The 115,343-nt window shown below is 63.7% G+C and carries 85 protein-coding genes and 8 pseudogenes (2 of these 93 cut by a window edge); 52 read left to right on the top strand and 41 right to left on the bottom strand.

Annotation, left to right across the window (positions count from 1 at the left end):
* The 3 genes from QWY84_RS06250 to QWY84_RS06240 all read left to right on the top strand — a co-directional run.
* A protein-coding gene (locus QWY84_RS06250) for a glycosyltransferase family 4 protein (RefSeq protein ID WP_290201601.1) crosses the window boundary here: on the top strand, window positions 1–422 show its final stretch. It extends 859 nt beyond the left edge of the window; the window shows 422 of its 1,281 coding nt (coding positions 860–1,281); its start codon lies off the left edge, out of view; its stop codon occupies window positions 420–422.
* A 22-nt stretch (window positions 423–444) separates the two neighbouring features.
* Window positions 445–1,812 carry a phenylacetate--CoA ligase family protein gene (locus QWY84_RS06245; protein WP_290201599.1) on the top strand — a complete coding sequence of 456 codons (1,368 nt, stop codon included), beginning with the start codon at window positions 445–447 and terminating at the stop codon, window positions 1,810–1,812.
* A 149-nt stretch (window positions 1,813–1,961) separates the two neighbouring features.
* Entirely contained in the window at window positions 1,962–3,623 is a 1,662-nt protein-coding gene (locus tag QWY84_RS06240; protein WP_290201598.1) for an asparagine synthetase B family protein, read from the top strand.
* Here the strand turns inward: QWY84_RS06240 and QWY84_RS06235 are convergent.
* Together QWY84_RS06235 and QWY84_RS06230 are read right to left on the bottom strand one after the other, a co-directional pair.
* Complete coding sequence (locus QWY84_RS06235; RefSeq protein ID WP_290201596.1) at window positions 3,603–4,529, bottom strand: sugar-transfer associated ATP-grasp domain-containing protein; 927 nt, start codon at window positions 4,527–4,529, stop codon at window positions 3,603–3,605. The two genes, QWY84_RS06240 and QWY84_RS06235, sit on opposite strands and share 21 nt — an antisense overlap.
* A gap of 733 nt (window positions 4,530–5,262) precedes the next feature.
* Window positions 5,263–6,486, bottom strand: a complete 1,224-nt coding sequence (locus QWY84_RS06230; protein WP_290201594.1) for a glycosyltransferase family 4 protein — start codon at window positions 6,484–6,486, stop codon at window positions 5,263–5,265.
* Between the two features lie 427 nt (window positions 6,487–6,913).
* On the opposite strand from QWY84_RS06230, the gene QWY84_RS06225 reads away from it, so the two are divergent.
* The 3 genes from QWY84_RS06225 (at window position 6,914) to QWY84_RS06215 (ending at window position 10,280) form a co-directional block, all read left to right on the top strand.
* Window positions 6,914–8,155, top strand: a complete 1,242-nt coding sequence (locus QWY84_RS06225) for an O-antigen ligase family protein (protein ID WP_290201592.1) — start codon at window positions 6,914–6,916, stop codon at window positions 8,153–8,155.
* A gap of 309 nt (window positions 8,156–8,464) precedes the next feature.
* Window positions 8,465–9,409 (top strand): sugar-transfer associated ATP-grasp domain-containing protein, encoded by a 945-nt coding sequence (locus tag QWY84_RS06220; RefSeq protein WP_290201591.1) that lies wholly within the window; start codon window positions 8,465–8,467, stop codon window positions 9,407–9,409.
* A 67-nt stretch (window positions 9,410–9,476) separates the two neighbouring features.
* On the top strand, window positions 9,477–10,280 hold the full coding sequence (locus QWY84_RS06215) for a glycosyltransferase (RefSeq protein WP_290201590.1): 804 nt from the start codon (window positions 9,477–9,479) through the stop codon (window positions 10,278–10,280).
* A gap of 346 nt (window positions 10,281–10,626) precedes the next feature.
* Here QWY84_RS06215 and QWY84_RS06210 read toward each other — a convergent pair whose 3' ends face one another.
* Window positions 10,627–11,430 carry an FkbM family methyltransferase gene (locus tag QWY84_RS06210; RefSeq protein ID WP_290201589.1) on the bottom strand — a complete coding sequence of 268 codons (804 nt, stop codon included), beginning with the start codon at window positions 11,428–11,430 and terminating at the stop codon, window positions 10,627–10,629.
* Between the two features lie 377 nt (window positions 11,431–11,807).
* Here QWY84_RS06210 and QWY84_RS06205 point away from each other — a divergent pair, with 377 nt between their 5' ends.
* Complete coding sequence (locus QWY84_RS06205) at window positions 11,808–12,095, top strand: hypothetical protein (protein ID WP_290201588.1); 288 nt, start codon at window positions 11,808–11,810, stop codon at window positions 12,093–12,095.
* A gap of 307 nt (window positions 12,096–12,402) precedes the next feature.
* Window positions 12,403–12,720: pseudogene (locus tag QWY84_RS06200) on the top strand (transposase); the annotation flags it as partial.
* 43 nt (window positions 12,721–12,763) lie between these two features.
* Here QWY84_RS06200 and QWY84_RS06195 read toward each other — a convergent pair.
* Window positions 12,764–13,981 (bottom strand): IS256 family transposase, encoded by a 1,218-nt coding sequence (locus QWY84_RS06195; RefSeq protein WP_290201587.1) that lies wholly within the window; start codon window positions 13,979–13,981, stop codon window positions 12,764–12,766.
* Window positions 13,982–14,108: 127 nt separating this feature from the next.
* Here QWY84_RS06195 and QWY84_RS06190 point away from each other — a divergent pair, with 127 nt between their 5' ends.
* Entirely contained in the window at window positions 14,109–15,116 is a 1,008-nt protein-coding gene (locus QWY84_RS06190) for an IS5 family transposase (protein WP_353959881.1), read from the top strand.
* Window positions 15,117–15,186: 70 nt separating this feature from the next.
* Here the strand turns inward: QWY84_RS06190 and tnpA are convergent.
* From tnpA to QWY84_RS06175, 3 genes and pseudogenes are all read right to left on the bottom strand, one after another.
* Window positions 15,187–15,616, bottom strand: a pseudogene (gene tnpA / locus QWY84_RS06185) (IS200/IS605 family transposase).
* Between the two features lie 165 nt (window positions 15,617–15,781).
* On the bottom strand, window positions 15,782–16,699 hold the full coding sequence (locus QWY84_RS06180) for a sulfotransferase (protein WP_290201585.1): 918 nt from the start codon (window positions 16,697–16,699) through the stop codon (window positions 15,782–15,784).
* A gap of 231 nt (window positions 16,700–16,930) precedes the next feature.
* Window positions 16,931–17,086 (bottom strand): annotated as a pseudogene (locus tag QWY84_RS06175) (transposase); the annotation flags it as partial.
* A 144-nt stretch (window positions 17,087–17,230) separates the two neighbouring features.
* Between QWY84_RS06175 and QWY84_RS06170 the strand changes: the two are divergent.
* Window positions 17,231–17,431: pseudogene (locus tag QWY84_RS06170) on the top strand (IS3 family transposase); the annotation flags it as partial.
* Between the two features lie 292 nt (window positions 17,432–17,723).
* Here QWY84_RS06170 and QWY84_RS06165 read toward each other — a convergent pair.
* A pseudogene (locus tag QWY84_RS06165) lies at window positions 17,724–18,699 on the bottom strand (IS5 family transposase); the annotation flags it as partial.
* A gap of 63 nt (window positions 18,700–18,762) precedes the next feature.
* On the opposite strand from QWY84_RS06165, the pseudogene QWY84_RS06160 reads away from it, so the two are divergent.
* Window positions 18,763–20,286 (top strand): annotated as a pseudogene (locus QWY84_RS06160) (IS3 family transposase).
* Between the two features lie 46 nt (window positions 20,287–20,332).
* Here the strand turns inward: QWY84_RS06160 and QWY84_RS20160 are convergent.
* Window positions 20,333–20,476: pseudogene (locus QWY84_RS20160) on the bottom strand (IS5/IS1182 family transposase); the annotation flags it as partial.
* Between the two features lie 440 nt (window positions 20,477–20,916).
* Between QWY84_RS20160 and QWY84_RS06155 the strand changes: the two are divergent.
* Both QWY84_RS06155 and QWY84_RS20050 read left to right on the top strand, forming a co-directional pair.
* A complete protein-coding gene (locus QWY84_RS06155) occupies window positions 20,917–22,413 on the top strand; it encodes an Ig domain-containing protein (protein WP_290201584.1) in 1,497 nt (498 codons plus the stop codon).
* Between the two features lie 489 nt (window positions 22,414–22,902).
* On the top strand, window positions 22,903–23,856 hold the full coding sequence (locus QWY84_RS20050) for a glycosyltransferase family 2 protein (protein ID WP_353959871.1): 954 nt from the start codon (window positions 22,903–22,905) through the stop codon (window positions 23,854–23,856).
* Window positions 23,857–23,919: 63 nt separating this feature from the next.
* On the opposite strand, the gene QWY84_RS06150 is transcribed toward QWY84_RS20050, so the two are convergent.
* A complete protein-coding gene (locus tag QWY84_RS06150) occupies window positions 23,920–25,296 on the bottom strand; it encodes a glycosyltransferase (RefSeq protein ID WP_290201583.1) in 1,377 nt (458 codons plus the stop codon).
* A gap of 87 nt (window positions 25,297–25,383) precedes the next feature.
* Window positions 25,384–27,192 carry an ABC transporter ATP-binding protein gene (locus QWY84_RS06145; protein ID WP_290201581.1) on the bottom strand — a complete coding sequence of 603 codons (1,809 nt, stop codon included), beginning with the start codon at window positions 27,190–27,192 and terminating at the stop codon, window positions 25,384–25,386.
* A 181-nt stretch (window positions 27,193–27,373) separates the two neighbouring features.
* Between QWY84_RS06145 and QWY84_RS06140 the strand changes: the two genes are divergently transcribed.
* Both QWY84_RS06140 and QWY84_RS06135 read left to right on the top strand, forming a co-directional pair.
* Entirely contained in the window at window positions 27,374–28,165 is a 792-nt protein-coding gene (locus QWY84_RS06140) for a polysaccharide deacetylase family protein (protein ID WP_290201579.1), read from the top strand.
* A complete protein-coding gene (locus tag QWY84_RS06135) occupies window positions 28,162–29,172 on the top strand; it encodes a polysaccharide deacetylase family protein (RefSeq protein WP_290201578.1) in 1,011 nt (336 codons plus the stop codon). The genes QWY84_RS06140 and QWY84_RS06135 overlap by 4 nt, the downstream gene beginning before the upstream one ends.
* Before the next feature lie 27 nt (window positions 29,173–29,199).
* Here QWY84_RS06135 and QWY84_RS06130 read toward each other — a convergent pair whose 3' ends face one another.
* Both QWY84_RS06130 and QWY84_RS06125 read right to left on the bottom strand, forming a co-directional pair.
* On the bottom strand, window positions 29,200–30,243 hold the full coding sequence (locus QWY84_RS06130; protein WP_290201577.1) for a FemAB family XrtA/PEP-CTERM system-associated protein: 1,044 nt from the start codon (window positions 30,241–30,243) through the stop codon (window positions 29,200–29,202).
* Window positions 30,243–31,391 carry a glycosyltransferase gene (locus tag QWY84_RS06125; RefSeq protein WP_290201575.1) on the bottom strand — a complete coding sequence of 383 codons (1,149 nt, stop codon included), beginning with the start codon at window positions 31,389–31,391 and terminating at the stop codon, window positions 30,243–30,245. The genes QWY84_RS06130 and QWY84_RS06125 overlap by 1 nt, the downstream gene beginning before the upstream one ends.
* 325 nt (window positions 31,392–31,716) lie before the next feature.
* Between QWY84_RS06125 and QWY84_RS06120 the strand changes: the two genes are divergently transcribed.
* From QWY84_RS06120 to QWY84_RS06095, 6 genes are all read left to right on the top strand, one after another.
* The gene (locus tag QWY84_RS06120; protein ID WP_290201574.1) at window positions 31,717–32,463 is read left to right on the top strand and encodes a PEP-CTERM/exosortase system-associated acyltransferase; all 747 of its coding nucleotides are present in this window, start codon (window positions 31,717–31,719) and stop codon (window positions 32,461–32,463) included.
* 85 nt (window positions 32,464–32,548) lie between these two features.
* Window positions 32,549–34,306, top strand: coding sequence for an SPOR domain-containing protein (locus QWY84_RS06115; protein WP_290201572.1), 1,758 nt, complete (start codon window positions 32,549–32,551; stop codon window positions 34,304–34,306).
* Between the two features lie 42 nt (window positions 34,307–34,348).
* The gene (locus QWY84_RS06110) at window positions 34,349–35,191 is read left to right on the top strand and encodes an outer membrane lipoprotein-sorting protein (protein ID WP_290201570.1); all 843 of its coding nucleotides are present in this window, start codon (window positions 34,349–34,351) and stop codon (window positions 35,189–35,191) included.
* 23 nt (window positions 35,192–35,214) lie between these two features.
* The gene (locus QWY84_RS06105; protein WP_290201568.1) at window positions 35,215–37,482 is read left to right on the top strand and encodes an efflux RND transporter permease subunit; all 2,268 of its coding nucleotides are present in this window, start codon (window positions 35,215–35,217) and stop codon (window positions 37,480–37,482) included.
* Window positions 37,483–38,026: 544 nt separating this feature from the next.
* Entirely contained in the window at window positions 38,027–38,869 is an 843-nt protein-coding gene (locus QWY84_RS06100) for a THxN family PEP-CTERM protein (protein ID WP_290201566.1), read from the top strand.
* A 199-nt stretch (window positions 38,870–39,068) separates the two neighbouring features.
* Window positions 39,069–40,742 carry an FAD-binding oxidoreductase gene (locus tag QWY84_RS06095; protein WP_290201564.1) on the top strand — a complete coding sequence of 558 codons (1,674 nt, stop codon included), beginning with the start codon at window positions 39,069–39,071 and terminating at the stop codon, window positions 40,740–40,742.
* Window positions 40,743–40,809: 67 nt separating this feature from the next.
* Here the strand turns inward: QWY84_RS06095 and QWY84_RS06090 are convergent, their stop codons facing one another.
* A complete protein-coding gene (locus QWY84_RS06090; RefSeq protein ID WP_290201563.1) occupies window positions 40,810–41,529 on the bottom strand; it encodes a PEP-CTERM/exosortase system-associated acyltransferase in 720 nt (239 codons plus the stop codon).
* Window positions 41,530–42,227: 698 nt separating this feature from the next.
* A complete protein-coding gene (locus QWY84_RS06085) occupies window positions 42,228–43,130 on the bottom strand; it encodes an XrtA system polysaccharide deacetylase (protein ID WP_290201562.1) in 903 nt (300 codons plus the stop codon).
* A 238-nt stretch (window positions 43,131–43,368) separates the two neighbouring features.
* Here QWY84_RS06085 and prsK point away from each other — a divergent pair, with 238 nt between their 5' ends.
* The 7 genes from prsK to QWY84_RS06050 all read left to right on the top strand — a co-directional run bounded on the left by prsK (window position 43,369) and on the right by QWY84_RS06050 (window position 54,450).
* A complete protein-coding gene (gene prsK / locus QWY84_RS06080; protein ID WP_290201561.1) occupies window positions 43,369–45,489 on the top strand; it encodes an XrtA/PEP-CTERM system histidine kinase PrsK in 2,121 nt (706 codons plus the stop codon).
* Entirely contained in the window at window positions 45,486–46,853 is a 1,368-nt protein-coding gene (gene prsR / locus QWY84_RS06075) for a PEP-CTERM-box response regulator transcription factor (RefSeq protein WP_290201560.1), read from the top strand. The genes prsK and prsR overlap by 4 nt, the downstream gene beginning before the upstream one ends.
* Window positions 46,854–46,893: 40 nt before the next feature.
* Window positions 46,894–49,677, top strand: coding sequence for an XrtA/PEP-CTERM system TPR-repeat protein PrsT (gene prsT, locus QWY84_RS06070; RefSeq protein WP_290201559.1), 2,784 nt, complete (start codon window positions 46,894–46,896; stop codon window positions 49,675–49,677).
* Window positions 49,678–50,538: 861 nt separating this feature from the next.
* Window positions 50,539–51,342, top strand: a complete 804-nt coding sequence (locus QWY84_RS06065) for a DUF1194 domain-containing protein (protein ID WP_290201558.1) — start codon at window positions 50,539–50,541, stop codon at window positions 51,340–51,342.
* Window positions 51,343–51,989: 647 nt separating this feature from the next.
* Window positions 51,990–52,733 carry a PEP-CTERM sorting domain-containing protein gene (locus QWY84_RS06060; RefSeq protein WP_290201556.1) on the top strand — a complete coding sequence of 248 codons (744 nt, stop codon included), beginning with the start codon at window positions 51,990–51,992 and terminating at the stop codon, window positions 52,731–52,733.
* A 289-nt stretch (window positions 52,734–53,022) separates the two neighbouring features.
* Window positions 53,023–53,826 (top strand): NF038132 family protein, encoded by an 804-nt coding sequence (locus tag QWY84_RS06055; RefSeq protein ID WP_290201554.1) that lies wholly within the window; start codon window positions 53,023–53,025, stop codon window positions 53,824–53,826.
* A 282-nt stretch (window positions 53,827–54,108) separates the two neighbouring features.
* Window positions 54,109–54,450 carry a hypothetical protein gene (locus tag QWY84_RS06050; RefSeq protein WP_290201552.1) on the top strand — a complete coding sequence of 114 codons (342 nt, stop codon included), beginning with the start codon at window positions 54,109–54,111 and terminating at the stop codon, window positions 54,448–54,450.
* Between the two features lie 87 nt (window positions 54,451–54,537).
* On the opposite strand, the gene QWY84_RS06045 is transcribed toward QWY84_RS06050, so the two are convergent.
* Both QWY84_RS06045 and QWY84_RS06040 read right to left on the bottom strand, forming a co-directional pair.
* A complete protein-coding gene (locus QWY84_RS06045) occupies window positions 54,538–55,827 on the bottom strand; it encodes a nucleotide sugar dehydrogenase (protein WP_290201551.1) in 1,290 nt (429 codons plus the stop codon).
* A 104-nt stretch (window positions 55,828–55,931) separates the two neighbouring features.
* Window positions 55,932–57,326, bottom strand: a complete 1,395-nt coding sequence (locus QWY84_RS06040) for a TIGR03013 family XrtA/PEP-CTERM system glycosyltransferase (protein WP_290202688.1) — start codon at window positions 57,324–57,326, stop codon at window positions 55,932–55,934.
* Between the two features lie 544 nt (window positions 57,327–57,870).
* Here QWY84_RS06040 and QWY84_RS06035 point away from each other — a divergent pair.
* Window positions 57,871–58,656 (top strand): metallophosphoesterase, encoded by a 786-nt coding sequence (locus QWY84_RS06035; RefSeq protein WP_290201550.1) that lies wholly within the window; start codon window positions 57,871–57,873, stop codon window positions 58,654–58,656.
* Here the strand turns inward: QWY84_RS06035 and aspS are convergent.
* Window positions 58,646–60,424 carry an aspartate--tRNA ligase gene (aspS, locus tag QWY84_RS06030; RefSeq protein ID WP_290201549.1) on the bottom strand — a complete coding sequence of 593 codons (1,779 nt, stop codon included), beginning with the start codon at window positions 60,422–60,424 and terminating at the stop codon, window positions 58,646–58,648. The two genes, QWY84_RS06035 and aspS, sit on opposite strands and share 11 nt — an antisense overlap.
* A gap of 105 nt (window positions 60,425–60,529) precedes the next feature.
* Window positions 60,530–60,889: an FmdB family zinc ribbon protein gene (locus QWY84_RS06025; RefSeq protein WP_290201547.1), complete on the bottom strand. Its 360-nt coding sequence runs from the start codon at window positions 60,887–60,889 to the stop codon at window positions 60,530–60,532.
* A gap of 258 nt (window positions 60,890–61,147) precedes the next feature.
* On the opposite strand from QWY84_RS06025, the gene QWY84_RS06020 reads away from it, so the two are divergent.
* A complete protein-coding gene (locus tag QWY84_RS06020; protein ID WP_290201546.1) occupies window positions 61,148–61,831 on the top strand; it encodes a DUF1614 domain-containing protein in 684 nt (227 codons plus the stop codon).
* Between the two features lie 81 nt (window positions 61,832–61,912).
* On the opposite strand, the gene QWY84_RS06015 is transcribed toward QWY84_RS06020, so the two are convergent.
* On the bottom strand, window positions 61,913–62,458 hold the full coding sequence (locus QWY84_RS06015; RefSeq protein WP_290201545.1) for an ATP-dependent zinc protease family protein: 546 nt from the start codon (window positions 62,456–62,458) through the stop codon (window positions 61,913–61,915).
* Window positions 62,459–62,717: 259 nt separating this feature from the next.
* On the opposite strand from QWY84_RS06015, the gene QWY84_RS06010 reads away from it, so the two are divergent.
* The 7 genes and pseudogenes from QWY84_RS06010 (at window position 62,718) to QWY84_RS05980 (ending at window position 71,898) form a co-directional block, all read left to right on the top strand.
* Complete coding sequence (locus QWY84_RS06010) at window positions 62,718–63,032, top strand: hypothetical protein (RefSeq protein ID WP_290201544.1); 315 nt, start codon at window positions 62,718–62,720, stop codon at window positions 63,030–63,032.
* 165 nt (window positions 63,033–63,197) lie between these two features.
* Window positions 63,198–64,466: pseudogene (locus tag QWY84_RS06005) on the top strand (TRAP transporter large permease).
* A 95-nt stretch (window positions 64,467–64,561) separates the two neighbouring features.
* Window positions 64,562–65,431 (top strand): SDR family NAD(P)-dependent oxidoreductase, encoded by an 870-nt coding sequence (locus QWY84_RS06000; RefSeq protein WP_290201543.1) that lies wholly within the window; start codon window positions 64,562–64,564, stop codon window positions 65,429–65,431.
* A 109-nt stretch (window positions 65,432–65,540) separates the two neighbouring features.
* Window positions 65,541–66,887 carry a nicotinate phosphoribosyltransferase gene (locus tag QWY84_RS05995; protein ID WP_290201542.1) on the top strand — a complete coding sequence of 449 codons (1,347 nt, stop codon included), beginning with the start codon at window positions 65,541–65,543 and terminating at the stop codon, window positions 66,885–66,887.
* 103 nt (window positions 66,888–66,990) lie between these two features.
* Window positions 66,991–67,275: a helix-turn-helix domain-containing protein gene (locus tag QWY84_RS05990; RefSeq protein WP_290201540.1), complete on the top strand. Its 285-nt coding sequence runs from the start codon at window positions 66,991–66,993 to the stop codon at window positions 67,273–67,275.
* A 226-nt stretch (window positions 67,276–67,501) separates the two neighbouring features.
* The gene (locus QWY84_RS05985; protein ID WP_290201539.1) at window positions 67,502–71,014 is read left to right on the top strand and encodes a bifunctional diguanylate cyclase/phosphodiesterase; all 3,513 of its coding nucleotides are present in this window, start codon (window positions 67,502–67,504) and stop codon (window positions 71,012–71,014) included.
* Window positions 71,015–71,325: 311 nt separating this feature from the next.
* Window positions 71,326–71,898, top strand: a complete 573-nt coding sequence (locus QWY84_RS05980; protein ID WP_290201538.1) for a class I SAM-dependent methyltransferase — start codon at window positions 71,326–71,328, stop codon at window positions 71,896–71,898.
* Window positions 71,899–71,964: 66 nt separating this feature from the next.
* Here the strand turns inward: QWY84_RS05980 and QWY84_RS05975 are convergent, their stop codons facing one another.
* From QWY84_RS05975 to QWY84_RS05950, 6 genes are all read right to left on the bottom strand, one after another.
* Entirely contained in the window at window positions 71,965–73,188 is a 1,224-nt protein-coding gene (locus QWY84_RS05975) for a sensor histidine kinase (RefSeq protein ID WP_290201537.1), read from the bottom strand.
* Window positions 73,189–73,204: 16 nt separating this feature from the next.
* On the bottom strand, window positions 73,205–73,894 hold the full coding sequence (locus tag QWY84_RS05970; protein ID WP_290201536.1) for a response regulator transcription factor: 690 nt from the start codon (window positions 73,892–73,894) through the stop codon (window positions 73,205–73,207).
* 14 nt (window positions 73,895–73,908) lie between these two features.
* Window positions 73,909–74,685 carry a phosphatase PAP2 family protein gene (locus QWY84_RS05965; RefSeq protein WP_290201535.1) on the bottom strand — a complete coding sequence of 259 codons (777 nt, stop codon included), beginning with the start codon at window positions 74,683–74,685 and terminating at the stop codon, window positions 73,909–73,911.
* Window positions 74,686–74,713: 28 nt separating this feature from the next.
* A complete protein-coding gene (corA, locus tag QWY84_RS05960) occupies window positions 74,714–75,835 on the bottom strand; it encodes a magnesium/cobalt transporter CorA (RefSeq protein ID WP_290201533.1) in 1,122 nt (373 codons plus the stop codon).
* Window positions 75,836–75,926: 91 nt separating this feature from the next.
* On the bottom strand, window positions 75,927–76,847 hold the full coding sequence (locus QWY84_RS05955) for a haloalkane dehalogenase (protein ID WP_290201532.1): 921 nt from the start codon (window positions 76,845–76,847) through the stop codon (window positions 75,927–75,929).
* A 219-nt stretch (window positions 76,848–77,066) separates the two neighbouring features.
* On the bottom strand, window positions 77,067–77,789 hold the full coding sequence (locus QWY84_RS05950; RefSeq protein ID WP_290201531.1) for a helix-turn-helix domain-containing protein: 723 nt from the start codon (window positions 77,787–77,789) through the stop codon (window positions 77,067–77,069).
* A gap of 554 nt (window positions 77,790–78,343) precedes the next feature.
* Between QWY84_RS05950 and QWY84_RS05945 the strand changes: the two genes are divergently transcribed.
* Entirely contained in the window at window positions 78,344–79,678 is a 1,335-nt protein-coding gene (locus QWY84_RS05945; RefSeq protein ID WP_290201530.1) for a hypothetical protein, read from the top strand.
* A gap of 1,377 nt (window positions 79,679–81,055) precedes the next feature.
* Here QWY84_RS05945 and QWY84_RS05940 read toward each other — a convergent pair.
* The 5 genes from QWY84_RS05940 to QWY84_RS05920 form a co-directional block, all read right to left on the bottom strand.
* The gene (locus tag QWY84_RS05940) at window positions 81,056–82,204 is read right to left on the bottom strand and encodes an NAD(P)/FAD-dependent oxidoreductase (protein WP_290201528.1); all 1,149 of its coding nucleotides are present in this window, start codon (window positions 82,202–82,204) and stop codon (window positions 81,056–81,058) included.
* Between the two features lie 323 nt (window positions 82,205–82,527).
* Entirely contained in the window at window positions 82,528–82,977 is a 450-nt protein-coding gene (locus QWY84_RS05935) for a hypothetical protein (RefSeq protein ID WP_290201527.1), read from the bottom strand.
* A 1,088-nt stretch (window positions 82,978–84,065) separates the two neighbouring features.
* A complete protein-coding gene (locus tag QWY84_RS05930; RefSeq protein WP_290201525.1) occupies window positions 84,066–84,482 on the bottom strand; it encodes a group III truncated hemoglobin in 417 nt (138 codons plus the stop codon).
* A 17-nt stretch (window positions 84,483–84,499) separates the two neighbouring features.
* Complete coding sequence (locus tag QWY84_RS05925) at window positions 84,500–84,985, bottom strand: flavin reductase family protein (RefSeq protein ID WP_290201524.1); 486 nt, start codon at window positions 84,983–84,985, stop codon at window positions 84,500–84,502.
* A gap of 131 nt (window positions 84,986–85,116) precedes the next feature.
* A complete protein-coding gene (locus QWY84_RS05920) occupies window positions 85,117–88,731 on the bottom strand; it encodes a hydantoinase B/oxoprolinase family protein (protein WP_290201523.1) in 3,615 nt (1,204 codons plus the stop codon).
* A 159-nt stretch (window positions 88,732–88,890) separates the two neighbouring features.
* Here QWY84_RS05920 and QWY84_RS05915 point away from each other — a divergent pair, with 159 nt between their 5' ends.
* From QWY84_RS05915 to QWY84_RS05875, 9 genes are all read left to right on the top strand, one after another.
* Entirely contained in the window at window positions 88,891–92,607 is a 3,717-nt protein-coding gene (locus QWY84_RS05915) for a DUF1631 family protein (RefSeq protein WP_290201522.1), read from the top strand.
* Window positions 92,608–92,669: 62 nt separating this feature from the next.
* Entirely contained in the window at window positions 92,670–93,233 is a 564-nt protein-coding gene (folE, locus tag QWY84_RS05910) for a GTP cyclohydrolase I FolE (protein WP_290201521.1), read from the top strand.
* A 2-nt stretch (window positions 93,234–93,235) separates the two neighbouring features.
* A complete protein-coding gene (gene folX / locus QWY84_RS05905; protein WP_290201520.1) occupies window positions 93,236–93,646 on the top strand; it encodes a dihydroneopterin triphosphate 2'-epimerase in 411 nt (136 codons plus the stop codon).
* Between the two features lie 169 nt (window positions 93,647–93,815).
* Entirely contained in the window at window positions 93,816–94,286 is a 471-nt protein-coding gene (gene phaP / locus QWY84_RS05900) for a TIGR01841 family phasin (protein ID WP_290201518.1), read from the top strand.
* A 199-nt stretch (window positions 94,287–94,485) separates the two neighbouring features.
* The gene (locus QWY84_RS05895) at window positions 94,486–96,231 is read left to right on the top strand and encodes a potassium/proton antiporter (protein ID WP_290201517.1); all 1,746 of its coding nucleotides are present in this window, start codon (window positions 94,486–94,488) and stop codon (window positions 96,229–96,231) included.
* A gap of 112 nt (window positions 96,232–96,343) precedes the next feature.
* Entirely contained in the window at window positions 96,344–96,895 is a 552-nt protein-coding gene (locus QWY84_RS05890; protein ID WP_290201516.1) for a DUF2058 domain-containing protein, read from the top strand.
* Window positions 96,896–97,018: 123 nt separating this feature from the next.
* Window positions 97,019–97,882, top strand: a complete 864-nt coding sequence (locus tag QWY84_RS05885; protein ID WP_290201514.1) for an ATP-binding protein — start codon at window positions 97,019–97,021, stop codon at window positions 97,880–97,882.
* An 82-nt stretch (window positions 97,883–97,964) separates the two neighbouring features.
* A complete protein-coding gene (locus tag QWY84_RS05880; RefSeq protein WP_290201513.1) occupies window positions 97,965–98,204 on the top strand; it encodes a type II toxin-antitoxin system Phd/YefM family antitoxin in 240 nt (79 codons plus the stop codon).
* Complete coding sequence (locus QWY84_RS05875; RefSeq protein WP_290201512.1) at window positions 98,201–98,590, top strand: type II toxin-antitoxin system VapC family toxin; 390 nt, start codon at window positions 98,201–98,203, stop codon at window positions 98,588–98,590. Before QWY84_RS05880 ends, QWY84_RS05875 begins: the two co-directional genes overlap by 4 nt.
* A gap of 84 nt (window positions 98,591–98,674) precedes the next feature.
* Here QWY84_RS05875 and QWY84_RS05870 read toward each other — a convergent pair whose 3' ends face one another.
* From QWY84_RS05870 to QWY84_RS05850, 5 genes are all read right to left on the bottom strand, one after another.
* Window positions 98,675–100,222 (bottom strand): acyl-CoA synthetase, encoded by a 1,548-nt coding sequence (locus QWY84_RS05870; RefSeq protein WP_290201511.1) that lies wholly within the window; start codon window positions 100,220–100,222, stop codon window positions 98,675–98,677.
* 62 nt (window positions 100,223–100,284) lie between these two features.
* Window positions 100,285–104,187, bottom strand: a complete 3,903-nt coding sequence (purL, locus tag QWY84_RS05865; protein WP_290201510.1) for a phosphoribosylformylglycinamidine synthase — start codon at window positions 104,185–104,187, stop codon at window positions 100,285–100,287.
* Window positions 104,188–104,275: 88 nt separating this feature from the next.
* Window positions 104,276–105,349 (bottom strand): NlpB/DapX family lipoprotein, encoded by a 1,074-nt coding sequence (gene bamC, locus QWY84_RS05860; RefSeq protein WP_290201509.1) that lies wholly within the window; start codon window positions 105,347–105,349, stop codon window positions 104,276–104,278.
* A gap of 3 nt (window positions 105,350–105,352) precedes the next feature.
* Window positions 105,353–106,228: a 4-hydroxy-tetrahydrodipicolinate synthase gene (gene dapA, locus QWY84_RS05855; protein ID WP_290201508.1), complete on the bottom strand. Its 876-nt coding sequence runs from the start codon at window positions 106,226–106,228 to the stop codon at window positions 105,353–105,355.
* A gap of 338 nt (window positions 106,229–106,566) precedes the next feature.
* Complete coding sequence (locus QWY84_RS05850; protein ID WP_290201507.1) at window positions 106,567–107,454, bottom strand: lysophospholipid acyltransferase family protein; 888 nt, start codon at window positions 107,452–107,454, stop codon at window positions 106,567–106,569.
* A gap of 507 nt (window positions 107,455–107,961) precedes the next feature.
* Between QWY84_RS05850 and QWY84_RS05845 the strand changes: the two genes are divergently transcribed.
* From QWY84_RS05845 to QWY84_RS05825, 5 genes are read left to right on the top strand one after another with little or no spacing between them, the layout of a single operon-like run.
* Window positions 107,962–109,029 carry an SAM-dependent methyltransferase gene (locus tag QWY84_RS05845; protein WP_290201506.1) on the top strand — a complete coding sequence of 356 codons (1,068 nt, stop codon included), beginning with the start codon at window positions 107,962–107,964 and terminating at the stop codon, window positions 109,027–109,029.
* A gap of 58 nt (window positions 109,030–109,087) precedes the next feature.
* Window positions 109,088–109,354, top strand: coding sequence for a phosphopantetheine-binding protein (locus QWY84_RS05840; protein ID WP_290201505.1), 267 nt, complete (start codon window positions 109,088–109,090; stop codon window positions 109,352–109,354).
* Window positions 109,355–109,376: 22 nt separating this feature from the next.
* Entirely contained in the window at window positions 109,377–110,015 is a 639-nt protein-coding gene (locus tag QWY84_RS05835; protein ID WP_290201504.1) for a COG4648 family protein, read from the top strand.
* Window positions 110,012–111,310 carry an AMP-binding protein gene (locus QWY84_RS05830; RefSeq protein ID WP_290201503.1) on the top strand — a complete coding sequence of 433 codons (1,299 nt, stop codon included), beginning with the start codon at window positions 110,012–110,014 and terminating at the stop codon, window positions 111,308–111,310. The genes QWY84_RS05835 and QWY84_RS05830 overlap by 4 nt, the downstream gene beginning before the upstream one ends.
* Window positions 111,307–111,618, top strand: coding sequence for an ApeI family dehydratase (locus tag QWY84_RS05825; RefSeq protein ID WP_290201502.1), 312 nt, complete (start codon window positions 111,307–111,309; stop codon window positions 111,616–111,618). Before QWY84_RS05830 ends, QWY84_RS05825 begins: the two co-directional genes overlap by 4 nt.
* 9 nt (window positions 111,619–111,627) lie before the next feature.
* Here the strand turns inward: QWY84_RS05825 and QWY84_RS05820 are convergent, their stop codons facing one another.
* The 5 genes in view from QWY84_RS05820 to QWY84_RS05800 are tightly spaced (at most 59 nt apart) and all read right to left on the bottom strand, a layout consistent with a single transcriptional unit that may run on beyond the window.
* The gene (locus QWY84_RS05820; RefSeq protein ID WP_290202687.1) at window positions 111,628–112,371 is read right to left on the bottom strand and encodes a glycosyltransferase family 2 protein; all 744 of its coding nucleotides are present in this window, start codon (window positions 112,369–112,371) and stop codon (window positions 111,628–111,630) included.
* The gene (fabG, locus tag QWY84_RS05815) at window positions 112,368–113,093 is read right to left on the bottom strand and encodes a 3-oxoacyl-ACP reductase FabG (RefSeq protein ID WP_290201501.1); all 726 of its coding nucleotides are present in this window, start codon (window positions 113,091–113,093) and stop codon (window positions 112,368–112,370) included. The genes QWY84_RS05820 and fabG overlap by 4 nt, the downstream gene beginning before the upstream one ends.
* Window positions 113,094–113,152: 59 nt before the next feature.
* The gene (locus QWY84_RS05810; protein ID WP_290201500.1) at window positions 113,153–113,584 is read right to left on the bottom strand and encodes a hotdog family protein; all 432 of its coding nucleotides are present in this window, start codon (window positions 113,582–113,584) and stop codon (window positions 113,153–113,155) included.
* The gene (locus QWY84_RS05805) at window positions 113,574–114,368 is read right to left on the bottom strand and encodes a beta-ketoacyl synthase chain length factor (RefSeq protein WP_290201499.1); all 795 of its coding nucleotides are present in this window, start codon (window positions 114,366–114,368) and stop codon (window positions 113,574–113,576) included. Before QWY84_RS05805 ends, QWY84_RS05810 begins: the two co-directional genes overlap by 11 nt.
* Window positions 114,365–115,343, bottom strand: the 3' portion of a protein-coding gene (locus QWY84_RS05800) for a beta-ketoacyl-[acyl-carrier-protein] synthase family protein (RefSeq protein WP_290201498.1). Its footprint extends 197 nt past the window's final position; 979 of the gene's 1,176 nt are visible here — the last part of the coding sequence; its start codon lies beyond the right edge, outside the window; its stop codon occupies window positions 114,365–114,367. Before QWY84_RS05800 ends, QWY84_RS05805 begins: the two co-directional genes overlap by 4 nt.

Below are 115,343 nucleotides of genomic sequence, written 5' to 3'. Positions count from 1 at the left end.
GAGCACACCTCTCCATTATCGGACGCCGTCCGAAACGATCGCCGGCAATGCTGCAGGGCATTGCCGACGTGGACATTGTCGGATTCGTCGAGGACATTCGGCCGCTTGTGCACACGAGCGCTGTCTACGTCTGCCCGATTCGAGACGGTGGAGGCACCAAGCTCAAGGTGCTTGACGCCATGGCCATGGGCAAGGCAATCGTCGCCCACCCTGTTGCCTGTGAAGGCCTCGACCTTGAAGACGGCAAGCAGGTACTCATGGCACATGACCCTCAGGATTTCGCCAGCAAGGCCGCGAGCTTGCTGGCCGACCCAGTACGACGACAGGAGTTGCAGCAAGCCGCCTACGCGCACGTCTCCGCGAACTTCAGTTTCAAGGAAATCGGGGAACGGTTGGCACGCACCGCAAGCGCCGCCCAATGACCAGGAGCCGAAGAATCCCTCCATGCGGAAGTTGATACTCAACGCGGCCCTGCGTGTGCGCGGCCTCAGGGTTCACACCCATCTGGCCCGGGCAAAGCAGAACCAGAACCTGCAAGGGCCAGACCTTGCCGATCACCAGCGTCAGCGACTGGCACATGTAGTGCGTGCCGGAGCCACCCACTCGGACACGTACGCGAGGACCCTCCCATCCGCTACGTTCGCGGAAGATATCGAGAACGACCCAGCAGCACTTGCCAGTCACCCGGTCCTGGACAAGCAACGCCTCGCGGAACTACACCCCGAGATCCTCGCATATACGCACGCGCATCGCATCGCGACCATCGAAAAGCACACCAGCGGTTCCACGGGCCGTCCACTACGCATTCTCAAGGATCGCGCCGGCGTCGCAGCCGAGTTGGCGGCAACTTGGCGGGCCTATGGCTGGCTTGGAGTCCGGCTTGGGGATCGGGGCGTCCGCGTTTGGGGCCGTGCCCTGTCCAGGCAACAGCAGCTCATGGGACGGGTGAAACAGGCTGTGTTCAATACGATCCCGATCAACGCGTTCGATGTAACCGAGAAGACCTTGGCCGCCCGCGTTCGGCGGATCATCCACTGTAATCCGCGCTACATGTACGGCTACACCTCCGCGATTGTGACGCTTGCCCGGTTCATGACCCAGCATGGTATCAGCGGGCCTGATAACCTCATTGCAATCATCACCACTGCAGAGCCAATGAGTCCACAGGAGAGAGAGGCGATTACCCAGGGGTTCGGGGTGGCACCCAGTGACGAATACGGGGCCAGCGAAGTGGGCTCCATTGCCCATGAGTGTACCGCCGGCCGTCGGCACATCATGGCAGACCACCTATTGCTCGAGATTCTGCATGAGGACGGTCGCATCACCCCGGAAGGCACCGGGGAGCTTCTGGTGTCGGATCTCACCAACACGATCACACCTGTCGTCCGGTACCGGTTGGGAGACTTCGCGACGATCCAGCTACAACCTCATTGTTCATGCGGGTTGGCCTTTCCCGTGATAACGGATATCCACGGCCGAGTCGAGGATGCCGTCGTCACCCCCGATGACACCCGCCACCACCCAGCGCGCGTGTGTTACATCGTTGATGAGCTATTGACTGGCCACGTAGCAGTCGAGAAATACCAAGTTGTCCAAACCGCCACCGACGCCCTTGAGATCCACCTTGTCACCACGGATTCCCCGGCCAGAACCACCCTTGAGCAGCGTGCGCAAGATGCATTTCGCCGCCATTTGCATCCGCGGATGCGGGTATCTGTCGTGTTTCGCGACGACATCCCTCGTGAATCGTCCGGCAAGTATCGTCTGATCAAGAATAGCTGCCAGTCTCCACAATCCAGCCGTGCCAGTTGAGTGAGGCGTAAATGTCCGGATTTCTGCTTGTCGTTAGTGCAGCTTCTCATGACGATCGTCCACCGGCGCCTTTACTCCGGAACGACTACCGGGTGGTCCACGCTCCCATCGGGCATCTATTCCTGTTCGGTCCCAACAGCACACTGATCATGCAGAACGAACAGGGCGTACTCGCTCACCATGGTGAGTGGTTATCACCCCAGGAGCGATCAGCCCTCAAGGATCTCGACGCCCAGCCGGGTGCCGGGTGGAAAACCCACCGCGGTAGCGTCATCCGAATTGACGGGCTCAGTCACGCCGTGCATTTGGCCACCGATCTGGTTGGCTCATTCCCTATCTACTACTCCCTGAACAGTGCTGGAGATCGTTTCGTCGCCGGTTCCCACTTTGCCGAAGTTCGCGCCCAAACCGACACGGAAATGGATCCAATTGGCTGTTACGAATTCCTCACAAAGGGTTTTACCGTCGGCGCGCGAACCATCGCGAACGGAGTTCACCAGCTAACGATGCAGGAAACGCTTACGGTTTCCATCAAGGGAGACACAATCGACGTACACGCCCGATCGCACCCCGACCTGTGGACTTCGGAAAGCAGTGCGACCCCCAGTGAGACCCATGATCGGCTGACAGACCTCTGGCTTTCGGAAACCGCGTTACTGGACCATACCCAGTTGATGATGTCTGCGGGCTGGGATTCTCGAGTGCTACTCGCCGGAATCGTTGCAAACAGACTCGAGGATTCCTTGATCGCCTATTCGCATGGGGATGTCGACGGCCGGGAACTGCGAATCGCCGGCCGTCTGTGTGAGGCCGTACACGCAAAGCACACCAAGGCGCCACTGGCACGCGAGCTTTTTGCCCCGGACATGGCCCACCGCATCCTCGCCGAGGTCGACACCTATATCTTCCCGTACTGGTGGCAAGCCGCCTCCGTTGGCCTTGAGAACCACCACGCTCACAAGATAACCGGTGGGTTGTACGGTCCTATCCTCGGAGGCCACAACAACGTACCCGACAAGGGAAGCAACTCCCATCGGTTGCTGGCTCTCGCACGTTACCTCGCCGGCGGCTCCCACCCCGCCAACGGGAACCTCGATGCAACAGTGGCCGCCGCGCGAGAACTGATCGTCCCACACAAGTACCACTGGCAATGGTGCGTTGCAGACGACGTTCACGAACACCAGGCGCCATGGATGCTTCAAGCGGTTCAGGCCGATATGGAAGAATGCATTCACGCCTATTCCCGCACGGGAATCCGCACCGTTGAGAACATCGTCGAAGCCTTCGAAGTGGACCACCGCCTGCGACAGTACATCAATGGCCAGCTTCTGTCCGGCTCGGCCCACCTACCCGCAAGAAACCCGTTCACGAACCCGGAGACCCTGCGCCTCGCGGCCGCCCAGCCGTTATCCAGCAAGGTCCACAACATTCTTCACCAGGCAATCATCAAACGCATCGCTCCCCAACTGCTCCGCCATCCCATGGCCGCTACCCTGATCCCGGCGAGCGCCCCTATTTCCCTGCAGGAGGTGACACGGATACAAAGAATCCTTTTTGAGGGAGTCGCTGCCCGCGCCCACACGATGTCCAAAGGAACCATCAAGAAACCACGGCTCGGCTGGCCAGCGTTCGGGTTCCTCAAGAACCACCAACCGTTTCACGACCTCGTGGACTCGCTCCAGTTACCGATATGGGACAAGGACCGTATGCATCGCACGATATATGCCGCCCACGGAAACTTGCATCCCATATTCGACATGATTGCTAGATGTAAGACACTAGACTACCGATTAACCGCCGTTCATACTTAACCGGTCGTTGGCAATCTCATAGTAACTTGTTAATCCGAAGGGCTTGCCGCTTGCGGACTGCAGTAAATCCACGGCGGGATGATCATTTGCCTCCACCAGAACAGGCCCTTCATCCAATATAGCCACATCCCACCCTATAAAAGCATACTCCGAGAAGACCGAGTGTGCATCAACACACAGATCCAGAACTTCCCTCCAAAAAGGAACAACAGTTCCTTTAACCACCTGTCCGTTCCACAACTCCCCAGATGAGCGCAACCTCTGATTTCGTGTCGATACAACCCCGCCAAGCACTCCAGATTCAACGTCTACAGACGCGCCACCACCGCCAGCATTAACGTTATCGACAATGCTATCCTTAAGCCCAAGACGCAAAAACGCTTGAAAAGGAACCGTTTTTCCTGTTGAGTCCATCCCAGTCAGTACGCGAATCGTACATAAGCACGTCGGCGAAAAGGACCTTATCGCTTCATGATTAATAAGTCTTGGCTGAACAATATGCCTCCCTTTGTCAATGGTTTTTCTCTTAACATACTCGATCAGTTGCCTGCTTGTGAGCAGACCTTCCTCTGTTTCGAATCTCCCATCCTCTTTCCGTGAGCATAGAATTATACCCTCACCCTTCTGACCTTCGCATGGCTTGCATACGACGTCATAGGCCAGGGAATCAGATGATCCACATAGGTCCGAACTCGGCCAATAAGCTTCCCCATTAATCGCATGAACAAAGATCGGAATACTCGGAATTCCATTATGTTTACAAACCAAGAAAAACTCAAATTTATCCAGCAGCTTTTTCCGCCCAACATTACTATTTATTGCATTGACCAAATAAGCCTTTTCTTGGTTCGTTGCGACAAACCTCGCATAGGCTCTATTGTTAACAAGATCATCATAGTACTTCATATACTCAGATGGAGGAAGACTATACCAAACTGCAGCCAACCACTGCTCTCGGACTAAGCGAAGAAAGAATACTGAAAACACTCTCCCATGGCTTCTTGCCTCTTCCACGCAACGCATCAATGCTATAAATGGCCACGCTAGCCCAAAAAGCACTTTCGCAACTCTTCTCATAGTAGACGCTTCCTGTAGAATTGCCTCCCGAGAAAGAACCCATCGAACTTGATCGATCGAGTCCCTCCTACGTTTAAAATACAGGTAAAGCGGAAAAGGTGATCGTTCCATTACAATAGAATCCTCTCAAATATCCCCGAATCAGTGATCCTTAAAGCGCGCGACTCCGATTTCCCGCTGCGGCCTCGAAAAACGAAGGCAGGCCAAAACTCTATGATTTCAAAGGGAGAATACCAAACGGAAAACTATTCTTACCTCTGAAAATTCAGAAAAGAAAACTAAGTATGACGCAGTGCCGGAATCCCTCCAAGATCCGTTTATGTGGGCAACATTCACGAAAGGAAGCGTTTTTCAAGAGCGAAGCTATCGCTGTTCGACCTATCACCCAAGGCAATTCGCGCAAGTGACGCAAGACGCGTCTCAGTGGTGAGGCCCTCTTCCGCTGAGGTGCGAAATCCTGAACATTGCAGGACGACGCCTGCATACCGCACAGTCCGATCATCGCCGAAGTTATGGCAAACGGCACGGAAAGCGTCCTGAGATCCAAACGCAAAAGCACCTCTCACAAAGGCACAACGGCGCTAGCCCGATAATCTGTAAGGAATGTTCCAACCTTCTGCGACAACTCGGCTTTCGCCCGTTCCAGACTAAAGAGCTGGTCCGCGCTTTCCCGCGCAGCACGGCCGAGGCGGCTCCGTTCCTCCGGGTCGTGCACTACACTCGTTAGAGCTTGGACAAGGGCGTCTTCATCACCGTCGGCCACGACCAGTCCAGACCGTCCGTCCGTGACGGCTTCACGGTTGCCTGAATTGTCCGGGACGATCGTCGCTAAACCGGCACTCATGAACTCGAGGATGGCCAAGGAGAAAGCCTCTCCCCTTGATGCATGCACCGCAATATCGGCACCTGTCAGCAGCACTCGGACATCCTCACGCCGCCCGGCGAAGATGAAATGCTCACTAATGCCCAATGATGCCGCCAGGGAGCGCATCTCCTCGAGCTGCGGGCCGTCCCCGCAATGGACAAAGTACACGGTGCCAGTGGGCGTGGTTGTCAGCACACGCGCTGCAGCACGCACGATCAGGTCGACTCGCTTGTATGCACTTACCCGACCGGAAGAAATAACGATCAGGGCTTGAGCCGGAATCCCGAAAGCCTCCTTCACGCAGCTTGGCTGCCGCTCCCTCTCGCCGATGGGCCTGATGCCGTTGCAAACATACGTACAACGCTCGGGCGGTAAACAGACGCGATCGATGAAACGATCGTGGATGAATCGCGACACACCTATGTAGAGATCACACGTCCATAACGGCAGCCGATGCAATCCCGACTTGACCATGCGCTTGGCGAAACCTGGCCGAACTCTGTCACCCGGCGTATGGTCATGCATGATGATGCTCTCGACACCCCATAGACGCAGTCGCGCATAAAGCAGACTTCTGTAAGGCCGGTCCGTGAAGTACACGGCCTTGACATGCTCCGAGACGATAAAGCGTTTCAGCGCCGCACGATGGTTCGCCTGAGAGCGGACCACCAGTTCGCGAACCTCCAGTGGTGCCTCGCGCAGTCGGGGCGGAATCTCCGCAATCTTCGGAAACGCAACGATCGTGCGCCAGCCACGTTCATACGCGGTCCGGGCGAGGGACGCCCAGTATTCCTCCATCAGCCACCAAGCATAGCCGACATCGGAAGGATAGTTGGCAACCAGCAATAGCGTTGGAGGCTGGTCCTTATCAAGTCGTGCCTTGCCGAACATGTGTACTTTATCCGCGTTGTTGTTTTCCATGCGACGCAGCGCACACTGTACACTCTGCAATAGGCGCGGGACATGCTACCGTGTCAACCAGCGTCGTCGCCGATCAGAACTCGCCGGGGAGCGCCCGAGAGGCGTTGGGGAATACCGCTTGAGGCAAGCGATTGCGAGCAGATCCGTATATGCAGATGCCCGGTCCGCCGAAGCGTGACTTATACCATAGCGCAGTGAAACGATGAGCAGCAGTGGCATGCCGGCGAACCGGGCACCTCACACCAATCCGGGCGCACCAGCCGAGCAGCAAACCTCGGCTGCAGCCATGTCCGAACGGGAGCGACGGCAGGCGTACGGCTTGCGGGTCCGCTACCTGGCGAGGACATTCTTCCAGCAACACCCCGCATTCATACTCCTATGCTTCTGCTATTTCTTGGAGTATGTACGGCCTCAGGGCATATACCCTGTGATCGACGTGCTCCCGTATGGTGAACTTTCTCTCGGACTAACCGGCCTGTTCCTCATCGCCGACCGGGAGCGCTACCACCCTCGGAACGTCCTGGTGTTCGCGATCTACGGGTTCTTGCTGCTCACCTTCTTTTCGATGATCTATGCCATCGACCCGCAGATGGCCTCGCGCCGAGGCCAAGCTTACCTGAACTGGCTCATCCTGTTTTTCCTGACTGTTTCGCTGGTAAACAATGAGCGGCGCTTTATTCTTTTCCTGTTCCTGTACCTCCTATGGAATTTCAAGATGTCCTTTTTCGGGGCACGGATATTCGCCAGCGGGGGGTTCTCGTTTTCCGGCTGGGGCCTGTCGGGTCCCCAGGGATGGTTCCAGAACTCTGGTGAGTTCGGCCTCCAGATGGCGATTGTCTGTGTTCTGACCATTTGTATGTACGTCGGCCTACGTCCGTACCTGGATGGCTGGCGCAAATGGGCGTTCCTCTCCGTACCCGTCACGGCCTTCATCAGCACGCTGGGCTCACTGAACCGAGGGGACTATCTAGCGCTCGGCGCGGGCCTTATCTGGATTGGCATGTTTGCAAAAGGGAAACGAGTCTTGGCCGGGCTGCTGGTCCTAACCTTCCTTGGGGGCGCGTGGTGGCTCATGCCCGATAGTATGGTTGAGCGATTCGATGTGGTAGGCGACGACTATACGTCCTACACGAGAGAGACGCGCTGGTGGGCAGGTTACGAGATCTTCAAGGAAAACCCGGTGCTCGGAGTGGGCACCGGCTCTTGGGTGCCGTATTACAGCATGAACTTCCCGAGGGAGATCGGCCGTGAGGGGTGGGGGCTGCCTCACAATTCCTTCATCGAAGTTATCGGTGAGCATGGCAGCTTCGGACTTCTCTTTTTCTTTCTCATATTCGCGGGCATGTTCCTCCTTAACCGACGAACGCGAAAGCTGGCACTCGCAACCAATGACCCCGTCTACCTCTGGATCAGTCGCGGCCTTGACGCTGCCACTGTCGCCTTCCTGGTTGGCGGCAATTTGATGTCGGTGTTCTTCTATCCATATGTATGGGTGCACGCCGGCATGATTGTTGCGCTTAATGCAGCGGCCCAAAGACGTCATTCAGCGTTACGGGCTCGGACGGCACCCAAATCAAACATGCGAGGCAACAGCGAGGCACGTCGTCCGGTCCACCGGCCGCCTGGCACGCACTCGTTGCCAATCAAGACGACAGAGACTAAATCATGAACCTCGGTAGCAAGCCTTCATAACATGGAGCATACACCCTTCCCGCTCGCCGCCTTCAAGTGTCGCAAGCGCGACATCCGGCTTGCTTTCTGTCGCCTGACTTGGCGCAGAATGCGTGGCCCGCGTAGAAAACTAGGTTTCATTCTGGGCATCCTATACTGGCCCTTCCTCGCAGCATATCGGGCCATAGGTGTGACGAGGGAAAAGGGCCAATACGTCACGAAAGCGTATGGCATTCCACGGTACAAACAGTATCTCCACCAGTTATACCTGGCACTCATTCACGGCCGCCCTCCACACGTCTACTACATGTACGGCCTTTTCCGCCCCCGGCAGTGGCAACTCGCCCCTCGATACATCACCCCTCAGGAATTCCGGGGCATTGTTGAAGCCTTGACGCCCATTGGCGCCGATACCTCCTTGCAGGATAAGTTCGCCTTCGAAGCAGTATGCAAGCAATCCGGGTTGCCCTGCATTGAAACAATCATGGTGTTAGGATCAACGACCTTGGAGAATACGAGTCCGGATAACATGAAGGCCCATCGGCTCCAAGAGTGCGATCTATTCATCAAGCCCGTTTCCGCACGTAGCGGCTCCGGGACCGAGATGTGGTCTTGGACTACATCCGGATTTGTCAACCATCGGGGTGAAGTCCGGACATCACGCGAGTTGCTTGAGCACCTAGTACAGCGAAGCACAAGCCAGGCGATCCTCGTACAGCGTCGAATCAAAAACCACCGAACGATTTCCGAACACTTCGGTATCTCAGCGTTGTCTACGGTCCGTATCGTGACGACGCTCACTGACGCTGGTCAGCCAAATTTATTCCAGGCCCTTTTCAAGATGCCACGCAAACATTCTATCGTTGACAACCTGGGCGCTGGCGGTATCGGCTGCGGTGTTCAACTCGATACCGGAAGACTAGAAGCCGGACATGTCAAGGCAAACCATGAGTCATTGCATGAACACCCTGATACTGGGGCTTTGATCACTGGATTCGCCCTCCCGCAGTGGCAAGAAGTTCGCAGAACAGCCCTCGATGCACATCGCGCATTTTCCAATGTGGCGATCATCGGATGGGATATTGGCATTTCCGATAGCGGTCCGGTCATTATCGAAGGAAACCCCTTTCCTGCTGTTGAATCTCTTCAACAATCGCATGGCCCTCTTGAGGTTAATCCGAACTTTTGGCCCTTTATCCGAACAGCCGCAACCAACTCACAATCTGTTGAGAGCAACAACTATCTTGCCTGACCGGACGCCTCCACCGCTTGTCCCTGCAATGAAATCATTTCGATAAGAGTTTTTAGGACGGTCTACCATGACGGAAAAAAAAGCCATTACCACTATAACAATCGGTGCGAATTTCGAGAACATGGCTCTCTATACTCACCCATTACTAAAGGCCTATGCAGAAAGATGCGGAGCAGACTTTCTCGTTATAAACGAACGCCGAATGCACGAGCGTCTCAACCTAGCGAGTTATGAAAAATTTCAACTATATCAATACTTTGATGAATACGAGCGGATTGCTTTTATCGATACGGATATATTAATAGCTCCGGATGCGCCATCTGTATTCGATTTAACCCCGATCAACATGATAGGTGCTGCCACTGAGGAGTTATACTCCAAATCCCAGCGGGATAAAGAACTTACTCAAACCGAACTCGGCTGCGTGCAGTGGGATAACGTTTACTTCAACTCTGGCATGATGGTTCTGAGCAGAAATCAGAAAGAGTTGTTGAACCCTGACGCTGAGGGCTTGGAACACTGGGCTAAAGGAGATTTCCGAAAGCACTATAAGAATTTACTCAACGATCAGCCATTTATTAATCACAGGAGCAATAAGCTTGGATTCCGAGTTCATGATTTAACCCACCGATTTAACCACACTCGCGTTCTTACAGACACAAAAAATCGGTTCAATAGCTACTTTATCCATTATTCCGGACCAAGTGGTCACAGATACGGCAAAAAGCTTGAACAGATCAAGCTGGACGCGCAAGTTATGAATAGATCTTTTCTACTTTGGCTATCGAGGAACCTGCCCGCCTATCGATGGCTAGCAGACAGAATGCATCGGGCATTCCTGCACCATTTGGTGGATACGATTAAAAGGTGATGTCCAGCTACCGTGGACGAACAATTTAGTTGAACGCATAGTCGGGAACACCTTTCCGCGCTAAAGGCTCATTGGTTAGGTAGTCGGCCCTAAAAAACTCGCAACGTGTGCGATTCACGGAGATATTTCGCATCTCGTAGACGTAGATCGAGCACATACACCCGTTCCTAGAGGCGTTCGATTGGCGTTCGACCATGCCATAGAGTTCAGCCCATCGCAAACGCATGCGTACGGATTTCTCCATATGGACGTTTTACCTGAAACGATATGTGTGAGTCAAGCAGATGGAGTTACCGGACCGCTTACGTCCGCGGCAACATGGCTTCACTTTCCTAAATGTTAGTAATCAGGTATTTATTTTGAGACATAGTGTATCCTGATCACCTAGAAAACAAGAGTATCCTCTAACTTCGAGCGCCCATAAGCAGACGGCTAACTTATCCTCCGGCAGGTGCTTTGATTCGAAATTAATAACCGCCGGGCGAAGATCGTCATCAAGTGCCGAAAGGACAGCGACGTCATCGGCGCCTTCAATATCTATCTGGAGCACATCAGGATCACAGAAAGTTGGGTATCTCGCTAGGAGTTCGGAGAACGTAACGGTCTTGTAAGTATAGGCGTTAATCGCATCTTCCGGAGAATATTTATCCGTATCGAGATATTTTTTGAGCCACTCTATAACGTGTTGCTTGTGAGATGAGCAAACGCCTGTTGCCGCGCGTCCAGGTGGCCAGTCGCGTGCGTAGGGAACGTTAAGCTTTTCCCAGTACTCCGGTTTCACGGAATAAAAGGTTACATCATTTCCATTACCGACTGCAGATACAGAGATTTGGTAACATGGATGAGCTTTATAATTTTCTTGGAGCGCTTTTGCGACTCCCTCTTGAGGCTCCACTAAAAGGATACTCGTTTTTTCGCTGTGACGTGTAACGAAGCTATATAGTGGGTCATTTACTTTTCCTTCGTTCGCTCCTAACTGAATTATTTTTAGCATACCCTTCTGCGTTAATATGCCTAAAAATGCAGACTCCAGGCTAGGGGGCCACTTATTCTTCGAAGAAGGCTGATAGCAACCTCGATTTTTTGGTATTCTATAAATTTTTACTCCTGTTATTTTTTCAATGGCATTTAGTATTTTTCGCTTTATCATGATATTCCTCAGCAATATTGTACGCCAACGTAGTTTGCGGCCTGACGAATGACGAGTTAAGCGCGGTAGTAAGGTTACTATGGCCATCGAACGCTAAGGAAGCGCTTATATGGACTTCCCTGTTCCTGATTATGTACCTAGTCGGCCCTGAGAAACTCGCAACTCGCTGATATGGCGTAGGTTGCGGCATTTCTCGGCATTCTGAAATTGCCGGCTTTTGGTATCCTCGAGAGCAAAAACAAGCTCCTCTCCTGGCATACCCCGGAGGTCGAAGTCATCGGCAACGGCAAAGTGGCCAAGGCTTGGGAGATCGGCGTGAAGGTCTCGGTGGCGGTGGCTAACCAGGATGGCTTTCGTGGTCTGTCGGCTGCCGCTCCATGCCGAACAACCCCTTCGACGGCCACACCCTGGCCTGGACGCTGGAGCAGACCGAGATCCTGAGCGGTGTGGCACCCAAGCGCTGCTACGTCGATCGTGGCCACCAGGGAGCGGCAGTCCCCGGAGTGTGGATCTTCCGCTCCGGGCAAAAGCGCGGCGTGAACACCCGATCACTGAAGGGGGAGCTCAAACGCCGCAGCGCCGTCGAGGCGGTGATCGGGCACATGAGAACCGACGGCCGCATGGACCGCTGCCCACTGAGGGGTGCTCTGGGTGACTCTGGGTGATGCGCTCAACGCCATGTTGGTCGCCGCCGGACACAACGTTCGGTTACTGCTCCGAGCCATCGTGGCTCTTTTGCGTCAATTGCTCGGCCGGCTCCTGGTGGCCAACGGTGCCGGAATGCGTGATCGGGACTTCGGCCCCTCAATGCAGGCCGCCGCATGAAGAGTTATTCGGGACGGAGTAAGTAGTCGGTCCTGAAAAACTCCCAACCCACTGACGCGGCGTAGATTCCGGAGTTTTTCAGCATTCTGAAATTGCCGGTTTTTGGTATCATCAAGGCAGTTTCCCTGCAATAACGGACGGTGTTGGATGGGGCCTCGGGACGAGCGGCACACGCCACAGGACGATCTCTTCCGCAGTGAGCTGGCCAACCTGATCGACCCGCGTCACCCGCTGGTGAAGCTGGCCAATCGCATCGACTGGTCGGTGTTCGAGCGCGAGTGGAGCGAGCTCTTTGCCTCGCCAACCGGCCGACCCGCAGCGCCACCGCGGCTGATCGCAGGCTTGCTGTATTTGCAGCACCCCTACAACCTCTCCGATGAGGCCGTGGTCGAGCGCTGGGTGGAAAATTCCTACATGCAGCATTTCTGCGGCGAGAAATACTTCCAGCATGAGTTCCCGGTCAACTGTGTAAAAGGTCTTCATTGACCACCGCGGTCTCTTCCCTGATTCAGGCTACCTGCTCGTCGAGCTGGGCCAGGGCCTGCTCGGGGTCATCGGCGTCAGCCGGGGTGACCTGCTGCAGGCTGTCCAGGCTCATGTAGCGCCGCCCCGTGGCCCACTCCTCGGTCTGCTCGGTGAGCACCGCCCCGACCAGGCGGGTGACCGCCTCGTCGTTCGGGAAGATGCCCACGACATTGCTGCGGCGCTTGATCTCCTTGTTCACCCGCTCCAGCGGGTTGGTGGAGGAGATCTTCGACCACACCGCCGCCGGGTAGGCCATGTGGGCGAGCACGTCCTCTTCGGCAGCGTCCATCGCCTCAGCGACCCTGGGGAACTGCCCCCGGAGCTGATCGGCCACAGTGCGCCACTGCGCCCGTGCCTGGGCGTGGTCCTGCTGGGCGAACACGGTGCGCACCATCGCCGCGACCATGCTCTGGTGGCGCTTGGCGACGTAGGAGAGGATGTTGCGCATGAAGTGCACGCGGCAACGCTGCCAGCTCGCCTGGAGCACCTCGCCGACGGCGCGCTTGAGCCCCTGGTGGGCGTCGGAGATGACCAGCTCCACCCCCGTCAGCCCCTGGCCCAGGAGCTCGCGCAGGAACTGCTTCCAGAAGCCCTGGGTCTCGTTCGGGCCCACGCGCAGCCCCAGCACCTCCCGGCGGCCCTCGGTGTTCACGCCCACAGCGATCACACAGGCCTTGGAGACCACCCGGCCGTGCTCGCGGACCTTCACGTAGGTCGCATCGAGCCATAGAAACGGCCAGTGCCCCTCGATGGGCCGCTCGAGGAAGGCCTGTACCCGCTCGTCGATCGAGGCACACAGCCGCGAGACCTGCGATGAGGATATCCCCTCCATGCCGGCGGCCTTGACCAGCTCATCGACCGAGCGCGTCGACACGCCCTGGATATACGCCTCCTGGACGACACCCACCAGCGCCTGCTCGGTCGGCCGCCGCGGCTCCAGGAACGAGGGCAGGTAGTTGGCGTGGCGAAGCCGCGGGACCTGCAGTTCCATGCTCCCCACCCGGGTATCCCAGCGCCGGGTGCGGTAGCCGTTGCGCTGATCCGAGCGCTGCTCGCTTCGCTCATTGCGCTCGACCCCGTAGCGCTGGGTGACTTCCGCGTCCATGAGCTCGTGGACGACCTCGCGTACGAGCTCACGCAGAAAGTCCAAATCGCCACCCTTCTCAGCCATCTCCAGCAGTGCCATCCTGTTCTCGGTCATCGCGGGTTCTCCTTCGATTGGGTCCTACGTCTTGATTCAGCCCGAATCCTAACGAGACCCGCGGTGGCCTCTCAGCCTCCCTGCCTGACCGGCCCGGCAATCCTCCCGGACGCCGAGTTACACACTTCTGGGGACTCTACTAACGCCAGAGCCTGCAACGCGTGAGCGTGGATACCACCGTCCAGGAGAAGGCGATCACGTACCCGACGGATGCCAAGCTCTACCCCGCGGGATCCGGAATCTGGCCAAGCTCGCGCAGCAGCACGGTGTTCCGCTGCGCCAGAGTTATGCGCGCAAGGCGCCCGAGGCACTGCTAATGGTCAACCGCTACGCGAAAGCCAAGCAGATGAAGCGCAAGCGACGGATGACCAAACGGCTCAAGACGTACCTGGGCCGGGTGACCCGCGACATTGAGCGCAAGATCGAGGACGCACCGGACGTCACCCAGACGGCGTTCCAGCAACCGCTGCACCAGGCAAACCGGCTGCTCAGCCAGACACGCAAGAGCAAGAACAAGCTGCTGTCCTGGCATGCCCCGGAGGTCGAGGTCATCGGCAAGGGCAAGGTGGCCAAGCCGTGGGAGTTCGGCGTGAAGGTCTCGGTGGCGGTGACCAACCGGGAGAGCTTCGTGGTCGGCTGCCGCTCCATGCCAAACAACCCGTTCGACGGCCACACCCTGGCCGAGACGCTGGAGCAGACCGAGATTCTGAGCGGTGTGGCACCCAAGCGCTGCTACGTCGATCGTGGCTACCAGGGAGCAGCCATCCCGGACGTCCAGGTCTTCCGTTCTGGTCAGAAACGCGGTATGAGCACCCGAACGCTGAAGAGGGAGCTCAAACGCCGCAGCGCCATCGAAGCCGTGATCGGTCACATGAAAACCGACGGCCGCATGGACCGGTGCCGACTGAAAGGTGCTCTGGGCGATGCGCTCAATGCGGTGCTCGTGGCTGCCGGGCACAACATCCGGCTCCTGCTCCGGGCGATGCCCGCTCTTTTGCGCCGAGTACTTGGGCGGCTACGGGCCGTCTTCGACACCGGAATCCGTAATCAGAATCTCGAACCCGGAATGCGGGCTGCCGCACAACGGGTTATTCAGGACGGACTAAGTATCCCCCGGAAAAGCCGGGGGCTTTAGTCTGTGAGCCGCTCAAAGCGGCATGAACGGGATCGCACAGCGATCCCTTGAGCCCCCTGAAGGGGGCTACCTACACCAAATTCATCTGGTCAATTCGGCGGTCTTCCTGCTCCTGGTGCCGGATGTAGTCTCGAATCACCGCCTCATCGCGGCCCACCGTGGAGACAAAATACCCACGCGCCCAGGAAGTGCTGGCCGACGAAATTCCGCTTGCGCTCCATGTAGGCCCGGGCGATGTGAATCGCACTCTTCCCCTTCACGTACCCCACCACCTGTGACACCGAGTACTTCGGCGGAATCGCGATCATCATGTGCGCCTGATCCGGCATCAGGTGCCCTTCCTCGATCCAGCTCTCCTTCTGCTCGGCCAGTCGCCGGAGCACCTCCCCCAGCTCCGAGCGCAACTGCCCGTACAACACCTTGCGCCGGAACTTCGGAATGAACACCACATGGTACTTACACTCCCAACGGGTGTGGCTTAGACTGCCAACTTGTCTCATGGCTTCTCCCAGTCGTGATGCTTGGCGGCTCACGCTTGGGAGTTGTCATGAGATTCCCTGAATCGTCAAACTCCTACTCCCTCCCCAGCAAAGCTGGGGGGTCTCCCGGATGTACTAGGTACCCGAATCGACGAGCGGTTTCCACCGAAACCCTAGCTGCTACTACTAGCTTTGCATGGCCTGGATCTTTTCTTTTTCTCCAGCAAACTGTCTTCGTATCTCTTCAATTTGTTGCTTAGAAAATAATTTATTTTCTTTGCTCTCTGCCGTCTTTACTTCTTCCCGGTTTTGTTTCCATATTTCTTCAGGTTTTGTTATACCTTGGGTATCGTAAACAGGCCTTAGCGTGTCTTTTTTTAAACCTAAAAAGAATTCCATTTCACGTAAATAAAGTCCTAGATTAGCTGTCAATTTTTCGTACTCCACATGAAAATGCTTTCGAGAAGAGTGTCGAGATAAAGAAATCTTTCTCGCGTTTTTGCAATAAGCGATCGCCTTTTCTAAACCATTACTACCTCCAAAACGTGAACGAAAGGCTGGATATTTTTTTGCAGCATCCATCAAAGAAGCTATGTTTGCGACTGGATCTCTAAGCACGTGCACAAATTGCGCATTCGGATAGTATTTTTCGATAAAATCTAGAACAAAAATATTCTGCGGCGTTTTCTCAAGCCATCGAGCGCCGCCGGTCGCCGACTCCATCATCAGGTGGAAATCGCGTAGCACGGATCGTATGAGCCAACGGCGACCGTCGTCGCCTATGCTTAGATGTGCTCTAAGCTCGTGCGGAAGATTATTCAGGGAAACATCCCACGAAAAATTTAACGTGAGTCCAATGCGATTCAAGAGCCGCTTAGCTAGCATGCCCGGAAGCCGGCGATGACCGATAAGGTTTCCAAAGCGGCGATAGTTAAGGTCATCGACGGCGAAATAAAGGACATTAGTTTCAGGGAAGGCGACGAGTTCACCGCCACTCGCTAGCAAAGATTGGACTAGCGTTGTTCCTGAGCGAGAGCAGCCAACAACGAATACCGGCTTGGCCTCTCTGTTTGTACTGCAACCGTCCTTAGACTTATACGTCATATTATATGGCCCCTCGACCTAAATTTTTGAGACTCCGAGATCGCCCTGCTCCCTGATGCTAACCCTTACCTGATCAGCAATGTAACCCTTCCACGAACCCCATTTGTTGACCCGCGGCTTGGTTCGCGACACTTTTCCCAACCGATGGATGGAACGCTAGTATCCTGCAACTGAAGCTCGTTCACGAAGTCGTTCGATTTTGGCAAGAATGGACTCGGCGCAGGGATAAGAGATCTGGTGGGCGTTGACGCCATGGCGGCGGGCGACCACCAACACCGAGGCACCCTCGGCCGGCGTCTCCTCGACCATCCGCCGCTTGTAGCCGGCCGTGAAACGCCGCCGCCTGTCGCCGCCGCTGGCTCGGGGACGTCGTTCCTTGGTGTCCACTTCGCTTCCAGGTGGACACCTGCCCCGTGCTTACTTCACCCGTGGAGACGCGATCATCGGCAATCACGAATCTGCCCGGCAGCCGTTACTCACCGGACGCTTACGTTGGCAACTACCCTCCGACGTCGGCTATGCTCAATGGTGGATAGTGTGTTCATCGAGCGGCTGTGGCGCAGCGTGAAGTACGAGGATGTGTACCTGCGGGCCTAGACGCCCACCGAGTTGCGCGCCGGCTTACGCCGCTACTTCACGTTCAACAACATCCGGCGCCGTCACGGAGGGCTGGACGGACGCACTCCGGATACGGTGTATTTCGACCAGGCGGGACGCAAGTTGGTCGTCTGACAACCAAGGAAGCCGCCACTTACGGCGCTCTCCAGTTTTCGGGTCCATTTCTCCATTCGGCGCCATAGCGCACCGGAGAAGAGTCGACGCTTGCTCCTGAAAACCGCCCCAACTCCGCTAGCAGGCTGCTGAAATTCGGGGTTGTGGAACGGACCTGATGGTTACCGGAGCACCAACAGAACAGGCCTCGGGCGCTGCTGTGGCATTGACCTCGGGCCGGCAGCCCCGGATTTCCGCTCTGGTGGGCCGTTCCATGAGCCCGAAGCCGGAGTTCGCCCTGACCCGGGCCATCTCAGGTGGCCTTCTGCAGGAGTCTGGGCGCTCGAACCAGGTTGTAGGCCAACGCCGTGAAGGCGAGATCCCATCCCACCTTGTCGGGGCCGATGAACCGGGTCTTGGCGAGTTGCCCGATGGTCTTGCCCCAGCCGAAGAACTCCTCGATCCGCTTCCCCGCTCGCTGGCTACAGGTGTATCCCTCGTGTCGGGTGGTTCGCTCATCGATCGCACTGTGCCGCTTCTTCTCGGCGACATGCGGAGTGACTTCGCATTCACGCAGCGCTCGGACAAAGCCGCGGGTGTTGTAGCCGGCATCGGCCCCCCAGGGTCAGCCGCGGCCCAGCGGGGATTTCCCGGATCATCTCCAGGGCCGCAGCGCGCTCAGCGGTGCCGTTCGCTTCGGTGAGGCGGGTGTCGACGATCAGCCCGCTGCGGTTTTCCATCAGCGCGTGGCCGATGTAGCAAAGCTGAGCGGGTTGCCCCTTGGCCTTGCGGTACAGCCGCGCGTTGGGATCGGTGCTCGAGGCGTGGGTGTCGTTGGTGCGCCGCTTGCCGCGGAAGTTGACGTTCGGGTTTCGGCCGCCAGCGCCACCACCGCTGGCATTGTCGTCGTTGGAGTCGTCATCGCGGGGCACGAAGCTCTTCATCGACACCCAGGCCTCGATCAGCGTGCCGTCGCCGGAGAAGTGCTCATAGGACAGCAACCGGCGGATCTCCGGCAGCTCGGTGAGCTGCTGGAGCAGGCGCTGCGCGACCGCGCCGCTGACCAGCCGATCGCGGTTCTTGGTGAACGTCGCCGGGTGCCAGACGGAATCATCGACTTCGAGCCCGACGAACCAGCGGAACAGCAGATTGTAGTTGAGCTGCTCCATGAGCAGCCGCTCCGAGCGGATGGTGTACAGCGCCTGGAGTAGCAGCGCTCGCAGCAACTTCTCCGGCGGGATCGAGGGCCGGCCGCTGTCGGCATAGAGCCGATCGAACTCGCTGTCAACGGTCATCCAAATTTCCCCAGTGGGAGGTGCGGACGAAATCTTGGACTACATCGGAGGTAGCTCATGTACTCGTATGATGATCGTCTCAGGGCAGTGAAGCTCTATATCCAGTACGGCAGGAGCGCGGCCGACGCCATCCGGGAGCTTGGTTACCCCTCACGGAAGAACCTCCGGCGGTGGTATCGCATCTACGTCGAAACCGGGGATCTGCCGGAGCGGTCTCGCCCCAAGTCGAAGTACTCAATCGCACAGAAGCAAAGGGCGGTTGAGTACTACTTCACCCATGGTCGCTGCCTTGCCAGAACCAGTGAGGCGCTGGGGTACCCGTGTGTCGCGACGCTTCGAGCCTGGATTGATGCGCTCCATCCCGGCACGCGACCGCGTCTCACTGGCAAGGCGACAGGCGCGCCCTTTTCACCGGAGGAGAAGCGACAGGCGGTGATCGAACTCTGTTCTCGGCAAGGCGGCGCCGCGACGAGGTCGGCGTAAGCAGACAAGTGCTGTACAAGTGGAAAGATCAGTTGCTCGACGACGGAGTCCGCCCACCGATGAAACGCCGCAAAAACGCATTGTCTGCCAACGAGCAAGCCGCCTTGGAGCAGGAGGCCGAATCGCTTCAGCGACGCATCCACCGCCTGCGGCTCGAACATGATCTCCTGACCAAGGCGAATCAACTGAATAAAAAAGGACCACGGCGTCGATCTGCAGCTCCCGAGCAACAAGGAGAAGACCCTGCTGATTGACGCCATGCGGGAGGCCTACGCATTGTCGGAGCTGTTTACCGAGCTACGGCTGCCACGCAGTTCCTACTTCTACCACAGGGCGCGGCTCGCGACACCGGACAAGTATGCGGGCGCCCGCCGTATCATCACGGACGTCTTCGAGCTCAACCACCGGTGCTACGGGTATCGGCGCATTGGCGTCGAGCTGGGTCACCGCGGAATCGTCGTCTCCGAAAAGATCGTTCGCCGGCTGATGGCAGAAGAGCAACTGGTCGTTCACACCAGGCGGCGTCGCCGGTACAGCTCCTACGGGGGAGAAATCACCCCTGCGGTCGACAACCTCGTCAATCGTGACTTCGGTGCAGCGGCGCCCAACGAGAAATGGCTGACTGATATCACGGAGTTCCAGCTCCCCGCGGGCAAGGTCTATCTATCACCCATGATTGACTGCTTCGACGGGCTGGTGGTCAGTTGGACCATCGGCACCAGACCGGATGCCGAGCTGGTGAACGCCATGCTCGACGAGGCTGTCGCCTCGCTGAACGAGGACGAGAAGCCCATCGTCCACTCTGACCGCGGCGCCTATTATCGCTGGCCCGGATGGCTATCGCGTATCGCGGATGCGCGGCTGACCCGATCGATGTCCCGCAAAGGCTGCACGCCGGATAATGCAGCCTGCGAAGGCTTCTTCGGTCGTCTCAAGAATGAACTGTTCTACCCCAGGGACTGGCGTGCCACGACGCTGGAGCAGTTCATGGAGGCGGTGGATGCTTACATCCGCTGGTATAACGGGAAACGGATCAAGGTATCGCTCGGTGCCCTAAGCCCACGCGAGTACCGAGACAGCTTGGGGATCGCGGCTTGACAGAGTCCAAGAAAACCGCCGCACCCCCCACTGGGGATTTTTGAATGACCGATGACAACTCGCCGAACAGCCCGTCGAGGACCTGACCGAACAGGGTGCGGATGCGCCGCAAGGGGTGGTGGTTCGGGACTCGTGCCTCAAGACTGACGTAGCTGAACAACTGGGGCTGTTCGACGTCTTCACCGCGCATCCGAGCATCTCCCTGAACGCCGTCAATGACGGCGTCCATTTTACCAAACGCCCCGCAAAACGGGCTTTTTCAGCAGCCTGCTAGTGCAGCAGGCAGTGATATTGCCTAGAAGACGGTTCCACGAGCACGAGGCCCATATGTATCGGCGGGCTCCGGAGGTGCATTACTCAGATCAGATTCCCTCTGCTTGTGCCTACCCGGACAACTACGTGGACCCCGGTACACCAGTACGCTATTCTAGAATAAAGTAAGCAAGCCTGCCGCTGGGTGCTACTCGTTGTGCTGCTTAGCCGCTGTCTAGGCCGTGCATCGCACATTGCTAGTTGACTAGCGCCGCGGTTACAGGGATCACTGTTACGCGGACCAGTACTATTGACGAGTAGGCTTCCTAGTTGAGCAAGGGAGCAAGCTATGCGAGATGTGGCGCCACAAGACGGCCAATGGATGAGAATTACTTTATGATTTCGACTAAACATATCGTCAATTCAGCAACTCTTCTCGTCGTTTTTATTGCGTTACTTTCGCCATTTGTGGTAAAGGCCAACGAAGCGACCGCGAACTACCCGTTGGAAATCATTCAACCACAGCCTGGGCTTGACGAAGCAAACCGATTTTACAAGGCGTACCCGGAACTGGAATACAATGTTCGAATGGCTGTGGTTGGCGGCGTGTACCCGTACGAACACGAACTTTTGACCAGCCCTTCTGGCATGAGCATCGATCGGCGAACCGGCGAAATTGTCTGGGATACACCCACGGAACGCGACGAGCCGTACACCGTAACAGCGCGAGTCACAGATCAGAACGGGCGTTCCACAGAAACTTCGTGGACTATTCGCGTCACAACCGATGGATTCCTATTCGTCGACGCGGAAAACGGGGTGGCTGCCGAAGACGGGGGAAAGGGTACTATAGATGCGCCCTTTGCGAGTCTCAAAGATATCTATGAAGGCGATGACCCCGGATCGGTTTCACGGGACACCTATTCTGGTTATTTCGTTTATTGGAGGGAAGGAGTCTACGACATTGATGCGTACTTGACTGATGACGAAAAGGTTATATTCACGCAGAATAGAAAACCCAATGTTTGGCTTGGTTTTCCCAATGAAAATCCAGTCATCAAAGTGTCAGCCTTTCTGCAATGGTACGGAGACACATCAAACTTGTATTTCCAGTCTCTCGAGTTTGACATGTCCGAAAACCTAGAGACGCGGGGCTTGATGTTTACCGGAAGCACAGAAAATGTCGTTGTCCGAAAGAACGAGTTTCACAGCATTGAAAACGGGTACACAGGCGGGAACAGTTCTTTTGTTTATTTCACCAGGACCAGCTCATTAGGAAGCAATCATGTGCTTCAGGGCAATATAGCCAGAGACGTGAACAACGGGTATTGGTTAATTGCTTACACGAACAGATATGTCCTAGTGGAAGACAACCATCTGTCCAATATTGGTTCACACCCAGTTGGGCCCAAGGCCGGAAATCAGCATTGGTTTATACGTGGGAACGTTTTCGAGAACAATCCTCAAGATAGCATTTGGGTTTATGGTGGCCGATCCGGAGGCACCTACCCTACCCGAGATATCGAAATATCACATAATTTGGTGATGCCGGGCGGCGGGAAGGTAAGGATTAACCCCGTCTGGTCTAGTTCTATTGGCCCGGTTCATATGGTAAGAAATACGTTTCTGGATAAGGTGCAGGTACAAGAGATCACAGAGAGTACTGGGCCGTATACGATAAACCGCAACGTAATCATTAATTCATGGGATGAATTCGACCACATTCGAAAAATGAACATCGAAGCTCCAGACAGGCTAAGAATATGGGGAAACTTGACAGGTACCGACCAAGACAACATTGTAGATAGCGATGGCGGACTTTCGGACGATTACAAGCATTACCTAGGGGTTCAGGGACACGAAATCGCTGAATAGCGCGATCACCTATCGAACTCGCATCGGCGTTACGTACCGCGATACGGCTCATGCCTCTGGGGAAGAGATATTGTCGGCGTTTTACGTTCCTTTTGGCACTCCATTTACGTCTTGGCATACGTATTTGAATAATATGGATCGTGGCTACAAGGGCACGCCGGCCATCCGCGATGACCGTATGCTCCGCTACTGTTCGAAAAACGGCGTGAACACCGGGACGCCGAAGAACCTACGATGCGGCAATCGGCGACGTAAGATCCACGGGCGGATGAGTCGTTGCCGGCTGAAACGCCGCTTCGGTGAGACGCTGAACGCGGTGCTGATGGCCGCGCGGTACAATATTCGGCTCGGGCGCTGCGCTAGAGCGGATCTTTTACCTGATGAATTGCTGGGGCACCCTTACGTAGTAATCGATACTGTACTCTGAAATCCCGGCTTCAATCCCTCACTACAAGCCCCGCGTAGCGGGTTATTCGGAACGGACTGACTATGGCTCATACGGACGTATCGGTTTCTGTAGTTATACCGGCCTACAATTGCGCGGACACGATTGGAACCGCGATCCAAAGCGCTGTCGCCCAGACTAGCCCCGCCGACGAAATAATAGTCGTTGATGATGGATCCGAGGATGACACGCTTTCTGAGCTCGCACGATTTGATCAGCATATTAACCTCATTCAGCAAGCCAACCAAGGAGCAGCAATTGCGAGACAAACCGGAACCAATGTGGCAAGAGGCGAGTATATAGCGTACTTGGATGCAGATGACTGGTGGCCGTCAGGGAAGCTTGCCGAAGCACGGGAGCTACTCGCGCGGGAACCGATTCACTTTCTGATGGCTGATCTTCGCAGGGCACGGCCGGGGGCTCGGCCTGACGAATATTCCGAAAGGAACATTACTCACTTTCCGCGCACGCAAAAGCATCTTGAAGGACACTTGATATCAAGTACGCCGCACAACCTTTATCGCCTCCCCGTTGAGCGTGCCGTAAGGCTACTACTCTCCGGCTTCCCCGTATTCCCGAGCGCGACAGTGATCAGGCGGGCCGCGATACAATCGGTAGGCGGCTGGGACGGGAGGTTCCGTCGCTGCCAGGATTTTGATCTCGGTTTACGACTCGCGGAGCAGTACCCACTACATTTCTATGATTCGGTGCATGCCATACTGGGCATACACGACGGCAACGAGGATCAACGATTTTACTCTATCATGCAGTTATCTGGCGACATACAGGTACTGAAGACGCGTCTTGGAGGACAGTATCCCTCAGAGTATAAAAAGCGCGTGGCACGTGCTCTCTCCAACAAGCACTATAGCCTTGCCAAAACGTACGCTACATCTGGAAGGCCCACTCAATCGATTCGTACTTATGTAAAGGGTCTCCGATGGCCTGGAAACCGATTAAAGATATTCTGCCGTTTATCTTTTCTTGGCAGATTCTAGGGTGTACTTCCGAATCAATGCAATCGTTCTTGTCTCATATTACCGGCACAACAAGAAAAGCTATTATTGCCAGCGCTCCACACGCGCGAATTCTTTACTACCCTGTTTATGAGTGCTCAGCTCGCGAATCCATTCTAGATGTGCATCTGGACTCTCTCGATTTTTGAATTTCTCAATAAATTCTTTTCTCATTCCAAGTAAACCGGCGTTTTCCGCATCGAGATAGTTCAGCTCCGGTTGATTAACCTTGGCAAACAGACCGCGAGTCCACGGCCGGCCTTCTTCGTATTCCAGCGATTCCAAAAGCCTGCTCAAGCGATCGGTGCTAACGCAGGGTGACATATTCTCGTCCGCCCAAGTTCTGATATCAAATTCTTTCCTTTCCTCGGAGAACCATACCAACGCCTCTTCCAGTTCCGTGTCCGGGACCACGCGTCCCGTCTCACCCGTGATGTGATGATGGTTACCACAAGCGCACTCCTCGATGAGAAGGACCGGAGTTCCCGCGAACAGTCCCTCCGCTACACACTTATTCGCACCTTCGCGTAGGGACACTAGTACGTTTACTCTAGATAAATTAATAAGCCGGTTCAGCGTTTCCTGATCCACGGCATCGAAGTACTCGATATCGGCGTGCTGCTGCGCCCAAGACAGCGTTGCCATCACCGGCTGGCGGGCTCCACCATGCCCGGCACAAACCAGCGCTGCGCGAAAGCGCGGCCTACTGCGCGAAACTCTGACTATCGCCCGGAGGTACCGTTCCACTCGTTTGATCGAGTTGAAGTTGGCGACATAAATTGCGTCATAGCGCTTTTCCTCGCCGGGTATCACATGAAATTTCTTTGGGTTCACCCAGTCGGCCGGACCGAGAGTTGTCGGGATCAGATTTACGCCAAGCTCTTCAATGAAGCGGAAATCGTCTTCATAGGGAGCCATAATAACGACCTTTTCCGGCGAGAGCGTGGCCCAAATCAAAACCTCCGGCAAGCTGTATCCAACCCAGCTTGGCTCAAGGACGATTCGAAAGTACCTCGCGACGGCCTGCATATCCAAGAGCCGGTACAAGGCACCAAAGGTCTCGGAGAACTTTATCGTAAGAACGCCTTTTTCTTGGAGTTCCCCGTCGACGATCACCGGCAGTTTAAGAAATAGTATGCGCCGAGCCAGATTCTCAATTGTCTGCTCGCGTTTTCCATGAACCATTGACACGATCGTTTGTCGGCCAACGGCAACATCCGCGGCCAGACATCGCAACTCGCGATTCGCAGCCTCGACGTTTGCGATGCGCCGACCTTTCATAACGAACTTGAGCCCCGTTTCGGAAACACCTAGCCGCTTCAGGAAAAGGCCATACCATACGACCAGCCTGGCGAGATTGCCCTTCTGTTTAGTATGCAGATACATCCGTACGGCCTGTCGAAGCCTGTAGCGCTCGATCATTATTCGTGACCTTAGGCTAAACATTCGGGTATAGCGTCCTCATGGTCAGCTCAAGCGGTGTCAATCGGACCTCCAGTCGGTCATCGATCACACCCCACCAGAAGCAAGGCGTTTGAAGTGGGATTGCTCGCATCCAGTCAGTTGGTCCCAAGTGCCTTGTTCCACAACCCGCCCCTTTTTCAGAACAAAGATTTTGTCACAGGGCTTGACGGTCGTAAGGCGGTGAGCAATTAGGATGATCGTCTTCTGCGATGAAAGGTTGTGAACCGCCTCCATCACCGCATGCTCGGTGGCGTTATCAAGCGCACTGGTTGCTTCGTCCATAACGATGACGGGCGGGTCATGATACAGCGCACGGGCAATGCCAACGCGTTGACGTTGACCACCGGAGAACCGGACGCCCCGCTCTCCGATTTCGGTTGCGTAGCCTTCGGGCAAGTCGTTCATGACGAATTCATGCAGGTTCGCAAGGCGGGCCGCGCGCTCTACGGCCTCGTGATCGACCTCTCCCGGCCTTGCGCCCAATGCGATATTCGCCGCAATAGTATCGTCCGCCAAGAAAATGTGCTGGGGCACGTAGCCGATGCTCGCCTGCCATGCCCGGACGTTTTCCCGACCCAGTGTGACTCCATCCACGCGTATCGCTCCGGATTCCGGCTCCAGTAACCCAAGCAAAATATCGACTAGTGTGCTCTTGCCTGCGCCGGAGGCTCCAACCAAGCCGATGGTGGTATGCACCGGCACCCGCATGGAAAGCCCTTTGAGAGCCGGCTCTCCCTCACTCTCCGGGTAGTGGAAGGTCACGTTGTCGACTTCTATCGCTTCCATGGGCTCTAGGCGGCCCTTGACGGGCTCAACGCTTTGCAACTCGGCACGCTCGTCCTCTGTGCCCAGATCCTTTAGCAGATTCTCCACGGCCGGCATGGCAAACCGTATTTGCGACGTCGCATGAAAGATCCGTTGAAAGGCGGGTATCAACCGTTTCCCGGCCAACGCATACGCACCGATAATCGGAAGTGCGTAGGACAACCCACCCTCCGCGGACATAAGGATCAGAACCATGAAGAGCGCACCGCCTATCGCGATCGCTTCAATCACGTGCTGTGGCAGTTGACCGAGTACCCCGGCATTGGCCTGGTGCAGGGCAAACCGGCGTGCCGACCTGCCATACCGATTCAGGTACGCCTGCTCCCGGCCAAGAAGGCGGATCTCCTTCACCCCTCCAAAGGCCTCACTCGCTGCCATGAAGCGCTCTTGGTTCGCGACGACCCGGTCCTTGCCGATGCGTCCGAGCCACGACCGCGCAACAAAGAATATCAGTGCATACACGCCACCAAGTCCCACCGCCACGGCTACGGCCAGTGCGGGATTGATCATGACCAAAAAGCCCAGGATGACGACGGCCTGCAGAAGATAGCTCGCCAGCGACAGGGCGGGCATCAGCGCGCCCGTAACTGCCTGCCTCGTCTCTTCCAACACGGACTTCGCCAAGTCGGAGGAATTCCGCTTCAGGAAAAACGCGTAGGGCCGGCGAAGATATACCCCCATGAGCCTTCGGGATAGCGCATACTGTCGCGTCTGGGTAAACCGGATGATTAGCCATTGCGTAGCTGCACGCATCATCGAGCCGCAGAAAACGGCCAGGAAAGCTACCCCTCCCAGGAAGAAGAGGAACGAGTCCGTGCTCTCGAATCCAAACCAAGTGTAGAGGAGGCTCAGTTTCTCATTTTTCTCGACCATGCTCGGATCGGCGACGACTGCGAGAAACGGCATGACCGAGGCGATGCCCATCACCTCCACAACCGCCGTCACCATCATGAACGCAAGCACAACCAGCGCCTTGAGCTGCTCCTGCCTACTCAGCAGCGCGCGAATATTCCGAAGTCCAGTCATCATTCGAACTCGTCCACCAAGATGCGATCTGCGGTCGTGTGGGCGGATGGGAGGCCCAAGATATACGCTCGCCCGCCGCTCAACAAATCACTGTGTCACACTACAGCATCACGCTGGTAGCAAATGAGCCGCGCCAGTATACGCTATAGGCTGGACGGGCCCAGGGGTGGGTCGCAGGGCAAATATGAACAGTTCACTGAAATCCATGGCCGGCAGGGCGCTTCTGTGCAGCGGGCTGCACCGAGCGATGATGAACCAGACGGCTGCCATCGTTGCTTTTCACAGAGTTGACGACGCCGCAGCGCACGATCCCATCAGTGTGCCGGTTCCGGCATTCCAGTCATTTTGTCGCCTCGTGAGCCGGCACTTCCGCGTTGTCGCTCTCCCTGAACTACTGGCCCGCCTGGGCGACGGTAAGGACGTGTCGAATCGGCTGGTCATCACGTTCGACGACGGCTATGCGGACAATCACGAAACGGCTGCCCCCATCCTGCGCGAGTACGGCCTGCCTGCAACCTTCTTCATTGCGACCGACCTGATCGGCACACACACGCAACCTTGCTGGGATAGAAAAGCCGGTATCCGGACTCGCTGGATGACATGGGAGCAGGTGCGGGACCTTCATCGGCAGGGATTTGAACTCGGAGCGCATACCCGCACACACGCGAACCTGAATGCCCTCTCTCCGGCTCAGGCGCGAGATGAGGTATCGGGATCACGCAACGCCCTGGAGGACGCCGTGGGAGCGACAATCCGGTGGTTCAGCTACCCGTTCGGTGGTAGGAACGACTTCAATGAAGACCTTCGCGCGCTGGTCACGGACATGGGCTTTGAATGCTGCCTCTCCTGCCACGGTGGGCTGGTGCGGCCCGGCGATAGCGCAATCAACCTTCAGCGCGTCCCTGTCAACAACTACTATCGGGATTTCTGGCACTTTGGGGCGGCACTCGTGCAAAGTAGCAGGCTAGGTCAATGAGCGCTGGGAAACGGCTGATCAAGCGGACCCTGCAAATGCCGATGGGTGCTGCCGCGCCGCTGCTGCTGCGCCGCCATTCGCGGCAATTGCTGGTGTTGACCTATCACAGGATTCTCCCGGCGGACGACGCACGCGCGAGGCTCGAACAGCCGGGCATGATGGTGACCCCGGAGACGTTCGCCGCCCATTTGCGGTGGATTAAGGCCTACCTGAATCCAGTGCATCTCACTGACTGGCTGGATGGCAAAGCGACCACATCGAAGCGGCCTTGTTGCGCCATCACCTTTGACGACGGATGGCGGGATAACGCCGAGTTCGCGCTGCCGCTGCTGCGCCAACACGGCCTACCGGCGACGCTTTTCCTGGTATCGGACTTCATTGGCACCGCGCGCGCATTCTGGCCGGGGCGTGTACAGCGGTTGACGCAGTGGACGGGGTTCCCTGGAAGCGACGGGCAAGAGGATTGGGATTGGCTGTGGAGTCATCTACCGGAGGCGCCGGAAGGGGAAGCCTTGTCCGCGAGCCTCGCCAATCGGCTCATTGAACGGCTCAAGCAATATCGAGACGACGATATCGAGACCCGACTCGACCGCATCGAGGCAGCCCTTGGCATGCATGAGCGGGATGTCGAACCCGTGATGTTGAGCTGGGAGGAAGTCAACGCCATGATCTCGGACGAGACCTTCGAACTCGGCTCGCACACCCGGACGCACCGCCGACTGAACCATGTCAGCGATGCGAGCGCGCTGGACACGGAGATCGTCGGCGCCCGGGACGCGATCCGGGCCGCGACGGGCCGACGGCCGAGACTGTTCTGTTACCCCAACGGTGACCGTTCCGCACGGGCCGAAGAGTTGGTCCGCGGCAACTACGACGGCGCCTGCCTTGTTCAGCGTGGATGGAACACGCGCAGGCCAGACCCGCATCGCTTGCTTCGCGTTGGACTCCACGAGGACGTGTCAGCGACCAAGACGGCTTTCCTGGCGCGGATTCAGGGTGTCTTTTGATCCGACAGTGGCGTTTTCCGGATTGCATCAGGGAAGCGCGCGAATGATGCGTGGCCCGATGAACGTTGTGACGGATACCGGCAGCCGCTGCCAAGCGGCGATCAGGAGCTGGTACTTCGTACTCTCCGGCGATAGGCTCGGCATGGACGCCCCGTCACGCAACCAGTAGTGCCAGTAGAGTGGCACCGCGTGAGCACCCCACTGGCGTTTGAATCGGTGAGTGCCTGAATCCGGCGACGAGCGCCCGAAATCGAATGTGTCATGTCCGAGCTCAATGGCAAGGCGCAATGCCTCCCAATATAAGAGCATGTTGACGCTGTGGTGGTTGTATTCCCGCAATGACGACGCCCAGGGAATATCCAGCCGGCCGTAGCCGCCGAGCATGAACCCGGCGGCGGCGGGGGTGCCGGCGAGATAGACGACGACGATGTAGACCTCCGGGTAACCCTCGAGTACTGCGGCGAAGAGGGACTTCGGCTGAGCGGGCATACCGAGATCGCGCATATTGCGCGCGTAGACGGCGTAAAAGTCGTCGAGGAATTCTCGTCCGCCGGTTTTTGCGACAGCACCTGCCTTGATGGGCCGGCGGATCTGAGCGCGCAGCTTGGACCCAAAACCTCGCCACAGCGCATCGGCGGAGTCCGGCAAAGACAGTTGCATGTTGACCTTGTCGCTTCTGCACGCCCAGTCCCCATCCCGGGGTTGGCAATCCCGGAACTCCGCATGGCTTACGCCAAGGTCTTTCGCCAGCCCACAGGCGTCCAGCATCAGCGCCGTCGCAACTTCATCGCTGTCCGCCAATGGGCCGCTGTAGGTCACATAGGGAAGAGACACCAGAAAGTGCCCGAACAGGCGACTTCGCAGTTCAACCAATGGCAGGACACCGCACACCTGCCCCACGGCATCTACAGCAACACGGTAATGCGGCCGATGCCCACTGACATCGTGCAGCACGTCGCGCATGAACAGTTGATGATAGGGCGAGCCCGCAGCATGGGAACAGGTGTAGCGCTCCCATCGGGTCTCAAACTCCGGGGTCAGGGCCTGGACGGTGACGGCTGTCGGATGCATCAGGCCCCTTTCCTCGCCGACCGTTGAACCGCTTGTTCGTAGAGGCGTTCGTACGCACTGACCGTACTTTGAATACTGAACGCCTCCTCGACCCTGGCGCGTGCCTCATGCCCCAGAGCCTTGCGGCGCTCGTCGTCCCTGAGCAGTTCACAGACTGCGTTTGTGATCGCCTCTGGCTCCTTCGGAGGGACCAGGATACCGGCCTGACCGTCGGCAAGCACCTTGGGGACCGCCCCGACAGATGTTGCGAGAATACACCGGCTTGCTGCCATCGCTTCCAGCAAGCCGATCGGCAGTCCTTCGGACTCGGAAGGCAGCACATAGACATCCATGGCATGAAGCACATCGACGACATCGTTTCGTCGGCCTATGAATCGCACATGGCCTTCAATGCCGAGAGCCTTGGCCTCAGCTTCATGCTCTTGCTGTAACGGGCCGCCCCCCCCAATCACGAAGCCTGCACGGGGGAACTGCCGCAGAATACCTGGAATCGCCTTCAGAAAATGCGTAATCCCCTTCTGGCGACGGTGCATGGCAAGCACGCCGACCACGTGATCGAACTCTGCCAGTCCGGTTTCCCGCCGCCACTGTTCAGTCGGTATGGACGGTTCGTCGAACCGATTGACGTTGATACCGTTATCAATCACCGATATCCGCTGCTCGGCAATCTTCTCGTAATGGACGAGATCGGCCTTGGCGGCATCGGAGACGGCGACCATGGCGCTGACCCAATAGGAAGCCAACCATTCCAGGAGCATGTACTTGCGCTTGTCAGGCCACGTGGGGCGGGTGTGGTCGGTGTGGACCACATGGATCGGCGCGAACCGCCTGAGCCTGGCAAATAGCGTATCAACAAGCGGCCCGGTGTTGTGGGTGTGCACGACATCGATCCCTTGCGAGCGGATCAACCGCTCCAACCGCCCGAACGAAGAGTACTTGCGGGACTGTGCAACCTCCTCGTTCAAGGCCGTTACAGGAACACCCGCTGCCTCGACCTCGGGCGCCAGGTCCCCTTTGTACTTGAGGCAGGCGACAAAGGGCTGGAACCTGCTCTTGTCCATGCTCAGGCAGATATCGACGATCAGCCGTTCCAGGCCGCCGTAGTTCAGGGAGCTGGTGACGTGCAGAATGCGGATCGGGCGAGACAATACGATGCTCCTGTTATCATAGATAGCATAAGGGCTGATGAGGTGGCCAGTCACCGTTTGTCCCACAGGCTTGCGTTGAAATACTACACTCTCAACCAGGCCTGCTGCTCATGGCACCTCACTTGGAGGATTGGCGCCCCGGCATACTATCTCATGGCTCCGCTACAACCCCGAAAGGCGGATTGGTGGAACTCGCCGAGACCCGGGGATCTTGGGGTGGCTTTACTGGCGAAGCTACCGGGGGATGGGGGCCAGGATAACCTGGATGTTGGCCCTGTCGCGCCCGCATGGCTTGAGTGCGTCTACGTGAATGGAGTCCATCTGCATGAGTGAATCATCCCCATGGGAGGCGCTGCCGCGATACTTCAGCTACGAGCGAGCGTCAACTCCACGTCAGTTGGAGGAAATTTTTCGTTTACGCTACGAGGTGTACTGCCGAGAATTCGCGTTCGAACGTCCAGAGGACTGCCCCGGCGCAATGGAGACAGATGAATACGACGCTGTCTCCTTGCATTGCCTTTTGCGGCATGCCAGGAGCAGGACGGTAGCCGGTTGTGTCCGGGTGATCGTTCCGCCCGACAAAGGATCCGAGCTCCCGATGGCGGCATTTTGCGGAGACAGCTTGGAACCGGGTCCGTTCCATCCCGGAAATCACCCCAAGGACCGCATCTGCGAGATCTCCCGCCTTGCCGTAACTGCTCGCTTTCGTTGCCGTCCCGGGGAGAAGCGCAGCCCCGTCGGTAACCCGGATCCTGACGGTGTCGATGACCGCGAAGCGCGCACTCTCCCCCTGATCGGGATTTCCATGTTCGTCGCTGCGGCGGCGCTGGTGCGAGTCGCCAAGCGGGAGCATGTGTACGCCATGATGGAACCCAAGCTGGCGCGGCTGCTGGGGCGCTGCGGGATTCACTTTCAGCAAATCGGTGAAATCGTGGACTATCATGGGACTCGGGCGCCGTACTACATTCACCTTCAGCAGGCTGAACGCGATGGCAACGCCAATCTGCAGATGCTCTACGCCTTCATGCTTGGCCAGCTCGATGGCAGCGACCCTTCTAAGGCCGGCTTCTGACACCCGTGCTCCACTGGCTACAGGACGCCGCACCCTGCACCTTACCGCGACACGTCTGCTTGTAGCTAGTGTACTGGCACTCGCCATGGTCTCCACCGAATCCATGGCGGACGCCGAGCACCGTGAAGACTTCACCCTCCGGTGTCTGCCGGAAGCCGAGGCGCGGGAGGAAGCCGCACGACTGGAGGGGGAAGGCATGACGGTGACGCGTATCCCGGTGTGGTGCCGCGCCGGCCTTGACGAGATCCGCATACGCGGTTTCTCTAGCGAGGCTGCGGCGGCACGCGCGGCCAGGCAGCTTGATACGAACGACGCAACCGCCACCAGTTTCGCGGATGCCGACGGAACCTACGGTGTCGTCGTTGGCCCATTCGGCAGCGAAAACCGCCTGCAGCGACACCTCAGGCTCGTTCAGGATGCAGGGTATCGAGATCTGGAAATCGGTCCGCCGGCGCAGCCAGTCCGCGTCTTTGAGCTACGGGTGACGGCCGACGCGGCAAACGAACCGGAGGCATTCGACTTCGGTGCCCCTGATGACAGTAACGCCGAGCGCATGGACACACGCGAGCGCGGTCGCGACAAAGACGGGCGGCAAGTTCGCTTCGGGCTCGACGAGGGCCGGATGGAGGGCGGCGTCACGACATCGTCCGACGCCCCAGCCAGCAGCAGCAACCACGCCATGCTGGCCGTTAGAAGCAGCTATGAACCGTTCCCTTTCCTGGAGTTTCGCGCCGGCGCACGCGTCGACGTCGTTGGCCAGACGGGGGATGAAAGCCTGGAATCGGCGCGCCTGGATTACGAGGACACCTTCGTCCGCTATCGCACGGACGAGGTGCAATTGACGATCGGCGCACAGACTCCCAACTGGGGGAAAATGGACGAACAGCCCCCGACGGACCGGCTCGCCACCCGTGACCTCACCCGCTTCAATCTAGATCCGCTAGAGGATCGCTACCGTGCGTCACCCGCTGTCCGGTTTGAGACCACGCTGGCCGGCCATCGCGTGGACGCCGTGTTCCTGCCCTTGTTCCGTCCCGCCACGCTGCCCCACGACGACAGCATCTGGCACCCGGTCGACCAGCGGGAAGGCCGGTTGCTGGGGCGACGCCAGGACGATGCGCTCGCGGTTCTGGTTCGCGAGGGAGACTTCAACGACGACGTGAGCGGCGATGGCGGCGGCGGCATCCGGATCAGTCGTGAAGGCCGGGGGCTGGATTACGCGTTCACGATTCAGCGCGCCCGCCGGTCGGCACCCTACTATGAGCTGGACGACGACGCCCGTCAGGCCCTGCTCGAAACCGGAGATCCGGCGGCCGCGCTGGACGCCGCGGACGGGGACACGTTTCGCGCTCGCCACCCGCGTACCTTTGTTGTCGGCGGTGACCTCGCCTTCAGCATGGGCGGGGTCACCTGGCGGGCGGAGGGCGCCTGGCTCAGCGACGTGCCGGTGACCACGAACGATTTGGCATTTGACACGGTCGAAGCCATCGACTGGGCGGCCAGCATGGAGAGTTTCCCCGGTGACGGGGAACTGCGGGTCACCCTTCAGTTCAGCGCACAGCACCTGCTTGGAGCCGAAGGGATCCAGGAGGACACCGAGAGCTACTACTTGGGCGGCGAGATCGAGAGGACGTTTGATCGGGGCCGGTGGCGGGCGCGGCTCCGGTTCTCCCACCGGCTCGACCGGCGGGATGTCTACGCGAATCCCGAGATCGCCTATACCGCGATACCCGCGCAGGAATTCTATCTCGGCGCACACTACTACGAAGGAACGGACCGCACCGCCGGCGGTTTCTTCCAGGACAACCGGCTCATCGTGGCTGGATGGCGCGGGGAGTTCTAGTAAACACTGGACCAGGTCAATCAATCCCCGGGGGCAACGGACATGAATCATGCAAGCAAGCAGAGGCGGACGCGATCGAAAGCGCTCGTGGCCCTTATCGCAGCAGGGCTCATCCTGACACTCTCGGCCACTGCGGCGGAAGCGGCGGACACGGATGCTGGGATGGCGCTCGCGATCGACGTGTACGAGCGTCCCGATGGCAACGACGCGGCCACCCGAGGATCGATGATCCTCCTAGAGGAAGGGCGCTCGCCGCGGGAGCGGGAGATGGTCACTCTGAGGCTCGACCGGGGCGATGGCGAGACCCGGACTCTGATTCGTTTCGACAGCCCCGCCGATATCCGCGACACCGCGTTGCTGATGCACGACCATGCGCGCGACACCACGGACCAGTGGCTCTACCTGCCGGCACTGGACCGCATTCGCCGGATCGCCTCGAACCGCCGCGGTGGGCGTTTCGTTTCCTCGGACTTTTTCTACGAGGATCTGCAGGATCGTCATCCCTCGCAGGACGTCCACCGGGTGACCGGAACCGAGACGATCGATGGGGCGGAAACCACAAGACTGGAGAGCGTCCCGCGGGATAATGGGGAGGAATCCGTCTACTCGCGACGGGTCCGCTGGATCCACGAGGAAACGCTCATTCCCATCCGGGTCGACTTCTACCAGAACGGCGAGGAGCCAACGAAACGGCTTGAGGTCCAGCGGATCGAGCGCCACCAGGGCTACTGGACGGTGATGAGCAGCGTCATGACGGATCTGGAATCCGGTCATCGCACGGAGTTGCGGATTGACGCCGTCACCTACGACCAGGGGATTCCCGATCGCCTCTTCGTGACAGAGACGTTGCGCGACGCGGACGCAGCAGACGACTATATCCCCTGAGCGATTGCCCACAGACGCCGCCCATGCCGTACGCGATGCTGCGATATCCACGCCTGGCTCTGTGCATCCTGGTACTGGTGGTTGCGGCGCCGCTGGCCGTGCTCGGAACTCTGGAGGTGGACAACGCCCCGGAAACCTACCTTCCCGAACACGCCGATGCAGTGCAGTTTGAGCGCGCGCTGCGAGAACGCTTTCCGTCGGAGGAAGTACTGATCGCCCTATTCGAGGGAGAGCGGCTCTTCGATCATGACTTCCTGCAAGTCCTCCACGACACGGCGCGCGAGCTGGAAGGCCATTCGCTGGTGGAGCGGGTGCTTGCGGTCACGACAACCGAAAGCATCCGCGCCACACCCGACGGTTTCGCGGTGGAGCCCCTTGTAGATGGCAACGCCCCGGAAACGAGGCCGCCGGAAGACTGGCGAACTCGAGCAACGGAGGACCGCAATGCGGCGGGCCTCCTTGTCTCGACGGACGGCGCCGCCTATGCCCTGATTGTCCGGCCCCAGGATCTTCGCGGAAGCCTCGATCGACGGGCGGTGGAGCGCCTGACCCGTGAGGCGATTGCTTCCTCAGGGCTCGCGACAGAGCTGACCGCCGTGGCGGGACCCATCGCGCTCGATGTTGCCCAGCTACGCGCTATGGTGCGGGATAATCTTGTTTTCATCCCCGGTGTGCTGCTGCTCGGGCTGGCGCTCCTGTGGCTGCTGTTCCGCCGCTACCTGGTGCTGTTTGCGGCAATCGCCACGACCGCCGCCTCCGCGCACACGGCCCTGGCGATGGTCGCCCTGCTGAACCAGCCTTTCAACCTGATCCAAACTATCACCGCTCCACTGCTTGCCGCCATCTCCATGGCGGCGCTTATGCACCTGTTCAACGGTATGCATCAAGCGACCCGCACCGGACTCCGCGGTCTCCCCCGCATGGGGCATGTTCTGGCCGCGGTTCACCGCCCGATCCTGTTCACCGCACTGACCACAGCAGCGGGACTCGCGTCCCTCGCCCTGAGCCCGATTCAGCCGATTGCAACGCTGGGAATCTCCGCCGCGATCGGAGTGCTCGTGATCTACTTCGTCGTCACTTGGCTGTTGCCGGCCATTGTGCTGCGTTGGGACCACGGCGAATGGGACACCAAGCGTGGCCAGCTCCGGCACCTGGACCGGGTCACAAGGCCGCTGACACGCTATGCCTTACGTCACCCCCTGGCCGTGGTGATCGGGACGGTCGTCATCTTGGCCATCGGCCTGCCGCAGTTGCGGCACATCACGGTGGAAACGGATCTGTACCGGTTCTTCGACCAGAGTCACTCACTCACACAGGCGACCGAACGCGTCGAGGACACGCTGGGCGGCGTCATGCCGATGGAGATCGTGTTCGACGCCCCCCCAGGAACCGATCTTCGCGATCCGGATCACCTGCGCGTAGTGCAGCGCTTCCAAGAGTGGCTAGCGGCGCAACCAGAGGTGGATTACACGTTCTCTCTGGTGGACGTCATCGAGGAGATGCACCAGGCGTTTCACGACGGCAATCCCGACTACCGCCAACTGCCGGACAACCGCCAGATCATCGCTCAGTATCTACTCATCTATGACGGTCGTGACCTGTATGACATGGTTGACCGCGACTTCGAGCGCGCGCGCTTGGTGACCAATCTCAACATCCATGGCGCCTCGGAGCTGGCCGCCTTCACTCAACGCATGCGGGACGAGGTCGGCGTGCAGGATACGACAGGGATCCGGTGGACTACCGCGGGCACCGGGAGACTGTTCGCCGATCAGGTACAGTTGCTGATCGAAGGGCAGATCCGCAGCCTTGTGGTGGTGATCATCCTCGTGTTCTTATTCATGGTCCTGATCTGGCGCTCGTTGCCCGCCGCAGCGCTGTGCATGATTCCCAACGCGGCCCCGATACTCTGCATTTTTATCACCATGGGGACCTTTGGCATTTGGCTGGACACGGGAACCGCCATGATAGCTAGCGTTGCGGTGGGCATCGCGGTTGACGACACCATCCATCTGTTTCACGCCTACCGCCTGAGACGCGCGCGGGGTGCAGGCACGGTGTTCGCCCTCGCGCGCGCTGTCCGGGGCACGGGCCGGGCGCTTTGCGCGACGACCCTGGTGCTCTGCCTGCAGTTCCTGCTCTTGACTACGTCCGACTTCCAGCCGACCCAGGCCTTTGGCCTACTCACCGCAGGCGCGCTGGCCGCCGCGCTGCTGTTCGATCTGCTGCTGCTTCCCGCCGTCCTGTGCCTCTTCCATGGGCGCACGGCAGCAAGGACACGCGCTTGGTGACCGAGCACACGTGCCATTGCGCATCTGCCATGCGACGGAAAGCACGCCCTGCGGCCATACGTGCGGTAGGCGGCCCAAGACCTCCCTTATTTACACAGGAACGCTCCGCCCCGACGCCGACCGTCGACATTCTTTACAGCACATCGCATTCCATGCTGGCGACAACGGCAGGACCCACATCCCGTGTCCGTACTGCCCGTTCAACCGCGAACACGGGCCCGGGCCCTCTTTCCGAGGCGACAAGCCGATCCGAAACCCGGGTTGGCCACCTACGCGTCCGGGGCTCGCATGCCGGATTGCTGGGACACCAGGCCGGGATTCGCCCCAGGAGCGTCAGTTCTCTTTACGGGTGGTGGGCACGCATCGGGTTCAAGGCCAAGACTGTAGCCAGGGTGCAAAGCTAAGTTTCTGTATTTAAACATTAAAAAAGTAGCTGGCATCAGGATTGCAAACTTGATGATCGAGGCAGACCATACGGAAGAGTGCATCGCAACTGGACACGACAGACGTCTATTCGACGGATCAAACACGCGTTTCGGAGGGAATGAACATGAAGAGCTTACACGTTGCCGTAGCCGCAGGCGCCGCGCTGGGACTGGTCACCGCACCGGCAAGCGCGGAACTGATCACGGACTGGGATTTCAATGGCTCACTGGAATGGGTCACCGACGGGGGCGGCGCTCCGACATTCACTTCTGGCGACGGCGGAGGAGGCACATCGGTCAGTAGCAGTCTCCTTAGTTGGGGGGCGGCGGACGACGACAACTTTATCGATGACGATGGCAACTTCATCAACGTAGACGCTAACGCCTCCAACAGCCGAAGCGCACTGGAGATCGGAGACACGTCCTTCTCCGGCAGCCTGCAGACTAATGGCGCGGCACAAGATACCGCCGAGGTCACGCACTTTAATAACGCCATACTGTCTTCGTACCCATTGCTGCAAAGTGCAAGCCTGCTGAGTTCGCTCACGCTGACGCAGGCTGCACCTCCCGGCGATGGTTCATTCGACGATGATCGGACGTTCCCGATATTCTTTACCGAGACGTTAAACCAAGACTCCTGCTTCGAAGGGTCAGCGTCGAATTGCGACGATATCTTCTTGCTCGGTGGCGACCCCAGTGATCTGCAGGAGAGCTTCGAGGTTGATGGCTGGCTTTATACAGTGTCCATCGTTGCCGCTGGGCTCGGTACACTGAACGATGAGGCCTGCGACGAAGCGGGCGCTGGTCCGGGCTGTTTTGGCTTCATGACAGAGGAAGACCAGGCAACCACGGCACAATTCCAGCTCCAGGTTTCCGCGACCCAGGTACCGGCCCCGGGCGCTCTGGGCTTGCTTGGTGTTGGTCTGCTGGGAATGGGTCTCGCTGCTGCCCGGCGGCGCTGAAACGTCTGGGAAAGACTCTCATTTTCAGTTAGCAAACAGGGGGCCGCTCTCGGCTCCCTGTTTTTCGTTGTGGCTGTATCGCGCCGCGATACCCTGCATAATGGGGCTTCAAGTTCCCGGTTAGGGTGCGGGATACCCCTTGCAGGCGTAGACAGGGCGGGACCGCAGTCGGGGTCGGCGCCCGGCCCAGAGAAACCCAATGGCACCGTCGAACACGTGGGCAACCTCTCTTGATCAGGCCACCGAAGAGTGGACCCGGCTTCTCGGGGAGAGCCATGTCCTGGGGGATCGGGAGCCAGCCGACGGCGCACTGGGACACACCTTCCCTCACGATGCCCGCATCGCGGTGGAACTCCTTCCGGGCACCGTCACGGAAGTGCAGGCGTGCGTGCGTATCGCGGCCCACTACGGCATCCCACTGTACACGGTCAGTACTGCACGGAACTGGGGCTACGGGACCCTTCCGCCGGACTGCGGCGATTGCGTTGTCCTGCGGTTGAGCCGCCTGGACCACATCCGTGAATACGACCCAGAACTGGGGACCGTCTCGCTGGAGCCGGGCGTCTCTCAGGGGCAACTGGCGGCGTTCCTGAACGCAGAAGGCGACCAGTACTGGCTCGATGTCACAGGCTCAAGCAGCCATTGCAGTGTGCTCGCGAATTACATCGAACGCGGCTTCGGGCACAGCCCGTACGCGGACCACTTTGCCCACGTCTGCGCGCTCGAGGTGGTCACGGCGGATGGTGATCTGCTGCATACCGGGTTCGGCCGTTTCGACAACGCCAAGGCGAAGGACGCCTACCGCTGGGGCGTCGGCCCGTATCTCGACGGTCTGTTCTCCCAATCGAACCTCGGTATCGTGACGGCGATGACAGTATGGCTAATGCCGAAGCCGGAGTACTTCCAGTACTTCCACGTGACCTTGGCACGGGAAGACGACCTGCACGGCTGTGTCACCGCGCTTCGTGAGTTACGGCGGCAAGGATTCGTTCGCAGCGCGGTCCACATCGGCAACGCGTACAAGATCTATAGCGCCCTCAACCCGACCTTCCCGTGGCAGAAGACCGGCGGACGCACGCCGCTGCCCCGGAAGCACGTCGATCAGGCCCTGGAGCGCTCTGGTGCCGGGCCGTGGAGCTTCTCGGGCGGTCTCTACGGCACTCGGGCACAAGTCTCCCTGGCACGCCGTGAGATTCGGCGGAGAGTTCGCCGCGAAGTAAAAGTCCGCCAGATTCGCTTTCTCGATGAGCGCCGATTGGCATGGATGGAGCGACTGGCGGCCCCCCTGACCGTTGTGTCCCGGACTCCAGTCCGGCGGATCACCGAACTGCTGCGTGCGCTCACGGGCATCAAGACTGGCGTCCCCACCGAAGAGATGCTAAAGAGCCTTTACTGGCGACACACCGGTGGCGTGCCCAGTGAACCGGACCCGGACCGCGACCGGTGCGGTCTGCTTTGGTGCGCTCCGGTCGCGCCGCTGAAGGGCGGCGATGCAGTTCAGCTCAACGCCATCGTCAAAGAGGTTTTCGACAGACATGGTTTCGAGCCCATGATTTCCATGACCGTCATCTCGGAACGGGCCCTCGATTGCATCGTCGCCCTTCACTATGATCGCGGGGTGCCCGGAGAGGACAGCCGTGCCCTGAGCTGCCATCGCGAACTGCTCGACGCCTTGACCGGCGCAGGATACTACCCGTACCGCCTCGGCAGCCATGAGATGGAGCCCATCAACCACAAAAGCGCGGCGGCATGGAACCGGCTCATCACTCGGCTCGGTCACGCGCTCGACCCACAAGGGATTCTCGCACCCGGCCGTTACCGGCCGGCCCGCTCCGCAGACGACCCGGACGTGGAAGGGACGGACGAAATCTGACCGCGTCCATCGAGCGTACGTGGGCCTGGACACTTCCGGCCACGCCGCCCTGGAACACCTTCCCCTGTCAGTTTGCGGCTGCGTGCGCCGTTGCCTGCGACATGGGAAGCGGACTCTCGTTCGCGAAACGCTCCGCCAAGCGGATCAGATCCGGATTCCGCCGGGCCACTCCCTGCCAGACATCCCGCAGGTCGGCCAGCACCGGTTGACGGGTGCCGCGGAACTCAATGACTGAACCGATCGGCTGGCAAGTAATACCGAGGCGACGCAGGAAACGCGGAAGGCTCGCATCCAGTAAGCCGACCCAATGTGTGACGCCATAACGCCAGCTCTGCGCGAAGATCATGGCAATCACTCCCATCGACACATGAGCCGAGCCAACATCCTGTTGCGATTCGACGACACGGTTGAGGTTCCGGGTAACAGCAAATCGCGAGATTTCCGCCAACTGGACGTACTCCATAGCCCGCAGCCGAGCGAGACGTTCCCTGACCGCCGTGCAACCATGGGTTTCTACCGGCAGGCTCCTCTGTGCGCCTGGGTCATCCAGCACGACACGGGAAACCCCTAGCGGCGAGCCGCAGAGCCGATTGCGGACAAGGATCTGGAGCGCACGGTCGTCGTGTTCATCCCTTTCCAGGCCGTCAGGAAAACTGTCGTCCGGTTCGAAGCCTCGCTCCTTGCAGTACACCTGGTGTCGTAATCGGAAGGCCAGCTCTTGGGAGGCTGGGTTGTCAACAAGCTGAGCAAGCAAAACATGGCCATACACGGACGAGAGGTCGTTCATGTGCGGTGCCCTCACAAATGCGCAGATGGAAGCGCGACTGGAGACGCAATCCAGTCCGAACTCGACATCGGTTCTCGGGATAACGCTTGTGACAGCACGCGCGCAAAAACCAGGCCAATCATCAATAATTGAATAAAATCCAAGGGTTAGGTCACCTGCAACCCGGCCAAGGAAACCGCGGGAGAGCGGAAACCTGTCGTCGTTTTGCGACGAACCGAACAAGCATGCTCTGAACTGCACTTTAAGCCGCTGTTAGAATTACAATTTTCTGGTGTCTTTGATGAACGACAGCCTACAGGCAGGAGGCCCCATCGAAAGTCGTTGCGTGAGGGTGTGCGCAACGGTAGCGCGCGACCAAGTCGTCATGGGGGTAGAGCGGCACCGGCGCGCCGGGCACCAGAATTGATCCGGTACGAACGGTTCCGGCCATTCAAGTCCACCAAGTCCAGCACGGGCACGGGTGTCGTCAACCGAGGATCCCATCAATTTTGTCCGGCAGAGCAACAAGTGTCGGCGCCTTTGTGCATCTAATCAAGAGCGTCCCATGCCATCAGTACCGAGATAATCGATACCTATTACTATTAGCGGACGCGCAAAAGCATTGCTATCCTGCGGCGCCTTGTGCTGCAAGCCTTCTTTGCGCAGGTCGCCATTGAGGCGTCTCGGAGCCGTGATGGCCTATAAATAACAAAGTACTACTAGCTCGCTGCCGTCGGCTCCGGGCGATGCTCCGCAGCGGGCGCCGAGGGTCGCAAGGACTGCTCGGCTAGGATCTCGGTGACCGGGCCAAAGGGAAATGCGCCGAGAAGCTTGTCCAAACGAGGATAGAAGCGGTCGAGGTTGTTGTAGTGACGGAACCGCGACTTCCAAGGCAGTCCCGGAACGCGTGGCTGGTCCGGGTCCACCTCCCAAGGGTGCAGGTAAAAGATGAACGGCTGACCGCGGGCGTTTATCGTGCCAAGCCCCCAACGACTGAACCAGTAGGGGAACAGTCGAAAATACCCGCCCCCCGCGATTGGCACCCGCTGGCCGGCGACTCGTAACGTCGAAAGCGGAAACTCCACCAGCTCCGCGCCGCCGTCGGTGGTCAGCCGGTAGGGCTGCTCGGGTGTGCCTGGCATGCCGTAGGTATCGTGATGCACGGGGAACAGGCTTGAGTCCCAGCTAAAGCCCAGCTCAGCAAGAACGTCCAGCGCCCAGCGCGACTCCGGTGTAATGGAATAGCTGGCCGCCCGATAGCCGGTAACGGGGGAACCGATGATGTCTTCAAGCAGCACTTTGGACCGCCGTGTCTCCTCGCGGAAGACGGCAGGTGTCTGATTGTAGACAAGCTGGTGACTGTAGCCGTGGGAGGCGATCTCATGGCCCTGATCAGCAATGCGGCGCACGAGATCCGGCTGACGCTCAGCGATCCAGCCGAGCACGAAGAATGTTCCGTGCACATCATGCCGGGCGAAAAGGTCCAAAACCCGGTCAGTGTTCCGTACGACGCGGCTCGGCCAGCGCTCCCAGTCCTCCGGCGGAATCGCGCCGGCGAGCGCGCTGACCTGGAAGTAGTCCTCCACATCGACGGTGAGCGCATTGCGAATCGGCTGAGCCATACGGTGGGAGCGCCTCTTGACAACCTCGGTGATTGGCTCGTCGCTAAACTAGGAGATTCGGTACGTGAGTTTACCCGGAAACAATGGCTCATTGCAGTATCGAAGCGTTCGCGTCGTGTAGAATGTCCGTTAAAGCAGAGCCTGAGGCGGGCTGCTGCTACGATCAACAAATACAACGCGCTCGGGGTGTGCGCCAAGTGTCTCGTTCTCCGTCGCACAAAGCCCGCGGGGGCAGCCAATGAGCGTCATTGGGCTCATCAGCTACGGCCTCGGCGCCGCGGCCTTTGCGTTCCTTGCGGTGCTGATGGTCACAAGCTGGCGCGGTGGGTGGCACGGCGTCCTCCTCGCCGGGGCATGCGCCGCGACCGCTCTATGGGCCGCCGTGCTCGCTGCCGGCGCCTGGACGCCCGAGCTGCCCGTTTTCTTCGTGGAGACCACCGAGCTGCTGCGTAGCGGGCTATGGCTCGCGTTTGTCGCATCGCTGCTCGCCCCGCTCCGGCGAGCGAGCCGCGCCATTCCGGTACTCCAGGTACTGGCCCTAGGCGGGCCGTCCGTGTTGCTGATCGGAATCAGCGCACACCGGATCATCACAGAGGGCGGCTGGCAACCTCTGGCCATGGGGGTGCACGGGCTGTTTATCACTGGCGGGCTATTCTCCGGACTGCTCGGCCTCGTGCTCCTCGAGCAACTCTACCGGAATCTGCCGCAGGATCGCCGCTGGGCGATGAAGTTCCTATGCCTCGGCGTCGGTGTCATCTTCGCCTACGACCTCTACCTGTATGCCGACTCCCTGTTGTTTCGGCAACTCGATATTACGGCGTGGCACGCCCGGGGCGCAGTGCAGGCGCTTGCCGTCCCGTTGATCGCCGTGGCCGCACAGCGCAACCGGGATTGGGCGCTGGCCGTGTTCGTCTCCCGACATGTGGCGTTCCACACCGCCGCCGTCGTGGGCGCCGGGGGATACCTGCTGCTCATCGCAGTCGGCGGCTATTATATCCGGGACTTTGGCGGGTCCTGGGGCGCATTCGCGCAGATCGTGCTCACGGTAGCCGCGGCTGTCGCGCTAATCGCGGTGCTCGCCTCCGGCGATGTCCGGGCGCGCCTGCGGGTCTTCTTGAGCAAGCATTTTTTCAGCAACAAGTACGACTACCGCGAGGAGTGGCTCCGGCTCACGCATCGCCTCGCCGAAGAAAACGACGGCCTTACCCCATATCAGCGCGCCATTCATGTGGTCGCAACCATCGTCGGCAGCCCGTCCGGCGTGGTTTGGCGCCACCAGGAGCTCGAAGGGGGATTCACCCCCATGGGGGCCTGGCGCACGGACGTCGCAGCCGACAGTACGATCGCGGATGACGCGCCCTTAGTGACCTTCCTGCGCACACATAAATGGATCATCGACATGGCGGAGTACCGTGATCGCCCGGAGCGGTACAACCACATGACTCTTCCGGCCGCCATCGAGAACATGGACAAGGCATGGGCGATTATTCCGCTGCTCCAGCAGGAGACGGTGACCGGATTCATTCTCCTGTCCCGGCCTGATGTGAATACCGAGATCACCTGGGAGGACCGTGATCTTCTCAAAACGCTCGGCCGCCAGATTGCCAGCTATCTCGGGCAATACGAGGACGCTCAGGCGCTGTCCCAGGCCCGGCAGTTTGAGGCATTCAACCAGCTCACGGCGTTCCTCATGCACGATCTGAAAAACCTTATCGCGCAGCAGTCGCTGGTTGTAAAAAATGCCGACAAGCACAAGCACAACCCGGCCTTTGTCGACGACGCCATGGAGACCATCGGCAATTCCGTGCGCCGCATGGAGCGGCTGCTGGAGCACCTGCAGCGCAGTCAGAAACGCGGTTTCACCGAGCGGGTGAACGTCGAGCGCCTGCTCAACGACGCCGCCGCGCGTTGTGGCGACCGCACGCCGCACCCGCACCTCGAGCTCGCCACGGAAGACCGCGTGGTCGAGGCGGACCCGGACGAGTTCGCCATGGTCATGGTCCATCTCGTCCGCAATGCCCAGGACGCCACCCCCGATGACGGCACGGTCACCGTCCGCGCGGAAGTTGCCGGTAACGAGATGATCATCGACGTCGCGGACACCGGTGCGGGTATGACACCCGAGTTCGTGCGCGATGAACTCTTCCGCCCGTTCACCAGCACCAAATCCAGCAAGGGCATGGGGATCGGTGCGCACCAGGCCCGCGAGTTCGCCCACCGGCTCGGCGGGCGCGTTAGTGTGGTGAGTGAACCGGGTGCCGGCACCCGGTTCCGGCTGACGCTGCCGGCCCGGCAGCGGGATGGCGAGCCTCACGCATCGATGAGCGACACGGCAGCACAGACAGGAGGAGCCCGGTGAGTGCACAAAAGCTGCTCATCGTCGAGGACGACCCCGGCATGCAGGCGCAATTTCGCTGGCACTTTGATCGCTACGAGGTGCTCTATGCCGAGGACCGTGAAAGCGCACTTGCGCAGTTGCGCCGCCACGAGCCCATGGTTGTGCTCCAGGACCTCGGTCTTCCCCCGGACCCGGACGGCACAAGTGAAGGCATGGCCACGCTCAGCGAGATCCTCAGTGCGGCCCCCCATACGAAAGTCGTCGTCGTTACCGGCAACGGCGATGAATCCAGCGCGGTCAAGGCGGTCGGCCTCGGCGCCTACGACTTCTACGAAAAACCCGTCGAACCCGACACGCTGAACCTCATCGTTGAGCGCGCCTTCCATGTTGCTGAATTGGAACGGCAGAATCGTGAGCTGCTGCGCACGCAGGGAACCGCCCTGGACGGATTCGCCACTGGCAGCCAGCGCATGCTCAAGATCTGTCGGATGGTCGAGAAAGTCGCCAACACCAACGGCAACATCCTCCTGCTCGGTGAGACGGGCACGGGCAAGGAAGTGCTTGCGCGTGCGCTCCACAGCCTCAGCGACCGGGCCAGAGGCAACTTCGTGGCGATCAATTGCGCCGCTATTCCGGAAAACCTCCTCGAGAGTGAGCTCTTCGGCTACGAGAAGGGTGCTTACACCGGAGCCCATCGGCAGACGAAGGGCAAGCTCGAGAACGCCGACGGCGGGACGGTCTTGCTCGACGAGATTGGTGACATGCCCATGGCGCTGCAGTCAAAGCTGCTGCGCTTTCTCCAGGAGCGTGTCATGGAGCGCGTCGGCGGGCGTCAGTCGATTCCGGTGGACGTGCGTGTGATTTGCGCGACCCACCAAAATCTCGGCCAACTCATCAAGGACAATGCCTTCCGCGAGGATCTTTACTATCGGATCAACGACATCGAGATTGCCATTCCGCCGCTGCGCGAGCGCGAAGGCGATAGCGTCTTTCTCGCGCGGATGTTCCTCATCCAGGAAGCGGAGAAGGAAGGCAAGGACGTGCGGGGGTTCACCGACGACGCCATCAATGCGATCCATGGCTACCAATGGCCCGGCAATGTGCGTGAACTTCAGAAAGCAATCCGACGGGCCGTCATTCTCACTGATGGTAAGTTGATCGACAGTGCCGACCTCAGCCTCGCGGAACCGGACGGAGGGGTCGGCACCCTCCCCCCTTTGAATCTGCGGCAAGTGCGTCACGAGGCTGAACAACGAGCTTTGGAGACGGCGATGACGCATGCCAACGGCAACGTGTCCAAGGCGTCGGAGCTTCTGGGGGTCTCGCGCCCCACACTGTACGACCTGATGCGCAAGCACGGCGTCAAGGCCGGCGCGGATACCTGAACGGCAAAAGTCAGGGCGTTCGTCCTGTAAACGGAGTGAGATGATGCAGCAAGGAATTCGATACTGGCTCGGACTGGCCTCGCTGGCCATTATAGTCACTGGTTGCGGCGCCCAAGGGGTTGACGAACTCATGGAACGCGCCGCCGAGATGCGCGAACAAGGGCGCTACCAGTCCGCCATTGCCGACTACCGGGAGGTGCTGGAAGAGAATCCGGACAACGCCGAGGCACGCTACGGGCTCGGCGTCGCCTCGCTACGCCAAGGGGAATACGGTCGCGCTGTGGACGCGCTCGAACGCGCACGTGCCGGCGGCATTTCCGCAGACCGTATTGACCCCAAGCTCGCCCGTGCCCTGATCTGGGACCGCCGCGCCGAGGAAGTCCACGCACGTGTCAGCATGGACGACCTCACCGACTCTGACGCCCGGGCTGATCTTGAAGCACTCATCGGTGAAGCACACCGTCAGACCGGGAATCAGCAGGCGGCCCGACGAGCGTTTGAGGATGTGCTTGCCCGGGACGATGACCATGTCACCGCCTTGGTCGGTCTGTCGCGACTGGCTGCCAACGCCAATCGTCCGAGCGACGCGGCAGACTTTGCCGAGCGCGCCGTAGCTGCCGACGAGCAATCACCTGCTGCTTGGCTTGCGACCGCCAACGCCGCCCGCCTCGCGAACCGCCGCGACGACGCGTTGGCCGCATATGAGCGCGTTCTGGATTTGCCTTTCACAGATATCTCGGTGCAAGAGCAATTCAACGCGCGCGGCCAGTATGCCCAGATTCTTCTCGCCGAAGGACGTCAGGACGAGGCCAAGGAGCATGTGGAGACCATGCGCCAGCAAGGCACCCGCCATCCGTATGCCAACTATCTGGCAGGGGTGATCGCCTATGGTGACGGCGATCTCGATACGGCGAAAGAACGTCTGCAGACGGTACTCAGCAATGCCCCGAACAACATGCCGGCGCAATTCGTCTTGGGTGCCATTCGCCTTCAGGAGGAGCAATACGCACAGGCAGTCAATCTGCTCCAAGACGTGGTCTCCGCCCAGCCAGCGAATGCACAAGCGCGCGCGATGCTCGCCACGGCTCACCGCGGCATGGACCAGGGTGAGCGGGCCAGTCGCGTTCTCGCTGAGGGTATCCGTCATGTGGCGGATGACAGCGAGGCGCTGGCTCTGCTCGCGCGCGCGGCAGGCGACGATATAGAAAGCGTCATCGCCAATCTCGACACACCAGACCCGGGCAATCCGGAGACACAGCGTGCGCGACTGCGCTTCGCACGGACGTTGATGGGCCAGGGCGCTGCCCAGCCTGCGCTCGCGCTGCTGGAACAACCGGGGCTTGCCGGTGGTGACGACGAGCTCATGCGCCGGCAATACCTCGCGCTAGCCGCGCTGCGCGGCGGGGAAACGGACCGTGCCGTTCAGGAGGCTGAGGCCCTTGTTGACAACTATCCCGAAAGCGCCCCGGCACACAACGTCGCCGGCGGCGTCTACATGGCGCTTGAGCGTTTCGACGAAGCTCAGGCCGCTTTTGAGCGCGCAAGCGAGCTGGCACCTGACAGTGCGCAGGTCGCGTTCAACATGGGGCTCCTGGCGCTGTCACAAGACAACGCCGAGGGGGCGGTCAGCCATCTCGAACGAGGACTCCAGATCGCGCCCGACAACCTGACCGCTCTCATGGCACTTGCCGAGGCACACAATCGCCTCGGCAACACCGCGGACGCTATCAACGCCCTTGAGCGCGGGGCGACCGCTGCTGAAGAAGCTGTCCAGCCCTACGTCGCCATTGCCCGGTTACAACGCCGCGAAGGCAATCTCGAGGCAGCACTCGCGGCAGCCGATAGGGCTGTGCAGCGCGCTCGCCGCAACCCACAAGTCCTTGCGCTTCAGGGGAGACTTCGCCTCGAGGCCGGCCAAGCCGAGGCCGCGGTCGACAGCCTACAGGCGGCGGTCGACGCCGCGCCTGACTCGGCCGAGCTGCGCTTCCAGCTCGCGCAAGCACAGAGTGAAGAGGGTGATACGCAGGGCTCGCTAGCGACTCTCAAGGCGCTGGTCGCTGACCGGCCGGAGTTGATCCAACCGGCCTACACATTGGCCATGACGCAGATCGAGCAAGGCAACTACGAAGCTGCCCTGGAGACCGCGCACGCGCTCAAGGAACAGGACAACGGCACAGGTCCTGGGAATCTTGCACAAGGCCACGCCTTGTCCGCCGCGGGCGAGCACGAGGCCGCCGCAGCCGCTTACGATCGCGCCGTCGACGCGGGACAGCGTGACGCCCTGGGCCCGCTTGTTACGAGCCGTAACGAAGCGGGCATAGACAACCCCGCCGCGCCACTAGAGCGGTGGCTTGAGAACAACCCGGACGATAACGGCAGCCGGATGTCATTAGCCCAGTGGTACGTGCAGCGCGGCGACTATCTGGAGGCCGTACCACATTTCGAGGCGCTGGCAGAGGCGACTAACCACGACAACGCATCGATACTGAACAACTTGGCCTGGAGCTATCACGAGATCGACGATGATCGCGCCCTGGAGACGGCCCGAGCGGCGCACGAACTCGCACCCGACAGTCCGGCCGTCACCGACACTCTCGGCTGGATCGAACTCCAGGCGGGCAACGTGGAGCGGGCTATCGAATTGCTTTCCAATGCCGTCGAGCAGGCCCCCGACAATCTGGGCATTCGCTACCACTATGCGGCTGCGCTCGCCGAGAGCGGTGAAACGGGGCGCGCGCGAGAGCAGCTCCGTGAGGCGCTCGATACGGACGAGCCCTTCCCGTCGCGCGAACAGGCACATCGTCTGATGGAAGAACTCGAGTAAATACCACCAGCTCCACGCGACGCGGGGCTCGCCTTCGCTCACCACTGGCACCGCAACGAGGAACGGCGGCCAAGGGCCGCCGTTTTCAAGCCGGACCAAGCCGCGTTATCAGCTTATGGCCTAGCGGCGCCGCGCCACGATCCGAAATCCGACTAGGCTTGCGCCCAAAAGGACGAGGCACCCGGGCGCCGGCAGCGTCCCGATCGCCACCAAGACAAAGTCGGTTTTCTCCGGGCTCTCCGCCTTGAAAGTGTCGGCGAGAATTGGATCTGTGAGAGACATGAATGAACGCGTCGGGGGCCGAGAGCAGGGTGCGTTGCTCGCCGTGCCCTCCAAAATAGCCCGTAGTGTCTCGGCCGTTCCTGCACAGGAACCACTGGCGTCAACGGCCAGGGCCTATGAGAGAGCGCCACCAGGATTTCCCGTCCTGTAAGCGACCCACTTGCGGTAAGCCGCTCGGTTGAACCCCTGATGCCGTCTTCTCGCCCGCCCTCGCCGCGTTGCCGCCTGGGTGCGCCACCCCGCCCGCGCTCACGTGCAGCTATCCTTCAAGGTTTCCGAAGTGCGGAGGCATGCCCCGTGCCCGGCCCGGCCAATCAGGCAGCTATTTGGCGGATCGTCGAAACACATTACACCAACGAGCCGTGCCGGGCTGAGTGAATCGATAAACTATATGATTTATAGAGCAATTATCGATTGTGCATGTTAATTGCAATCTAGGGGTTGTAACCGTTGCCGGGGTTCCCGAGTCCATGGGGATTCCGACGGTTGGCCGGCGCCAAGGGTCGCCGGCTCGAATGGTCGAAAGCGTTTACGGTAGGGCGTGCAGTCTCGCGCCAAAATCAATAAGGGGAGAAGAATATGCGCCGCAAGGTATTGATATCATTTGTCTGTGCTTCGGCAATGTGGGCGGGCACCGGCCAAGCAGTGCCTGTGGACTTGGAACTTGCGCTTCTCAATGACGTGTCGGGCAGCGTCGACAGCAACGATTTCGCACTTCAGCGCAACGGCTATGAAGCCGCTTTCCGTGACGGCGACATCATATCCAAGATCATGGATGGCTCGATCGGATCGATCGCGGTCACGCTGGTCGACTGGTCCAGTTCCGCGAGCGTGGCCGTGGACTGGACCCAGATCAGTGACGCAGCTTCGGCCAACGCTTTCGCCGACGCAATCGCTGAAGCGCCACGTGGCGGTAGCGGCACAAGCACCGGAATGACCAATGGCTTGAACTTCGGCGTCGATCTGTTCACGGACAATGGCTATGAAGGCACGAGAAATGTGATCGACGTTTCCGGCGATGGCTCGGAGAGCGTTGACTGCATTTACTCGTCCCCCGTATGTGAACCGCTCCAGGCCGCACGGGATTCGGCCCTGGCCAGCGACATCGATACCATCAACGCGTTGTGGATCGACGACCGGGAGTTCTTCGGCGATGACCCAAATGACCAGATCAACGCACTGGACTATGGAGCGACCAACGTCATTGCCGGCCCTGGCGCGTTCCAGGACATCGTTCAGGACTTTAACGGCTTCAGCGACGCCATCAGCGCGAAGATTCTGCGCGAGATCGATCCCGAGGTATCGGTGCCGGCACCCGGCGCCCTCGGCCTGATGGGGCTCGGGCTGTTCGGGATGCTGGTTGGCGCCCGCCGCAGGCGCTAGAACAGGTAGTCGCCTCAGCGTTCATCAGCCCCGCCCTGCGCGGGGCTGTTCTTTTTCCAGGCACTGAAGCGGTCGTTGCACGCCAGCCATTGTCAGTCGAATCATGCCTACGGAGACGATGTCACGTGAAGTGGTCAACGTGTCCGACAAACTTGGATTTTGCTGCTGGGAATATCCTTGCAATATTTAGCTAGCCTGACTTCAAGTGATGCACGTCGAGAGCCCTGTCGGACCGCTTGACAATGTCCCGTGGGCGTCGTCTGGGCACGGGGTCATCCAACATGAGGGCTCTGTTGCTCCCGAAAACGGACAGGCAGGCCCGACGACGATATCGTTCACCGTCCGGGCAGAGCCCGCCACAGGCGACATGATCATCGACGTCGACGAGAAGGGTGCTGGCATGAGGCCGGAGTTCACGGGTAGACGAACTCTTCCGCCCCGTCACGAGCACCAAAGCCCGCAAAGGCACGTGTTCCGGTCAGGTCACAACCGAGACTCGCTATTCTGCGTAGGTTAACGGACGTCGAATTCCTTGACACAGACTCTATAAAAGCCGAACCGCCGGCGATCTATGCTTTTGTATTCATTAAAACAACGGTGAACTGGCGAGGCTCTTGCATACATAGGCTCGGATATAGGATGCCGCTGTGCTTACATTTTTCCGGCAAAGCATCCGGGAGAAGGCGCGAAAACGGCATCCCGAGTTCGGAATCATTATGAATCTGGGCTTTGCGGGAGCAATCAGCATCATGAAAGCATGGCAATCAGTTCTCTCAACGGCGGCGATCAGCAGCGCGGCACTCGTGTCAACAGCAGCGTTCAATAACGCCGACGCGACCACCCTGTTCTGCAGCGACGCGGAACAAACAGACGGGATCTCTGTGTCGGACATGGCCTATGATTCAGCCGACGCAAACGATTGCTATGGTGTGGTCGTAGACAACGTCAATGACCAAACCGACGTCGACGCGATCGTCAGTACCAAGTGGGGCACCGGTTGGACGCACTTGATCCAGGGCGACAGCTCGGGGGAAACCGGCGAACTCAACGGCTACACGTTCACGCTCGACTGGGATGGAAGCGACGACGGGACTTGGTCGTTGAGCGCCACGGGAACGCCGTTGCCGGCTGCGTTTGATTTTGTTGCGGCGCTGAAGGGCTCGAACAGATATGCGCTGTGGCTGTTCGAGGACCTCGTCGTGAATACAGATCCGACCGATGGAACGTGGGAGATTGCCTATACGAAAAACGGCAACATCCCGGATCTATCCCACATCACGTTGTTTGCACGCACGGGGTCAGTGCAAGTCCCCGAACCGACGATGCTCGGCCTGCTCGGCCTCGGCCTGCTAGGGCTAGGTGTCGCAGCACGGCGTAGGCGCCGCGGCTGACCGGTTAATTATCCGAGGAGACCTCAGTTCCGGCCGATGCCGACCTTCGACAAGCCGTATTTAGCCGCTGAAAAGTTATTGGATCAACGTTTCCTTTACACCAAGAAATGGCACCACATGACGTGGGGACTGAAAAGACCACAAGATACGGGTTATTAACTCTCCTTCTTTCGGAACGACTTTTGCAAGGATCTGATGCGCATCCTATAGCGAGGATGCCTTTCGCTCAACACCGTTAAGCAGTTTAGATGGTTTTCAGCCAAACGGTGGTGAAGAGGAGGGGTACCAAATGAGTAAAAGAGCTCAGTGCGGCGTGAGTATCCTTGCACTGGTTGCTGCGGCCGGCTTGACCGGGCCCGCAATGGCGGACCCTGTAAATCTGTCCGACTGGACGACCGTAGGCAACAGCGGCACCTCCGGGGCCGACGGAGCGGTAGATCTGTCACCGTTCGCGAGTAGCGAGTACGGTTGGATTTCCACCGACGACGGTGCCGATATGGATGGACTCGGTGTTGAAGACGAGACCACCGGCTCGACGATTACGTCACCCACCTTCTCCGCGGACGCCGGTGACGAGCTGGATTTCTACTTCAACTACGTCACATCTGACGGTGGTAGTTACACAGACTACGGCTGGGCGCAAGTCCTTCCTGTTGGTGACGATCCGATTCAGCTGTTCACGGCGCGCACGAATCCGGATGGCGACACCGTACCGGGTTTTGGTCTGCCGGAGCCCGATGTCGACGTGACCTTGGATCCGGAAGATACCCCGGTCGTTTCCGGGGCGCCGCAGTGGTCTCCACTCGGTGACTCCTCAGGAGATTGTTGGGACGACGGCTGCGGGTCTACGGACTGGGTCAACGCTTCGTTCCTGTTCGATCAGGCCGGCGAGTACTCGCTGCAGTTCGGTGTCGTAAACTGGGCCGACACGGCTTATCAATCCGGACTAGCCTTCGATGGTGCCACGATTGGAGGCGCAGACATCGGCGATGATCCGGCACAAGTCCCCGCACCCGGGGCCTTAGCGCTCATGAGCATCGGCCTCGCGGGTATTGGCATGGCCATGCGTCGCCGCTGGACCAGCCGCCAGTAAGCCGAAGCAGGAAGTAAACACGGACGGGCGAGCCGCGCCAGCGATTGCGAGCATCCCTGGCGCGGCTCAGTTTCTCACGGTCCTTAAACGCTGGTGTTCGAGGTCTTTGAGCCGCTAAAACCATATCTTCCCACTTGGAAAGATATGGTTCCCCGCTGAAGGTCCCTTAGACCGGCAACTGCAAGGTCTTCAACACCCGCGGCCTCGCCATTCACGGCAACGTGGCGGTTCCGCTTGCAACATGGTACCAACGCCCGGCCCTCGTCCGGCGGCCTCTAGGGTATGGGGAGGACGGAACCAGGGGCATGGTTTACCGCTGGTACCGACTTGCTCTCGGGCTCAGTCGATAACTACAACAAACTGAGCTCGTTTAACGGCGAGGACCTCGTCGGCAACGTCACCGGTAGTGATGTACTGGAGAGCCCGAATGGGGACCAGGGCGTCGAAGGGACCCTGTACGTCAACATCATCTCGACCGGTGCACTCGACTGCGTGATTGCGACAGCCTCGGAGTTCGTCTTCAAGTTCAACAACATCGCCTTCAACGAGACGGTTCCCGCACCGGAGCTGGGCACGATTGCCCTACTCGGGCTCGGACTGCTTGGACTCGGCGCGGCCCGCTGAGCCCGCCATCAGGCGTACCTTCACTAGAACGACGTAGCCGCTGCACCAGGCCCGCCGCCCACGGTGGCCCTGGTTTCCCACGGCCGCTCACAGGCGACCGTCGACCTCCTCTCGCGGGAACACACCCTTGATATCCAGCAGGCACGCTCCTGGTTTCATGTAATAGCGAATACCGGGCGCACCTCGATTCACGAACTCGCGATGGCCGACCGCCAATATCGAGGCATCATACACAGCCGCCTCCGGCTCCCGAATCGGGGTCAGGCCGTACTCATTCTCGGCTTCAGTGGGGTCTACCCACGGGTCGTGCACGTCCACCTGGGCATTGAAGCGCTTGAGTTCCTCGATCACGTCCACGACCCGGGTGTTACGCAGATCCGGGCAGTTCTCTTTGAACGCAAGTCCGAGAATCAAGACGCGCGCACCGACGAGGGTCTGACCGCGCTCGGCCATGAGCTGCAACAGTTGTGTGGCCACAACACGGCCCATCCCGTCGTTGATCCGCCGCCCGGCCAGGATCATTTCCGGATGATGGCCAAGCTCCTGGGCCTTGTGCGTGAGATAGTACGGATCGACACCAATGCAGTGCCCCCCGACAAGCCCGGGGCGGAAGGGCAGGAAATTCCATTTGGTACCGGCCGCCTCAAGCACGGACAAGGTGTCCAAGCCCATGCGACCGAATAGAATGGCGAGCTCATTGACCAGCGCGATATTGACGTCACGCTGGGTGTTTTCAATGACCTTGGCCGCTTCGGCCACCCGGATACTCGTCGCCCGATGGGTCCCGGCACGGATTACGCTCGCGTACAGCGCATCCACGAACTCGGCCACTTCCGGTGTAGACCCCGAAGTGACCTTGACGATATCGCGGACCGTGTGCGCCTTGTCGCCCGGATTGATGCGCTCGGGGCTGTATCCGGCAAAGAAGTCCTCGTTGAAGCGCAGCCCTGAGCCCCGTTCGAGCACCGGCACACAGTCCTCTTCGGTCGCCCCCGGATAGACGGTGGACTCGTAGATCACGACATCGCCCGGCTTCAGCGCGCGGGCCACGATTTCGCTCGCACGCACAAGCGGCCCGAGATCGGGGCGCTTGTGCTTATCGATCGGCGTCGGCACCGTCACCACGAACACATTGCATGCGTCGAGATCCGTCGATTCCGCCGTGAACCGGAGGTTGCGCACCTCATCAAGGCTCTCCGCACTCACTTCGCGTGTGCGATCCACGCCTTCGCTAAGCTCACTGATGCGTTGGCTGCTGACATCGAACCCCGTCACTGGGTAACGGTCGGCGAAGGCCACTGCCAGCGGAAGCCCCACGTAACCAAGGCCGATCACGGCGATGCGGGCATCCGGCAAGGTTGGGATGGTTGCGGGCATGCAAGCTTTCCGTGTTGGTTGGTGCCCGATTGGGCAGTCTAGAGGTGCCGGCAGGAAGCGGAGGTCTCTCCCACGGAATCCGGGATTCCGCCGTGACTAATCGGTCAACGCGCTCCTTTACCGAACAGAACCACCTGGACGGTGTCCAGCAGTATCATGATATCCAGAAACAGCGTGTGATTCTTGACGTAGTAGAGGTCGTACTGGAGCTTCTGCCGGGCATCCTCCACGGACGCGCCATACGCGTACCGCACCTGCGCCCAGCCAGTAATCCCCGGTTTAATGCTATGGCGAACATCGTAGTAGGGGATCTCCTCGGCAAGCTCGCGCACGAACTCGGGGCGCTCCGGCCGCGGCCCGACGAAGCTCATATCGCCCCGGAAGACGTTGAAGATCTGCGGCAGCTCATCAATGCGCAATAGGCGGATCACGCGCCCTACGCGAGTGATCCGGTCGTCGTCGCTCGTCGCCCAGCGCGCCTTGCCGTCTTTCTCCGCATCGTTTTTCATGCTGCGGAACTTGCGAATCGTAAAGACTCGTCTTCCCTCGCCGACACGTTGCTGCTTGTAGAAAACCGGTGAGCCCATCGTCGCCAGGATCGCGATCGCGGTGAGCAACATGATCGGTGCGGTGACGAGCAGTAGCCCTCCACTAGCGAGAATATCGAACGTGCGCTTGACGATATTGCGCAGGCTGCCGCGGCGAAACCCTTCGCTGAAGATCAGCCAACTCGTGTTCAGCGACTCCACACGGATTTGACCCGTCTCGCGCTCAAAGAAGTCCGTAAGATAGGTCACACGCACCCCGTGCAGCCGGCATTCAAGCAGTTCTTCGACGGGAAGGCCGCCGTTGCGCCGATCCCGCACGCCGACGATGATCTCGCTGATCCCGTAACGGCGCACTAGGGTCCACAGGGTCTCCCCCGCCTCGCGTCCGACAAGTCGGCGTGCAGGGACATAGTGGCTTTCTTCGTTCGCCGGCACGAAACCGACAACGTCCATCCGGCGCGCCGACGGCTGAGCCTGCACGATCTCGTCGACACGGGCAGCCCGTGAACCGGTGCCAAGGACAAGCACTTGCGGCCGGAACACCTTCGCGCCCTTCCAGCGAAACACGACCGCCCGCTCGAGCGAGATCACCGCCAACGCCCCTGCGACCCCGATGACGCCAGGCATCCCCAAAACGGCCAAGGTCCCGTCAAGCTCACGCGAGAGGAAATCGACAACACCGAAGCCCAAAGCGGCCGCGACGATCAGCCGGATCAATGTCGTCTTCCAGCCCTCGATCGAGGATTGTCCGTAGACACCAAGCAGGCTCATCACGAGCAGCATGGACCCGGCGAGCATAAACGATTCAAGCGCAAGCCGGTCGGCTGTCGCCGTGTAGCCGAGATCGGCCCACACGATAGCGGCCAGATACACGGACGCGGCAAGGATTAGCGCCTCGAGCACCGCGATGAACAGCGTATTTCGCGGCACGTAGTGACTGAATAGCCGTATCATTATTCAACGTTCCTTTTTGTTCTTGCTCCCTGCCACCCTGACCCAATGCCACCCCCGCCCCGAAGCAAGCGGCAAGTCGGCACGCCCCCGCAGACGGGCCGGCTTGAACGGGGCCACGTTGGGAACCCTGAAACTGGTCAGGCTACCCTCCTTGATACCAGAATGCCGGCATTTTGTGAACGGGTTCACACAATGCCACAACCAATGGATCCTGCATCCAACCTAACCAGGCGTTTCTGTGACCGTCGAGGGGGCAAACCGCGGAATTCCGACCTGGATCACGAAAACACGGGCAACCATGCGCGTTTTTGTGACTGGGGCCACATCGACCCTGGTCACAGCCAGTCCCTGCAGCAGCTGCTTGCCGCCCCTTTGCGCAGCGCCCCCAACACCGACGCCGTCAGTACCGATAGGGGTAGCTGCGGGAGCAGGGCGCACGATGTCATGATGAACACGTCGACACAGGGGGCGTGCGTCCAGGTCGCGCATCTGCGGGCCATGCACGTTCCCGATCGCAAATATCCATGGGTGCGGCACAGCGATGAGGAAAAGGCCTAGAAACCAACCCAAAGCGCGCATCGTCTCGCTACCCGCCAACGAGCAGGGGCGCGATCTCGTCGTGGGCGACCTCCACGGCCATCGTCCTACGCTTGATGCGGCTCTGGAGGCCCTCTCCTTTGACCCCGCAGCGGATCGCCTGCTCTCGGTGGGCGACCTGGTCGACCGCGGGCCGGATTCCGTCGCCTGCCTGCGGCTGCTGCGCGAACCGTGGTTCCATGCGGTCAAGGGCAACCACGAGGACCTACTGCTCGGCAGCGTCCGGGAACTCGACGGCGCCGCCGGTACGCAGGACCCCCGCTTTGCCCTTCACCAGAACAATGGCGGCGAGTGGCTGATCCATCTCTGGCCACCGGACGACGAGTTCCGCACGCTCATCGAGCAGGTGCGGGAGCTGCCCCACGTGCTCGTGGTCGGTCAAGGGAACCACCGCTACCACGTCGTCCATGCGGGCTTCGCCGACGGCATGACCGACGAGACCATCGACCGCAATCAGGCGGGCGACCCGGAGTCATTGATTTGGAGTCGCCAACGCGGCAAGGCCCTGCAGCGGCTACAAACCGCCGGGAAAAGCGCGCACGCCCCGTCCGCGCTATCACTAACCTACTGCGGTCACGTGGTGGGTGCGGATGACGCGGGCCGCCCTGCGCGCGGCCACGGGCACGTCAACCTGGAGACGGGCGTAGCCCACGGGCTGTACCTGAGCATCGCCGTGCGCCGGCCGGACGGCACGGAGACCATCCACCAGCAGGCGCCGGTCAGCCGCTGACGGTCTTGCGCAACCGAATGCCCAGCTCGCGGAGCTGCGCCTCGCCCACGGGCGCGGGGGCCTCCGTGAGCAGGCAGCTCGCCGTCTGGGTCTTGGGGAAGGCCATGACGTCACGGATGGAGTGCGCGCCGGTCATGAGCATGACCAGGCGATCCAGGCCGAAGGCGATGCCGCCGTGCGGCGGGGCGCCGTACTCCAGCGCGTCCAGCAGGAAACCGAACTTCTCCCGCGCCTCGTCCTCGTCGATGCCCAGCAACCCGAACACGGCGCGCTGCATGTCGGGGCGGTGGATACGAATGGAGCCGCCGCCAATCTCGGTGCCGTTGAGCACCATGTCATAGGCGCGCGAGAGGAGCTGCTCGGCATCCACCGCGCGCAGCTCGTCGACGCTGTCGACGCTGGGCGAGGTGAACGGGTGGTGCAGGGAGTACAGGCGCTGGTCCTGCTCGTCGTACTCGAACATGGGGAAATCGACCACCCACACCGGCCGCCAGCCCGCCTCCACCAGGCCCAGGTCGTGACCCAGCCGCACCCGCAGGGCGCCGAGAGCCTCGTTGACGATGCTCGCCCGGTCGGCGCCGAAGAACACCAGATCGCCGGCCCCGGCGCCGGTGCGCTCGAGAATGCCCGTCACGGCCTCGTCGGGCAGGAATTTGAGAATAGGCGACTGCAGCCCCTCGCGCCCCTGGGCGGGATCGTTCACCTTGATGTAGGCGAGCCCCTTGGCGCCGTAACGACCGACGAACTCGGTGTAGGTATCGATCTCCTTGCGCGTGAGCTCGCCGCCGCCGGGCACCCGCAGCGCCGCCACGCGTCCCTTGGCATCATTGGCCGGCCCGGAGAAGACCTTGAACTCCACGTCGGTGACGAGATCCGCCACCTCCACCAGCTCCAGGGGGATGCGCAGATCGGGCCGGTCGATGCCGAAGCGGTGCACGGCCTCGGCATAGCGCATGCGCGGAAACGGCTGCGGCAGCTCCTCGCCCAGGACATTGCGGAACAGCCCGGCGATCATGGACTCCATGAGCTCCATGATGCCGTTCTCGTCCATGAACGAGGTCTCGATATCGAGCTGGGTGAACTCCGGCTGCCGGTCGGCGCGTAGGTCCTCGTCGCGGAAGCAGCGGGTGATCTGGTAGTAACGGTCCATGCCGGACATCATCAGCAGTTGCTTGAACAACTGCGGCGACTGCGGCAGGGCATAGAAGGCCCCCTGGTGGACGCGGCTGGGCACCAGGTAGTCCCGGGCGCCCTCGGGCGTAGCCCGGGTGAGCATGGGGGTTTCGATGTCGAGAAAGCCCTCGCCGTCCAGGAACCGGCGCAGCTCGCTGGTGATCCGCGCCCGGGTGCGCAGCCGTTCCAGCATCTCCGGGCGGCGCAGGTCGACGTAGCGGTGCCGCAGGCGCACGTCCTCGCCCACGTCCACGTCGTCGAGCTGGAACGGCGGCGTCTTGGCGGTGTTCAGGACCTCGATGGCGTGGCCGAGCACCTCCACCTGCCCGCTGTTCAAGCCCGGGTTCTCCGTGCCCTCCGGCCTTCTGCGCACGCGCCCCTGCACGCGGAGGACATACTCCCCGCGCACGCTCTCGGCCGTGGCAAAGCTCTCCGGACGATCCGGGTCGAAGACCACCTGCACCAGGCCGTCCCGGTCGCGCAGGTCGATGAAGATCACGCCGCCATGGTCGCGCCGCCGGTGAACCCAGCCGCTAAGCTCCACGTCCGTGTCGAGGTGTGCTTCCGTAACCTGGCCGCAATAATGGCTGCGCATGTCTGTGCCCTGAATACTGGTATGCGCCGGGGATGGCCGGCGGGAGATCAGGGCGGCAATGGTACGGTCTCGCCCGGGGCGGCGCAACCGGCCGCGCCCGGGGCGTCAGGCGCCGCTCGCGGCCTTGGAGGTGCTGCTTCCGCTGTCCTTGCCTGAGCTTTCCTTGCCCGCGCTCTTGCCGCTGCCCTCGGAGCTGCCCCCGGAGCCTTCGCTGCTGCCGGAGGACGAACCATTGTCGGAACCGTTGCCCGAGCTGCTGTCGCCGATGATATTGCGGCGGTTGCCCGACTTGAAGTCGGTCTCGTACCAGCCGCCCCCCTTGAGCCGGAACGCCGCCGCCGAGATCTTGCGGCGCAGCTTCGCCTCCCCGCAGGACTCGCAGTCGGTCAGGGGCGCATCACTGAGCTTCTGGATGGCCTCCTGCTCGTGCCCGCAACTGTCACAGAAATATTCGTAGATCGGCATGATCCTTGTCCTCCTTGTACCGACGGAGCTTATATAAGGCCTGCACACGCGGAACGCAAGAGTCTCCGGAGCCGCCCGTCAGCGCGGGTGATCGCGGGGCGCGCCCACGGCGGAAGGAAGGCCGGTGCCCAACGCGCAGGATGGACCTTCAGCTCCCGCGAGTCGAGATCACCGCGCCCCCGGAAAGCGACGCCGTCTGCTCCGATCGCACCGGCCGGCGGCAGGGAGGTTCATTCCACACCGGAATCGCCGGTTACAATGAGCCCGTCGCCGTCACGACCCAAGGAGCTCGCCATTCCCCTTCTCATCGGACTCATCGCGTTCATGTTCCTGTTCGCGCTCATCCAGGTGGGCGCGGTGAGCATTGCGTTCGAGAAGCTCGGGCTAACCGGCGGCTCGGGGATGCTGTTGCTGCTGAGCTGCATCGGCGGCAGCCTGATCAACATGCCGCTGTTCCAGATGCAGACGTCTGCCGACGCCCGCACCGACCGGCCATCCGTTCCCATTCCCTGGCTGCAGCACCGGCAGCCCCCGTTCCACGGTCGCACGGTGGTCGCCATCAACGTCGGCGGGGCCATCATCCCGGCGACCTTCTGCCTGTACCTGGCGGCCACGCAGCCCGTACCGTTGCTGGGCGTACTGCTTGCCACCGCCGGCCAGACGGCCGTGTGCTACTTCTTCAGCCGGCCCGTACCCGGGCTGGGCATCGGCATGCCCATTCTCGTCGCCCCGATCGCCGCGGCGGTGCTCGGCGTCGCCTTCGGTGGGGAGCACTCGCCCGCGGTAGCCTACATCGCCGGCACGCTGGGCGTGCTCGCGGGCGCGGACCTGCTGCGGATCAACGACATCCGCAGCCTGGGCGTGCCGGTGGCGTCCATCGGCGGTGCCGGCACGTTCGACGGCGTTTTCATCACCGGCATCGTGGCAGTGCTACTCGCCTGAGAAACGGCCCAAGCGGCGTGTCACCCGCCCGAGCACGAAACGGCCTATACCGAGAATGTCCGGCCCGGCCAACGGCCCCGGTCAGTCGTCGTCATCATCCTCGCCGTCGTCGTCATCGTCATCCTGGTCGTACGGCTGACCGCACGCGGGATCTTCCGTATAGCCCTCGGCCGGATCGACGAGGATCACGCCTTCCATGAAATTACGCCCGAGGAGCATGGGCGTGCTGAGCTCTTCCCGGTCAGCCAGGTTGACCTCCCGCTCCTGCTGGATGCGACCGACACATACGGTGAGGTTGACGACGTAGCGCTCCGTGACCCCGGAGGCGCTGCGGATGCGCACGGTCCGTTCGACCGGGCGCTCGAGGGTAACGGACGTACCGTCCTCGTTGGAGATCTCGAATCGGACCCAGTCCTCGCCGTCCTTCTCGAACGCTTCCGGATCCGGCGCATGGATAGACGACGTCTCGGCCGCCGTGTCCAGCTTGGACTTGAGCACCAAGTCCGCGTCAATGACCTTGACGCGCTCCACCCAGCCGAAAACGGAATGGCTGTGGACCGTCCCGGCGGCGAGCATGGTGGCCAAAAAAGCGATCAGCAGGACATGAACGCGGAAGCAACGGCGCATCGAATTACTCCGGTGTCTGCGAGTGAGTTAGGAGTCTTGCAAGCCGCGCACGGCGGGTCAACGGCGGCAGCCGCCGGAACGGGATTCGGCAACAACGGGCACGGAACCAGGGAACCAGCGGCGGCTACCACTGGACGGCCAAGAACGTCATGGACCGGTTCGGGCCGGCTGTCGCGGGCCCGAGCAATCTATCGAACATACTGAACACGGGCTTCAACAAGGGCACCGCGGCCAAGAACAGTATCGGCAGCAGGACGCCTTGGCGAATGAGCGCACGACCGCCGCTTGGGACAGCGGCGGCCCGCCGCTGCACAACGGGCGCTTCCTGGGTGTGCTCACCGGCGGCCTGGTGCGTACGCAGATCACGGGAACCGGCGACGCCTCGTGGTGGACGGGCCCCTTCAACCCGTCACGCAGGAACTTCATCGAGACCGAGACCGACGGCCGGGTCAGGTACGACGCGCAGTCGGTCCCGCTCCCGTCGAGTCTCGTGCTGTTGATCGCCGGACTCGTCGGCTTGTACCTGACCGTGATCGGCACCCGGCGAGAGCGCGCGACACGGGGACGCGCGTAACGGGGCCCGGGATCACCGTTAGCCGATGATGACGCCGGTTCTGCACCAACTGCGCCCGGCGTTCAGCCGGCGCGCCCGACCAACCGGGCGAGCGCCGGCGGCAACCCCGCCCAGTCCTTCTCCGGCGGCGGGGCGAAGCTGCCGTCGCGGGCATTGGCAAGGCCCATGGCGGCGAGCGACTCCGCATGGCGGGTCGCGCTGGCGACGCCGTCGACGACCGGCACGGGAATGCGATCAGCGACGTTGCGGGCAAGACCGGCCAGCGGCGCTCCGGCCAGGATCCTGTGGGGCGCTCTGGACAACTTTCTTCTCACGGCCATACCGCTGTTCATCCTCCTCGGCGAGATCCTGCTTCGTGCCGGGGTTACCGACCGCATGTACGAAGCGCTGTCCACGTGGCTCTACCGCCTGCCCGGCGGGCTGCTGCACACGAACATCGGCGCGTCCGCGGTGTTCGCCGCCATCTCGGGGTCATAGGTGGCCACGGCGGCCACCATCGGCACCGTCGCCCTGCCGGCGTTCCGGGAGCGCCAGTACAGCGAGCGCCTGGCGCTCGGATCCATCGCTGCGGGTGCCACCCTGGGCATCCTGATCCCGCCGAGCATCAACATGATCATCTACGGTGCGATCACGAACACCTCGGTCGGCAAGCTGTTCGCCGCCGGCATCGTGCCCGGGGTGCTGCTTGCCCTGGTCTTCATGGCGGTAATCGCCGGCATCTCTCTGCTTAGGCCGTCGATCGCGGGGACCGGGGAGCTGCGCGTTCCGTGGAGCGTGCGATTGCGCATGCTGGTCCATCTCCTCCCCCCTGCCGGCGTATTCCTGGTGGTCATGGGGAGCATCTACTCCGGCTGGGCAACGCCCACCGAGTCCGCGGCGCTGGGTGTCATCGCTGCGCTGGCCATTGCCGCCGGCTACCGACGGCTGCGCCTGTCCATGCTCCACGAGGCGTTTCTCGCGACCATGCAGACCACGGCGGTTATCCTGCTGATCATCGTCGCGGCATTCTTCATGAACTTCATCCTCGGCGTCATGGGCGTGCCGAACATGCTCACCCAGTGGGTGGCCGACCTCGGCGTGTCCCCCGTTGGCCTGGTGATCGCCCTGGCGTGCCTCTATCTGGTGCTCGGCTGCTTCATCGAGACGCTGTCCATGATGATCGCCACCATCGCGATCACGGTACCCATGCTCACGGCAATGGGCTTCGATCCCGTCTGGTCCGGGATCTTCCTGGTGCTGATGATGGAGATCTCGCTGTTCACGCCGCCCATCGGCATGAATCTCTATGTCGTGCAGAGCGTGCGCCGTGACGGCGACATTACCGACGTCATGATCGGGGCGCTGCCCTTCCTGTTCGACATGCTGGGCTTCGTGGCTGTCATTACGGCCTGGCCCGGCCTCGTTACCTGGTTCCCCGAGCTCCTGGGCCTGTAGCGTTCCGTAGGGCGGCGGTGCCGCGGCACCGTGTTCCCCATACCGGACGGTTTCGGGTACCGTTACACGGCTTCAGGCGGTACCGGGCGGCATCGATGACACGACACGGCACGCTTCTGATCACCGGCTGCTCTACCGGCATCGGCTACGCCGCGGCGGTCACCCTCAAGCGGCGCGGCTGGCGCGTGTTCGCCGGGGCCCGCGGCGAGGACGACCTGCGCATGCTCCGCAACCACGGGCTCGAGGCGGTGCAGTTGGATGTCGACGAGCCCGCAAGCATTACCGCCGCCGTCGAGACCGTGCTCGCCAGCACCGGCGGGCAGCTCGACGCCCTGTTCAACAATGCCGGCTTCGGGCAGCCCGGCGCTGTGGAGGACCTGCCCCGGGCCGCCTTGCGGGCCCAGTTCGAGACCAACCTCTTCGGTCCCCAGGAGCTCACCAACCAGCTCCTGCCGGTGATGCGCCGGCAGGGCCACGGGCGCATCGTCTACAACAGCTCCGTTCTCGGCCTGACCGCCTTGCCGTACCGCGGCGCCTACGTGGCCTCGAAGTTCGCCATGGAGGGACTGGTGGACACCCTGCGCATGGAGCTTCGCGGCAGCGGAGTGCACGTATCGCTGGTGGAACCGGGGCCCATCGTCAGTCGCTTCCGCGCCAATGCCCGGGCGCGCTTCCACGCCAACATCGACGCCTCCGCCAGCGCCCACGCCCGCAACTACCGGGCGCTGGAGCACCGGCTCGCCGCCCCGGAGCGGGCCACGGGGCTCACGCTCGGACCGGACGCCGTCGTGCGCAAGCTGGTTCACGCACTGGAAAGCCCGCGCCCCCGCCCGCGGTACCCGGTCACCCTGCCGACCCGGGTCTTCGGCGTCCTGCGCCGTCTGCTGCCGACGCGCGTCATGGACCGCGTGCTGCTGGCGAGCACCGCCGACGAGCGGCGTCCGCCGCCGGAGGACGGGGACTGACCCCACCGGCCAACGCCCGCGCCCGACGAGTGCCGAATCGTCATCGCCCACCGGGCGCTTTTCTAGCAGAATGTGGGCATTGCATGGCATCCGCTAATGAGGGCATCCGTTGAGCGACCTGACATTCACCGATGACGAGCTCGGTCTGTTCACCGATCTCTACGAGCTCACCATGGTGCAGGCCTACTGGGCCGAAGGCATGCGCGCCGACGGCGTTTTCAGCCTGTTCTTCCGCAAGCCGCCGGCGGATCGCAACTTCGTGCTCGCCTGCGGCCAGGAGCATGTCGCCCAGCTCGCCCCGCTGCTGCGCTTTCCGCGGGCGCAGCTCGACCGGCTCGCCACGGTCGGCATGTTCCAGGACGCGTTCCTGCAGTGGCTGGAGGGTTTCCGCTTCAGCGGCGCGATCCACGCACTGCCCGAGGGCACCCCGGTATTCGCCCACGAGCCGTTCATGGAAGTCCGCGCTCCGGTGGCCGAGGCGCAGTTGCTCGAGACCCTGGTGATGAACCAGATCACCACCGAGACGGTGCTAGCATCCAAGGCCGTGCGCGTGGCGCTTGCCGCCGGCGAGCGCCCGGTGCTGGACTTCGGCATGCGCCGCATGCACGGAACCGACGCCGCCCTGCGCGGCGTGCGGGCCTACCGTGTCGCCGGCATCCGCGCCACCAGCAACGTCCTCGGCAGCCTGCGCTACGGCCTGCCGGCGAGCGGCACCATGGCCCACTCGTTCATCCAGGCCCACCCGGACGAGACCGATGCCTTCCGCACCTACGGCCAGCTCTATCCCGGGACCACACTGCTGGTGGATACCTACGACACCCTCGCCGCGGTGGACAAGGTGATCCGGCTGGTCCGCGACGAGGGCCTGGAGATCGGCGCCATCCGCCTGGACTCCGGCGATCTCGGCAGCCTCAGCCGCACGGCCCGCGACAAGCTCGACGCCGCCGGGCTGCAGCAGATCAGGATCGTCGTCAGCGGCGGGCTGGACGAGTGGACCATCCGCGAGCTGCTCCGGGGCGGCGCTCCCATCGACGGCTTCGGCGTGGGCACGGACATGGGCGCCTCGGTGGACGCACCGTCCCTGGACCTCGCCTACAAGCTCACCGAATACGACAATGAGCCCCGCCTCAAGAACGCCCCCGGCAAGAAGCTCCACCCGGGTGCGAAGCAAGTCTGGCGGTTCGCCGGGGCGGACGGCACTTACAGCCACGACGAGATCACCGGGCGCACCGAGGCCCGGGACGGCGAGCCGCTGCTGCGTGCCGTCGTCGAAGACGGCACCCCGCTGCACCCGACGCCGGACATCGACGAGGCCCGGCAGCGGGCCTGGGCGGCCATCGAGCGCATGCCCGCCGCCATGCGCGCGCTCGAGCCGGCGCAGACACCGTACCCGGTCCACTTCAGCGACGAGCTGGAACGGCTGCGCATCGACACCATCAACAAGCTCAATCGGTAGTGGCCGATCAAGAAGAAGCGCCCGCAAGGAACACACGTCCGCGGACTGCTGTGGGCATTGGAGTCACGAATCGGCATCGCACGCAGCAACCTCGTCTAGCGCCATGCCGCCCGAGCTTGAGAACGTATGGGATGCCTTGGAGAACTCGCCTGAGCAGGCCGAGAACATGAGGCTGCGTGCCGAACTTATGACACAGATCCGCGACTATGCGCACGGTCTGGACATGACCCAGAAAGCGGCAGCTAAGCGCTTGGGGCTGACGCAACCACGACTGAACGATCTCGTGCGCGGGCGTTTGGATCGGTTGAGCCTGGATATGTTGGTCAATGTCCTTGCCCGAGCCGGCAAGCACATCAACGTGTCGATTTCCGATGAAGAGGTAGCTTAAGCAACTGGCTACGAGCCAGGGGAAACGCTGTACAAACGAACCCCCAGCCATGATCGGCTCGCGCTCCCCGCGCCGGGCAACGGGGCAAGACGATGACGTATTAACGCAAGTCTTTTGCATTCTTGTGTTACGTCGCACAGACCGGCAATCCATAACGCCGCTATGATGTGCTCGTACGAGACACATTAGCGCGTCGTCCGCATGCAGGCGGGGTGCCGGAGGCACGTTGAACTACCGAGTCCTCAGAGGCGAAAAGATCACCGGCGAGCGAACGCTTGAAGTCGGAACACAGAGGCTTGGCAGCCTCGCCCGCGCTCTGGCGCGCTGCAATGCAGCCGCGCTCGACACCAACAGCGATGATGAGCTGTATGCCTGCATTTGCGACACACTGATCCGTGTAGGCGGTCTTGCCTCGGCTTGGGTGGCCCGGCTCGACCCCGAGGCCCGCCGCTTGTGCCTGACAGCCAGCTACGGGTTGGGCGAAGCGCAAAACGAGGTGTTCCCCATTCCGTTGGATGGCGATGACTCGGCAAACCCGGCACCCCAGGCCGCCCACCAGCAACGGCCGATCTGGGCGCACACCGCGGACACCCCATTCGCCTCGCCGACCGAGCAAACCATGACGGCAGCCCTGCCGTTGTGGCGTGCAGGCCAGGTCGAGGCCGTCCTTGGACTCCACGCACCGTCCGGCGAGGCGTTCAATGGTGAGGCGCAGGAACTCCTCGCCGCGATCGCTGGGGCGGTCAGCGCCGGGCTCGACCATCGCGACCGGGAGAGCCGGCGAAGGCAGACCGAACAACGCCTCGCGGAGAGCGAGAACCGCTTCCAGGGGCTGCTTGAGACCGTGCCCACCGTGGCCATGCAGGGCTACGGCATGGATGGCATCACGCGGTACTGGAACCGCGCCTCCGAGCACCTGTACGGCTACAAGGCCGAGGAGGCCATCGGGCGCAGCCTGCTGGATCTGATCATCCCGCCGGAGATGCACGATGACGTCGTCGCAGGTATCCAGCACATGGCCAACACCGGCGAAGTCATCCCGGCCTCGGAGCTGTCGCTCGTGCGCAAGGACGGCTCCCGGGTCACCGTGTTTTCCAGCCACGCCAGCGTCACCGGGGTGGACGGCGACACGGAGCTATTCTGCATCGATGTTGACCTCACCGAGCGCAAAAAGGTCGAGGAGGCACTGCGCAACAGCGAGGCGGAGTTCCGAACGCTGATCGAATCCATGCCGCAGATTGTCTGGGTGACGCAGCCGGACGGCTGGCATACCCACTTCAATCAGCACTGGATGGACTACACGGGGCTCACCCTGGAGCAAAGCCTCGGCGACGGCTGGAATCCGCCCTTTCACCCAGACGACCGGGGAAGGGCAGCGGTGCTGTGGCAACAGGCCACCAACACAGGCACTCCCTACGAAATCGAATACCGCCTGCGCCGCCATGACGGCGTCTACCGCTGGATGCTCGGCCGCGCCCTCCCCCTGCGCAACGAAACCGGCGAGATCGTGAAGTGGTTTGGCACGTGCACGGACATAGACGACCTCAAGCGGGCGCAAGAGCGACTGGATGAAGCCCAGCGCGTCGGGCGCATCGGGGACTGGGAACTCGACACCGCCACGGGGGCGATGACCTGGTCACCGCAAATATTTGACCTCCTTGGCCGTGACCCCGCGCTTGGCCCGCCGCAGGGCCAGAACGAGCACGGGATGCTGTATACGTCGGCGAGCGCGACGCTGTGGCAAGAGCACATCAACCGCGTTATCACCTCCGGAGCAAGCCAGGAGTTCGAGCTCGTGGCCAACCATCCGATTGGCGCGGATGTCCACGTGCACATTGTGGCCGTTCCGCGCACGGACGACGACGGCACCGTCGTCGGCGTATACGGGACCCTGCAGGACGTCTCCGCGCGCAAGCGCGCGGAACAGGCGCTCGCCTCCCGGGCGCACCAGCAGGTGCTGGTGGCACGTCTCGGCCGCATGGCATTGTCGACCACGGATGTGGAGCACGTGTTCGACGAGGCAGCCAAGGCCATCTCCGAAGGCCTGGGTGTGGAATACAGCAAGCTTCTGGCGCTCGATGACGACCGTGATGCCTTGGTCTTGCGGGCCGGAGTTGGCTGGCACGCGGAGTGGTTCGGGCGGGTCGCCAACCCCGACGGGGCTGCGTACTCGCTAGCTGACCACGTCATCGCCTCCGGCGAGTCGGTCATCGTCGACGATTTCGGCGAGGAGAACCGCTTCGCGCCGTCACCGCTTCTCAACGACCACGGGATCGTTAGCGGCATCGAGGTGCCGATCGGTGGCGACGGCCGCCCCTGGGGCGTTCTCGGCGCCTACGCGCCGCAACGGCGAAAGTTCTCAACCGACGATCTCGGTTTTCTGCAGAGCTTGGCCAACACGCTCAGCGCCGCTATTGAGCGCCAGCGCAGTGACGAGCGCCTGGCCTACATTGCGCAACACGACCCGCTCACCGATCTGCCCAACCGCGCGCTATTCACAGACCGGTTGAACGTCGCCCTTGCCCGCGCGGAGCGCTCCGGCAATCCACTGGCGTTGCTCTTCATTGACCTCGATCACTTCAAGAACGTCAACGACGTCTTCGGCCATCCCCTCGGCGATCAGGTGCTGTGCGAGGTGGCGAAACGACTCACCCATGCCGTGCGCGCAACGGACACGGTGAGCCGGCAAGGCGGCGACGAATTCCTGGTTGTGCTCCCGGAGATCACCGAGGAGCAGGAAGCCGCGCGGGTCGCCGAGAAACTGCTCGCGGCGATCACGGGCCGCTTCGTCCTCGAAGGCACAGAAGTCACCCTGGGCGGGAGCATCGGCATCGCATGCTTTCCCTCGAACGGGACAGACGCCACCGCACTAGCGCGCAACGCCGACGCCGCGATGTACGTGGCCAAGCAGCAGGGACGCAACCGGTATCAGTTCTACTCCGCGGAGATGAACGCGCGCGCCCACGACCGCCTGATCCTGGAGAGCGATCTCCACCAGGCCATCGAGCGCGACGAGCTGTTCGTCGTCTATCAGCCGCAAGTGGACTTGGCCACGGACACCGTCGTCGGCCTCGAGGCATTACTGCGGTGGCGCCATCCATCGCGGGGGCTCGTCCCGCCAGCGCAGTTCATCCCCATCGCCGAGGAACGGGGCCTCATTGGTGCCATCGGCGCCTGGGTCCTGGCCTCGGCCTGTGAGCAACACGCCGCCTGGCTGGAGCAGGGGCTGATCGATGGCACCATTGCCGTCAACGTCTCCGTACGGCAGTTCCAGCAGCCCGATTTCGTGGAAATGGTCGAGGACGTGCTCGCACGTGCGCGCCTGCCGGCGGAGCGCCTGGAGATCGAAGTCACCGAGAGCCTGTTCATGGACAATCTTGAGATGGTCCAGTGCAAGCTCAACGCCCTGCATCGGCTCGGCGTAAAGCTCGCCATCGACGACTTCGGCACCGGCTATTCCAATCTCAGCTACTTGAAGCAGCTCCCGCTGCATCGACTGAAGATCGATAAGTCGTTCACCACCGGGCTGCCGGAGGACCAGGAGAACAGCGCCATCGCCCACGCCATCATTCACATGGGGCGCAGCCTTGGCCTGAACATTCTCGCGGAAGGCATCGAAACGCGGCCGCAGGAGAAACACGTCCGCTCGCTGTCGTGCGACGTCGCCCAGGGCTACCTATACACCCACCCTCTTGCCGCCGATGCGTGTGCGATGTTCCTGCAACAGAGAATCCGGTAACGAGCGCGCAACGCCTCGCGGCCGCTGCGGTCGCCGGATCGCCGGCCGCCTTCCGCGCTCCTCGCACCTCAAGCTGATATCCCACAAGGTCGGCTACACCTCTGGCCGCCGAGGGACGCTCGCCCATTTCACATCCTTTTGACGCCACGTTAACGCCGGTTTGACGTCACCGGCTTCAGTCTCGGTGTCCTCAACAGCCTCTTTTGCCCAGTGCTGGAAGACACCCGGTGATGAACCAGACGGCCGAATCCGTACCGGCTAACCGCACCCATCCATCTGCCGAAGCTGGTGCACGCAAGGCGAGGCGGTACATGGCAAAGCGCTACAGCAAACCGGACCAGCGCCTCCTGCACATGCTGGAGGCGGATGCCATCACGCGCCGGATGGATACGCTGACCCGGCGCGGGGAGCGCATGCTCGACCTCCCCTGCGGGTACGGCCGCTTCACGGCTCATGCCCTGCGGCGGGGCCTGCAGGTCAGCGTTGCCGACATCAACCCGGACATGCTGGAGCTGGTGCAGCAGCGCCTCGGACCGCTGGACAGCCACTGTTGCCGAAGCGATTGCCTCCCCTTCCCGGACAATACGTTCGACACCGCGCTGTGCGTAAGGCTGCTCCAGCACCTCCACGAGCGGGAGGTTCGTGTTGCGACGCTGCGCGAGCTCGCCCGTGTCACCCGACGCGGGATCATTGCCACGATCTACGACCGGACCCGGCTCCATCGCGTGCTTCACGGCAAGCGCAACCTCAAGCGCCTCCACCGCTATAGCCCAGAGAGCCTGCACGACGAGCTCGAAGCAGCCGGCCTATCCCTGGTGAAGGCGCGGCGTATACTGCCCGGCGTTCACGCGCAGCAGGTCCTCATGCTCCGCCCCGCGGCGTAGGAGCTGTGCGCGCCACCCGCGGCGGTCGGGGAAGGGCGACCCATCGGCCGGCGTGCGCTGCCGCGCCTACCCCGTCTGGAACCGCCAGCTCGCCCGTGTTCCCCGGCCGGGCGCGCTGTCGAGGTCGAGCGTCCAGCCGAAGCGCTCGCAGAGCCGCGAGACCAGCGACAGGCCCAGACCGGAACGACCCGCCATCATCGGGCGGTCCGTCTCCTCCGCGGTGCCTTCGTCGTGCGCGGTCATTCCCGCACCGTCATCAACCACCGACAGGTAACCGGGCCCGGTCTCGATGACAATCCGTTGGGCGTCGGCGTGTCGCAGCGCATTGCGGAGCAAGTTGGCGGTGATGACGTCGACAACGGCAACCGGAGCCGTCACCGTGACATCGGGCTGCTCGCGCCGCTCCACGCGAGGAGGCTGTCCTGGGCTCGATGCCATCTCCTGCTCGATCACGACATCCAAGCGGTCACTAAGCACGATCGCCGCTTCGTCGCCGCTGGGATCGCGCTCCAGCACGAGTTCGAGCAACGTGGTGATCGTCTCCTGCATGCGGCCTGCGGCTTGATCAATACGCCGAAGCGCTCGCACGGAGCGATCGGCGAGCCCGGAATCGGCCTCCACGATCTCCGCGGCGTTGCGAATCACTGCCAGGGGGTTGCGGAGCTCGTGGCTGACATCGGCGGAGAAGCGCCGCTCGCGGTCGATGGCACGCACCGTGCGCTCACGGTAGTGATCCAGCGCCTCCGCAAGAGTGCGCACCTCGTCGACCGGGAGACGGGTGGCGAACCGACCGCGCCCCGGCTCATCGGTGGCCCGCCGGACATCCCGGGCAAGGCGCTCCAGCGGCGCGGTCAGCCGCCCGGCAATCACCAGGCCGGCCGCCAGCGACACAGCCGTCGCCAGAGCCGTTCCGATCAGTACGTACACCCACGACTCCGCCTCCAGGGTCTCGAGGCGGCCGATATCGCTGACCACGATAATGCGCCCTTGCGACGTCGTCGCCGTGGCCGCCAGCCAGCCCGACTCGCCGGTCTCGTGCTCGTGCAACCCGTCGGGGAGTTCGTAGAGCGCGCTCGGCACCTCATCCAGCGGGGCGTTGGTCAGAACGCGCGCCCCGCCCGCCGCCTCCGGCGTGTCGAAAGAGTACGCTCCCGGGTTCGCTACCGCTTCATCGAGCCGCGCGGCGACGCGTTGCTCGGCGTTCCACTCGAGAATCTCGTAGGAGACGAACAACAGCGCCGTGGCCACGAGCGGGCCGAGAACCAGCCCCGCGCCCAGGAACGACACCACGATGCGACCACGCAGCCTACCCCGCATCATCACCGCCCTCGACCGCAAGCCGATACCCGACCCCGTGCACCGTATGCACCAGGCGCCTGTCGCCGCCGCCATCGATAGCACGACGCAGCCGATGAATGTGCGCACGCAGGGAGTCGCTGTCGGGGAGATCATCACCCCAGATCTCGCGCTCGATGCGGCTGCGCGGCACGACAGCGGGCGCCTCGCGCATGAGCACGCGCAGGACCTCAAAGTCGCGGCGGGTCAGTGACAGGGCGCGCCCCGCCCGGGTGACGCACCGCGTGTCATCGTCCAGAACCAGGTCATCGACCTGCAAGCGAGGCCGCTCGACACCGCCCCGGAACCGGCGATGCTGCGCCTGCAGGCGGGCCTCGAGCTCGCGCAGCGCAATGGGCTTGACCAGGTAGTCGTCGGCTCCGGCCTCCAGGCCCTGGACGCGCTCGTCCAGCTCGCCCCGGGCTGTGAGCATGATCACGGGCACGGCGCACTTGTCCCGGCGCAGCCGCGCGCATAGGTCCACGCCATCGAGTGCCGGCAGGGCAAGGTCGAGAACCACGACATCAGGCGCTGTCGTTGCTGCCAGATGCAGCCCCGTCAGACCGTCGGCGGCCCAGTCGGTAGTGTGACCGCACGCCTCCAGGTAATCCACGATGTTGGCCACCAGATCGCGGTGATCCTCGATGATCAGCACATGCATGACACCCGTCTCCATCAACGCCTGCGCAGGGCATGCTCCGTCACGGTCAGGCACACCAGCAGCCACGCCAGCGCCATCGCGAACCCGGCGACCACGTCGCTGGGGTAGTGGACCTGCAGCACGACCCGGCTGCCGCCGATGAGCACGATGAGCGCCGCGATCGCCCCGAGCAACGGCGCGGGCCGGCGGACACAGCCGGTTCGCCGTAGCACATAGGCCAGCATGCCGTAGGCGAACGTCGCCCCCATGGCGTGACCGCTGGGAAAGCTCCAGGCGGTTGTGCCCAGCACGGCCTCGGCCGCCTCCGGGCGCTGCCGCCCGATAAGCTGCTTCAGGGCGGTGCTCACCATGCCGCCGCCGGCCAGCGTCACCCCCCAGGCGGTACACAGCAGCCACCGCCGATACCACAGCAGGACGCCACCCACGGCGAAGCCCAGCGCGGTGATGGTCGCCACGTCCCCCAGGCGGGTGATGGCAGCGAACGCGGCCTGGATCGCAGGTGCCGTGTGCTCCTGGTGAGCCTCCAGCAGTGCATGATCCAGCCGGGCGACAGCGCCACCGTCGCGGTAGCTGTCGAGCAGGGCCAGAAACACCGCGAGCGCCGCACACACCAGGCCGAGCGCAGCCGCAAGACGCACGCGTCGCTGCCCTTGCTGCTGCAACCAGCCGGATACCGACTGGTGCGCCGCCCGTTGTCCGGCGAGCCGGGCGAGCACCATGACCGCAACCGCCGCGACAAGGGCCGCGCTGCACACCACCAAGGGCAGATGGGCGCCTGTCCACTCGACCATCCGGCTCATCGCCGCACCTGATCCCGGCTCACGAGCGCCAGCGGCCGCCGAGCCAGCCCCGGCGCCGGAACAGAACCAGCAGCCCGACGCCCACCGCGGTGATGACGCCCAGGACGAACGGATAGCCGTAGCGCCAGCCGAGCTCCGGCATGTTGTACGGCGACGCCGCCGTGTCGAAGTTCATGCCGTAGATCCCCGTGATCACGGTCAGCGGCATGAACACGGTGGCAATAATGGTCAGCACCTTCATGACCTCGTTCATGCGGTGGTTGATGGCGGTCACGTACAGGTCGAGCGCGCTGGTGGCCCGCTCGCGGTAGGTCTCGACGACGTCCAGGATCTGCACGGCGTGGTCCTCGCAGTCGCGCAGGAACAGCCTCGTATCCCCGGAGACCGCCTGGACGTCCCGCGTCATCACCCGGAACAGCTCCCGCTGGGGCCACACCGCCCGCCGCATCGCCTGGAGCTGGCGCTTGACCGCGTGCATCTCGCCGACCAGCTTCTCGCTGGGCCGCGCGATCGCGCGGTCCTCGAGCTCGTCCAGGCGGTTGGAGAAGGCCTCCAGGATGGGGAAGTAGGAGTCCACCACGGCATCGAGCAGTGCGTAACTGAGATAGTCCGACCGCAGCAGCCGGCCGCGGTTGCCCGGGCTCTTGCGGATGCGCTCGCGCACCGGCTCGAAGCAGTCGCCGGGGCGCTCCTGGAACGTGATCACGAACCCCTCGCCCATGAACAGGCTGAGCTGCTCGAGCTCGAGATGGTGGGCGCCATACGAAGGCATCCGGGTGATCACGAACAGGTTCGCGTCGTAGTCTTCCACCTTGGGCCGTTGATGCACGTTGATGACGTCCTCCAGCGCCAGAGGGTGGATGCCGAAGCGCTTCCCGAGGGCCGCGATCAGATCCGCGTCGGCCAGGCCGGAGACATCGATCCAGTTCATGGGCCACTGCTCCACGGCCGCGTCGATGTCCTCGAGGGAGGCCTCCCTGCGGTCGGCCAGGTTGTGGCCGTCGTAGCTCATCAGCGTCATGTGCGGCGCGTGGGCCTCGGCACGGCTGATCAGGGTGCCAGGCGCGGTTCCCCGGCGGTGGCGATGGCGCAGCTCGTAGGGGCGGCGATGGTGGTGATGGGCGGCAGTCTGTTCCGACATGGGTGCAACCGTGGTTGTTTTGGGATTTTGCTGGCAGCTTCTGCCTGCGCCGATGATAGCCCTTCTGCTCGATTGTGCCCGCGCGGTGCGCTCAGCCCCCGCCGGCGGTGCCCTGATACCACGCGGCGATTGCACGCCCGATCGCCTCCGGGCAGTCCTCCTGCAGGTAATGGATGCCCCGGCCCACCGGGACCGTTTCCAGGTTGGGCAGGTTCGCCCGGCACCACGCCACCTGCGGTTCCTGCAGCACGCCGCCCGGGTCGCCGTGCAGGAGGAGCTTCGGGATCGTGCTGGTCTGCAGGACGCGCGCGTACGTCTTGAAGGCGCGGGCAACGTCCGGCGGCCGGCCGTCCAGGGGGATCTCCAGCGGCCACTGGCGCACCGGGCGACGGCTCGCGACGGTGGGGAACGGCTCCCGGTAGCGGCGCATGGTCTCAGCATCGAGCCGGCGCACGGTGGCCGCGGGCAGGATCACCTCGACGAAGGCATTGGCAACGCTGACCGTGAGCCAGCCGAGCACGGGCGTTCGCATTACGCCAAAGGCGAGACGGAACCGCGCAGGCATATCGCGCCAGGCAAGAGATCCCACCATGCCCTCGAGAAAGGCGATGCCGCGCACGCGCCTCGGGTGGTTCGCGAGATAGTGGAACGCGATGGAGCAGCCCCAGTCGTGGCCGACGAAGGTGACCTCATCGAGACCGAGCCGGTCGATGAAGGCAGCGATGGCATCGTAGTGATCGAAGAAGCGATAGCCGCCGCCCGACGACGGGTCGGAATAGCCCATGCCCATGAGGTCGGGGGCGATGCAGCGCGCGTGGGGTGCGACGAACGGAATGACGTTGCGCCAGATGTACGACCACGTTGGGTTGCCGTGGAGGAAGACCACGGGCGCCCCGCTACCGGCCTCGATGTAGTGCATGCGGGCGCCGTCGATGTCGACGTACTGCGGCTCATACTCGAAGCTCGCGGGGATCGATGCTGTAGTGTCGGCCCACCGGGTCGAGACGCTCATGTTGCCTCCTCGTCACGGAGCACGGTGAGGCGGCTCCGACACCGAGGCAGGCCAGTTCTCCTGCCAGAGCCTTCAAGACGACAAGCACCCCGGTTTGGCCACCGGAAACGATCCGATTAGCCGGGGTCACTTCTGTCTGCATATGTTGAGCGGATACGCGATGTCCGGTGTGTACTGCGGGAGACCGCCTGGTGCGAGCCTTGCCTCACGGTACACAAGCTACTGCTCCAAGATCAGCTCGATAAAAAGCTGCAGAACGGTTTCCGGCGTGGGCGTCTTATTGTGGCTGAGCGCGTAGTCATAGGCGGTCTTGACTAGGCGGGCCTCTTTAGCTGCCTCAAGCTTGACCTGGCGGGCTTCCAACGTCTCCCGCACCGAAACGATCACGCTCTCGAGCAGATCGACGTCTAGCGCGCTCCGCGCGCCCTGCTGCTCTGACTCGACATAGGCATCCCCGGGTGTCTCAGGCTCCTTAGCCAGCCTCAAATACCTATCAAGCGTTTCCAGCGTCAAAGAGTCCACGCCAGATACCTGGTCGACGGTCAGCTCGCCCTGGTTGTAATCGGCTATAAACCTCTGTTTTACCGTGGTTTCCGGATGGCCTGCGCCGATGGTCTGGCGATATCGCTCGAACGACTCCTGAACTTTCACCGCCTCTGCATGGCGGCCTACAAAGACAGGCCCTTTGCCAAAGGCTATCCAGTCTAGGCTGACCCCGGAATTCTTCGCGAGTCCCGCAATCGCTTGAAAGCCGGGCGGGCTGTCGCCTCGCATATACCGATAGAGCATATCAGTGGAAACATCAGCGGCTGTTGCTGCTTTTGATCTAGTTTTGAACTGATCTACAGCGAACTTGATACGGTTTCTAATTGTGATCTCTTGGGAAGAAGATTCGCTTTCAACCTTTTCTTCTCTTTCCTTTCTTCTTTTTTTTCCTGGCATAACAATACCTTATATATTACTTAGTTAGACCAACCGAACTCGGAAGAATAACAGGAGAACATACTCTTGACATGATAGCTCATGTTATATAGTCTTCGAGGTATGGATAAAGCACAGCAGTTCAGCAACCGACCTCGCCTGACTGGCACCGAGCAAATCTGGTGGTCGCTCTCAGGAACAGGACGGCCGCCAAGTTGCTTCAGGCGCTTGCGATCGCTCACCGCGACACGGCCGCGAGCGCGCTCATCATTGCCCTGGACCGGTCCAGATCGAAGAACAAGCGCAGCATCGCGGAGTCGATCAAGCCAACTCACTGCGGCTGCCAGCATAGCACCCGAGCACGGGACACGCCTTGCGTGCCTTAACTCCTCGGATCAACCGAAAACGAAGATCTTACTTGGAGGAGCAAAGGCGCCCGCAGATGAATTCACGGAGTCCATAGACCAGGCAACGCTGCCGGCCTGCATCAGGCCGCTCCAATCGGGCTTAACCATGGCTCGCCCTCCTCACGCGGGAGGGCAAGGAAACTCAGTGACCTATGTGGGAGTTGTTGAATGACCGATATCAATATCACGCAGTACGCCGATGGACAGCGGCAAGCCGACGCAGAGGTTATGACGAATGTTGCTCCGCTCGACACAGCAGATACAGGCGACCACTCCGCTACCCATGGCCAGCATGGGCGGGCGACCGCGATCTCCGCCGGTACCGGATCCGCGCCTGCGGCGGGTGCTCCACCTTGCGATCTTCAGGAGATTGACGAACGGCTGATGGCCTTGGAGACGCACCTCGCTCAGGAGAGCTACGACGTAAGTCTTTGTCTCGATGAAATCGCCCTGCTTTGGCAGGGCCTGAGGCGCCGCCGTGCAAGCTACGCCTACCCGCTCCGCGATCGCCTGATCGGTCTGACGCATATCCTGTATGTGGACGACCGACTCTCCTTCGAGACGTTGGAGCGATGCTGTGGTTTAAGTCTCTCTTTTATCTCGCAGGGTTTCCGATCGCTCGGACTCGAGGCTCGCCACTGTTCCGAGAAGACGCCAGAGGCGGGAGATCCGTACCGGGCTTACTCGGTCAATCCCTATGCCCTCGATGACCTGAGCAGACCGGACGTCGCATATGTGCTGGGTTTCCTTTGGGCGGACGCTCGCGTACTCACGCGAGCCGACGGCGCGCCGGAGGGCCTGCGCATTGTCCTGCACCCGCGAGACAGAGCCATGCTGGAGTGGCTCAGAGATTTCTTCGGCAGCGATGCCCCGATCCGGCCGGTGTCGTCCCGGCTCAGTAACGGGCGCACCTATGGCGGATTGGTTCTATCGGTCTACAGCCACCGGCTAGCAGCGCGGCTCATCGCGTTGGGATATACACATCGGCGCCAGGGTACCGGCAATGTTGCACCGCCGGCCGTTCCGCCCTCGGTCGAGGTCGATTTCTGGCGCGGTGTGTGCGACGGCGACGGTCATATCAAGCGAGACAAGCGCTACGTCTTCCCCCTCGGCGGATGGGAGCTTGGGATCTGCGGCTCTGAAGCATTGGTCACCGCGTTCCAGGCGTTCGCTGCCCGCACACTTCGGATGGCGACCCGCGTTATCCGCAATGGGAAAAGCAGCGTGAACTTCCGTGTGTACGTCACCGGCGTCCGGACACCGATTCTCGCCGAAACGTTGTATCCCGCCGGATGCACGGCATTGGCGCGCAAGTATGCGATCGCCCGTGACCTCACTGCGGCTCGGCATGCTGCCCTGGCCGGCGGGGTGCGCGAGACGCAGACACCAAGTCGATTGCTGTATACCAACGTGGCCGCCGCCCCACCAGCCGTCTATACCATCCTGGCTCGGTACATGCCATCCACGACGGCACCAGACGACGATGGCGACGAGCCCATCTGAAAGGCGACTCGTGTTGGCTTCGACGCAGCGAAGCCAACACCGCCACCTCCCACAGTGCAGTAACAAGTACGACACAGAGGTAAAACGCGATGACAGAGTGCAATTCTGAAGACAACAGCGTCGGCGCGCGTGTGTATCATCTCCGCAAGCAGGCGAAACTAACACAGCGCCAGCTCGCCGGACTAGCCGGTGTCTGCCGACAAACCGTCATGGTCCAGGAACGAAACCCAGAACGCTGCTCGCGTCGTATCGACGAAATCGCGCGCGCACTCGACGTCTCGGGCTCGTATCTGCGCTACGGGGCGCCCACCCCTCGACAAGAACAGGGATATACGCCCGATCCATCCCAGCGCCCCCAGCTCCGTTGGGTCCCCGTAATATTCGCCGGAACGCGCGTACGAAGCTCTGCGCACCGCTTGCGCATCCGTCACCCCTGAGGCGGTGATCGCAACACCGCGCTCGGCCCCCCTCGTCGGAGTCAGGGTCTCCGGCACAGGGGGTCAGAACATCGACGGCGGTGGCCAGAACGCACTGGTGCTGTTTACGCCCGTCCCGGACGCGCAAGCGGCCGGCCAGCCGCCTGGAGCGTTAGTCGTTGTTTCAGATGATGAAACAGGCTCATTGCTCGTTCGCCGCGCCAAACATCGAACGCCCAAGGGAGATTTGGAATTTGTCCCGGATGACCCGATGCACGCCAAACTCGTTGACGGGGACCAAGCTAGACTCGCCGGTGTCATTGTCGAGGTTCGGCTCCCTCAGCCGCGGGCCCATAACCTCGCCTCACAGACCATGTCTCACGCCCCTTAGCCGCTTTCGAGAACACAACGCTGACGATGGTCGACACGGGGTCTCTGCAGAAGACACCGACATTGGAACCGCGACAGGAGAGAATCTCGGCGCCAGCCCGCCGAAGCCAATGGTGGTTGGCGTCCCATCGAGGTTTCTTTCGTGAGCGTTCGAATGCGGTGTCAGGTGCGCCAGATACCGGTCTCACCCACGTGGGCGCTTACGATGACGCGGCGATTCGGGACGCTCGCCGCACAGCATCAGGGCGAGCGCGTCTGGCGACGAAGGTTTGCAGCCATCATGCCTCGATGATGGCTGCAACGATCCATGGCGGGCGCAACCAAGCCGCGATTATGTTCAACAGTCACAACGCGCCTGCTACAGGTGCCTTCTCCAAAGGGAACCGGCTGCCAGGAAGCACCAACTCCGGCGGGAAGCACTCCGCCGACGACAACGCAACGATGTCCTCGGCAATGAACCGGGTAAGGGATTCCACGGCTGCCCGGGTTGCGGTTCACGTGCATGCCGGAGTCATGGACACAGCGATCCCCAGGCTCGAACTCGCCGGCCGTACCGGTGACGAGGGCCCGTTCACTCCCCAAGCAACGGAGGCATTTCCTTGGTCAGCGGCATGCGCTCCTTGATGCGCTTGCCGGTCAGGGCGAAGCCGTGGAGGGTGCCTGCGGTGTCGCGGTACTCGCCGCGCAGGTTTTGGCCCTCGCCGTCGAACTGCCACGCCCCGGGGGCATCCTCCGGGGGCGGCCAGGCCACGACCTGGCAGCAACTCGTCTTCACCGTCACCGGCATCACCGGGTAGTGCACGGGTGCGGGCTCGCCGGCGAGCGTGCGGCCCAGCGCGCGGGCGGCGTTGGTCAGTGGCGCCACGTAGGGCAGCACGTAGCCCCCCACCGCGGCGCAATCGCCAAGCGCATAGATATTCGGCTCGGAGGTGGCCAGCCAGCGATCCGTGCGGATGCCCTGCTCCACCGTAAGCCCCGCGGTCTTCGCCAGAGACGTGCGGGGCCGCAACCCGATGGCCGCGAGCACCACGTCCGCTTCCAGGGTCCGACCACTGGACAGTGTAGCCACCACCCCGGCTGTACCGTGATCGACGGCAACCAGGGTCACACCGGTATGAATGGCCACCCCCATTTCCGTCAGGGCCGCGTGCAGGGCCCAGGCGGGCTGCTCCGGCAGAAGCCGCGGCAGCGGCAGCGGCTCGGGGAACACCAGGTCCACGCCGTGGCCCGCCTCGCGGAGGTCGTTGGCGAACTCGCAGCCGATGAGCCCGCCGCCCATAATGACGACTCGCCGGGCATCGTCGGCGGCCGCCCGGAAACGCTCGTACTGATCCAGATCGTTGACCTGGAACACGGCCTCCGCGGCATCGCCGCCGAGCGGCGGCGCGATGGGATCGGCGCCCAGCGCGAGGACGAGCTGTTCATAGGGGAGTGTCGTGCCGTCGGTCAGCCGGATCGCGGACTCCCCGGGCAGCAGGGCCTCGACAGAGGTTCCGGTGAGCACCTGCGCATCCAGCGACTCCGCCATGGCGGCGGGCTCGCCCTGGACCAGATCCGACGGCGTCTGCTGCTTGCGGTAGCCCGTGGAGAGCATGGGCTTGGAGTAGGCCCGCCCGGAGTCGGCGGTGACCAGGGTCAGGGGCGTTTCCGTGTCGTGTTTGCGCAGCTCCCGGGCCGTGGTATAGCCGGCCAGGCCAGTTCCGATGATGACGATGCCCACCCACGCCTCCGTTGATGAAAGTTTTCTGGTCACTACGTCAACCTACCATGCTGCCTGATTCCGTGGCTTTGCGTCATATCCGATAAGCACCATCAATCAACACCCTTTCACTTCGCCACGATTGCATCCGGGCGATCGACCCACACATATCGCGCACCTTGGAAACGTACTACATTGCATAATATTTTCTAATGGGAATCAGGTGCACCCAAACAAAATGAAGAAGAAATAGCATATTATTCAAGAGAATAAACGATGCTTTTAAGCCCTACTAAAAAGAATAATTAAAGGGTAAAGACCTCCTACTTGCAACTTCATAACCATTATTTTTTACGAAAAGAAGTGGCCGCCTCTTCAACATCCATAACTTTCAATGAACCAGAATCCCGCCGCAGCACCGTCACGGTACGAGCAATCGACTCCAGACGAGAAGCGTCCGTTTCCTGAGCCGCAATCAGGGATACACAACGAAGATCTCTCAGTTGACCAGCTCGCGAAGCTAGCATAAAAACCATACGGCTAAGGAATACTTCAACAATAACAGCAGTAATGTTAAATGCAACAAATTGGAAAACCAATGGCATACTCGTCGCCGGCTCGTAGATAAGATACAAGCCGGCAAATATAATATGAACAAGCAAAACGGTGACTAGAATTAACACGAACAACTTGGAATACGCAGTAACCAAAATCTCGTTTCTAATAAGAAGCTCTCTCAAGTCTCTCTCGAAAGAAAATTTTTCATTTTCCTCATTCTTCGTATATGATTTCATGACATACCTCCATAGCAGGAAGCTCCCGTCTCACAAGCAAGGTACTAGCAATATGCGTGCCTAAACGAGAGAAATGCTTCCTTGCTTGACTAACAAACATTCCAACGTGAGATGCTGACGACAGAGGAATTTTATTTGTAAAGTTGTCCGACAAAGATCTGATGCGCCGTGACACTTCGTTAACACGTTTTGCCCGCATCAACATCATCAACTTCCGCGAAGTCAATACGTCTATATGCATTATCAATAGTGCATAATTTTCCATGATAATACGGCAAATCATCCCCGTCGCACACCAAAATTGAAGGAAACAAAAGAAAGGCGATTGCATATCATGTGCACAACCCAGATCAAAGAAAAATAGAAACCGTATAAACAAGGAGAACAAAAATGCGCAAACACTGCCCTTCCTATAACATCGCCGAATTCACGCCACAGAGGAGGCCATCGCAAAAGGCGATTATAAAGTATTCGAACGGAAATACCGAATAGAATGTAAATACTTCTTCATTTCCCAACAATGGGCTTGCGGCGTCGCTCGCTATTCCATAGGGTGATTAGATACTTTAGTAGCTTATAATTACAGCGTTATTGCCAACGGAAAAGGTCTTTATATTGCAGCAGAATGATGGCACCTCTATGAAGACTTAACCAAGAAAGCAACCGCAGCCTTTTCAATAATCAACTGGGCGCTCTTCTTGATAAGATTTTAGACTTCGCAGCCGGCGTCCACCCGTATACCGCACTACGACGCCAAGGGATTCGGCGCAACGGACCAACAGTGCGAGAAAGCGCGTTTCAGCAATGCGAGAAACAGCCTCAAGGCTCCTCCGTGGCGTTGGCACGGACCGGATTTCCAAAGGAACTCTTGGGGGAAATGACACGACTCCAACAATTCCGTACCGTTAGTATCTCATGCTGCCCAACCCGTAGCAGATGATTACAAACTATAGAAATAGTTACCTATCTAACCGACGGTTGCACAAGAGAGTTTCTCGCGGAAAAGAGCCTAACTCGCGCTGATCCGATCAGGATCGCGATATCGATTACCCGCCAATCAAGAAGGCCCCGAGCTTGGGCCCCCCAATTTACGGCTCAACGCCACGAACCCGCCGGCGTGCCCGATCAGTACCCTTTCGGCTATGCAGCCAGCGCTGCATGTTGCCGGCAATGGTCACGGCCAGGGTGTCGGCGCGGCGCGCATAGGGCCCCTGGAAGCGGGCCGCCAGGATAGCGCGGTAGAGCGCCAGCCAGCGCTCGAAATGCCGGGCCTCCAGGCCGCAGCGGCCGTGCACGGCCTCGTGGCGGGCCATCATGTTGCGGCGGTAGGAATCGTGGCCGAGCAGCATCTTGCGCCAGTAGCCCTTGATCACCGCCAGGTGCTCGGGGACGTCGATGGCCGCGACGTCCAGGAACACCGGCGCCAGCAGCGGGTCGTCCAGGACGTGTTCGTAGAAGGCGTCGATGAACGCATCGATGCGCTCGGGCGTGTCCAGGTCCGGCATCACCAACGAACCAGCGGTTACTCGGTGCGCGGCACCTGGTAGGTGCCGTCGACGTAGACCAGCGGGTCGCCCGGGGCATCCGTAAACGCCTCCACCTCGCCGAGGAGGATGACGTGGTCGCCGCCGGGATGCTCGCTGTAGGTTCGACAGGTAAGGCACGCCACGGTCTCCGCGAGCACGGGCAGGCCGTGGTCGCCCGCCCGCCAGTCGACGCCGCCGAACTTGTCCTCCACGGGCTTGGCGAAGCGCGTGGCGATCCAGCCCTGCTCGGCGGCGAGCACGTTCACGGCGAAGTGGCCGGCACGCTCGAACGCGGCCAGGTTGGGCGAGTTGTTGTCCAGGCACCACAGGATCAGCGGCGGCTCCAGCGACACCGACGTGAACGAGTTCACCGTCAGCCCCACGGGCTCGCCGTCGGCGCGCAGCGCCGTTACCACGGCAACGCCCGTGGCATAGCGCCCCAGAGCCTGCTTGAGCGCGCGGTGATCGGCGATCTCTGCCATTTCAGTGCTCCGGGCCACTGCATGCGAAGCCATGGGATCGTGCCTCGGCGGATTCACGGTCACGGACCCGGCGGAATACCGGCTCCGGTGCGGGTTGTGCGCGGCGTGTGCACGCGATGGTAGCCAGGGAGCTAGTCGCTTGCAAATCCGCCCCCGCCCGGCGTACGGATCACGAACAGGTCGCCGGCGTTCATGTCCGCGCGGTCGGTCCCGGTCAGCACCTCCCGGGCGCCGTCGCTGCGCTCCACGAACTGCTCGCCGCAGAGGCCGTCGCCCCCACCGCGGATGCCGGCCGGGGCCTCGCTGCGGCTGTTGGCGAGCACCGCCACGGTCATGGGCTCGAGGAAGCGCAGCCGCCGCTCGACGCCGTTGCCGCCGTGCCAGCGCCCGCCCCCGCCGGAGTCGCGGCGGATGGCGAAGCCGTCCAGCCGCACCGGGAAGCGCGTCTCGAGGACCTCCGGGTCGGTGAGCCGGCTGTTGGTCATGTGCACGTGGACGGCGCTGGCGCCGTGGAAGCCGTTGCCCGCGCCGGCGCCGCCGCACAGGGTCTCGTAGTGCTGGTAGGTGTCGTTGCCGAAGGTGACGTTGTTCATGGTCCCCTGGCCGTTGGCCAGCACGCCCAGCGCGGCATAGAGGGCGTCGGTGACCACCTGGCTGACCTCGACGTTGCCGGCCACCACCGCGGCGGGGTGCTCGGGGTTGAGCATGGACGCCTCGGGGATCACCAGGTCGATAGGCTCCAGGCAGCCGTCGTTGAGCGGGATGGCGTCCTGGACCAGCGTGCGCAGCACGTACAGCACCGCCGCCCGCGTGACCGCGCGGGGGGCGTTGAAGTTGCTCGGCTGCTGGGGGCTGGAGCCGGTGAAATCCACCACCGCGCGGCGCTCGGCGCGATCCACGCGGATGGCGGCGCGCACCACGGCGCCGCTGTCCAGCCGCTTCTCCCAAGTGCCGTCGTCGAGCACGTCCAGCACGCGGCGGACCTGCTCGGCGGCGTTGGCCTGGACGTGGTCCATGTAGGCGTGCACCACGTCCAGCCCGTACTGGCTCACCAGGCCGCGGAGCTCGTTGACGCCGCGGTTGTTGGCGGCGATCTGGGCGCGCAGGTCGCTGAGGTTCTGCTCGATGTTGCGCGCCGGCCAGGGGCCGCCGGCGAAGAGCGCGCGCAGGGCGTGCTCCTGCAGCTCGCCCCGGGCGAGCACCTGGACGTTGCTGATGAGCACGCCCTCTTCGTCGATGTGCCGGCTGTGGGGCGGCATGGACCCGGGCGTGAGGCCGCCCACGTCGGCGTGGTGGGCGCGGCTGGCCACGTAGAAGATGATGCTGCGCTCATCCTCGCCGAACACCGGGGTCACGACGGTGATATCCGGCAGGTGGGTGCCGCCCTGGTAGGGGTCGTTGAGCATGAACACGTCGCCGGGCTGCATGGTCCCGGAGCGCGCGGCGATGATGGCGCGCACGCTCTCGCCCATGGAGCCCAGGTGCACGGGCACGTGCGGGGCGTTGGCCACCAGGCCGCCGCCGGCGTCGAACACCGCGCAGGAGAAGTCCAGGCGCTCCTTGATGTTGGCGGACTGCGCCGTGTTCTCCAGGGTCACGCCCATCTGCTCGGCGACGTTCATGAACAGGTTGTTGAACACCTCCAGCATGACCGGGTCCGCCTCGGTGCCCACGGCGGGGCCGGAAGCGGCGCGCTCGCGGTCCATGAGCACGTGGCCGTAGGCGTTGACGCCCAGGCGCCAGCTCGGCTCCACGACGATGGTGGAGACCGGGTCGCGGATGATCGCCGGGCCGGGGATGGTGTCCCCGGGCGCCAGGGCCTCGCGGTCGTAGACGGGCACCGTGCGCGAGGCGCCGTCCATCCAGGCGCTCACCTGGCCCAGCGGCGTCGGCGCCTCGCCCGCCGGCCGCGGCGGCTGCTCCGGCTCCGCCGCCAGGGCGCCGTCGCTGCCGATGACCTCCACCACGGCGGCGGCGATGATCACGTCCTTGTCCGGCATGACGAAGCCGAAGCGCGTGCGGTGCAGGGTCTCGAAGTCCGCGCGCACCGCCTCGGCATCGCCGTGGTCCACCAGCAGGGCGGTGTCGGTGCCGGCGTATCGGAGCTGGAGCTTGTGCACCGCCCGGATGCCCTCGGCCGGCGCTCCCTGGGCCAGGAGCTCGTCGCGGCCCTCGCGCTCGGCGCGCTCCAGCCGCGGGGCGAGCTCGGCCTGGTTGTGCGCGTTCAGGGGCGCGTCCACGGCCAGCTCGCGCATGGTGGTGAGGTCCGCCAGGCCCATGCCGTAGGCCGACAGCACCCCGGCGAAGGGATGGATCAGCACCCGCGCCATGCCCAGGGCGTCGGCCACGCGGCAGGCGTGCTGGCCGCCGGCGCCGCCGAAGCAGTTGAGGGTATAGCCGGTGACGTCGTGGCCGCGCTGCACGGAGATCTGCTTGATGGCGTTGGCCATGTTCTCCACGGCGATGCGCAGGTAGCCTTCCGCCACCTCTTCCGGGCTGCGGCGATCGCCGGTCTCGGCGTGGATGTGCTCGGTGAGCTCCCGGAAGGCGTCAACGACGACGGCCGCATCCAGGGGCTCGTCGCCGTTGGGGCCGAACACCCGCGGGAAGAACTCCGGCTGCAGGCGCCCCAGCATGACGTTGCAGTCGGTCACCGTGAGCGGGCCGCCGCGGCGGTAGCAGGCCGGCCCCGGGTCGGCGCCGGCGGACTCCGGGCCGACGCGGTAGCGGCTGCCGTCGAACTGGAGCTGCGAGCCGCCGCCGGCGGCCACGGTGTGGATGCGCATCATGGGCACGCGCATGCGCACGCCGCCGATGACGGTCTCGAAGCTGCGCTCGAACTCGCCGTTGTAGTGGGCCACGTCGGTGGACGTGCCGCCCATGTCGAAGCCGATGACCTGCTCGAAGCCGGCCATGGACGCGGTGCGCACGCAGCCCACGATGCCGCCGGCCGGGCCGGACAGGATGGCGTCCTTGCCCTCAAACCAGCGCGCGTCGGTAAGCCCGCCGTCGCTTTTCATGAACATCAGCCGCGTGTCACCGAGCTCCGCGGCCACCTGGTCGGCGTAGCGCTTGAGGATCGGCGACAGGTAGGCATCCACCACCGTGGTGTCACCGCGCCCGACCAGGCGCATGAGCGGGCTGACCCGGTGCGAGACACTCACCCGGCCGAAACCCACCTCGCGGGCGATGGCGGCCACCTGCTCCTCGTGCTCGGTGAAGCGATAGCCGTGCATGAAGGCCACCGCGCAGGCGGTGCAGCCGGCGTCCCGGGCTTCCTCCAGGGCCGCGCGCACCGCCTCCGGATCCGGAGCGGCGAGGACGGTCCCGTCGGCGGCGACACGCTCGTCGACCTCGACCACGTGGCGGTAGATCTGCTCCGGCAGGCGGATGTCCAGGGCGAAGATGTCCGGCCGGGTCTGGTAGCCGATGCGCAGGGCGTCGGCGAAGCCCCGGGTGGTGACGAACACCGTCGGCTCGCCCTTGCGCTCCAGCAGGGCGTTGGTGGCCACGGTGGTGCCCATCTTCACCGCCTCCAGCGCCTCGGCGGGGATGGGGTCGTCCGGCGCCAGGCCGAGGAGGTCGCGAATGCCCTGCAGGGCGGCATCCCGGTAGCGTTCCGGGTGCTCCGAGAGGACCTTGTGCATGACCATGGTCCCGTCCGGCCGACGCCCGATCACGTCGGTGAACGTGCCGCCACGATCCACCCAGAACTGCCAGCGATCCTGGCCCGCCTGTTCCGCCATGAAGGGACACCCCTCGTGTTCGCGTGTGTCCGGCGGATTCTACTAGGGATTCCCTGATGAGTGTCACAGCCCGGGGACGCTGAACCACGGGCCCGTGTCCGATATACTGCAACCGGTTCTGACCCGGGCACTACACCCGCCCGGGCGCGCGGAGGTTGCATGGGCTCGGACAAGCGCGCGTACACCCGGCACGAGGTGCGCTGGGACGCGGAGATTCACGCACCGACCGGCAGCGGTCTCGCCATGGAGATCCGCGATTTCTGCGAGGGCGGGGTTTTCCTGATTGCCTCCAGCCGCACGGCGGCCGCGAGCCTGAAGCAGCTCGTCGCGCCGGAGGCGACGGTCAACATGCACGTACGCGACCCGCTCACCGGCCGAGATCTGCGCGTTCGCGCCCGAGCCGCGCACGTGAGCGCCACCGGCCTGGGCCTGAGCTTCTATCAGCCGGCACCGAGCATCGTCGCCGGCCTCATGGCAGTCAACGCCGGCCAGGTCGCCGCCAGCGGCGCTGCCAGCACCGAGGACAACCCTCCGCTGGACAGCCGGCAACGACAGTATTTCCAGCGGGTACTGCGCGAGTGCTACCCCCTGGTGGAGGACTACGCCGGCCGCAGCCTGGACACCTTCATCGTCCAGGCAGAAGCGCGCCTGATGAACGGCTCCAACGACGCCACCAGCACCGCAGAGCAGTCGGCCCTGTACAACGCCCGCAAGCGCCTGCAGTCCCGGGCCGGGGAGGTCCGCGAGGCGTTCATGGCCGATCTCGGGACCGCCTGGCAGGAGCTCGGCGCGTTCCGCGTCCCCGGCGAGGGAGGCGAGGGCGACAAGGACAAGCTTGCGCTCGTGGACGAAGGCGATTTCGAGGACTGGCTGGCACGCTCGGAGCTGATCACCCGGGCGGAGAGCCGCAGCCAGCAGCGCCTGCGCCTGCTGCACCGGCGCCTGTCCCGGGCCACGGGGACGGCGGTGGACGACCAGCGCAACCCGGTCTCTCCGGCGGCACTTTGCTACATCCTCAGCCGCCGCCTGGATGCGCTCAAGCTCACCGTCCAGGGCCGCAAGCTCGTCTATCAGGCCTTCGGCAAGACCTTCCTCCAGCAGAGCGGCGTGCTCTACGACAGCCTCAACGGCCGGCTGCGGGAGCACGGGATCCTGCCCGATCTCGAAGGCGAGCGCTACACCATCACCAACGTCCGCAGCCAGGACAACACCCCATCCCGGGAGGCTGACCCGGAAGGGCCCGGGGCCTCGTCTGCCACCACTGCAGTGGGCATGAGCAGCGTTATGGCGAGCGTGCGCTCGCTTTTTCGGCGCCAGCGCGGCGACCGGACCCCGGCGGCGAGCGACGGCACCGCGCCGCCGCAGGAGGCCGTGGTACGGGCGGCGGCGGCCATCGACGCGCCGTCAACGGCGGGGCCGGGGCTGCGGCAGCAGGTGGAGGGCCGGCTCCGGGAAGCCGGCTATCCGGCGCTCGATGCGACCACCGCGGAGTCCGTGGATCTGCTGGAGACATGGATGGCCGGGGTTCAGCGCACCGACGGCCATGACCAGCTGCAGCAGTGGGTCAACCGCCTGGCCCCGGCCGCGCTGCGGCTGGAGCTCAACGACGGCAGCTTTCTCTCACGGCGGGACCACGGTCTCCATCGGCTCATCGACCACCTGGACCGTGCGGCGAACATCATCGGCGCGCTGGACGATACCCAGGCGGCGGCCATGCGGGCCTCCGTGGAAGAGGTTCTGGCCTCGGTAAACCGGGAAGCGGACGAACCCGACGCGCTGGTGGACGCGTGCGCGTCCCTGGCGCGGCTGACGGACAGCCCGCAGCGGCGCGTGTCCGCGAACGTCGAGCGGTTGCGCGAGCGCTACGAGGGCTCGGAGCGTCTGCAGGAGGCGCGCACCGCGGTGGCCGGGCACCTGGACCGCCTCTTCGGTCAACGGCCGGTACCGGAACCGTTGCAGAGACTCCTGGACGAGGGCTGGCAGCACCACCTGGTGCTCACCTACCTGCGCCACGGCACCGAAGGTACGACCTGGGAGCGCGGCCTGCGAACGGTGGACCTGCTGTTCCAGGCACTCGGCGGCGGCGACGGCAGGCGCCGCGCCGTGCGCCAGCCGGAGCGGCTGCTGGAGTACCTCGGCCATCACCTGCGCCACGCGGGCCAGGGCGAGGCGGAGGTTCGCGCCCTGGAGACCGAGCTGGCGCACTGGCTCACGGGCGAGGCGCGCCGGACCCTGCCGCCGTGCCAAACGCCTCCCCGCGCCGGGAGCGAGGAAGCGGAGCCGGAGCTGCCCGAGGAATGGCTCGGCCAGGCCAAGCTCCTGGAGCCGGGCGCGTGGGTGGTGTTCCGGGACGAGGACGGGCTGCCGAAGCCCCGGCGCCTGGCGTGGACCGACCGTCGCCGAACCCGTTTCGTGTTCGTCGACGAGGGCGGCCGCAAGGCGGAGGACCTGGATCTGGCCACCCTGGCGCAGGCCTTCGGCGACGGGCATGCCAGCTCCGGGAGCAACCTGGATCTGCCGGCCACCGAGCGGCGCTGGCAGGAGATGCTGGAGGGCCTGAACCGCCAGCTCGTCCACCAGGCCACCCACGATGATCTCACCGGGGTGCTCAACCGCCGGACCTTCGAGCGCCGCGTCCGCCACGTCCTGGAGCGCACCGGAGGCGAAGGTGAAGGCAGCGCGGCGGTGTGCCAGTTCTCCCTGGACGACTTCAAGCTGGTCAACAACACCCTCGGCCACCGGGGCGGCGACGAGCTCCTCCGGCGCATCGCCCGCCGCCTCCAGGAAGCCCTGCCGCCGCGCGGCGTCATCGCCCGGGTGGGCGGCGACGAGTTCGCGGTGCTGCTGCCGGACCAGGACGCGGACACGGCCCGATTGTTCGCCGAGGAGCAGCGCCAGGCACTGCGTGCCTGGCGGCCGGAGATCGACGGCACCCCGACCAGCGTGTCCGCCAGCGTCGGCGTGCTCGGGTTCTCGGCCCGCGGCCACGGCCTCGAGGCCGTGCTCCGCGATGTCGACAACGCCTGCACGGCCGCCCGGGAACAGGGAGGCAATCGCTGCCATGTCACCAGCGCCGCCGACCGGGAGGCCGCGGAGCTGCGCCGGGATGCCGAGCAGGTGGCGCGCGTCGATCGTGCGGTGGCCTCGGGGGAGCTGCGCCTGTCCTGCCAGCGCATCCAGCCGCTGCAGCCCGCGCATCGCCCGCTCCACGAGGTCCTCATCGCCGCGGCCGGGGAAGGCGCGGACGCCATGCGCCCCCACGATTTCATCCCGGCCGCGGAACGCTACGGTCGCATGCCGGCGGTGGACCGCCAGGTCATCACCGCCGTGTTCGCCTGGTGCGCCCGCAATCCCGGCCGCCTGGAGGAGGTGGACGCCCTGACCATCAATCTCTCCGGCCAGACGCTTGCCGACGTCGACTTCCCCGGCTGGCTGGGCACCACGCTGCATACCTACCGGGTCCCGGCCGGCAAGATCTGCTTCGAGCTCACGGAGACAGCGGCGACGACCCACCTGGGCCGGACCGCCGACCTGCTGCGCGTGCTCCGGGACATGGGCTGCCGCTTCGCTCTGGACGACTTCGGCGGCGGCTTGTCATCCTATGCCGATCTGAAGATCCTGCCTGCGGAGTTCCTCAAGATCGACGGCGCGTTCATCCGCGACATGGACCGCAATGCCGCTGACCGCAACGTCGTGCAATCCGTCCACGACCTGGCTCACCACATGGGCAAGCTCACCATCGCCGGCTTCGTGGAAAGCGAAGAGGTCCTGGAGCAGGCGCGGGAGCTGGGTCTGGACTACGTCCAGGGCTACCACGTGGAACACCCTTGTCCGCTGGATGAGCTGGGCCTGCAGCGGCTGGATCTCCCCGTGTAGCGATTTTACTATACAATAGTTATCCAATTGATGTACAAGTTGACCTGAATGCGCCGGAGACCATGAGCATGAACCTGGACGAGATGACCACCTCCTTCGAGCAGATCATTCGCGCGGCGGGTGAGGACCCGTCGCGGGAGGGGCTGCAGAAGACGCCGGTGCGCGCCGCCGAGGCGTTCAGCTTTCTCACCGAGGGCTACAACCAGAATCTCGAGGAGCTGGTCAACGGCGCCATCTTCCCGTCGGACAACGACGAGATGGTCATCGTCCGCGACGTGGAGTTCTATTCCCTGTGCGAGCACCACCTGCTGCCGTTCATCGGGCGCGCCAACGTGGCGTACATCCCCAATGGCAAGGTGCTCGGCCTGTCCAAGATCGCCCGCATCGTCGACATGTATGCACGGCGCCTGCAGATCCAGGAGACCATGACCAAGGAGATCGCCGACGCGGTCATGCAGGTCACCGATGCCAAGGGCGTCGCCGTCCATCTCTCCGCGCGCCACCTGTGCATGATGATGCGCGGCGTCGGCAAGCAGAACTCGAGCATGACCACCTCCGTCATGCTGGGGACATTCCGCGAGAAGCAGTCCACGCGCAACGAGTTCCTTCAGCTCATTCAGGGGTAGCCATGGCCACGAGTCGCGCGGAACAGCCCCTGGAGCCGGGGCCTGCACGGGTGGAGAGCTCACGCATACGCATCAAGAACCTGCGCCTGCGCACCTATGTCGGGCTCAACGAGGAGGAGCAGCAGAAGCGCCAGGACGTGGTGGTCAACATCCACATCGACTACGACGCGCTGCGCGCGGCCACATCCGATGCCCCGGATCACGCGCTGAACTATCGCACCATCACCAAGCAAGTCATCGAGCTGGTCGAGGACAACCGTTTCCTGCTCCTGGAGAAGCTCGTGCACGACATCACCAAGCTGGTGCTCGGCCACCAGGCGGTGGACGCGGTGCACGTGGAAGTGGACAAGCCCCACGCCCTGCGCTTCGCCGACTCCGTGTCCCTGACCATGAGCGCCACCCGGCGGCAATAGCGGCAAGGCCGCCCGGCAGCGGCGCCACCCCGGGACCTCGCCGGAACGGGACCGACAACCCCCTGACAATACAACCAAAAGATCGTGTTGCGTTGCACCAGATCGTGGACTATGCTGCAGCGCAGAAAGAGATGATCTCTTTCGACCGCACGAAGCGAGGAGGTTGTTCATGTATACCGAGATGTTCGACAAGACCAGCACCCAGATGGCGCAGTTCCTGAACCCGCTGCTGGAGGCCCAGGGCAAGATGGTGGATCACGTGGCCAGGATCACCGATTTCCAGGTGGAGGCCGTAAAGACCTATTCCGAGCTGAGCTTCGGCACGCTGCGCGCCCTGACCGAGGTCAAGGATCCGCAGAGCCTGCAGGCCTACGTCACCAAGCAGACCGAGGTGGCCAAGTCCCTCGGCGAGCGCGTGACCGCCGACGTCAACGAGCTGATCAAGATCAACCGCAGCTTTGCGGAAGACCTGCAGAAGATGACCCAGCAGAACGTCAGCAACGCCACCGAGCAGGCCAAGAAGGCCACCAAGCAGGCCACGGCCTCCGCCGCCAGTGCCGCGAGCGAGTCCACCGGCTCCGCCGGCACGGGCACCGCCTCCGGCTCCGGCAGCACGAGCACCAGCAAGAAGAACGCCTGACGCACCACGGTGCTGCAGGAATGCGACGCCCGCCCCCGAGGCGGGCGTTTTCGTCGGGTCCCGCCCGGAGAGACACGGCCGCCCTCCGCCCGCCAGCAGGCAACCCCCGGAACACGAGCAGCGGACATGAATCTTGCATGTCCGATATAATGGCGGCTGCTTGCGCCATTCGGCCACCTGGGCCTCCGGGGGGAGACAGTTGGACCTGACCCACCAGATCATCCTTGCTGGCGGACTGCTGTTCGTCGCCAGCATCCTGGCCAGCGTCATCTCCAGTCGCATCGGCGCCCCGCTTCTCCTGGTCTTCCTGATCATCGGCATGCTCATGGGCGAGGAAGGCCCGGGCGGGCTGGCGTTCGACAACTTCCAGACCGCGCACCTCATCGGCAGCCTGGCGCTGGCCGTGATTCTCTTCGACGGCGGGCTGCGCACCCGCGTCGCCAGCTTCCGCGTCGGCCTGCGCCCCGCGCTGGTTCTCGCCACCCTGGGCGTGGTCGTCACGGTCACCGTGACCGGGCTGATCGCGGCCTGGGTGTTCGACCTGCCGCTGCTGGTGGGCCTGCTCATCGGCGCCATCGTCGGCTCCACCGACGCCGCCGCCGTGTTCTACCTGCTCCACGCCCACGGCCTGGAGCTCAAGGAGCGCATCGGCGCCACCCTGGAGATCGAGTCCGGCAGCAACGACCCCATGGCGATCTTCCTCACGGTGGCGTTCATCGAGCTGCTGCTCGGGGAGCACCAGAGCATGGGCCTGGGACTGATGCTCGAGTTCGTCCAGCAGATGGGCCTGGGCGGGTTGATCGGGCTCGCCGGTGGCTTCGTTCTGGCCCGCGCCATCAATCTCGTCCCGCTCACCCCCGGCCTGTATCCGCTGCTCGCGGTCTCCGGGGCCCTGGTGGTCTTCGGCCTCACGGCCGTGGCGGGCGGCAGCGGCTTCCTGGCCGTCTACCTGGCCGGCATCGTGCTGGGCAACCGCCGCGTGCAGAACGCCCAGAACATCCGCCGCTTCCACGACGGCATGGCATGGCTGGCGCAGATCGTGATGTTCCTGATGCTGGGGCTGCTGATCACGCCCTCGCACCTGCTGGACGTCGCCCCACAGGCCCTGGTGGTGGCCGGCGTGCTGCTCCTGGTCGCCCGGCCCGCGGCCGTGCTGATCTCGCTGCTGCCGTTCCGCTTCCCGCTCAAGGAGCAGGCGTTCATCGGCTGGGTGGGCCTGCGCGGCGCCGTGCCCATTCTGCTGGGCCTGTTCCCGCTGCTCGCGGGCGTCGAGGATGCCGCGGTGTACTTCAACATCGCTTTCTTCGTGGTGCTGATCTCCCTGGTGTTGCAGGGCTGGACGGTGGCCCCGGTCGCCCGCTGGCTGGAACTGGACGTGCCGCCGCGCTCGCGGGTGATCCACCGGCTGGAGCTGGACCTGCCGGGCCAGCCGGAATACGAGATGGTGGGCTATCACCTGACCGCGGACAGCCCGGCGCTGTACAAGGTGGTGCGCCGCCTGCGGCTGCCCCGCAGCACCCAGGTGGTGGCGCTGATCCGCGACGGCAGCCTGCTTCAGGACATCCACGACGAGATCCTGCAGGTGCAGGATTATGTCTACGTGCTCACCCATCCGGAGGCGCTGCCGGATCTCGACCGCGTCCTGGTGGCCCCGACCGGCCCGGCGCGGCTGGAGGAGCACGCCTTCTTCGGCGAGTTCGTGCTCAACGGCGATACCCCACTGGCCGCCCTGTCCAGCGCCTACGGGCTGAGCATCCCCGACCAGCAGCACGGCGACGAGACGCTCGACCAGTATCTGCTGCGGCTGTTCAAGCGCCACGCGGTGGTCGGCGACCGGGTCAAGCTCAACAACATGGAGTTCGTGATCCGGGCCATGGACGGTAACCGCATTACCCAGGTCGGGCTCAAGATCAGCCGGGGCGAAGGCGGACGCACCGCCAGGTAGCTGCGCCCCGGGCGCAGGCATGCGAGCCGACCTGTGCGTTCCGGCGGCACGCCGCGCTACACTGGTCGGCACGAACCCGATGACCCAGCACACGCGAGACGGATGAACGGGCATGAGCAACTCACTGCGCGACCAGCTTCTGCAAACGGGCCTGGTGGACGAGAAGAAGGCCCGCAACGCGGACAAGGAGAAACGCTCGCAGCGCAAGAAGCGCAAGGGCGGGCGCAAGGGCGAGCCGGACCCGGAGGCCGCGCAGCGCCAGCAGGAGGTCGTCCAGGCCCGCCGGGAAAAGGCCGAGCGCGACCGGGAGCTCAACCGCAGGAACGAGCAGAGCAAGCAGAAGAAGTCGGCGGCCGCCCAGGTGGAAGACCTGCTGCGCGAGCACGCGGTCTCGACCCGGGAGGGGACGATCCCGTTCCATTTCACCAAGGACGGCAAGGTCCGCAAGATCGAGGTCACGCGGGACCAGCAGGGCAAGCTCAGCACCGGGGCGCTGGCGATCGTGGAGCGCAAGGGCCGCTTCCACGTGGTGCCCGCGGAGGTCGTCCCGCGCCTGCAGGAGCGCGAGCCGTCGCTGTTCGTGGCGCTGGTCACGGATGCCGGCGACGACGAGGATGACGATCTCTACAAGGAGTTCCCGATTCCGGATGACCTTGACTGGTGAGATCGGGGCGCGGTCGTGGTCGATCGCAGGGGCCGGCCCATGCCCTGGTGATGCGTACCCTGCGGCATCGGGGCTGAAGCCCCTCCCACCTACATACGCCACCTTCAACGCACGGAACCGCCCATGGATCGTCTCGAACAGATTCTGGAACGTGCCGAGCGGCTGCTGGAGCGCGCGGAGCCGCTGCTGCCGCCCGGTCGCAGTGAGCCGGACTGGCAGGCGAGCACGGCGTTCCGCTGGCGCCGGCGCCTGGGCGCGGGCTTCCTGGAGCCGGTGGCGCAGCCCCATGCCATCCCCCTGGCGGCGCTGCGCAACGTCGAGCAGCAGAAGGAGCGCCTGGATCGCAACACCCGGCAGTTCCTGCAGGGCCTGCCGGCGAACAACGCCCTGCTCTGGGGCTCGCGGGGCACCGGCAAGTCGTCGCTGATCAAGGCGCTGCTGCACGAGCACGCCGCCGCCGGCCTGCGCCTGGTGGAAGTAGACAAGGCGGAGCTGGTGGATCTGCCCGATCTCGCCGGGTTGCTGCGGGGCCGGCCGGAACGGTTCATCGTCTTCTGCGACGATCTCTCCTTCGAGGCGGATGATCCCAGCTACAAGGCCCTCAAGGCGATGCTCGACGGCTCGGTGAGCACGGCGCCGGCGAACGTGCTCATCTACGCGACCTCCAACCGGCGTCACCTGCTGCCGGAATACCTGGCCGAGAACGAGGAAGCCCGTAACATCGACGGCGAGATCCAGCACGGCGAGGCGGTGGAGGAGAAGATCTCGCTGTCGGAGCGCTTCGGCCTGTGGGTGTCGTTCCACCCGTTCGGCCAGGACGCCTATCTGGACATCGTCCAGGGCTGGCTGACCCGCTTCGGCGTCGCCGACGACATGGACGCCGTCCGCGAGCACGCCCTGCGCTTCGCCCTGGAGCGCGGCTCCCGCAGCGGCCGGGTGGCCTGGCAGTTCGCCCGCGACTGGGCCGGGCGGCACGGCCTCCCGTAACCCAGCCCGCACGACGACATTGCGAATCGATCGGCTCCGCTCTAGACTAGATTAACTAGACTAGGATCGAGAAAGAGCGACGATGCCCATCCAGATCAATATGTACGAGGCCAAAACGAAGCTCTCCCAGCTCGCCGAGCAAGCCCTGGCGGGGGAAGAGGTCATTATTGCCAAAAACGGCAAGCCGTACATGGAGCTTCGCCCCTACGCCATGCCGCGGCGCCAGCGAACGCCCGGCCGCCTCGCCGGCGAGATCCACATGGCGGCCGACTTCGACGACACCCCCGACGAGATCATCGAGGCCTTTGAGGACCGTTCGTGAGACGTTTGCTCCTCGATACCCATACGTTCCTGTGGTGGCTCAACGGGGATCAATCTCTGGGAGAGCGTGCCAAGGCAGCAATCGCCGATCCCCGCAATCAGGTATTTGTCAGCGCGGCGACTGGCTGGGAGATCGCCATCAAACAGGCCATCGGCAAGCTGCGCGTCGAGGAGGGAGACCTCGACACCATCGCGGAAGAGGAGGGCTTCACACACCTGCCCATCACCTTCTTTCATGGAACCCAGGCCGGCGCACTGCCTCGGCACCACAAGGACCCGCTTGATCGAATGCTGGTCGCCCAGGCTCAGGCCGAGGGTCTCATCATCGTCACGGCCGACGTCGATATTCCCGCATACGGGGTCCACATCCTGTCCGCGGAGCGCTAACCCCGCGCCTCGAGCGGACAACGGGCCCGAAGCGCGACCCTGTCCGCGCGGCATCCCACGCCGTTCGGCTCGCGCAAGCGCTCGCTACTCGCCGCCGTCGTAGCGCTCCTGCAGCGCGCGCTTGTCGATCTTGCCGGCGCCGGTGGTGGGCAGGGCGTCCGCGAACTCGATGCGCCGGGGCACCTTGTAGCGGGCGAGTCGTTCCTTGAGCCAGGAGCGCAGCGTGCGCGCCTGGATGTCCGCCCCGGCCACCGGCACCACCACCGCGCAGCCCACCTCGCCCCAGGTGCGGTCGCCGACGCCGAACACCGCGGCGTCGCTGACCTGCGGATGGGCATGGAGCACGTTCTCGATCTCCGCCGGGTAGATGTTCTCGCCCCCGGAGATGAACATGTCCTTGAGCCGGCCCACGATGGTATAGGCGCCGTCGGCGTCGAACCGCGCCAGGTCGCCGGTGTGCAGCCAGCCCTCGGCGTCGATGGCCTCATTGGTGGCCTCCGGCCGGTTCCAGTACCCCGGGGTGCGATGCGGCCCGCGGATGAGCAGCTCGCCGGTGGTCTCCGGCTCGGTCACCGGCCCACCCGTGCGGGTATCACGCAGGGCCACCTCCACGTGCATGAGGGGATAGCCCACGGCGCCCGGCTTGGCCCGTACCTCGTCCGGCGGCAGCCAGAAGGTGTTGGGCCCTGCCTCGGTCAGCCCGTAGCCGGTCTTGAAATCCACGCCCCGGTCCCAGAAGCGCTCGAACACCGGCAGCGGGCACGGCGCGCCACCGCTGATCACCAGCTTCAGCGGCGAGAAGTCCGCCTCCGGCCAGCGCGGGTGCTCCTGGAGCATGGCGAACATGGTGGGCACGCCGAAGAACAGCGTGACCTCGCCGGTGGCGACGAGATCGAACACCTGCGCCGGGTCGAAGGTGCTGCACACGATGCTGCAGCCGCCGGCGTGCACCAGCGGCGCGGTGAACACGTTGAGCGCGCCGGTGTGGAACAGCGGCGCGTTGAGAACGGCCGTGTCCTCGGGCCCGACGCCCCAGCTCGCCTGGGTATTGACGGCGTTCCAGGTGATATTGCCGTAGGTCAGCAGCGCGCCCTTGGGCAACCCGGTGGTTCCACCGGTGTAGCAGATCACCCAGGGGTCCTCGTGGGTGAGCGCGGGCATGGCCGGCGTCGCGGCGGACTCATGGGCGCGCTCGGCGAGGCTGGCGTCCCCGGGCAGCGGCTCGCCGTCCAGGGCCACCCAGGCCCGCACCGACTGCGCGGCGTCCTGCCGGCGCAGGTGGCCGACGGTCTCGCTGAAATCCGCCCCGTAGAACAGCACCACGGGTGCGGCGTCCTCGATCAGCGCCGCCAGCTCGCCGGCGGCGAGCCGCCAGTTGAGGTTCTGCAGGATGGCGCCGGTCTTGTTGCAGGCGAACCAGAGGTCCAGGTAGGCGATGCAGTTGCCCGCCAGCACGGCCACCCGGTCGCCCGGGCGCACGCCGAGGGCGCCGGTGAGGTAGCGCGCGGTGCGGTTGGCCACGGCGTTCCAGTCACGATAGCTGATGCGCTCGCCCGTGGCCGCATCCACCAGCGCGGTTCGCTGCGGGCTCAGCCGCGCCCGCCGATCCAGCCAGTCCACGGCACCGGGCATGATTCCCTCCCCCTTCTGCCGCTCGCTCCGGTTCTATCGTCTGCGGTGGCTGCGCCGTACTGCTACCCCAGCCAGGCCCGGGCGTTGCGGAACATGCGCATCCACGGCCCGTGCTCGCCCCACTCCCGCGGGTGCCAGCTGTGCTGCACCGTGCGGAACACCCGCTCGGGATGGGGCATCATGACCGTGACACGGCCATCCGGCGTTGTCACGCCGGTAATGCCGCCGGGCGAGCCGTTGGGGTTCGCCGGGTAGCGCTCCGCGGGCTCGCCGCGGCCGTCCACGTAGCGCAGCGGTACCAGGCCGGCCGTGGCCAGCTTGCGCGGCCCGTGCTCGGGGCTGAACTGCGCCCTGCCCTCGCCGTGGGCCACGGCGATGGGCATGCGCGAGCCCTCCATGCCCTGCAGGAACAGCGACGGCGAGGGCATCACTTCCACCTGCGCCAGGCGCGCCTCGAACTGCTCGGAGCGGTTGCCCACGAACGTCGGCCAGACGGCCGCGCCCGGAATGAGCTCCCGCAGCGTCGCCAGCATCTGGCAGCCGTTGCACACCCCGAGGGCGAAGGTATCGCCGCGCGCGAAGAAGGCGGCGAACTGCTCACGCAACCCGGCGTTGAACAGGATGGTCTTGGCCCAGCCCCCGCCGGCGCCGAGCACGTCGCCGTAGGAGAAACCACCACAGGCGGCCAGGCCCTGGAAGTCGGCAAGCCGCGACTCCCCCGCGAGGAGCTCGGTCATGTGCACGTCCACCGCCTCGAAGCCGGCGAGATGAAAGGCCGCCGCCATCTCCACGTGGCCGTTGACGCCCTGCTCCCGCAGCACCGCCACCCGCGGCCGGGCGCCGGCAGCCACCGCCGGCGCAGCGACATCCTCGGCCGGGTCGAAGCTCAGCGCGGCGTGCAGGCCCATGTCGTCGGCATCCAGGAGGGCGTCGTACTCCTCGTCGGCGCACTCGGGGTTGTCCCGCAGCCGCTGCATCCGCCAGGTCGTCTCCTGCCACAGCCGCTGCAGCTCGACCCGGTCCCGGTCCAGGAGCACAGCCCCGCCCTGGTCGAGCCGCAGCCGGTCATCGTCATTGGGCGCGCCGAGGACGTGCACGCACGCGCCGAGACCGGCCGCGGCGAAGCGCTCGAGCACGGCATCGACGCTGTGGCTGGCCACCTGCACCACCGCGCCCGGCTCCTCGGCGAACAGCGCGGCCAGGGGGTCGGCGGCGGACGCCGGCAGCGTCGCGGTCACGCCGGTGCGCGCGGCGAACATCATCTCCGCCAGCGTCACCAGCAGGCCGCCGTCGCTGCGGTCATGGTAGGCAAGCAGCAGGCCCTCGCGATTGAGCGCCTGGATGGTGGCGAAAAACGCCCGCAGGTCCGCCGGCTCGTCCAGATCCGCCGGCTGCTCGCCCAGATCGGTGTACACCTGGGCCAGAGCCGAGGCGCCCAGGCGGTTGCGCCCGCGGCCGAGGTCGATCAGCAGCAGCCGGCTGTCGCCGGCGTCGTTGCGCAGCTCCGGGGTCAGGGTGCGGCGGGTGTCATCCACCGTGGCGAACGCCGAGACCATCAGCGACAGCGGCGCGGTCACGCTGCGGGTCCGGCCGTCGCCATCCTCCCAGACCGTCTTCATGGACAGCGAGTCCTTGCCCACGGGGATGGCCACGCCCAGGGCCGGGCAGAGCTCCATGGCCACCGCCTCGACGGTGTCGTACAGGCGCGCGTCCTCGCCCGGGTGGCCCGCCGCCGCCATCCAGTTGGCGGAGAGATTCACGCGGGCGAGATCACCGACATCGGCCGCAGCCAGGTTGGTCAAGGCCTCGGCGACGGCCATGCGCCCGGACGCCGGGGCGTCCAGCAGCGCCACGGGGGTACGCTCGCCCACCGCCATGGCCTCGCCGGTGTAGCCGCTGTAGTCGTCCAGCGTGACCGCCACGTCCGCCACCGGCGTCTGCCAGCGGCCGACCATCTGGTCCCGCGCCACCAGCCCGGAGACCGTGCGGTCACCGATGGTGACCAGGAAATGCTTGGCGGCCACCGCGGGCAGGCGCAGCACGCGCTCCACGGCGTCGTCCGGGGATACCCCGGCCAGCGCCAGCGGGCGCGGTCGAATCGCCGCCCGGCGGACGTCGCGGTGCATTTTCGGCGGCTTGCCGAAGAGCAGGTCCATGGGGATGTGCACGGCGTCGTCGCCCAGCACACGGTCGCTGAGCAGCAGCTGCCGATCGGCGGTCGCATTGCCGATGACCGCGTAGGGGCAGCGCTCGCGCTCGCAGATGGCCCGGAACCGCTCCAGCTCCGCCGGCCCCACGGCGAGCACGTAGCGCTCCTGGGCCTCGTTGCTCCAGATCTCCATGGGCGACATGCCCGGGTCATCGCTGGGGACCTCGCGCAGCTCCAGCCGTCCGCCGCGCTCGCTGTCTTCCAGGATCTCCGGCACGGCGTTGGACAGCCCGCCGGCGCCGACGTCGTGGATGGACTGCACCGGGTTGGCCTCGCCCAGGGCCCAGCAGGCGTCGATCACCTGCTGGGCCCGGCGCTGCATCTCCGGGTTGCTGCGCTGGACCGAGGCGAAATCCAGCTCGGCATCGCTGGCGCCGCTGGTCACCGACGAGGCCGCCCCGCCGCCCAGGCCGATGAGCATGGCCGGGCCGCCGAGCACCACCACCCGGGCGTCGGCGGCCACCGGGCGCTTGTGCACGTGGGCGTCACGCACCGCGCCCATGCCCCCGGCCAGCATGATGGGCTTGTGGTAGCCCCGCACCTCGTCTCCCTCGGGGCCCGGCACGCGCTGCTCGTAGGTGCGGAAGCAGCCGGCGAGGTTGGGCCGGCCGAACTCGTTGTTGTACGACGCCGCACCGATGGGGCCGTCCAGCATGATGGCCAGCGGCGAGGCGATGCGCCCGGGCCGGCCCGGGTCGTCCTGCTCCCAGGGCTGCAGCGCCCCGGGCAGGCGCAGGTTGGACACGGCGAACCCGGCGAGCCCCGCCTTCGGCCGGGCGCCGAGGCCGGTGGCGCCCTCGTCGCGGATCTCGCCGCCGGCCCCGGTAGCCGCCCCCGGGAACGGCGCGATGGCGGTGGGATGGTTGTGGGTCTCCACCTTCATGACCAGGTGGGAGGCCTCGCTGCGGCTGCAGTAGACGCCGTCGCCCGGGTCGGCGAAGAAGCGCTCCACCCGGGGGCCGGCGGCCACGGCGGCGTTGTCGCTGTAGGCGGACAGCACGCCCTCGGGGCGCTGCTCGAAGGTGTGCCGGATCATGGCGAACAGCGAGCGCGGCTGCGCCGCCCCGTCGATGGTCCAGTCGGCGCGGAAGATCTTGTGCCGGCAGTGCTCCGAGTTCGCCTGGGCGAACATCATGAGCTCCACGTCGGTGGGGTTGCGGCCCAGCGCCGCGTAGCGCTCCACCAGGTAGTCGATCTCGTCGTCGGCCAGGGCGAAGCCCATGGCCTCATTGGCCCGGGCCAGCGCCGCCCGGCCGCCGCCGGTGATGTCGACCCGGCGCAGCGCCCCCGGCTCACGGGCGTGGAACAGCGTCTCGCCGGCCTCGTCATCGGCCAGGACCGTCTCGGTCATGCGGTCGTGGAGCAGCGGCTCCAGCCGGGCACGCTCGGCCGCGCTAAAGGCGCCGCCGCGACGCTGCAGGCGGAAGACGCGGCCGCGCTCGATACGGCGGACATGGGCGAGCCCGCAGTTGCGCGCGATATCGGTGGCCTTGCTCGACCACGGCGAGATGGTGCCGGGCCGCGGCACGACCAGGAACGCCTCCCAGCCGTCGCCGGCCGGATCCGGGCTTTCGCCGTCGGTGAGCAACGTGCGGAGCCTGCCTGTATCCGCCTCCGGGGCCGCATCATCGAGCAGCACGAAATAGACGAAATCGACCCGCAGGGCCGCCACCGCCGGGACGTGCTCGCGCAGCTCCCGGAGCAGCTTGTCGATGCGGAAGGACGAGAGAGCGGGATGACCGTTGAGGCGCAGCATGTTGTTCGAGTTCCACGGTTCAGCGGGCGGCTTGCGCGCGCCCCGTACGCCCCGGGAGCGCGTCGTCCCGGGGCGCGCGGCAGCCGGATCAGCGCATCTGGTCCCGGATCACGGTCAGCAACCGCTCGGCGAAGCGTTCGCTGACGGGCTCGCCGTCCTCGGTCTGCACGGTCACGGCCGTGCCTTCCTCCGGCGACCGGACGAGAAGGGCATAGGTCCCCGGCTCCATATTCGATTCGTTGTCGCGCCAGAACAGCAGGCTGGCGAAGAACCCGGGACCGTCGTCTTCCTCGACCGCCGGATCGTAGCGGACCAGGAAGCGTCCCTGGGCGCGGTCGCGGTCCTCGACGGTGAAGGCGGCACGGTCCAGGGCCAGGCCCACCCGCTGCCAGGTATTCAGGTAGCCTTCCTGGCTCAGCAGCCGCGGCTGACCGTCGGGGCCCGTCTCCAGGCGCGCGACGGGCTCCTCCTGCGCGGTCACCTGGCGGGCGGCGAAGGCTTCCTCGGCGCCGAGGTGGAGCATGAACGCCCGCAGCACTTCCGCTTCCAGGCCCCGCTCGGCGGGCCGCGGTGCCCAGCCGTCATCACCGCTTGCGGCCACGCGCCGATGGGCGGCGAAGACGTGGGTCCGATCGCCGTCATCCGTGGGCTCCACGCGGAGCAGGTACTGCTCCGCAAGCGGGCCGAGCTCCGGGGCCCGCTCGGTGGGCAGCAGCGCGCCGCCGGCCGGACCCAGCGGCCGCGGCAGCCACTCCGTCTCGATCACGCCGAGCTGCTGATTCTTGCGGGCAACCGGGACCTCCTCGGCAGCGAGCCAGCTCTCCAGCTCATTCCAGACCTCCCCGGGGCCGGCCTCGATCTCCAGCCAGCGCTCGGCGCCCTGGTGGCGTACGCGCATGCCCGGCGGCTCCGGCGCCACCTCCCGCGAGGCACGCTCCTGCGCCTGCCGGTCTTCACCGCTCAGCGTGGCGCTGCCCTGGCCGACAGCGGACTCCGGCACCTGGCCGATACGCTCGTCGGACAGGTCCGGCGGCACTTTCAGGCGCTCGCTGCGCTCGGGCTCACCCTGGCGATCGCCGGCGCAGGCGGCCAGCAACACGGCGGCGAGCACCAGCACGAGAACGGAACGCGGGCGGCGGACAACTCCGGAGGTCACAGTCATCGGTTACTGCACCTCCGCCAGCTTCATGGCCTGGCGGACGGTCTCGTGATGCTCCTCCGGCAGAGGCGTCAGCGGCAGGCGCAGCGTCGGCCCCATGAGCCCCATCTCGCTCACCGCCCACTTCACCGGAATGGGGCTGGTCACGGTGAACAGCGCCTTGTGCAGGGCAGCCAGCTGCGCGTCCAGCGCCTCGGCCCGGTCCGTATCGCCCTCCAGGGCGGCGATGCACATGTCGTGCATCAGTCGCGGCGCCACGTTGGCGCTCACGGAAATGCAGCCCTTGCCGCCGGCGAGGATGATCTCCCGGGCATTGCCGTCGTCGCCGCTGTAGACGTCGATGCGGTCGCCGCAGCGCTCCAGGATCTCCCGCGGGCGCTGGATGGTGCCGTAGGCCTCCTTGACGGCGACGATGTTGGGAATGTCCGCGAGCCGCTCGACGGTCTCCGGCAGCATGTCGCAGGCCGTGCGGCCCGGGACGTTGTAGAGGATCTGCGGGATCGGCACCGCCTCGGCCACCGCCCGGAAGTGCTGATACAGCCCCTCCTGGGTGGGCTTGTTGTAGTACGGCGTGATCAGCAGCGCCGCGTCGCAGCCGGCATCCATGGCGCAGCGGGTCAGCTTGATCGCCTCCCAGGTGGAGTTCGCGCCGGTACCGCCGATCACCGGGATGCGCTCGCGCGCCGCCTCCACGGTCAAGCGCATGAGGTGGCAGTGCTCGTCGTAGTCGAGCGTCGCCGCCTCGCCCGTCGTACCCACTGCGACGATGGCGTCGGTCCCGTTCGCCACGTGGAAATCGACCAGGCGCTTGAGGGCGGCCTCATCCACCGAGCCATCCTCGTGCATGGGTGTCACCATCGCGACCATACTGCCACGAAACATCGCCTTCGCCCCCTGGGGAAAATGGACATTGCATAGTACTTCCGGGCGCTTGCACAGACAAGGGAGCGCCCGTCATGACGGCGTCATTGCTAGGGAAACGCTGAACAATTCCCTAAGGAAACGCTGAACAATTCGCGCGAGCCTCTGGTCGAGCAGCGCGGGCGCAGGCAAGGCGCGTTGCGCCGCGCTGTACTGGCGGTACAGTCAAGCAACGCAACGCCGGCTGCGCCCCGCGCTGCTCGGCCCCGAAGGGCGCCCCACAGCGGCGTTGTGGGGCGCAGAGGCACGCGGGAATTGTTCAGCGGTTCCCTAAACGGACACCGGGTGCATCATCGAGTTCACCGCCAGAAGTCGTAGAAGTTGAACCAGTTCTCCGGTGCCGTGCGGACATGGGCCTCCAGACGCTCGGCGTAGCGGCCGGTCATGGCTTCCAGCCAGGGCCCGCGCTCGTCGCGGGGCACATGCCCTCCCTCGTAGAGCGGCTCGAAGTGGATGGCATAGCGGTTGCCGCCGTGGTAGACGCCGAAGAACTGCACCACCGGCGCCCCGGTCACGGCGGCGAGGCGCAGCGGGCCGGTGGGGAACGGGGCCGGCTCGCCGAGAAACGGGTGGCGCACGGCGTCGTCCGAGCCCGCGCTACGGTCCGCCAGGATCCCCACCAGGGCGCCTTCGTTGATCGCCTCGCTGATCATCAGCGAGGCGCGGGGATCGTCCAGGTCGATCACCGCCCGGGCGACGTCGGGATTGAGCTCGTCCAGCACCCGGGTCAGCAGCGCATTGTGCCGCCGCCGCATGACCACCCGGATGTCGTAGCGCACGCGGTTGACCGCGAGCGCGCGCAGGACCTCGAAGCTGCCGAAGTGCGCGCCCAGCAGCAGCCCGCCCTGGCCGCGGGCCACCATGGCATCGAGCTGTGCGCAGTGATGCACGGTCACGTCCAGCACTTGCTCGCGGCCCGTGAGCAGGAACACCCGGTCCAGGATGACCGAGGCGAAGCAGTGCATGTGCCGCGCGACCTGCCACAGGACCGGTCGCCGCCCGGGGACCCGGCGCAGGAAGGCCCGCGAGGCGCGCCGGGAGGCCGGGGCGAAGAGCAGGAAATATGCGGTGATCGGGTACAGCAGCCCGCGTGCCGACGGACGTCCCAGGTGCAGGGCTATCCAGCGGATCGTGTGGAGCGCCAGCGGCGTGCTGCGCTCCTGGTGCTGCAACCACTCCTGTGCCATGGTCTTACCCGGGAATACGGTCGGGACGGGAACCCGGGCCCGGCCGTGCGCCGCACAGCCCGCCCCGGCACGCCGGATGTCCGGTCAGTGTGCCGCAACCCGGCGGCCGCTGAAAACGCCCGCGGCCCGCAGGGGCGCGATTCCGGCACGATGAGGGCACCCTAGTGTCCCGTCCCGGAAGTTCGTGCGATTGATGCGCTCCGCCGGGCCGGGTTTGCAAGGCGGCGACGCGAAGGCGTGGTGAGACCACGTCGAGCGGCGCCAACGCCGCAAGACCGGCCCGCCGGAGCGCCCGCGGGGAGGCCCCAGCGTCGCCAGCGCCGCGTTGCGCCTCCTCAACGTAGTATCACTACGCCTTCGTCGCCGCGCCTTGCTCTGACGACGCTGGGGCCTCATCAATCGCACGAACTTCCGGGACGGGACACTAGTCACCGGGTGCTTACGCAGCGCTTCGCGGTTAGTATAATCCGGGCCTTTGCGTCACTGCCCGGTGATTGCCCAAGGATCATGTTCACAAAGGACCGCGAACGCATGACCGCCCTGGAAGCCAAGTCCCGCGCCCAGACCCTGGCCTTCGCGCCGTTCGCCTTTCAGGCCACCGTGGCGCTGCGCGACCTGGGTATTCTCGCGGCCATCGGGCGCGCCGGGCCGGCCGGGCTGGACCGCCGCGCCATCGCCGCGGAGACCGGCGTATCCGAGTACGGCGTGTCCGTGCTGCTGGATTTCGGCGCGGATCTGGGGCTGGTCGCGCGGACGCAGGACCGTTTCGCCCTGGATGATGTCGGCTATTTCGTCCTCCACGACGAGATGACCACGGTCAACATGGATTTCACCCGGGACGTCTGCTACCACGCCCTGGGCGCGCTCACCGAGTCCATCCGTAACGGCCAGCCCGAGGGATTGAGCGCCCTGGGCGAGTGGCCGACCATCTACGAGGGGTTGACGCATCTGCCGGAGCCGGCCCTGTCGAGCTGGTACCGCTTCGACCACTTCTACTCGGACCGGGCCTACGACGAGCTGCTGCCGCTGGTGTTCGACGGCCCGGTGCGCCACGTCCTGGATATCGGCGGCAACACCGGGCGCTGGAGCCTCAAGTGCCTGCAGCACGATCCGGACGTCACCGTGACCATCGTCGACCTGCCGGCGCAGCTCGACGCCGCCCGGCGGAACATCGAGGAAGCGGGCTTCGGCGGCCGCGTGGACTACTACGCCGCCGACCTGCTCGACCCGACCCGGCAGCTTCCCGGCGGCACCGACGTGCTGTGGATGAGCCAGTTCCTGGACTGCTTCTCCGAGGCCGAGGTCACGAGCATACTGAACCGCGCGGCCCACGCCATGGACGCCCGTGCGCGGCTGTACATCGTCGAGCTCTTCCCGGACCGGCAGGTCTTCGACGCGGCCCGCTTCAGCCTGGATGCCACCTCGCTGTACTTCACCTGCGTGGCCAACGGCACCAGCCGCATGTACCACTCGGACCGGTTCCGGGAACTGGTTAACGCCGCGGGACTGACCATCGAGCGTACCATCGACAACGTAGGCGAGGGGCACACGCTGCTGTGCTGCGCACGCGCCTGACCGCCCGGCGGGGCGGCGCCGCCGACGGATACCCAATCATCGCACCGAGGAGGGCCCAATGAGCCAATCTGCGCTGGAGCGCGAGGTCGCTGAACTCATGGTCGAGAACCTCAACCTCGAGGACACGGCCCCGGAAGAGATCGAGCCCGAGGCACCGCTGTTCGGGGACGGCCTGGGCCTGGACTCCATCGACGCCCTGGAGCTCGCGCTGGCCGTATCCAAGCGCTACGGCTTCCAGCTCCGCGCCGACGACCCGGAGAACGAGCGCATCTTCTCGTCGCTGCGCCAGCTCGCCGCCCATATCGAGGCCCACCGCACCAACTGAACCGGCCGGATGATCCGACGCCATGGCCCGCGCGCTCGCAGCAATCCCCTGGACCGTCCTGTTCCTCGGCTGCTACGCCGCCACCGTCCACCTCGGGGTGCTCGGTGACTACCCGCAGGCGGGCCTGATCGCCCTCGCCGCGCTGGCCGTGTGGCTGCTGCGGCCCGGGCTGCGCGTACGCCACCCCGGCGCCTGGCTGGCGCTCGCGGTCGTCGCGGCGGTCACCGCCGCGGGCCTGGGCACGGGCCGCGCGCTGGCCGTTCTCTACCTGCCGCCGGTGCTGGTGACCCTGATGCTGCTGCTGGTCTTCGCCGCCAGCCTGCTGCCCGGGCGCACGCCGCTGATCACCGCGGTCGCGCTGCAGATGGGCGAGACGGACACGCCGGCGGTGCGCCGCTACACCCGGCGGGTCACCTGGGGCTGGAGCCTGCTGTTCGCCGTGCTGGCAGCGCAGAACACGGCGCTGGCGTTGTGGGCATCGCCGGCGGTGTGGTCGCTGTTCGCCAACATCCTCAATTACGTCATCGTGGCCGCGGCGTTCCTGGTGGAGTTCCGGCTGCGCCACCGGTTCCTGCCCGGCCACCGCTACCCGAGCTTCACGGGCTTCGTGCGCGGACTGGCCGCCCATGGCGGCCCCTGGCGGGGGAAGCGGCCGTCATGAACCACCGGCACGCCGCCCCCCTGCTCTGGCGCGACGGCCGGCCCCTGCCCCGGGACGAGGTGCTCGCCCGGGCCGCCCGCTTGGGCCGGCGCATGGCCGGCGATCAAGCGCCGGTACTGAACCTCTGTGACCGGCGGGACCGTTTCATCACCGGCTTCATCGCCGCGCTCGCCGCGGGCCGGCGTACCGTCCTGCCGCCCAGCCCCGCCGCCGAGGTGATCGCCGACCTCCGGAGCCGTCTCGACATCGGCCTGACCCTGGACGACGACTGGGTCGGTCACCACGCTGCAGGCAATGACGAGCCCGGCCCGACACCGCCCACGGGCCTACCCGGGGATGACGACCGGCGCCCGGCCGCCACCCTCTATACGTCCGGGTCCACGGGGGCGCCGACGCCCCACGAGCGGCGCTGGGACCAGTTCGTCCAGGGGGCGCGGCTGCTGAACCGGGCCCTCGGGCTGGCGGACCGGGAGCCGCACCACCTGGTGGCCACCACCCCGCCGCAGCACATGTACGGTCTCGAGGCCAGCGTCCTGCTGCCGCTGGTCGCCGGCCACAGCATCCACGCCGGCCGCCCCCTGCTGCCGGAGGACCTGCGCTCGGCGCTGGCGCAACTGCCGCAGCCGCGGGGGCTGATCACCACGCCGCTGCACCTGCGCACCTGTCTTGAGGAAAGCGAGCGCGCCTGGCCCCGGGTGGAGGTCACCGTCTCCGCCACCGCGCCGCTGGAGCCCGAGCTGGCCGCCCGCGCCGAGGCCGCCCTGGGCGGCGCCGTGTACGAGATCTACGGCTCCACCGAGACCGGCGCCATGGCCTGGCGCCGGCCCACGTGCGAGACCCTCTGGAGCCCCATGCCGGGGGTTCGCCTCGCGCCGGCCGATGGACGCTGGCACGCCTCCGGACGGCATTTCCCGCCCTGCAGCCTCGCCGACCAGCTCGATCTCCGCGACGACGGGCGGTTCGCCCTGCAGGGCCGGGACGCCGACCTGGTCAAGATCGCCGGCAAGCGCGGCTCCCTGAGCGCCATCCACCAGGCGCTGGTGTCCGTGCCCGGGGTAATGGATGCCGTGGTGCTGCCGCCGCCGCGGGACGGTGACCGCCAGCGCCTGCGGGCCCTGGTCGTGGCCCCGGAGCGCAGTCCCCGGCAGGTGCGCGACGGCCTGCGCGGCCGCCTGGACCCGGCGTTCATCCCGCGGCCCATCGTCCCGGTGGCGCAGCTGCCCCGCAACGAGCGCGGCAAGCTGCCCGCCGACGCCCTGCAGGCCCTTCTGGAGCAACTGGGAATGGCGCCATGAACGAACACGGCCGCTTCACCATCCCTGCGGACCACCCATGCCTGCCGGGCCACTTCCCGGGCGATCCCGTGGTCCCCGGCGTGGTCCTGCTGGACCATGCCCTGGCGGCGATCCGGCCCGCGGACTCCCCGGCGGGCCTGGAGATCGCCCGGGTCAAGTTCCGGCGCCCGGTCCGGCCGCAGCAGGCGGTGGCCGTCGAGGCCGGCGACCCCGACGGCCACGGCCGGGTGGTGTTCCGCTGCCGGGTGGAGGGCGACACGGTGGTGGAGGGCATGGTCCGCAGCCGGGCGGCCGCGGACTCCGTCTGACCCGGGAGGTCAGGAGTGGCCGCGGCTGCGCGCCCGCTCCCGGAGGCTGCGCCACAGCCCCGGCGGGTCCATGCCCCGGCGCAGCAGCCGCCCGCCCACCATGCCCACGATGCGGGCGGTATCGCGGGCGCCGTGATAGTGGCTCGGGCGGGCGTTGTCCGGGTAGATCGCCTCCACCGGCACCGGTACGCTGCGTACGCCCAGCCGGGCCGCGGCGATCAGCACCTCGCTCTCGAACACGAAGCTGCGGGAGCGGTCCACCGGCAGGGCCAGCCGGCGCAGCAGCGCCGCCGGATACAGCCGGAACCCGGACTGGCTGTCGGTCACGTGGTAGCCAGCGGCCCAGGAGATCCAGAAGTTGGCGGTGCGGTTGGCGAACAGGCGCAGCGGCGGCACCCGGTCCTGCTTCACGGTGCGCGCTGCAATGACGATGGACCCGGGGTTGGCCTCGGCGGCGGCCACCAGGCGCGGGATCTCCTCCGGTGCATGCTGGCCGTCGGCATCCAGGGTCACCACGGCATCGAAGCCGCTGGCCAGGGCGTGGGCAAAGCCGTTCCACAGGCTGGCCGCCTTGCCGCGGTTGCCCTCGTTGCGCAGCACCGTGACGTCGACATCGGCCAGGGACGCGACCGTGTCATCCGTGGAGCCGTCGTCCACCACGACCACCGGGCAGTACCGCCGGGCGCGCTCGGCCACGCCCGCCACCGTCGCCGCCTCGTTGAAGGCGGGGATGACCGCGACGACCCGCATCAGGCCATGCCCCCGTTGACCCCGATCACCTGCCCGCTGATATAGCCGGCCCGCTGCGAGCAAAGGAACGCCACCAGGTCGGCCACCTCCTCGGGGGCACCGGCGCGGCCCAGGGGCACCATCGCCTTGATGGTGCTCGCGTCGAAGGTGCCGTCGGTCATCGTACCGGCGATGATCCCGGGGGCGACCACGTTCACGGTAATGTTGCGCGAGCCCATCTCGCGGGCCAGCGAGCGGGCCGCGCCGTGCAGCCCCGACTTGGCGGCGGCGTAGTTCACCTGCCCGGGGTTGCCGGCCACGCCGGCCACCGAGGAGATGCTGACAATGCGTCCCCAGCGCCGCCGGGCCATGGGCAGCAGCAGCGGCTGGGTGACGTTGAAGAACCCGCCCAGGTTGACGTCCACCACCCGCTGCCACTGCGCGGTGCTCATGCCCGCCATGGGTCCGTCATCGTGGAAGCCGGCATTGTTGACCAGCACCTGGATGGGGCCGTCCTCCAGCAGCCCTTCCAGCGCCGCGCGGGCGGCCTCGGCGTCGGCAACATCGAAGCTCGTGGCCTCGGCGGAGCCGCCGTCGTCGCGCAGCGCCCGGGCCAGGGCTTGCGCCGCCTCGGCGCGCCGGTTGGCGTGCACGATGACATGGTAGCCGAGCCCGCTCAGGGCACGGCAGATCGCCTGGCCGAGGTCCCCGCTGCCGCCGGTGACCAGTGCGCGTACCGCCTCCATGGACTCTCCTCGTCGCTGTGCCCTTCTGCACCGGCGCCCGGGCCGGTCAAACCCCGTGGTCACCCCCGGGCGAGCACCGTGGCCTCGCCTTCCGCCACCCGCCGGTCGCCGACGGCCACGCGGAAGGAATAGATCAGGTTCCCGGCCTGCCGGAACTGTTCCTGCACCTCCACCCGCAGGAGGCCGGGCAGATCGTCGAGCCGCGGGACATGCAGCTCGATCCGCCGACCGGCGGCAAGGAATCCGCCGGGCAGGGACTCGCCTCCCTCGGCGGCGCGCAGCCCGCCGTGGACGGCCATGGCCTGCGCGGCGTATTCCAGGGCGTGGACGGCGGCCAGCATCCCGTCCCGCCGCAACGGGTTGTCGCCGGACCGATGGCTGCCGGCCTCCGCCACCAGCCGCTCTGCGTCCCACTCCAGCACGCGCTCCAGCAGGCACATGGCCCCCTGGTGCGGGATCAGCGGCTCGAACTCCGGCCGCTCAAGCGTCACGGCGAACCCCGGCCACCAAGCCCTGCCGCTCACCGCAGGGCAGCACCACTTCGCCGCCGCCCCGGGCCAGGATCCGCAGCAGCGGCAGCATGCGCGCCGCCGGGTTGCTGGTGCGCAGCTCCTCCCAGCCTTCCTCCAGGCGCGAGACGGCCCGGTCAGCCAGGCCCAGCTCCAGCATCCAGGCCTCGCCGGCCGGCGCCATAGTCTCGGGACCGAGACGCAGGGCGACGCCGAAGCTCTCCGCCACCCCCGTGTGCGGCGCCAGCAGCTCCGGGGGTGCGACATCGTAGACCAGCAGCAGGACCTCGTCGCCGTCGGCGGCACAGCGGCTCGCCGCCTCCAGCACCCCGGCGGCGGCGGTGCCGTCGCCGGCGGCGACACTGGTGGACGCCGCCCGGCTGCCGGTGGCGATGGCCCAGTACCCGGCCGCGGCATTGTGCACGGAATTGTGGAACTGGGTCGGCGAGACCGACCGCTCCGGCCCGCTCAGCGCCGTGCACAACCGGTCCGCAACGTCGATATCCCCGGCCATGGACGCGAACACCGTGGGCAGCGAGGCCACCGCCGCGGCGTCCAGCCCGCGCGTGCCGGCCTCCGCCAGCGACAGCGCCAGGCGGATGGTCGGCGTCAGGCGCCGGCGCTCGTTGGCGGGGAGCATGCCCACCGCCGGCCGGGGCACGGCGGCCGCCTGATACGGCTGCTCCCCGCGCAGCACGGGCAGTGCCGAGTCCCAGTCCGGGAGACCGGGACCGATGACCGCCGGCGCCTGGACACGAACCCTCATGCCGGCCTCCCGAGGACCAGGCAGCAGTTGCTGCCGCCGAAACCCAGGGACAGGGAAACGGCGCGGCGCACGTCCGCGGACCGTGAGCGCGTGACGAAGTGCGCCCTCAGGGCCGGGTCCCGCTCGGCCTCCGTCACCCCGCCGGGGATGAAGCCGTCATCCAGGGCGAGACAGCAGAACAGCGCCTCGACGATGCCGGCCGCGCCCAGGGTGTGCCCGGTGAGCCCCTTGGTGGAGCTGCACCCGACGGCGTCGCCGAACACCGCGGTCACGGCGCGATCCTCGGCGGCGTCGTTGGCCGGCGTGCCTGTGCCGTGCAGGTTGATGTAGTCCACTTCCCTCGCGGGCAGCGACGCGCGCTCCAGGGCCTGTTCCATGGCCACCCGGGCGCCGGCGCCGTCCGGGTGCGGCGCGGAGATGTGGTAGGCATCACTGCTCTCGGCGCAGGCGAGCAGCTCCGGACCGGTTCCGTGCGGCTCCAGCAGGGCGAAGCCGCCGGCCTCGCCGATGCTGATGCCGTCCCGGTTGGCACCCCACGGGCGACACGGCTGGCGCGAGATCAGCTCCAGGGAGTTGAAGCCGTACAGCGTGGTCAGGCAGAAGCTGTCCACGCCGCCGACAATGGCGGCGTCGCACAGGCCGGCGGCCATGTAGCGCTGCGCCGCGCCGAAGACCTTGGCGCTGGACGAGCACGCCGTGGAGATGGTGTGTACCGGCCCCGTCACCCCCAGGTAGGCAGCGACGAACCGGCTCAGCGCACCGAGCTCGTGGGTCTCGTGGAAGCGGTAGTCGCCCGGCAGCCCGCTACCATCGCGCCGGGCATAGGCGGCCTCCGTCTGGGCGATCCCGGAGGTGCTGGTACCCAGGAACACCCCGACGCGATGGGCGCCGTAGCGGCCCAGCGCCGCGCGGGCCCGCCCGGCGAAGCCGTCGGTCTCGAGGACCTGCAGGGCCAGGCGATTGTTGCGGCACTCG

The organism is Aquisalimonas lutea, from assembly GCF_030409225.1.
GTDB classification, from domain to species: domain Bacteria; phylum Pseudomonadota; class Gammaproteobacteria; order Nitrococcales; family Aquisalimonadaceae; genus Aquisalimonas; species Aquisalimonas lutea.
The sequence above is the reverse complement of the archived record's forward strand: the minus strand, read 5'-3'. Positions and strand labels throughout refer to the sequence as shown.

Coding starts and splice junctions, on each gene's coding strand:
- QWY84_RS06240 (WP_290201598.1), top strand. CDS start 1,962: ATGCAGAACGAACAGGGCGTACTCGCTCACCATGGTGAGTGGTTATCA.
- QWY84_RS05935 (WP_290201527.1), bottom strand. CDS start 82,977: ATGAAATCATATACGAAGAATGAGGAAAATGAAAAATTTTCTTTCGAG.
- QWY84_RS05970 (WP_290201536.1), bottom strand. CDS start 73,894: ATGCATGTGCTGATCATCGAGGATCACCGCGATCTGGTGGCCAACATC.
- QWY84_RS05925 (WP_290201524.1), bottom strand. CDS start 84,985: ATGGCAGAGATCGCCGATCACCGCGCGCTCAAGCAGGCTCTGGGGCGC.
- QWY84_RS06180 (WP_290201585.1), bottom strand. CDS start 16,699: ATGACGTATAAGTCTAAGGACGGTTGCAGTACAAACAGAGAGGCCAAG.
- QWY84_RS06120 (WP_290201574.1), top strand. CDS start 31,717: ATGAGTGAATCATCCCCATGGGAGGCGCTGCCGCGATACTTCAGCTAC.
- QWY84_RS05955 (WP_290201532.1), bottom strand. CDS start 76,847: ATGAGCGTCTCGACCCGGTGGGCCGACACTACAGCATCGATCCCCGCG.
- QWY84_RS06155 (WP_290201584.1), top strand. CDS start 20,917: ATGGATGAGAATTACTTTATGATTTCGACTAAACATATCGTCAATTCA.
- prsT (WP_290201559.1), top strand. CDS start 46,894: ATGATGCAGCAAGGAATTCGATACTGGCTCGGACTGGCCTCGCTGGCC.
- QWY84_RS06210 (WP_290201589.1), bottom strand. CDS start 11,430: ATGATAAAGCGAAAAATACTAAATGCCATTGAAAAAATAACAGGAGTA.
- phaP (WP_290201518.1), top strand. CDS start 93,816: ATGTATACCGAGATGTTCGACAAGACCAGCACCCAGATGGCGCAGTTC.
- QWY84_RS05805 (WP_290201499.1), bottom strand. CDS start 114,368: ATGAGGGTTCGTGTCCAGGCGCCGGCGGTCATCGGTCCCGGTCTCCCG.
- QWY84_RS05890 (WP_290201516.1), top strand. CDS start 96,344: ATGAGCAACTCACTGCGCGACCAGCTTCTGCAAACGGGCCTGGTGGAC.
- QWY84_RS06145 (WP_290201581.1), bottom strand. CDS start 27,192: ATGATGACTGGACTTCGGAATATTCGCGCGCTGCTGAGTAGGCAGGAG.
- QWY84_RS06115 (WP_290201572.1), top strand. CDS start 32,549: ATGGTCTCCACCGAATCCATGGCGGACGCCGAGCACCGTGAAGACTTC.
- QWY84_RS05880 (WP_290201513.1), top strand. CDS start 97,965: ATGCCCATCCAGATCAATATGTACGAGGCCAAAACGAAGCTCTCCCAG.
- QWY84_RS05930 (WP_290201525.1), bottom strand. CDS start 84,482: ATGCCGGACCTGGACACGCCCGAGCGCATCGATGCGTTCATCGACGCC.
- dapA (WP_290201508.1), bottom strand. CDS start 106,228: ATGTTTCGTGGCAGTATGGTCGCGATGGTGACACCCATGCACGAGGAT.
- QWY84_RS06130 (WP_290201577.1), bottom strand. CDS start 30,243: ATGCATCCGACAGCCGTCACCGTCCAGGCCCTGACCCCGGAGTTTGAG.
- QWY84_RS06150 (WP_290201583.1), bottom strand. CDS start 25,296: ATGATCGAGCGCTACAGGCTTCGACAGGCCGTACGGATGTATCTGCAT.
- QWY84_RS06090 (WP_290201563.1), bottom strand. CDS start 41,529: ATGAACGACCTCTCGTCCGTGTATGGCCATGTTTTGCTTGCTCAGCTT.
- QWY84_RS05840 (WP_290201505.1), top strand. CDS start 109,088: ATGAGCCAATCTGCGCTGGAGCGCGAGGTCGCTGAACTCATGGTCGAG.
- fabG (WP_290201501.1), bottom strand. CDS start 113,093: ATGGAGGCGGTACGCGCACTGGTCACCGGCGGCAGCGGGGACCTCGGC.
- QWY84_RS06050 (WP_290201552.1), top strand. CDS start 54,109: ATGGGGAGGACGGAACCAGGGGCATGGTTTACCGCTGGTACCGACTTG.
- QWY84_RS06140 (WP_290201579.1), top strand. CDS start 27,374: ATGAACAGTTCACTGAAATCCATGGCCGGCAGGGCGCTTCTGTGCAGC.
- QWY84_RS05950 (WP_290201531.1), bottom strand. CDS start 77,789: ATGCCAGGAAAAAAAAGAAGAAAGGAAAGAGAAGAAAAGGTTGAAAGC.
- QWY84_RS05965 (WP_290201535.1), bottom strand. CDS start 74,685: ATGGTCGAGTGGACAGGCGCCCATCTGCCCTTGGTGGTGTGCAGCGCG.
- prsK (WP_290201561.1), top strand. CDS start 43,369: ATGAGCGTCATTGGGCTCATCAGCTACGGCCTCGGCGCCGCGGCCTTT.
- QWY84_RS06020 (WP_290201546.1), top strand. CDS start 61,148: ATGAGCCCGTCGCCGTCACGACCCAAGGAGCTCGCCATTCCCCTTCTC.
- QWY84_RS06205 (WP_290201588.1), top strand. CDS start 11,808: ATGCCGAACAACCCCTTCGACGGCCACACCCTGGCCTGGACGCTGGAG.
- corA (WP_290201533.1), bottom strand. CDS start 75,835: ATGTCGGAACAGACTGCCGCCCATCACCACCATCGCCGCCCCTACGAG.
- QWY84_RS05980 (WP_290201538.1), top strand. CDS start 71,326: ATGGCAAAGCGCTACAGCAAACCGGACCAGCGCCTCCTGCACATGCTG.
- QWY84_RS05870 (WP_290201511.1), bottom strand. CDS start 100,222: ATGCCCGGTGCCGTGGACTGGCTGGATCGGCGGGCGCGGCTGAGCCCG.
- QWY84_RS06095 (WP_290201564.1), top strand. CDS start 39,069: ATGGCACCGTCGAACACGTGGGCAACCTCTCTTGATCAGGCCACCGAA.
- QWY84_RS06065 (WP_290201558.1), top strand. CDS start 50,539: ATGCGCCGCAAGGTATTGATATCATTTGTCTGTGCTTCGGCAATGTGG.
- QWY84_RS05845 (WP_290201506.1), top strand. CDS start 107,962: ATGTTCACAAAGGACCGCGAACGCATGACCGCCCTGGAAGCCAAGTCC.
- QWY84_RS06110 (WP_290201570.1), top strand. CDS start 34,349: ATGAATCATGCAAGCAAGCAGAGGCGGACGCGATCGAAAGCGCTCGTG.
- QWY84_RS20050 (WP_353959871.1), top strand. CDS start 22,903: ATGGCTCATACGGACGTATCGGTTTCTGTAGTTATACCGGCCTACAAT.
- QWY84_RS06055 (WP_290201554.1), top strand. CDS start 53,023: ATGAGTAAAAGAGCTCAGTGCGGCGTGAGTATCCTTGCACTGGTTGCT.
- QWY84_RS06045 (WP_290201551.1), bottom strand. CDS start 55,827: ATGCCCGCAACCATCCCAACCTTGCCGGATGCCCGCATCGCCGTGATC.
- QWY84_RS06085 (WP_290201562.1), bottom strand. CDS start 43,130: ATGGCTCAGCCGATTCGCAATGCGCTCACCGTCGATGTGGAGGACTAC.
- QWY84_RS06135 (WP_290201578.1), top strand. CDS start 28,162: ATGAGCGCTGGGAAACGGCTGATCAAGCGGACCCTGCAAATGCCGATG.
- QWY84_RS06025 (WP_290201547.1), bottom strand. CDS start 60,889: ATGCCGATCTACGAATATTTCTGTGACAGTTGCGGGCACGAGCAGGAG.
- purL (WP_290201510.1), bottom strand. CDS start 104,187: ATGCTGCGCCTCAACGGTCATCCCGCTCTCTCGTCCTTCCGCATCGAC.
- QWY84_RS06100 (WP_290201566.1), top strand. CDS start 38,027: ATGAACATGAAGAGCTTACACGTTGCCGTAGCCGCAGGCGCCGCGCTG.
- QWY84_RS06220 (WP_290201591.1), top strand. CDS start 8,465: ATGTACGGCCTTTTCCGCCCCCGGCAGTGGCAACTCGCCCCTCGATAC.
- QWY84_RS06015 (WP_290201545.1), bottom strand. CDS start 62,458: ATGCGCCGTTGCTTCCGCGTTCATGTCCTGCTGATCGCTTTTTTGGCC.
- QWY84_RS06195 (WP_290201587.1), bottom strand. CDS start 13,981: ATGACCGAGAACAGGATGGCACTGCTGGAGATGGCTGAGAAGGGTGGC.
- QWY84_RS06230 (WP_290201594.1), bottom strand. CDS start 6,486: ATGGAAAACAACAACGCGGATAAAGTACACATGTTCGGCAAGGCACGA.
- folX (WP_290201520.1), top strand. CDS start 93,236: ATGGCCACGAGTCGCGCGGAACAGCCCCTGGAGCCGGGGCCTGCACGG.
- QWY84_RS06035 (WP_290201550.1), top strand. CDS start 57,871: ATGAGGAAAAGGCCTAGAAACCAACCCAAAGCGCGCATCGTCTCGCTA.
- QWY84_RS06215 (WP_290201590.1), top strand. CDS start 9,477: ATGACGGAAAAAAAAGCCATTACCACTATAACAATCGGTGCGAATTTC.
- QWY84_RS05825 (WP_290201502.1), top strand. CDS start 111,307: ATGAACGAACACGGCCGCTTCACCATCCCTGCGGACCACCCATGCCTG.
- QWY84_RS06105 (WP_290201568.1), top strand. CDS start 35,215: ATGCCGTACGCGATGCTGCGATATCCACGCCTGGCTCTGTGCATCCTG.
- QWY84_RS06000 (WP_290201543.1), top strand. CDS start 64,562: ATGACACGACACGGCACGCTTCTGATCACCGGCTGCTCTACCGGCATC.
- QWY84_RS05850 (WP_290201507.1), bottom strand. CDS start 107,454: ATGGCACAGGAGTGGTTGCAGCACCAGGAGCGCAGCACGCCGCTGGCG.
- bamC (WP_290201509.1), bottom strand. CDS start 105,349: ATGACTGTGACCTCCGGAGTTGTCCGCCGCCCGCGTTCCGTTCTCGTG.
- QWY84_RS05990 (WP_290201540.1), top strand. CDS start 66,991: ATGCCGCCCGAGCTTGAGAACGTATGGGATGCCTTGGAGAACTCGCCT.
- aspS (WP_290201549.1), bottom strand. CDS start 60,424: ATGCGCAGCCATTATTGCGGCCAGGTTACGGAAGCACACCTCGACACG.
- QWY84_RS06245 (WP_290201599.1), top strand. CDS start 445: ATGCGGAAGTTGATACTCAACGCGGCCCTGCGTGTGCGCGGCCTCAGG.
- QWY84_RS05945 (WP_290201530.1), top strand. CDS start 78,344: ATGACCGATATCAATATCACGCAGTACGCCGATGGACAGCGGCAAGCC.
- QWY84_RS05835 (WP_290201504.1), top strand. CDS start 109,377: ATGGCCCGCGCGCTCGCAGCAATCCCCTGGACCGTCCTGTTCCTCGGC.
- QWY84_RS05920 (WP_290201523.1), bottom strand. CDS start 88,731: ATGGCGGAACAGGCGGGCCAGGATCGCTGGCAGTTCTGGGTGGATCGT.
- QWY84_RS05915 (WP_290201522.1), top strand. CDS start 88,891: ATGGGCTCGGACAAGCGCGCGTACACCCGGCACGAGGTGCGCTGGGAC.
- QWY84_RS06235 (WP_290201596.1), bottom strand. CDS start 4,529: ATGAAGTACTATGATGATCTTGTTAACAATAGAGCCTATGCGAGGTTT.
- QWY84_RS05830 (WP_290201503.1), top strand. CDS start 110,012: ATGAACCACCGGCACGCCGCCCCCCTGCTCTGGCGCGACGGCCGGCCC.
- QWY84_RS05885 (WP_290201514.1), top strand. CDS start 97,019: ATGGATCGTCTCGAACAGATTCTGGAACGTGCCGAGCGGCTGCTGGAG.
- folE (WP_290201521.1), top strand. CDS start 92,670: ATGAGCATGAACCTGGACGAGATGACCACCTCCTTCGAGCAGATCATT.